A 115,343-nucleotide genomic window follows, 5' to 3' on the forward strand; every position below is an offset into this window, starting at 1 on the left:
AGATACGGATGCTTTGGATAGAGAGTCTGCTGGTATTGACCTCCAAGTAGAGAGCGCTATTGCTGATATGTCACTAATGCTAACTGGTGGTTATGTATTTAAGAATGACTATAGCTCTTATTATGACCCTAATGGCAACTTTCTTACATCTACTACTGCAATAAAGAGAGAGAGAACTGGTTACCATTTAGATCTTCAGATCAATCCGGTAGAGAGATTTGGCGCTAAAATAGCTATCTTAGGCTATAACGACGAACTAATAGCTAATAATGACTACACTGTATACTCTCTTGGTTTAGAGTATAACATGAGACAAAACGTCCGTTTTTGTGTAGAGTATTCAAACACTTCACATGATAGTCCTACAAACACTTTAGAAGGCGATGAATTCTTGTTTATGTCTATGATTTCATTCTAATTTTATTAGAAACATCAACTTCTATCTCTCCTAGAACCATTTATATCGTAAAAACAACTGCTATAAAGCAGTTGTTTGCGGTAACACCTCTTGCTCCTTTATACGTTTTGCAACGCATTTGCACACTGCTTTAAACTTCTAAAAAAGTTTCTTCTATTTACGCAACTCTTAAGCGACAATAAGGTACCATCTATAGAATTTATTTTTCAATATTATAAAGATTAGGTGTTATATATGGGCAACTTGTTAAACAACGATAATATACAGAGCATAAACATTGAAGAGACTCTTCAAAGCAGCTATCTTGATTACTCTATGAGTGTAATCGTCGGTCGTGCACTTCCTGACGTGCGTGACGGACTCAAGCCGGTTCACAGAAGAATCCTTTACGCGATGGATAAACTGAGTCTTTCTCACGGAGCGAAGTTTAAAAAATCTGCGCGTATCGTCGGTGACGTTATCGGTCAGTACCACCCGCACGGTGATACTGCGGTATACGATGCTCTAGTTCGTATGGCTCAAGACTTCTCTATGAGAATGGAGCTGGTTGACGGTCAAGGTAACTTCGGTTCAGTTGACGGCGACAGCGCGGCGGCTATGCGTTATACAGAAGCTAGAATGACGAAATATGCAGGCGAACTTCTAAAAGATCTTGAAAAGAACACGGTCAATATGATCGACAACTACGACGGCACGACAGTTGAACCTGACGTTATGCCTACACGCGTACCCAACATTCTTATTAACGGCTCTTCAGGTATTGCCGTAGGTATGGCGACAAACATCCCTCCTCACAATCCAAAAGAGGTAATGATGGGTCTTAAAGCACTTTTGGCAGACCCTAATATTGAACTCTATGAACTTATGGAACACATCAAAGCTCCGGATTTTCCTACAGGCGGAACGATCTTCGGTAAAAAAGGGATCATGGATGCTTATGAGACAGGTCGCGGGCGCATAAAAGTTCGTGCTAAGACTCATATAGAGAAAAAAGGGAACAAAGACGTTATCGTCATTGATGAGCTCCCTTATCAGGTAAATAAAGCACGCCTTATCGAGAGCATAGCAAATCTTGTAAAAGATAAGATGATAGAGGGTGTCTCAGAGATTCGTGATGAGTCAGACCGTGACGGTATCCGTGTTGTTATAGAGCTTAAAAAAGATGCGATGAGCGAAATCGTTCTAAACAACCTATTCAAGCAGACAAGCATGCAGACCACTTTTGGTATCATCATGCTATCTATCTTAAATCAAGAACCAAGAATATTCGGCATTATCGACATACTAAAACACTTTATCAATCACCGTAAAACTATTATTATCCGCCGTACTATATTTGATCTTGAAAAAGCAAAAGCAAGAGCTCACATCTTAGAGGGATTGAAAAAAGCGATAGAGATTATTGAAGATGTAATAAGAGTTATTAGAGCATCTAAAAGTGAGGAAGAAGCAAAAGAGAATCTCGTAAGTGAATTTGACTTTAGTGAGATACAAGCATCTAGCATTGTTGCAATGAGACTAGGTCGCCTAACCGGTCTAGAGATAGAAAAAATTGAAAACGAATTGCAAGAGCTTATCAAATTGATAGATTACTTAGAGTCTATCTTAAAGAGCGAAGAGGTTCTGCATGGGATCATTGACCAAGAGTTTGACGAGATCCTTGCTACCTACACAGATGAGAGAAGAACCGACATCGAAGATGACTATGACGATATCGACATAGAGGACCTTATCCCTAATGAGCCTATGGTCGTAACGATCACTCATAGAGGCTACATCAAAAGAGTTCCTCTTGCACAGTATGAGAAGCAAAAAAGAGGCGGAAAAGGCAAGATCGCGCTTACTACTTATGAAGATGACTTTATAGAGAGATTCTTTACATGTAATACGCACGACACGCTTCTATTTGTTACAGACCGCGGACAACTCCACTGGCTAAAAGTTTACAAGATACCTGAGGGAAGCAGAACTGCAAAAGGAAAAGCGGTCGTTAACCTGCTTAATCTTGTAGCAGAAGAGCAGATTCAGTCTATCAACCCGACAACTGACTTCAGCGATGAGAAATCACTTGTGTTCTTCACCAAAAAAGGTGTTGTCAAGAGAACCAACTTAAGCGAATTCTCAAACATCAGAAGCAACGGTGTAAGAGCTATAAGCCTTGACGATGACGACTCTATCATCACAGCAAAAATTGCAGACAAGAGCATTAAGTACCTGTTTATTATGACTAAACTTGCACAGTGTATCAAGTTTGATATTGAAAAAACACGTGATCAAGGTAGAAATACAAGAGGTGTAAGAGGTATCAAGTTCAAGCACGATTCTGATGAAGTGGTCGATGCAAATATAATCGCAAACGACGAAGAGGAGATCTTGGTTGTGAGCGAAAAAGGTATCGGTAAACGTACCGATGCAGGCGAATACCGTTTGACAAACAGAGGCGGAAGCGGAGTCATTGCTATGAAAATGACTGCAAAAACAGGTAAGCATGTTGTCGGATGCCTTATGGTTGATGAGAGCATGGATATGATGGCACTCACCAAAGAGGGCAAAATGATAAGAGTAGATATGCAAACTATCTCTAAATCAAGCAGAAATACAAGCGGTGTATATATAGTAAAAGGCGACGATGTTATAAGTGTCTCGCGTTGTCCAAAACAGCCTATTGAAGATGAAGATGACGAAGAGCAAGACAACTCTCTGCTTGACTCAAACGAATTGGAATAATTATTGCTACCGATGGAGCATAAAAACCATGTCAAGGGAAAGACAATGAAATATTCTATACTAGTCGTAATGCTTTTTAGTGTTTCAACACTTTTAGGAGCAGACAAAGTTCAGACTGTAGATACTACTGTAATTGAGCAGACAAATGCCGAGCTTGCTAAAGTAAGAGCTGAAGTTGCAGCGGCAAAAGAAGAAGCCGCTCAAGCAACGGCTCAGGCAAATGAAGCAAAAAAAGAGAGCAAAAGAGTTGCAGAAGAGCTGGAAGTTGCCAAAGCCGAGAGAGAAGAGGAGCTAGCTGCCGCTGCAGCTAAAGAAAAGGTTCTAAAAAAGAACCGAACTATGCATATATCAGTTGTCGGACAGGGTGTAGCTCCTATGAATACATCATCTCCTGCTCAAGCTTACGCACTTGCAAAAAGAGCGGCTATTGCTGACGCGTATAGAGCTATTGCAGAAAAAGTCAAAGGTGTTCGTATCGATGGACAAGATACCATTAAAAACATGATGGTTCAAAGATCAACTGTGCGTACTTACGTTCAAGCTATGGTAAGAAATGCAGACATCGTTGAGACCACTTTTAAAGAGGGCTTATGCGAAGTAGAGATGGAAATCTTAATTTCTCACGCAGACTTTGCTCAGTAGTTATCCTCTTTAGCTCGCTCGCACTAAGTGCGAGCGAGTACCTTATCTCTTACAAATATATAGTAAAAGACGCAACTCTCTACAACGAAACCCTACTTATCTCTAAAGCCATGACAAAATGCGAAGGCACTCCCCAAGATGAGTTTATGTTGATGAACAGAGATGCAGACAATTTAAAAAAACTTATATCACAAAACTCGCAAGAGTTTATAGAGTATATTCATAAACTCGGTATGCACGTTAACCACGACGAAAAAACAATAAATATGCAAAACAGCTACACAACGGTACTGACACTTAAGACGACTTGTTTCAAAGTCGACTTTAATGATAATTTCGCTACAATCGCACCTTTAAAATAAGGGTGCCAAAACACTCAAATCCCAAGGCTTTTTAGTGAAAATTGCAATAGTTGAAGATGATATCAATATGAGAAAATCTCTTGAGATCGCTATGAGCGACTATAAAGAGTTTGAAATTCAGACATTTAAAAATGCAAAAGATGCACTAAAAGGTATTGACGATAGTTTTAACCTCGTTATTACAGATATTAATATGCCCGGTATGGACGGTATAGAGTTTGTAAAAACGCTCGGCGGAAAGTTTGAAGTCATCATTATGACAGGCAACGCAACTCTGCAAAGAGCCATCGAATCAATCCACCTTGGCGTAAAAGATTTTTTACTAAAGCCTTTTGATGTAGACACTCTGATCGAGGCGATCAAAAGAGAAGACAAGATACAAAAGGTCAAAAAAACTCTCCCAAAAACAAACAGCGACAACGCAGCAAGCAGTTTTTACGGAACATCAAAAGCTCTGGAGGCTGCTCTTAAAATTGCCGACAAAGCATCAAAGACGGATGCCAGCATTCTGCTGTTAGGTGAGAGCGGTGTTGGAAAAGAGGTCTTTGCATCTTATATCCACAACAACTCTCCCAGAGCGAAAAAACCTTTTGTAGCTATCAATATGGCGGCAATTCCCGATAACCTTATTGAGAGCGAGCTGTTTGGTTTTGAAAAAGGTGCTTTTACAGATGCAAGCGAAGCAAAAGCGGGACAGTTTGAACAGGCAAACGGCGGAACGCTCTTTTTGGATGAGATAGCGGAGATGCCTTACGGTGTTCAAGCCAAACTTCTACGCGCGCTTCAAGAGAAAGAGATAAGAAGACTAGGCTCCTCAAAAGGGATCAAAATAGACATCAGAGTGGTATCCGCTACAAATGCGAATCTGAACGAGAAGATAAAAAACGGCGAATTTAGAAGTGATTTATACTTTCGTCTAAATACTATTCCTGTGAATATTCCGCCTCTTAGAGAGAGAAAAGATGAAATATTGCAGATAGCACAAAAGGTTTTAGAGCAAAATTGTATAAAATACGGTTTTGATTTAAAGACTTTTTCGGATGAAGCTTTAAAGCAGCTGCTCGATTATCACTGGCCCGGAAACATAAGAGAGCTTATCTCAGTGGTTGAGAGAGCGGTTATACTAAGCGAGAGCGATGAGATAACACCACAAGAGCTTTTTTTAGAGTCACGCGTATTTAATTAAAACTATGAAGGAACAAATAATGTCGAAAAAATATAATGTAGCGGTAGTCGGAGCAAACGGTGCTGTCGGTGAAGAGATATTGGCTATTTTGAATGAGGTCTCTTTTCCTATCAACAAACTTGTCCCGCTGGCAAGTTCAAGAAGCTTGGGAAAAAGTGTAGAGTTCGGCAACAAAGAGATAGCCATCAAAGAGCTTACTGATACCGTATTTGAAGAAGAGGATATTGAGATCGCTCTCTTCTCTGCAGGCGGCAGCGTTAGCGCTCAGTTTGCAGCGGCTGCAGTAAAAGCGGGTGCGGTTGTAATAGACAACACTTCTCACTTTAGAATGGATGAGAACATCCCTCTCGTTGTACCTGAAGTAAACCCTGAAGATATCGCAAAATGGAAAAAATCGGGGATCATTGCAAATCCAAACTGCTCAACTATCCAGATGGTACAAGCCCTAAAACCTCTTGATGAAGCATACGGACTAACCAGAGTCGATGTCAGTACATATCAGGCGACTTCAGGTGCAGGAAAAAGCGCTATGGAAGAGCTTGTTAACCAGATGAAAGACTTTTTCAGTTTTAAACTTGACCAGAGCGAGCGCAAAGCGTTTAAACACCAGATCGCTCTAAACGTGATCCCTCAGATAGACACCTTTTTAGAAAACGGCTACACAAAAGAGGAGATGAAGATGGTAAATGAGACTACCAAGATCATGCACAAAAAGATCCCTCTAAGTGCTACTTGTGTACGTGTACCTACTCTTCGCGGTCATGCAGAAGCTTTGACACTTACATTTTCTCAAGATGTAGATGCATCCGAGGCAAGAGAGATCCTTAAAAAAGCTCCAAATATCATTGTTTTAGACAACCCAAGCGAGTCAGTTTATCCGATGCCGGCAATATCTTTAGAGAAGAACGAGACATTTGTTGGACGCATAAGAAATGATAATTTTTCAAAAAATATGCTGCATATGTTCATAGTTGCAGATAACTTAAGAGTCGGTGCTGCTACAAATGCGGTTAGAATCGCCCAAAAATGGGTAGAGATGGAAGAGGAAAAATAAAAATGTTAGAGAGAATGTTTGAAAAAACTCTGTGGAGTTCAAGGTTTATTGTAATCCTTGCGGTAGTTTTCGGTCTTATCGGTGCAATTTCGCTATTTATCGTCGCAAGCTTTGATATTTACGACACTGCAAAATATGTCATTATGACTTACATAAACCATGAGCACCCTGACCACTTTCACGAAAATATAGTAAGCGGGATCATTGGAGCGGTCGATCTCTATCTTATCGGCGTTGTTATGCTTCTCTTCTCTTTTGGTCTTTATGAGCTTTTCATATCGGAGATCGACCCTGCAAAAGAGTCAGATCATGATGAGACACAACTTTTGGCTATCCACTCTCTTGATCAGCTAAAAGATAAGATATCAAAAGTAATAGTTATGGTACTTGTCGTTGGATTTTTTCAAAAAGTTGGTCATACACAATATAACGGCGCATTAGATATGCTATACTTAGCGCTATCAATTACTGCCGTAGCAGTTGGACTTTTCTTCTTAGGCAAAGTTGGAAAAAGCCATTAATTACATAAAGAGAGGATGGGGAACTTCTCTCTTTATCGGGCTGCCGCCCTCACTAAAAATTCACTTATATAAAGGCAATCAATGAGTAAAATATTTGTAGATGCATGTTTTGGCAAAGAGACTCCATACACTCCGGTTTGGATGATGAGACAGGCGGGTCGTTACCTTCCTGAGTATATGGAAGTCCGCGCGCAAGCCGGAGACTTTTTGAGTCTTTGTCATGACCCGAAAAAGGCTTGCGAAGTCACACTCCAACCAGTTGATATAGTTGGAGTAGATGCAGCTATACTATTTAGCGATATATTGGTTGTACCTGATGAGATGGGGATGGATCTGGAGTTTATAAAGGGTGAAGGTCCTAAATTTAATGACCCGATCAAGACAGAAGCAGACCTGAACAGACTCCTTGGAGGCGAAGAAGCTGCGTCTAGGCTTACTTATGTTTACGACACGATCAAGCTTATAAAAGAGCAGTTGGCAGACGATAAAGCACTTATCGGCTTTACCGGTGCTCCTTGGACTCTTGCTACTTATATGATAGAGGGTGAAGGTACAAAGACTTACAACATCTGTAAAAAAATGATGTACTCAAACCCTGAACTTCTTCATAAGATACTTGTAAAAGTAACAGAGGTCGTAAAGCTCTATATGGAGAAGCAGATCGAAGCTGGTATTGACGTTGTTCAGATATTCGACTCATGGGCTGCGGCGATCGAGCCTTCAAAATATGATGAGTTCTCTTGGAAATATATGGTCGAGATAGCAGACTACTTAAAAGCGAAGTATCCTCATATCCCTATAATTATGTTCCCAAAAGGCATTCCTGCATTTTTAGACAAAGTTTACGGAAACTTTGAAGTGTTCGGTGTTGACTGGTCAACTCCGATGGCTCTTGCCAAAGAGAAGCTGGGTGATAAGTATGTCCTTCAAGGAAATATGGAGCCGTGCAGACTCTACTCACAAGAGGCTACTACAGAGTGTGTTGAAGCTCTGCAGGATATTATGGGTGGTAAAAGACACATATTTAACCTCGGTCACGGCATCCTCCCGGATGTTCCGGTTGCAAACGCAAAACACTTTATAGCTGAGTGCCACAGAGTCAGTAAAAAGTAAGTGAAGACTATCTTCGGCCCTATAAACTCAAGAAGATTCGGTTCTTCTTTAGGCATAGACCTCTCCCCTGCCCTTAAACAGTGCAATTTTGACTGCCTTTACTGCGAACTGGCTCCAAGTGCAACGACAGATAAACAGAGAGATGTCGTAGAGGTCTCTACTATTATTGCCGAATTAAAAGAGCATCTGCACGATAAGATAGATGTCATAACCATAACCGCGAACGGTGAACCTACCCTCTACCCTCACCTAGATGAACTTATAGATGAGATAAACAAGATAAAAAATGACACCCAGACGCTCATCCTCACAAACAGCGCAACGCTTGTAGATGAAAAGGTATTTAACTCTCTTTTAAAACTTGACCAGGTCAAACTCTCTCTTGATGGCGTAAGCGAGAGTGTTTTTAAGAGGATTGACAGACCGCACGCGGGCATAGAGATAAAAGATATTGTTCAAAAGGTCATAGAGTTCAGCAACACCTTTAAAGGAAAACTCTTTATTGAGATTCTTTTTGTCCACGGACTAAACGACACTCAAGATGAGATAAAAAAACTAAATGATGTTCTTCTAAACTTAAAGGTCGCAAGAGTTGATCTTGGCACTATAGACCGCCCGCCTGCATATCCCGTTAGCGGACTTAGCTACAAAGAGCTTCATGACGCATCTCTGCTCTTTGATGCCTCTCTGCCTATCCATATAGTTTCAAGAATTCATGCTGAGCCAAACAACACTCACTATGACGATGAAGAGATTTTAAACACGCTGGACAAAAGACCGCTGACTATGGATGACATCAACCTGCTCTTTGATGAAGAGAGTAAAAAAAGGCTCCAAAGCCTTATATCTGATGCAAAAATAGTTACAAAAAAAGTCGGAAATCTGGAGTTTTTAATACTGCATGAAAACGAGAAGAGAAAACGCTCCAAGTAAGGGGTAAAATTCTTGACTTTTTAAAACCCATTGAGTATAATTCCGACCTATCAAACATTCCGAATTAGCTCAGCGGTAGAGTAGGTGACTGTTAATCACTTGGCCACTGGTTCGAATCCAGTATTCGGAGCCACACTTTTTATAATCCCTAAAATACGAACTTTCAGAGTTTTAAAAATCTTTGGTAGCTATATGGTAGCCATTTTGTGCCCAAAGTATGCTCAACAATACCATTTCTTTTTGAAATAGCCAAACTTATTATAGACGCAAATTAATACTATTTTACGATACAATAAGATTATGAAATTTGAATGGGATTTAAAAAAAGAAAAATCTAATATCAAAAAACATAAAGTGACGTTTGAAGAAGCTGCTTATGTTTTTAGCGATAAATATTCACTAACTCTTTTTGATAATAAACATTCAGAAGACGAAGAGAGATGGATATTATTAGGGAAATCTTTAAATGCTATGGTGCTCGTGGTAGTTCATACATTTAGAGATAAAGATGGTGTTGAAATTGTCAGAATAATATCTGCTAGAAAAGCGACAAAAAATGAGCAACAAATATACAATGAAAGGTGTCCATTATGAAAAAAGAGTATGATTTTACAAATGCCCAACAAGGTAAATTCTATAGACCATTAAATGAATTAGATATTCCAATATATTTGGATGATGATGTAAAAAAATTTTTTATGGACAAAATAAAAAGTACAAAAGATTTTTCGTTAAACACTATTATCAACTCATTATTAAAACAAGACATTGAGATTTCTAAAAAACTAGCATAATTTTCGGTACCGTGTGGGTGCACGACATTAATGCCAAATCAACTTTATGCAATAAATTTATATTTTGAAAACTCCTTAAAAAAAACCACTAAAAACTCAATTTACTTATCATGCCAAAATGTGTCCGCTGAATCCCCTTTTCATAAAAAAGAAGTTTTTTTATGCTAAAATGCCCGATATATATTTTTAAGTTTAAATGGAAATCTATCAAAATCACTACTAAGAAGCAGCAAACTGTTTATGGATGAGAAGCAAGACCTAATAAAAAAACTATCATTTTTTAGCTCGCTAAACGAAGAACAATTAAGCACGATAGGTAGTATTTCCAAAATAACGTCATATCCCAAAAACTCTATCCTATACTACGAAAACGACATAAACGACAGAATCTTTTTCTTGATCTCGGGGCTTTTGAAAGTCTACAAAATAGATAAGTTTGAAAATGAGATATTTCTCTACCACATACAGAAAAACTCACTTATTTCCGAGCTTACAACACTAGATGACAACTCAATTCACTGCTTCTCAAATGCAGAGTTTTTAGATGAGAGCACCGTTTTAGAAGTTGATTTTACTGAGTTTAAAAATGAGTTTCTCTCCAAAAACATCTTAAATAACGAGTTTATAAATGAGATACTTTTAAAAACCCAACAGCTTCACTGCGTGGTAAACAGAGAGCTTGTTTTTGATGCAACGGCAAAAGTGGCATATACTCTGCAAAATGATCTTGAGATGTTCAACTCTCTAAAGAGACACGAGATCTCTTTTATGCTCCATATTCAGCCTGAGACTCTCTCAAGGGTTTTAAAAAAACTAAAAAGAAACAATATAATAGATATTGAAAATTCCAATGTAGTAATTATAGATAGCCAAAAACTTAACAAGATAATTAAAGGGTAGCCGTTATGACAATAAAATTCAATAAAATAAGCACAAAAATAAAAGTAATTGGTGCCCTGCTTATACTGTTGGTTGTGGGCGTCATAGGAACGACCATATATTTAACACAACAAAACATCAAAGATGCTTTGGTTATCAATATTGCGGGAAAACAGAGAATGTTAACTCAGGAGATATCAAAATCTATTTTCTATATACAGTACAGTGGTGTTTATGATTTTAAAGAGGCCGACAAGGCTACTACAGAATTTATATATGGACTGAGTACTCTAAAAAACGGTGATAAAGAAAAAGGCATCTCGGCAGTCTCCACAAGCGAAATATCTGCTCAGCTGCAATATGTGGAAAAACTATGGGATAGCTTCTATACCGACATTAAAGAGTATAAACAACTTGTGTACTTAGAGATCAAGCAAGAGCAACGCATCAGTGAAATAATAGAATCCATACATATAAACAATAGCATACTTTTAGAAAATGTGGATAAGCTGGTAACAATGTATACAGACCACAGTGAAGGCAAAATAAACTTTATAAGAACATTTCAGTATCTTGCCGGCATTATGCTTTTTCTGATCTTTATATACTCGATTATACAACTCAAAACTATAGAGTCTAACGCAGACGCATTTATGCAGTACTCAAAAATGCTTGCGGATAACGAAGATATATCAAATCTTACTCCAATAGAGATACAAGCTGAGAGTGAAAGTGAGATCGTAGAGGTAAGCGATACTATAAACTGCTTTATCAATAAGATAAACTCAGCTGTAGAGTACTCAAATGAAGCACTTCTGCAGTCTCAAAAAGCCTCATCCAAACTAGAAGAGCTAACCGATGAGTTCGACTCAATACTAGGTGAGCTAAAAGATAAGTCACTAGCCTGCAAACACCTGGACAATAGTGAGGACATGGTTATAGCATCGACTGAAGAGTTGATGAACTCTACAAAAAAACTTGCAAATCTAAAAAAAGAGTTAGATGAACTGCTTAAGAACTGCCAAGTGCTTAAATAGCTAAAGCTTATCGGTATTCTAAGCAATGCTTATATTACAAATTCTTATTAAATTAATCCTATCTTAATTCTAAAAACTACTTATTTGACTTAAGTCAAAGATTTTAATTCCTCTAAAGTGATAACATAGCTCTGTTAATGGACACCTTAACAAAAAAATTTAGACGTGATTTATTCTAAATTACGCTTACAAATTAAAAATAGGAGAAAATATGTCACTTTCAAGAAGAGAATTTCTTAAAAGTTCAGCGGCGGCATCTGCTGCAGCGGCTGTTGGTATGAGCGTACCGGCAGAAGTTGAAGCGGCTGCTTCCCAAGCTGAAGGCGACTGGAGATGGGACAAGGCGGCTTGTCGTTTCTGCGGTACGGGCTGTGGTATTATGATGGCAACAAAGAACGGTAAAATCGTTGCTGTAAAAGGGGATCCCGCTGCACCGGTAAATCGTGGTCTTAACTGTATTAAAGGTTACTTCAATGCAAAGATCATGTATGGTGCCGACAGGCTAACTCAACCACTTCTAAGAGTCGATGCTAACGGTAACTTCGACAAAAAAGGTAAGTTTGCTCCAATATCATGGAAAAGAGCTTTTGATGAGATGGAAACTCACATCAAAAAGGCGCTAAAAGCAAGCGGTCCTGAAGGAGTCGGTATATTTGCATCGGGACAATATACCATTATGGAGGGTTATGCAGCCCAAAAAATGATGAAGGCAGGTTTTAGATCAAATGCGATCGATCCAAATGCTCGTCACTGTATGGCATCTGCCGTTGTCGGTTTTTACCAGACATTCGGTGTTGATGAGCCTTCAGGCTGTTATGATGATATAGAACTTACCGATACAATAGTATCTTGGGGTTCAAATATGGCGGAGATGCACCCTATTTTATGGTCACGTGTAACTGATAGAAAACTCTCAGACCCTGATCGTGTAAAGGTTGTCTCTATTCAAACCTACACACACAGAACTTCAGATTTGGCTGACATAGAGATAATCTTCTCTCCAAATACAGATGGAGCTATCTGGAACTATATTGCCAGAGAGATCGTTATGAGAGATGAAAAAGAGGGCATTATTGACTGGGATTTCGTCAAGAAACATATGATATTTGCAGCCGGACCTGTAAACATAGGTTACGGTATGAGAAGAGAGGGTGAAAAATCACTAAAAGAGGGCAAGTACAGCGCATTAGAGATGGAGACTATCTCTAAAGAGATGAGTACAGTGGTATCTAAAAAAGAGGGTCCTGCTCTTGAGCCTTACGGCTATAAAGCTGGTGACACTATGAAGCATACTGCCGGTACTTTAGGTCACTGGGAGATCTCTTTTGAAGAGTATAAAAAATCTCTAGAGCCTTATGATCTTCACTATACGGCGACCATTTCAAAAGGTAATCCTGATGAAAATCTTGAAGAGTTCAAAGATAAACTTCAAGCTTTAGCTAACCTCTACATTGAAAAAAACAGAAAAGTAGTATCTTTCTGGACCATGGGTATGAATCAGCACACTCGCGGTACCTGGGTAAATACACTCTCATACAATGTACACTTTATGCTAAACAAGCAAGCTGTTCCAGGTTCTGGAGCATTTTCTCTGACAGGTCAGCCTTCAGCGTGTGGAACTGCTCGTGAAGTCGGTACATTTACGCACAGACTTCCTGCCGATATGATGGTAGCAAACCCTGAGCACAGAAAAATCTCAGAGCACAAATGGATGGTTCCTGAGGGAACAATTAATCCTGTAGGTGTTCAGCATATCATGAAGATACACCGTGATATTGAAGACGGTCTCATCAAATTTGCATGGGTAAACGTATGTAACCCTTATCAAGATACTGCAAGTGCTACTCACTGGATCAAAGCGGCACGTGAAATGGATAACTTTATAGTTACATCTGATGGCTATCCTGGTATCTCGGCAAAGGTTTCTGACCTTATTTTACCTTCTGCTATGATATATGAGAAGTGGGGAGCATACGGAAACGCTGAGCGTCGTACACAGCACTGGAGACAGCAGGTCATCCCTGTTGGTGACTCTATGAGTGATACATGGCAGTGGGTCGAGCTATCAAAAAGATTCACGGTCAAAGATGTATGGGGTGAGTGGGCTCCAAGCGGTCCTAGAAAAGATAAGCTTCCAAGCGTTATAGAGCAAGCAAAAGCTATGGGCTACAACGAAAACACGACTATGTTTGAGATACTATTTGCAAACGATATTGCAAAATCATACAAACTTGACCAAAATGATCCTATCCAAAAAGGGTACGATAACTCTGAGGGTTACGGAGACAGCAGGAATGTTGTAGGAAGTGACGGAAAAGTCTTCAAAGGATATGGATTTTTTATTCACAAATATCTTTTTGAGGAGTATGCAGCGTTTACTCGCGGACATGGGCATGACCTTGCACCGTTTGATATGTACCATAAAGTTCGTGGTCTTAAATGGCCTGTTGTTGACGGTAAAGAGACACAGTGGAGATTTAACGCTAAGTACGATCCTTATGCTGCAAAAGCTACAAAAGAGAGCGGAAATTCACACGCATTTTACGGAACACTTGCTAAAGCGCTTCCTTCCGGAGATTTACAAGGCGTTAAAGATAAAGAGAAGAAGTCTTTAGCTAACAAAGCCAAAATATTTGCTCGTCCGTATATGGATCCACCGGAAATGCCGGATGAAAAGTACGATACATGGCTATGTACGGGACGTGTGCTAGAACACTGGCACTCTGGAACTATGACTATGCGTGTACCTGAACTCTACCGTGCCGTACCTGAGGCTCTATGTTATATGCACCCAAAAGATGCTGAGAACAAAGATCTTAAACAGGGTGGCTTATGCTGGGTTGAATCTCGTCGTGGCAGAGTAAAAGCAAGAGTTGAGACAAGAGGAAGAAACAGACCTCCAAGAGGTTTGGTATTTGTTCCGTGGTTTGATGAGAAGGTGTTTATAAATAAAGTGTGTCTGGATGCAACGTGTCCAATGTCAAAACAGACCGACTTTAAAAAATGCGCCGTAAAAATCTATAAAGCGTAAATGAAAAGGAGAGGCAGTTCAATTTATAAAACTGCCTGTAGATATGAGAAGCAAAACAGAGAATGACAGAAGAAAATTTATCTTAAGAATGGCAAGAGGTGCAGGTATAACTGCACTTGGCGGGTTTATATGGAGTGCGTATGTTGATGAAGTCACGGCTTCACAACTTATTTTGCGTCCGCCTGGTGCCATAAAAGAGGACGATTTTCTTCGTACCTGTATTAAGTGCGGGCTTTGCGTAGAAGCATGTCCTTATGATACTCTGCTACTTGCAAAACCGGGAGACAACAAACCTTTGGGAACACCATATTTTATTCCCAGAGATATTCCTTGTTATATGTGTCCTGATATTCCGTGTGTACCGGTATGCCCAAGTGGAGCACTAGATGAATCAAGCGTTACTACAGATGGCAAACTTGACATAAAAATAGCCGAGATGGGGCTTGCTGTTATTGACAGAGAGACCTGTATAGCTTTTTGGGGGATTCAGTGTGATGCCTGTTATAGAGCCTGCCCTATTCTGGGTGAGGCAATAACAGTTGAGTACAGCAAAAATGACAGAACAGGAAAGCATGCCTACCTGACACCTCTTGTTCATTCAGACGCCTGCACAGGTTGCGGGCTTTGCGAAAAGGCGTGCGTAACTGACAAAGCTTCTATATTTGTACTTCCAAAAGAGGTTGCAATGGGTAAAGCGGGAAGTTACTACATAAAAGGCTGGGACAAAAGTGATGAGAAGCGTCTAGAAGAGGCTTCTTCCATCAAATCGACTACGGAGATAAGCAAAGAGAAGGCTATCGACTCTCTAAATAGCGATATGGAGGATTTATACTAATGAGAACTCTTTGGAATAAATACCGCTATCTAATGTTTAGAAGAACAACACAGATAGGTCTGCTATTTTTGTACTTTGGAGCAAATATGTGGGGATGGGAGATACTTATGGGCAACCTAAGCTCTTCTCTCCTCTTTGGCATGATCCCTTTAAGCGACCCATACGCAGCACTGCAGATGCTAGCTGCAGGCGCTCTTTTAGCGACTGATATAATAGTCGGTGCTTTAATAATTACCGTTTTTTATATGATAATTGGCGGTCGTGCATTTTGCAGCTGGGTTTGTCCCGTAAATATAGTGACAGATGCTGCGGCACTTTTAAGAAGAAAGATAGGAGTTGACGAATTTGCCAAGAGACAACCAGCTTCGCGAAATATGCGATACTGGGTCTTGGCACTTAGTCTGATCATCTCTTTTTTGATGGGCATAACTGCTTTTGAATTTATATCGCCTATATCAATACTTCACAGAGGTATAATATTTGGCTTTGGATTTGGCTGGGCGGCAGTTCTTATTATCTTTCTTTTTGATCTTTTAGTTCTAAAAAACGGATGGTGCGGTCACATCTGCCCTCTTGGCGGGTTCTACTCGCTTGTAGGTAAGTTTAGTTTGATAAGAGTAAAACATACTCAGGAAAACTGCACCGAGTGTATGAAGTGTAAAGTTGTCTGCCCAGAACAGCAGGTTCTTTATATGATAGGCAAGGAGAGCATTCCTGTTCTCTCTGGCGAGTGTACAAACTGTGCAAGATGCATAGAGGTTTGTGATGATAATGCTCTTGGTTTTTCAATAAGAGAGTTAGTAAAAAATAAAAAAGTGGGAGATTAAAATGAAGGCAATGTATAAAATAACGTTTGGTTTGACTGCCTTACTGATGGTCGGTTTCATCGGTGACGGCGCTCAAGCTGCACAACAAAAAGGTGTGAATGCAACAATTTCTGAGGAGTCGTTGGGATTAAGAAAAACAGATATTTACAGCGAGGATGGCACGGTAGCAGATGAGACAAAATACTCAACGGAACAGGCAACTACGAGTACAAAAATAAAAAGAGCGTTTCAGGATGCTCCGCCGATGATTCCTCATGATACTGTCGGTATGCTTCCGATCAAGATAAACGACAATAGATGTATCAGCTGTCATATGCCTGATATCGCAGGTTCTATGGGTGCGACTCCTATTCCGGATTCACACTTTACGGATTTTAGACCTAAACATAAAGTTGAAGGCGGTGTGTTTAAGCAAGTGATTGATCCTTACAAGAACGAAGTGGCTATAAAAGAGGATAACAAGCTTCAGGGTGCTAGATTTAACTGTTCTCAGTGTCATGCTCCGCAATCAGAGGGCGAGTTAGTAGTTGAAAATACTTTTGAGCCTGTTTTTACAAGCAAAGATGGTGCAGAAAAATCAAGCTGGAGCGGTAAAAAACTTACAGAAGCTCTAAATACGCTCGGTGATGAGAGTTTTATTACGCAAGATGATATTGCAAACAAGAACTCTCCTGCAGGCAGTTTAGAGGGTGCAAAGCACTAATGCAAAGAAGAGAGCTCTTTAGCTCTCTTGCTTCATCAATAAACACAAAGAAGCAAGAGAAACTCTTAAGACCGCCATATTTTAGCGATGAATCTCTTTTTCATAAAGAGTGTAACAAATGCGATGCCAAGTGCGCCTCTGTTTGTGAAGAAGATATAATAAAGATCGCAGATAATAAAACTCCGCATCTGCTTTTTTCTAGTAGCGGCTGTACATATTGCGACAAATGCGCCGATGCCTGTGAATACGGAGTGTTAAACATTGAGAATAAAAACAGAGTTGCGGCTATAATCTCAATTGACAAAAGCAGCTGTATAAGCTGGGGACATACCATGTGTTTTTCATGTAAAGATCCATGTATGTTCAGTGCGATAGATTTTAAAGCGATGTTTATGCCAAGCATAAACGAGAACTGTACTGCATGCGGACTATGTATAAGCAGATGTCCGACAGATGCAATAAAAGTAAAGGTTGTTTAATGAGAGCATTACTGTTTTTAGCTCTTCTATTTTCGCTTCTTTTTTCTTCAGAGATAAAAGAGCCGATTAGAAGTTTTACCTCAAGCGGCGGTGTCGTTGACCTGCTCTATAAAAATGGAAAACTTTACAGCGCTACAAATGCCAGCTGTGTAGATATCTTTGACTACAAAAGCGGAGAGCTTATTAAGAAGATTAAAGTTGAGAAGATAGAGGACTTTATGGGTGATCTCGTAGACTCAAAAGTCTACTCTGTAGATCTGTTTGACGAAAAGATATTGGTTCTTTCACAGGACAGGCAGGGATTTAGAAGAGTTCATATACATCAAGATGAAAAGAGCAAGCTTCTGTTTGACTACTCCAAATCTCTTACCGTTTCAAAGGCGAGATTTTTGGATGAAAACACTATTTTGCTTGGACTGCTAAGCAATGAACTGGTCTCATATGACATCAACAAAGGCTCCATAAACTGGATGATCCAAGTCTCGGGCGCAAAATTTTCCGACTTTGTTCTAAGTGAGACAAAAGAGATAGTGGTAGTTGCCGATGAGAGCGGGGATCTGAAGATCCACAGCACAAAAGACGGAAAACGGCTAAAACTTCTCTCAGGACAAAATCTGGACAACGTGTTTCAGGTTGATTATAAGAACAGTGTCATAGCGACTGCGGGGCAAGACAGAAGAGCCGTTATTTACGATTTAAAGTCAGACTCATCACACTACTTTGAGTCAGGATTTTTGATCTATAGTGTCGGTCTGTCGCCAAGCGGCAGAGTAGTCGGATATGCAAGCGATGAGGAGAACAATATATCACTTGTCGATCTCTCTACAAAAGAGTTGCTCGGCATATTTGGCGGTAACAAAATGACTCTTACAAAAATAGTTTTTGTAGATGAGAGTGAGTTTTTAGCCGCTAGTGATGACAGGGTCATTAATCTATATAGTGTAAAATAAAAAAGAGAAAAGGAAATATAATGAATATCTCAAGTATAGTAGTTCAAACAGTGCCAAAATACCTAGAAGAAGTTGTTGAAAACCTTAAAAATTGTGATGCGTGTGACTACCATATGCATGATGAAAAAGGCAGAATAATTATTACGATAGAGGGTGACGGAGTTGCTCAGGAGCTTGAAAAGCTAAGAGTTATAGAATCAATACCTCACGTAATTGCAGCGGATATGCAGATGTCTTACAGTGAAGATGAACTTGATGCACATATGGAAGTGATAAACGGTGGAGATGCCGTTCCAAAGATGCTAAACGACGACTCGATTGATGCTTCTAAAATAGTATACAACGGCGATCTAAAGAAAAAAGATGATCTGGCTACTTTTACTAAAAAATTTGATGAAACGAAGAGGTGAATTTTGTCCGTAATATTTGAGTCAACTATAAAAATGGCTCCCAAGAGCCGTGAAGAGTGGTATATAGAGTTAAAAGATACAATAAGCGGAAAAACAGAGATATGCAAGAATCTCCAAGAGTACTCCAAAAAGGTCGAGGAGCTTGGAGCAGACTATGGCGGACATGTGGATGAAGTGAGATGGATCAAAGATGAGAGCGTTCCGCTTCACGTAATGGACGTGGTCAGGTTCGAGATGTCTAAACTGCAAAGAGAGCTAGAAGATGAGATGGGAAAACCGCTAATTAGCGAGGATGCAAGTTAGATGGAAGCAAAAGCTATAAGAACAACAAGATACTTAAACAAAAGCGAAATAAAAGAGCATCTAAAAAACGTAGAGTTTATCATTATGGCAGCACCATCACCGGAACAATTCAAAGAGAGCCCGATCCACTTTACTATATTTTTAAATACATCTGATAACCTGCCTAAAGATATCCAAGATGCTATTTTAGATAAATTTTTAGATGAAAACGGCATACAAAACCCTATAGAGATGATGAGCCAGATCATGCCGGTGGGCTTCTCTGAGGGCTCTCATGAGACACTTATGCCTCTGCTTCTTATAAAAAAAGAGGATATGGTAAACATCCCGAGTGTGCCGTTGTTTGTCTTTGATTTTCTGGCAGACTCGGAGAACTTCTATGAGGCAAAAGAGAAGAGCTTGACCGGCTGGAGCTACAGCTACAGCGACTAAAACTTAAAAGAGAGAGACTCTATCTCATCTACTGTTTTTACAATATGATGCGATAGATTTTCACACCCGTTTTTTGTAACTAAGATATCATCCTCTATCCTGATCCCTATCCCGCGATACTTTTTCGCTACACTTTTGTCGTTTTTGTCAATATAGAGACCCGGCTCAATTGTAAGCACCATCCCTTTTTGCAGAGCTATCTCTCTCTCTTTTGCGTCTCTGTATGGTGCTGGGTCATGAACATCTATCCCCATCCAGTGACCTATGCCGTGCGGATAGTATTTTTTGTGCTTATTCTCTTTTATGAGCTTTTTATAATCACCCTTTAAAATTCCAAGCTCCACCATCCCTTTTGTAAGAAGTTTTTCGGCACTCTCTTGAAGATGGCTTCTTTTAACAAGCGGCTTTATCATAGATATTATTCTAAGCTGTGTATTTAAAACCAGATTATAAAGCTCTTTTTGAGCCTTTGAATACTTTGCGTTTACCGGTATCGTCCTTGTTATGTCACTTGCGTAGTAATTATGCTCGCATCCAGCATCTATGAGTATTAGCTCGCCCTCTACAAGCAGTTTGTCGTTTTTGATGTAGTGAAGCGTGTTTGCATTGTTTCCGCATGCCACTATTGAGGTGTATGCATCACTGTACGCCGCATTTACTTTAAACTCATGCTCTATCTCGGCTTGAAGCTGATACTCGTACTTGCCTATTTTATCCATTGTCATGGCTCTGTGATGCGCTTTTGCGGTAATATTGATCGACTCTTTTATCATCTCTATCTCTGCGGCTGATTTTATAAGTCTCATCTTCTGCACAAGCGGTACTATGTCATGCTTGGCTTTAATATCTTTTGTCAATTTTGAGACTTTTTTAACGACGCTTTTTTTTGAACTTGACTCAAAGTAGATATTTTTCTTCCCTTTTATATGCCCTTTAAATCTTTTTTCAAAATCTTCTATTGCGCAGACCTCATCTACCAAAAATATCTTTTTAGCCTCTTTGACACCTAGCCTCTCGCCCGTCCAAAGCTCAATAAATTTGTCTTTTTTGTGAAGGAACAGAACTGTTTTTGTCTTGCCTTTGCTCTTTAAAAATAGAAGTGCCGCGCTATCCTCTTTAAAACCGCAAAGGTAGTAGAAATTGCTATCTTGTCTGTATGGATGATGTGTGTCGTGAGAGCGTGTTGCGGGTTCTGCGCTAAATATAACTCCAATAGAATCATTTGAGAGTTTTTTTAACAGCCGCTCTCTTCTTTTTTTGTACTCCTGCTCTTTTATCATCTGCATACTCCGTCCAACCACTCGATATTTTGCATTATTATCTCAGACAGAGCGCTTTTAAAAGCCTCTGCCCCGCCCTGTGCATCAAGGCTCTTTGTCATGGCTTTTGAGCTAAACGTCTGGTTTTTAAAAACATTGTTTGTCTTAGAATCTATCAGCGAGAGATTTAAAACAACCTCGACATGAGACTCTTTCATATCTTCGCTAAAGAACTGCATAAACTTCTCTATGTTCGTCTCTAGTATAAAATCACTTTTTATTCTCGACTTTGATGGGTGAACGCTCTTAAAGAGTCCTGCCTCTCTTATGCTTTTTAAAAGAATGGACTCTATCATAACACTCGGTGATTCTTGCCACTGTGACTGAGAGTAGGCAAAGACTCTCCTGTTTGACTCCATATACTCCATTCTGTGCGATGAGAGTGAGCTTGAAGAAAAAGCTTTTGAGATTTTGAGTGACTTCTCTTTGAAGCCAAGAGCGCTGCTGTTTATCTTTAGATCATCTATTGCAACACTATACTGCGCAACCGAAGGCTTTATTGTTGTACAACCGCTTAAAAACAGTAATAAAATTATTAAAACTACTCTCATCTATTTCTCCCCCGGTCCTTTTTTGATCTCTTCTTTCATAAACATTATGTCCGCAGGACTTCTCTCATACCTGCTTATTGTCTCTTCAATTTTTAGTATGAGATTTTGCATATCCAAAAGAGTACTGTTCATAGCAGGAGCTATTTCACCACTAATCTCTTTTATATTATTCTCGCCGCTCTCTATTGCCATGCTAAATCTGTTCATTGACTCCTCTATGCCCAAGTAGCTATTTTTTATAGAGTCAAATGCTGCGGATATATCATCTTCGAATCTACCGCTTTTGCTTACAAGCTCATCAACTCTAGGTATAAGTTTATCAATTTTTTCAGATGAGTTTTTTAGATTTTTCATACTCTCTTTAAAATTTTGTGTCGTATTTTCATCAAGTATGCTGTTTATTTTGGAGATCAAAATAGCGCTGTTTTTCAGAAGAGTAGTTATCTCCTCCTGATTTTTATCACTTAGCAACCTGCTTGTTTTTTGAAGTGTATCTGCCAGATCTTCAGATATATCTATAAACCTGTTCTCTAGTTTTATAAGGATAGAGGGAACGGACTTTATTACTGGATAATCTTCATTCTCTCTAAGTGCAAGCGGTTTTGCATCTACATCACCGTTTATGGTAAGGTTTATATAGCTAAGACCGGTAATTCCCTGAGATGTAAGCTGCGCCTCCGTTGATGTCTTTATAGGAGTCTCTTTTAGTATCTCGACCAAGACCTCAACCTGTTCTAAGTTGTGTCTGCTTATGCCAAGATCTACCACTTTTCCTACGCTCAGTCCCTTATATTTAACGGGCGCATCAAGATTAAGTCCTAAAACGGACTCATTAAAGTATATGATATATCTCTGCATTTGAGCCTCTTTAGTCGGCTTTAAAAGCCAAAAACCAAACATAGCCATACCTGCAATCCCGATAAGTACCAAAATTCCTATAACAACATAATTTACTCTGTTATTCATGAAATCCGACCTTGTTTATATCCATATTAAAAAATCTACTGATAAAATCACTATTTGAACCCGATAAATTTTCCAAACTTCCCTCGTAGACTATTTTTTTATCATCAATTATAGCAAGAGTGTCGATTGTATCATAAACGGACTGTAAGTCGTGTGATACCATAACGACGCTAAGTTTTAGAGTGTCACGAAGCTTCACTATAAGAGCGTCAAACTCTTTTACAGAAATAGGGTCCAGACCGCTTGTCGGCTCATCCAAAAATAGAAGTTCAGGATCCATAACAAGCGCGCGGGCAAGCCCTGCTTTTTTCTTCATCCCCCCGCTGAGCTGGGATGGGTAAAGAGCTCCGTCACCCTGTTTTAATCCGACAATGCTTATCTTAAAATCGACTATCTCATCGATCATAGCATCTGAGAGATCGGTGTACTCTACAAGAGGAAGAGCTATGTTCTCTTTTAGGGTGAGTGACGAAAAAAGAGCGGCTGATTGAAACAGAACACCCCACATCTGTCTAAGCTTCTGGGCCTCTTTATATTGTATATTTTTAAGATCATATCCCAGTACTCTGATGCTTCCGCTTTGCGGCTCTTGAAGCATTAACATCTCTCTAAGAAGTGTTGTTTTTCCGGCACCGCTAGGTCCCATTATTGCATATATCTCACCCTTTTTTATATTTAGGCTAAGTCCGTCATGAACCACTCTCTCATCAAAAACTGTTCTTAAATCTCTAACTTCGATTATATTGCTCATCATATTCCCAGCTTTGTAAGAATAATTGAGAAGATAGCGTCACATATTATTACTGCAAATATGGCTTCAACAACGCTCTTTGTCGTGTTGCTTCCAAGGCTTTGCGTACTGTCTTCTACGCTAAGCCCTCTATGAATTGCTATTGCAGCAATTAAAAAACCAAAAAACGGTCCTTTTACAATACCGACAAAAAAGTGTTTTGCCGCAATAACCTCTGCAAATCTATCTAAAAAAAGAGTTGAACTGATGCCCAGATCGATACTTGCTATGATCATACCGCCGAGTATCCCCATAATATCTGCTACAAAGATAAGGATGGGCACGACTATCATCAGTGCAAAAATTCTAGGAAGAACCAAGAATTTATATGGGTTAAACCCCATAGTCTTCATCGCATCAAGCTCTTGGGTTATCTTCATAGTACCTATTTGTGCCGTATAAGCTGAAGCGCTTCTTCCCGCTATGACTATGGCAGTTATAAGAGGGGCTAGTTCTCTTAGTATTGATATTCCAAGCATATCAACTATAAATATATTTGCTCCATATATTTTTAGCTGATATGCCGACTGATATGCGACTACGACCCCTATCAAAAATGTTGTAATCGAGACTATGCTCAGAGCTTTTACACCACTCTCGTTGATCTCAAAAAGCATCTCTTTGTACCTGATGTTCTTTAAAGATGAGAGGTAGTGAAAAGTGTTTGCAAACAGCTCTCCCAAAAAGGCTATAAAATCTACAAAGAGAGTATATTTATAGTAGGTCAATCTGCCTAATCTCTCCAAAATCCCTCTTTTTTTAGGCTCTGCTTTTTTCTCATATCTGCTTTTTTGCCTTTTTACTAAAGCAAGCATACTTAAAATATCTTCATCATCACATACGATTTCTAACTTGATAGCATCTAATTTTAGTTCTTCTTCAAGATTATAAAAAAATATAGCAGCGGCACTATCTAGCAGAGTTGCTTTTGTAAAATCTAAGAGTACGGTTTTGTATTTGTGTAATTGGAGAGCGTTGATCTTTTTTTGGATTTTTGAGATGTTATAAAGGGTCAACCCTCCCCCGAATGTTAGAGAGAGAAGGTTGTCGGCATAAGAGATATCTAAAGATGAATTTTGCATAACAAAATATTAAAAATCCCTCTCTAAAAGTTTATTTACTTTTAGTATCGTAATAATTCTATCCTCTTGTTTTCCGACTCCGTCAATGAGAGTGTCATCGCCGTTTGCAGTCTCAGGCGCAGGCCCTATTCTGGATTTTTTAATTCTTATAGCCATGGTTAGTCTGTCGATAACAAAGCCAGCTATATCATCTCCGTGTCTCATAACTATAAATCTTGTATCTTCGTTATGTTTTTTAGGGCTTAGTCCAAATTTAAGACGCAGATCGATCAAAGGTATAACAGCGCCGCGCATATTAAAAACACCTACTACATACTTTGGAACCTGAGGAACTCTTGTCCACGGAAACGGTTTGATGATCTCTTGAATAGCCAAAATAGGAACCGCATACTCTTCATCTCCGATTATAAATCCGACAAGCTGAACTATATCCTCAGAGTGGTTTATGCTCTCCTGCTCCGACTTGCTCTGTTTGCTGATTATCTCTTTTAATTTTTCGCTCATTATAAAAACTCCGATCTAAAATTAATATTTCTCTGCACTACACTTGATAGGTAGTCTGCTGAGTAAGGCTTGGTTATATACTCGACCATTCCGGACTCTACTCCGCGCATACGGTCAGATTTGCCTGTTCGTGATGTTACCGCGATGAGAGGCAGGTTTTTATAGCGGTTATATTTCTTGATCTCTGTTGCCAATGTATATCCGTCCATTCTAGGCATCTCAATATCGATTAGCATCGCATCAAAGCTATAATCACCCTGCTTTAGTATACTTAGAGCTTCTTGACCGTCACCTGCTTCAACAAGAGCAACTCCTAGAGGCTCCAGTGCTTTTCGCATAATGGTTCTGTCCGTCTTGGAGTCATCTACTATCATAACCGTATAATCACTAGCTTTTGTCTTTTCGCGCGTCAACATCGCCGCATCTGAAGTAGAGTCTGCTATTGCCGATGCTTTGACATGTTTTGCCATATCCATGATCGCCACAACGTCAACGATAAGCGTAACTCCTCCATCACCGCGGATAGTTGCACCCGCAATCCCTTCAATACCCTTCAGGAACTCTCCTAGAGATTTTATAACTATCTCTTCTTGACCGACAAGAGTATCTACAATAAGTCCTAGTTTGCTTGTACCAAGACCCAGAACTACGACATAAGCGTATTCGCTTGAATCAAGTATACGCTCTACTTCAAAAATATCTCCGATATGCACAAGAGGGAGGACATCTTCACGAAGTCTCATTACCGAGCGCCCTTCAACCGTGTAAACCTCATCGGTAGATATCCTAACGGTCTCTAGAACAGATGCTAGAGGAATAGCGTAATGCTCCTCTTGAACACCAACAAGAAGCGCTTGAATAATAGCAAGAGTCAACGGAATTTTGAGCTTCATAGATGTTCCGACACCAAGTTCGCTGTCTATATCTATAATACCGTTTAGTTTTTCAATATTTGTCTTTACAACGTCCATACCGACACCGCGACCAGATACGTTGGTGACTTTTGCCGCCATTGAGAAACCTGGTCTGAAGATAAGAGTGAACGCCTCTTTATCACTCATATTTTCAGCCTCTTTTTGAGTGATAATACCCTTCTCAAGAGATTTTTTCTTAAGCAGTTCTACATCAAGACCTTTACCGTCATCATCTATCTGAATAACGATCTGATTACCCTCGTTGTATGCCTTTAGCTTAATAGTTCCTGTCTCACTCTTGCCCTGCTCTGCACGAACAGAAGGTATCTCGATACCGTGATCGCATGAGTTTCTTATGATATGGACTAATGGGTCCCCGACCTCTTCGACTATAGATTTGTCAAGCTCTGTATCTTCACCGAATATCTCAAGCTCTATCTTTTTGTTAAGCTCACGGCTTAAGTCACGTATCATTCTAGGGAACTTGTTAAACACTTTTCCAATTGGGAGCATTCTTGTCTTCATAACCGCTATCTGAAGGTCTGTAGTAACAAGCGAGACGATAGATACTACCTGATTTAGCTCCTCTAAAAAGCCCTCTCCCTCATAACGCTCTTCAACATCGTCATTTATCTTGATAAGTCTGTTCTTTGCAAGAACAAGCTCTCCGATAAGGTTCATAAGATGATCAAGTCTCTTAACATCAACGCGTATGGTCTGCTCAACCGTAGAAGCTTTTTTCGCAGGTGCCGCAGCTCTTGCATCATCTGATGTGCCTTCATCCTCACTTATTGAAGCAGGTTTTGGTGCAGGAGTCACAGGTACCGGAGTTTTAGAAGCAGGCTCTACCGGCTCATCTTTAGGCTCTTGTTCGCTCTCTTGCTCATCCGCCGATGTAGATTTTGCTTCTCTTTTTGCTTTATCTTCCGCCTGTCTCTGCTGCAGGAGTCTCTCTATCTCCGCTTCAAGCTCGTCTGGATCCATATTGTCATAGTCAGGCTCGTCCTCAGCTACAGCTTCCTCTTGTGAAGTTTTATCTTCAGCTGCCTGAGTCTCATCTACAACAGGAGATTCAACCTCTCCCGTTCCGCCTGTACACTTGTCAAGTCTGGATACACAAGCAGATACATCGATCCCGCCATCAGAACTTGTGTCACGGATAATATTTAAAAGAGCCTTCATAAGATCTATAGACTCCAAAATAACATCCATGATGTCGGCATCTATAACTAACTCGCCGTGTCTTGCCTTGTTTAAAACATCTTCCATATGGTGAGTCAGGTGAGTCAGAACGTCAAAGTTTAAAAATGACGATGCTCCCTTGATCGTGTGCGCAACGCGAAATATTCTATTTAAAAGTTCTAAATCTCGGGGGTTGTTCTCCAGCTCCACCAAATCCTGATCTAACTGCTCTATAAGCTCGAAAGACTCGACTAAAAAATCTTGCAGTATCTCTTGAAATTCATCCATATTTTCACTCCTACTTCATATGAGCACGAACGATGCGTGCTACTTCATTATAAAATGCGCTTGCTTTGAACTTAACCAAATAAGCTTCACCGCCTGCTTCAACACCTCTGTCTTCACTAAAATGATCACTTATAGAGGAGTTAAAGACGATCGGTATATTGTCAAATCTGCCATCCTCTTTTACATTTGCCGCAAAATGGAAACCATCCATTCTAGGCATCTCCACATCCGAAATGATAATTTTTAAAGTATCTGGAAGCTCTTTGCCGTAGAGCTCATAAAGTTCATCAAGCTTCTGCAGTCCCTCTTTGCCGTCCATCGCTTCAAGAACATCAAATCCCATCTTAACAAGCGCCTCTTTTACTATTTTTCTAGCAGTAGAGCTGTCATCAAGAACAAGAGCTACTCCGCTAAATGTCTCGTTCTCTGTCGTATTGAACTGAGTGTCGGGCTCATAGAGTCCCAAGTCCTGAATAACACTCTCAAGATCAAGGATAAGAAGAACATTGTCCCCCTCTATTTTTGTAACACCCGTGATCTTACTGCCATCAACCGTTGCACCGTCACTCATAAAAGATGCCGGCTCTATGTCCGCCCAGCTTATTCTTCTTATTCTTTTTGCCTCATGGACTACAAAACCTATAAGAACGTTATTAAACTCCGTAATTATTACTCTTGCATTTTTTTGAGCATTCTCTGGCTCTTTGATATTCATCCATTTTGCTAAATTCACTACGGGAATAACAACGTTTCTTAGATCAAATATGCCCTCTATAAATTCTGGAGTACCTGGTAGTTCCGTTAATTTCGGTAGTTTTATTATCTCTCGAACTTTTGAGACATTTACACCGTAAATGCCCTCGTAGACCCTGTCATCTTCTTGTTTGAAGATGCGAAAATCCACAAGTTCCATCTCATTCGAGCCGACTTTTAGTGAATGTTCTATATTCATATTTTAATTTCCTTTTGAGAAAATTTCTTCCTGCAAAAATTGTATGCTGTCTTTAAATTCTACAATAAAATATCTTTGATTGCACGCAAAAGCGCCAAGGTTTATATATAAAAACTCTTTTAATTTCACACTTCTGTTCTGGTGAAAATGACCCTCGATAAAGTAGTCACAACTGTACTTGCCATCAAGCCTTTTGGCCATAAACTCCTCTAGACCCACAAACTCTTTGCAATCATTTTTTTTGCCAAGATACTCATCAAGCTTCTTTAGTATGTAGTGGTTGCTTATGGAGTCTATTGCTCGTAGCAGATACAAAACACAAGAGCTTCTAATAATAGTTGTGTAAATTTTATACCCTAGATCGCTTTCTATGTCGCCGTGAGAGAGCAGGACTTTTTTTCCATCCATCCGGCACTCTACAGGTTGTGAAGAGATTGGAAAAACTTTTGCTTTTGGAAAAACAGTTGTAAGATTAAAATCATGATTTCCCTCCAGATAGAGCACCTCTACCTCTGCAGATATCCTGTTTATTAGAGTGATAGCCTCTTGGTTTATTTTATGAGTTTGAGGTATCTCTCCAAAAAGTGCATCAAATATATCGCCCATTAAGATGAGCTGCGGGCAGGATATCTTTTTGGAGTCTATATCTCTTAAAAACTCCAAAAAGTGAGGACGTTTGTGCGAGTAGTGTGCGTCTGCTACGACAACAGCCCCCTTTTTGATCTCCAAATTACGGGACATAGGCTATGTTTGGTATCCCTAAATCTTCATCAAGCCCCATCATCAGGTTGGCATTGACGACCGCGGCTGAAGAGGCGCCTCTCATAAGGTTGTCTATCGCACTTGATATAAAGAGAATATTGCCTTTTTCTAAAGAAGCTTTGCTTTGCTTTACATAAATATCGCAAAAGTTTGTCCCCGCTACGTTTTTCATATCAACTGGATTTTTGCTCACTCTTACGTGTTTAGCATCTTTATAGTACGCCTCAAGGAGTTCATGTGCATCAAAATCTCCCTCGACCTGAATATAGATAGAGCTTAACATTCCACGCGTAATAGGAACTAGATGCGGAACAAAATGCACCTCTTCAAAATCAACTCCCAGTTTTTGAGCGATCTCAGGTGCGTGTCTGTGCATAAGAGGATTATATGCAAAAAGATTCTCATTTACATTCACAAAGTGAGTTGTTTCGCTCAGTTTTTTTCCTGCCCCGCTAACACCTGTTTTTGCATCTATAATTATAGGAGTATTTTTTACTCTCTTCTCCATAAACGGTAAAACACCCAATATCGCAGAGGTTGGAAAGCATCCCGGATTTGCGACCAAAGAGGCAGACTTCAACTCTTTGCGAAAGAGTTCTGGAAGACCGTAAACCGCTTTTGCCAAATTTTGAGCATCTGTATGCGGACAGTAAAACTTCTCATAAATATCTTGCGGCAATCTATAGTCAGCCGAGAGATCAACTACTTTTATGCCCTTTGCAATAAGCGGCTTCACATAAGCCATAGCGCTCTGATGCGGAAGTGCTAAAAAAACAAGCGCACAAGACGTCGCACACTCCTCAACGTCAGCTTTTTTTACATCTAAGTCACAAACCTTTGCAAGTGATGGATGCAGAGATACAAGCGTTGTTCCGCCCTCCGTGTTTGCAACGTAAGATAGATTGAATTTTGGATGATGAATAAGAATTTTTAAAAGTTCAAGCCCTGTATATCCGCTTGCCCCTATGACTCCTACATTAATTACACTCAAAGACTATCTCCTGATATCTAACTTCGACTATCTCAAACTCTTTTGTTCCGTTTGGAAGCTGAACCTTTACGTCATCGCCCTCTTCACGACCTAAAAGCTGTTTTGCTAGCGGCGAGTTGAAAGAGAGAAGCCCCATCTCAGGATTGCTCTCACATCCGCCGACTATAGTATAAGTAAACTCCTCATCCGTATTTACGTCACATACAACGACCGTTGAGCCGAAGCTTACTTTTGAGTGTTCAAGATCTTTTGGATCTACTATTTTTGCACTGCTGATCAGGTCTGCAAGCTCTTGGAGACGGTTATCAATCTGTTTTTGCTGCTCTTTTGCCGCGTGATACTCGGCATTTTCTTTAAGATCTCCATGCTCAAGCGCCTCTTCTATCGCCTTGACCACGGCAGGTCTTTTTACACTTTTTAGATCTTTTACTTCTGCTTGGAGCTTGTTATATCCAAACAGTGTCATCGGCTCAATTTTTTCCATAAATGCGTCACCCTAAAACAATAAATTTTTTACTCATTATACCAGACTTTTTTAGCGAGGAGCTACTTTTGAGAGGTCAAACTCTATCTTTTGCTCTTGGCACTCTATCGTTATAATACAGCCTCTTTTGCTGATTTTTTGGGCTTTTTTTATATTTTTTAGCAGTTCTCTGTTATCTTTTGAGAGCGGATCATGAGCATATAGCGTTTCATATTTTATGAAAAAGATTCTTCCTCCGCCGCAACCATCCCCCACTATTCCTTCACACACAAGCGGCTCACTTAAATCAAAACTATCAATCATCCAAACACTCCTCTATTTTGATACTATTTTTTTCACGGCTTCTGCACACATGACAAGTCCGAAAGTTCCGGTAACGGCGCTAAAACTGCCCTTCTCTTTTACTTTTGCATGTTCGGTGCTAAAGATTACTCTGTACTTTTTCTTGAAACCGCGCTTTTTAAGTTCATAACGGATTTTTGAGCCGAACCTGTCACCGTGGCTTTTCCAGATATCATCTACATGCACTTTAGTCGGATCGACCCTTTTAGCCGAGCCGAATGATGAGATAAGTTTTTTATAGCACTTCTGTGCAAGAGCGAGCTTTGCTTTTGTGTCATCTATGGCATCAAGCACCACATTATAGGGCTCAAAATCAAAATCCCAAACCCACTGCTCATCTATCTTTGCGTTTATAACCTCTATATGCGGGTAGTGTTTTTTAAGCGCCTCTACCTTGACCTCTCCCTCATGCAGTTCCGACCACATCTGGCGGTTTTGGTTGCTTTTGTCATAGGCGTCAAAATCAACTATCGTAATATGCTCCACACCACTGCGGCTCAAGCAGTCAAGGCAGTGTCCGCCTACCCCTCCGACTCCAAGAAGCAGGACTTTTGCATTTTGAAGTTTTGAAAAATCATCTCCAAAGAGAGTTTTTATACGCTCATATCTCACTTCTACTCTATCCACTCTTTAAGCAGACTTATACTTTTATAAGCGCTCATATCAAGCTGTATCGGCGTTATGGATATATTTCCGGATTTTATAGCCTCATAATCGCTCACACCCTCCTGTCCTTTACGTGCGGAAAAGTTAAGCGGATGCGTTCCAAGCCAGTAGTACTCCTCACCCCTTGGGTTTCTATGCAGATGTGAGTCGTTTGCGTAGAGCCTGTACCCTGCATAAGTGATAATCATCTTCGGCTCCTCTATATCAATATTTGGAGGGATGTTTATATTTAAAAACTCTCTCTCGGGAAGAGGAAAAGAGCCATCTTTTATCTTGAGAACAAGCTTTTTAATAGTCTCCTGAGCCAGAGTAAAATCGCCACCCGGGTCGGTAAAGTCCATCACCTGAGATATGGCGATGGATGGGATGTCATGCAAGACACCCTCCATAGCTCCCGCAGCAGTTCCTGAGTAGGTAATATCCTCACCCATATTTGAGCCGCGATTAATTCCGCTGATAAGCAAGTCCGGCTTGGAATCAACGAACATCGTACTGAGCGCGAGATATACGCAGTCACTCGGAGTTCCGTCATCAAGTTTGAAGAAGTTATCCTCAACGCCCACAAAACGAAGGGGACGAATAATGGTAAGCGAGTGCCCGCATGCAGACTTCTCACTAGCAGGTGCAACCACCGTAACCTCGACATCCTCTATCTCTCTAAGGGCTTCAACTAAGCTCAAAAGTCCTTTTGCCTCATATCCGTCATCATTTGTTACTAATATTCTGTATCTTTTTTTCATGACGTAATTCTATCATTAAAGTTTAAATTTTTTAATTATGCTTGTGGCATAAAAAATGCTACAAACAAAGAATGAAATTATTCCTATTATCAATACTTTTATCTCTGTCCATTTTTGCATCACAAACCTTTGATATTGAAAACAGTTACAATCGTCTAAACAGTGAAATAGACAGACTCTCCGTAAATCTAACAACAGAAGAGAAGCTTCTATTGTACTATCTTGTTCTCTCGACCCACGAGAAGATAACGACCGCACTTTCTCTTGATGAGAGCAAGGCAAAAAGCCTGCAGCAGCTCCAAGAAGAGACATTAAAAACATTTGCAAAACTTCATGAGCACAACGATAGAATAAGCCCCAAAGAGGTAGAGTTGCTAAGAGAGCTCTACTCCAAGATGAGCCAAAGCGGACTCTCTCTTATAGAAGATCAAGCAAAAAAGAGCTCAGGTGAAGATGTAAAAGAGAGAGTGGTCTTTAAAGAAAAGATAGTTTACAAAGAAGCAGAGCAAAATAAAACTCCTCTGATCATTGCCGCAGTGCTATCTTTTTTAACTGCTCTTCTGCTTGGTTACTATCTTATCAGAGCATACTATATAAAAAAGAGAGAAAATGAGATCCAAAAAAATATGCTTGAAAAAGCAGAAGATGAGAGGGAGTCTCTTTTAGAGGAGCTTATGCATCTAAGAAGAGAACTGGACTCTATCAATACAAAAGAGAGAGAGACTGTTTCAGAAAAAGAGAGCATTATAAGCGAGAACCAAGCACTTTTAGAAAAAAACCGACAGCTAAGAGAGAGTCTCTTAGAGCTTGAGAATAGATACAGACTTGAGAGTGATATGCTAAATATTAAGATAAAAGAGGCAGATGAGAAACTCTTATCTTTAGTTGCTGAACATTCACAAGATAAGAGAGAACCCAAAAATGATCTAGAACTTCAAGAGAAGCTCTCATCACTGCAGCAGCAGAGTCAGGAGATATTTACTATACTAGATAAGATATCTGACATTGCAGATAAGACTAACCTGCTTGCACTCAATGCCGCCATAGAAGCCGCGCGAGCGGGAGAGCATGGGCGCGGATTTGCCGTTGTAGCGGATGAAGTTAGAAAATTAGCAGACACGACGCACGACACGCTTGGGAGTGCAAAAACAAACATTACTCTGCTGAGAGATGCTGTATCATCTCTTAAAAACAAAAGCTCTTGATGTTATTACTTGACATTATAACTTCTATTAGTGTAAAATTGTGGCAATAAAAATTACTCTTTCCCTATGCAACATGCAATTTAATATCCACAGGGCAAAATCTAAAAACATTAAGGCAGCTATCCGATGAGTGAGAACACTCCACAACAACCCCGCAAAAACAAAACTACTAACAACTCAAAGACAAGAACGCACAATCCGGTAAAAGGTGTAAGCGTTGAAGATCTGCGTGTAAAAGGCATAGATGAGCTTACGACAATGGCTGTTGAACTAAACATCGACAATCCAAATGAGCTAAAGAGACAGGATCTCATCTTTGAGATACTTAAAGCTCAGACAGAACAGGGAGGATTTATCCTCTTTATGGGTATCTTAGAGATCATGCAGGATGGCTACGGTTTTATACGCTCAATTGACAAGAGTTTTGACGAGAGTATAAACGACGCATACGTCTCCAACACTCAGATACGCCGTTTTGCCCTTCGTAACGGTGACGTCGTAACGGGTCAGGTTCGCCCTCCAAAAGACCAAGAGAGATACTACGCACTTATTAAAATAGAGGCCGTAAACGGTCTTCCGCCTGAAGAGAGTAAAAAAAGACCTCTCTTTGAAAACCTCACTCCTCTTTATGCAACAGATCAGATAAAACTAGAATATTATGAAAAAGGTCTAACGGGCCGTATGATGGATCTTTTCGCTCCTATAGGCAAAGGTCAGCGTGGTCTTATCGTCGCACCTCCAAGAAGCGGTAAAACAGAACTTTTAAAAGAGATAGCTCACGGTATCACTCACAACCATCCTGAGATCGATCTAATGGTTCTGCTTGTCGATGAGAGACCTGAAGAGGTAACGGATATGGAGAGAAGCGTAAAAGGCGAGGTTTACAGCTCTACATTTGATATGCCTGCCAAAAACCATGTAAAAGTAGCCGAGATGGTCATAGAGAAGGCAAAAAGACGCGTTGAACTTGGTCGCAATGTAGTTATCCTGCTAGACTCCATCACACGTCTTGCACGTGCTTACAATACTGTAACACCTTCAAGCGGAAAGGTCCTCTCAGGCGGTGTTGACGCAAATGCGCTTCACAAGCCAAAAAGATTTTTTGGAGCGGCTCGTAACATAGAAAACGGCGGAAGCTTAACCATCATCGCAACAGCTCTAGTAGATACTGGAAGCAGAATGGACGAGGTCATCTTTGAAGAGTTCAAAGGAACAGGAAACTCCGAGGTCGTACTTGATAGAAAAATCGCTGAGAGAAGAATATTCCCTGCAATTGATATTCTAAAATCTGGAACAAGAAAAGATGAGCTTCTAATAGGTCCTGAAGTTCTGCAAAAAGTGTTTATCCTTCGTCAGATGATACACAAACAGGAAAATGAGATAGAAGCGCTCAAGTTTGTCTACTCTACAATGGGCAAAAAAGCTACGAACGAAGAGTTCCTTGAAAGTATGAATACCAATCAGTAATGACGAAGTCAGATTTCTCGCCTTTAGGCGTAGCTTCAGTGAGAGGAATTTGTCAAGGGATTCACTTCCTTGACAAAGGAGAAAAAGAGTGAAGGTCGGAGTATTTGACAGCGGCATCGGCGGCTTAACTGTTGTAAAATCACTGCTTGAGCATCGTCTTTTTGAAGAGATCATCTACTTTGGTGACACTGCCAGAGTCCCTTACGGTATAAAAGATAAGACTACCATTATACGCTACGCAATAGAGGCCGTAGAGTTTTTCAAAAACTTTGAACTAGATATGATAATCGTCGCGTGTAATACGGTGAGCGCACATGCGCTTGATGAGATGAGAGATGTGTCTTCATGCCCTGTTATAGGTGTTGTTGAAGCCGGTATCTTGGCAACGGCAAATGCGCTTAAGAGCAAAGATGCAAATATTCTAATCCTTGGAACGAAAGCTACAATAAACTCTAAGGCTTATGAGATCGGATTAAGAGCAGAGGGTTTTAACAATCTTCAGGCAAAGGCGACGGGACTTTTTGTTCCTATGGTTGAAGAGGAGATCTATGAGGGCGAAGTTTTAGAGGCTACTTTTAGACACTATTTTAAAGAGATATTATTGCCAGATGCAATAATACTGGGCTGCACTCACTTTCCTCTTATCTCAAAATCTCTGCAAGATCACTTCAGCAAAAAAAGCATACTTATCCACTCGGGAGACGCAATAGTCGAATATCTTGAGAGAGAGTTTGATTTTAGTAAAAAATATGATGAGCCAAAGTTAGAGTTTTTTGCTTCTGAGAGCCCTGAATCGCTTAGAAATATAGCCAAAAAATGGCTTCTTATTTAGGGGAGGGGTAAAATTTATTCCAGAGATTTCTGGAATAAAGTGTAGTTAAAACTACTTTGCTATCTTCTTTGCTACTTTTTTTGCCAGCTTTTTAGCATCTTTCTTAGCTGTTAGACCTTTTTTAGCAACTTTTTTCGCTACTTTTTTGGTAGCTTTTTTAATATCTTTTTTAGCGATATCTGCTTTTTTGGTAGCTTTCTTTGCTACTTTTTTAATAACTTTCTTATCTAGTACTTTTGCCATTTAGGACTCCTTTAATTTTTTACTACTAAAAATAGTAATAATTTATAGGCATTATATATTTTATATAGCCTATTGTCAAGTTTATATAGAGATACGCTATAATTTCATATAAATAACAAACTATTAAAGAGAGTCTATGACATTTATCGATTTTAAAAAACTACTCCTTGATGCGGATATAACTCTGCCAAAATTCAGCAAACTTATAAAAGTTAGTGAAAAAAATATCCAAGCCTATAAAAAGAAAAAAGAGGTGCCCAACACTATTGCCGTTATAGCCGCATGTTTTGCATCAATGAAAAGTGCCGATCTCGATTACAAAGAGGTTGTTGAGCTGCTACAGCTGCAAGCCAAAACAAAAAAAGGGGTCGGCTTCGCCAAAAAGGTCTCTAAAGAGAAAGAGGCAGGCAAAGATTCTTTGTTATGAATCTGTAACATTTCTGAAATAATCAGGCGTTAATATTGCGCTATGAAACTAGAACTTCCTAAAAAATGGATACGCAACCTAAAAACTTTAGATGTTGCCTTTCAGCCTATAGTAAATATTCATACCGGAAAGATATTTGCAGTTGAAGCACTCCTTAGAAACTACAAAGAGGTCGGCTTTAACTCTATTTTTGAACTCTTTGATGAAGTATATGAAGACAACCTGCTCTACTCGTTCGACTTAAAGCTCAGGAAAAAAGCTCTTAAAAAGCTCACAGACGTAGTGGACTATGAAAATATAAAACTCTTTTACAACCTAGACAATAGACTTCTTGAGATGCCCAACTTTAAACATGGAAATACAGGCAAACTCTTAAAGCAATACGGTATTTCCAAAAACAGCATCTGTTTTGAGATATCAGAGAGGCATGAGATATCTAACAGTTCAAGGATGCAAGAGGTCTTAGAGCATTATAAAAGCGAGGATTTCTGTATAGCCATTGATGACTTTGGAGTCGGTTATTCAGGCTATAAGCTTCTTTACGAGAGCAGACCCGACATCATAAAAATAGACAGATTTTTCCTAAGCGACATACAAAAAGATGTGAAAAAAAAGCTTATGGCAAGAAGCATCACTCATTTGGCAGTTCAGCTTGGCATAAAAGTGATCGCCGAGGGAATCGAGAGCAAAGAGGAGCTTCTTACCTGCAGAGACATAGGATGCCATTTTGTTCAAGGATATTTTATTCAAAGACCTACTCTTGAGGCATCTGAAATATTAAGCGAATATCCTCATATTTTAGATATCTTAAGCAGTGAAAAAAGAGCTACAGAGAGTAGTTGCAAAATAGAAGCATTTATAGACAAAAAGCCTCCCTTTACTATAAACACCGAGATGAGAAGCGTTGTAGAGTATTTTCAAAAAAACCCTCAAGCGGAGACCGTTATTATAGTAAACTCACATAACGAACCGGTAGGCATTTTGCAAGAGAATAAGATCAAAGAGTTTATCTACTCCCCTTACGGAAGGTCGCTGCTCACAAATAACGGTGCTAAAAAATCAAAGCTGATAAATCTTATAGAGGCGTGCGGGATAACAGAGATAAACTGCAATATATCTACAATTATCGAGCTCTTTTCAAACAACTCAGAATCTATCGGTATCATTCTTACAAACAACTCTAAATATTACGGCTTTTTATCTGCAAGAGCAATAATCTCGATAATGAACGAACAGAACATCATTCACGCAAGAGAGCAGAACCCTCTGACAAAACTTCCCGGAAACTCTATGATAGAAAAACTGATGGCAGAGATCATAGAGAGCGAAAAAACTTATATTTTGTGCTACTTTGATCTAGACAACTTTAAAGCCTTTAATGATGTATACGGCTTTAGAAATGGAGACAGAGCCATCATCCTTTTTGCAGATATTTTAAGAAAAAATCTATCGCTAGAGTTTTTCAAAGGGCATATCGGAGGAGATGATTTTTTTGTAGCAGTTGAAGCAGATGATGAGAATGAGGAAAAGTATATAAAAACACTCTCCAAAATAGTTAAAAAATTTGAATATGACGCAAGAGAACTATACTCAAAAGAGGATAAAGAGAACGGGTATATAATATCAACGGACAGGGATGGAAATAAAAAAAAGTTTCCTCTACTCTGCGTAAGCGCATCACTGCTAATAGTGAGAAACGGCACAAATAAAAGAAGCGCAGATAGTATCAATACTATTTTATCCATTCAAAAAAAAGTTGCAAAACAGGACAGTAGTCATATCTCCATCAGTTGTCTGTTATGATTTTTTAACCCTATAAATGTTAAAATCTCTCAACTAAAGACGGAGAGTATATGTGAGAGCAAGTTCAGAAGTATTAGCAAGAAAATATAGACCAAAAAACTTTGACGAGCTAATAGGTCAAGATACCATTTCTCAAACCCTCTCGCTTGCACTAGATGCCAACAGGCTCTCTCACGCATACCTCTTTTCAGGTCTTAGAGGAAGCGGTAAAACTTCAACCGCCCGCATATTTGCAAAAGCTCTAATCTGTGAGACGGGTATAACCCATCAGCCCTGCGGAAGCTGCCAAAACTGCGTAGACTCTCTTGAGAACCGCCATATCGATATAGTCGAGATGGATGGAGCATCATCGAGAAAAATAGATGACATCAGAGATCTTATAGAACAGACAAAATATAAACCATCAAGTGCTAGATTTAAGATATTTATTATCGATGAAGTGCATATGCTTACAAAAGAGGCGTTTAATGCACTGCTAAAAACGCTTGAAGAGCCGCCCTCTTATGTAAAGTTCATACTTGCTACCACTGATCCTCTAAAACTCCCTGCAACTATACTGAGCCGTACACAGCACTTTAGATTTAAATCAATCGCCACAAATAAAGTTGTTGACCATCTGGCTCACATACTAAATCTTGAGGGCATCAAATATGAGAGCGACGCTCTAGAGATACTAGCAAGAAGCGGAAGCGGAAGCCTAAGAGACACTCTAACACTGCTTGACCAAGCTATAATCTACTCAAAAAACCACGTAGATGTACGCACGGTTACAGATATGCTCGGACTTGTTGATCCAGACTTCATTAGCAAGCTCTTTAGAGCCGTGTTTGCAAAAGATTATGCCGCACTTGTAGAGTTTACGAAGATATTAGAAGAGTATGAAGCTGAGATGGTCGTAGATGAGCTTATTGCCTACCTAAAAGAGAGAATGTACGCAGGCGATGCTCTCTACTCGACTCTTGTTCTTGATAGATTTTTCAGGATACTAAGTGATTCCAAATATCTCTTTAGCATAAATGCCGACGGCTCTTTTGTTCTCTCGCTTATATTTTTCAAGATGATAGAAGCGCTTCGCATAAAAGAGGTAGACCAGATGATAGAATCTCTCCAAAAAGAGATACAAAGGCCATCAATCTCATGCGCCGCACCTGTGCTGCAAAACAGCGAGCAGACTCAAGTTGAAGAGAAAAAAGAGAGTGAGCCTGCAGGCGAACAAAAAGCAGAAGAGCCCTCAGCATCCATAAACCCTTATGCAAAAATGTTTGAAGAGCTAATAGCAAAACTAAAAGACAGAAGTCCCGAACTTGGCGAGTGTTTTGAGAAAAGCATCTACTTTATCTCCTTTGAGAACAACACGCTTACATGGGAGAGCTGTGCGAAGGGTGATTGTAAAAAAGTTCTTACGCACGGATATTCAGTTGTAAAACAGTTTGTCAGAGAGATTTTCGGATTTGAGACAAAAATAAAACATGAGCCCTGCACAAAAACAGACGATGATAAACAAGAGGAGCAAAAAGAGAGCGCTCCAAAAGAGGCAGAAGCCAAGCAGTATGAGCAATCAACCTCGATGATAGAAGATGCTGAGATGGGCGGGAGTGCAAGCTGTGTCACAAACTGTCAAAGCAGCGACACTACCAGAGAGATAGATGCCGCAGAGATCAAAGATGAACCTATGGTCCAAAAGGCGATCGAGCTTTTTGAAGCTAAAAAGATGATTATTCAGTCAAAGATCTAGCTCTTTATCATACTCTCAACGCTAAAGCTAAATGTAGAGCCTTTGCCAAACTCTGAGCTTATCTCCAAAGATGAACCCAGCAGTTTTAAAACATAACTCACCATAGCCAAGCCCAGCCCCATAGAGTTATCCCAGCTGTTTCTGTCTACTCTGTAAAATTTGTTTGTGACTTTTTGCAGATGCTCCTCTTTTATACCCACACCGCTATCTTTAATAGATATTTTGTTCTCACTTAGAGTTATAAACACATCGCCGTTTGAGTATTTCAGAGCGTTATCTACCAAGTTATCAAGAACAAGCTCCATCATCGTCTTATCGCTTACTACACTCAACTCTGCGGCATCTACTCTTATCTCTCTGTCTCTATATTTTGACTTTAGGTTTAACGCGATTTCTGCGCACAACTGACCTATATCGAACTCACTTTTATTGAGTATAAGATCGCCATTTTCAAGCTTGACCGAGAGAGCGAGCCTGTCGAGCATCTTTGATATCTTCTGAGCATTTGAGCCAATTTTGCCCAAAAACTTCTCTCTGATGTTTTGCGGCATTTCGATATCTTCTTCGATCGTTTGAGCATAGCCGATAATTGCGGCAATAGGGTTTTTGAACTCGTGAGATAGTGCAGATAAAATATCGTTTCTCTGCTTATTCATCAATCTTAGCTTTGCCATATGTTTTGATTTTTTTCTCTCGTTTTTACTAAGTTTTTTTACCAGATTTTTAAGAAGCAATGAAATCTGTAAAAATTCATAGAAGTATTTTGTCTTGATGATGGCTTTATAGTTTTTGTTTGAGACCTCATCTAGATAGTTTGTGATCTGCTCAATATCATAAACCACTTTTTGGCTCATGGTCTTAGAGATAAAAGTAGCAAGGATTAGTATCACCATAAAAACAAAAAAGAGCTTTATCCACAGAGAGTAAAAATCATACATTATCTGCTCCAGGCTCATAGAGAGCCTCAGGTATATCTGCTCATCTTTGTAGATAACCCGTTTGGCGATATATAAAAAATCCGCCTTTACGGTATTTGAATATCTTGTTATATATCCGTAGTCTTGAGAATTAGACTGCATTATCTCAAATCTTGAAGCGTGATTGTCCATCTCTTTTTTATCTGCGTCCGACTCAGCTAAAACCACTCCATCCACGGCAATTATAGTTACCCTCAGAGATGTTTTTTCATTAACCTCTGCTGCAAAACTCTCAAGATCGTCTACACTTTTCAGATCCATCTCCATAAATTCGATGGCGTGTTTTAAGTGGTTTTTATTATGCTCAATTATTATATCTTTTAGCGCGATGTAACTGATGATCGATGAGACAAGAAGAGATGTTGCAAAAAGAAGCAGGAATTTTAAAATAAATATCTGATGTATTTTTAGCACAGCTTGTACCCTACTCCGCGGACAGTTTCTATGTAGTTTTTCGTTTTATCTGGGTCTATCTTCTCTTTTAGCCTGTTTATGGCTACATTGACGGTTCTGTACTGGTACTCTTCTCCGTCTCCCCAGACATTTTCCAGAAGATAGTCACGGTCAAGCACACTGTTTTTGTTGATGATGAACTCGCTTAAGAGATTGAACTCAAGTTTTGTGACATCAGTTTTTTTGCCTTCAACTGTGAGAGTCCTTGAACTTTTATCGAGCAGCAGGTCTCTGTGCGAGAGTATCCCCTCTTCGACCTTTTTTGAGGTTCTTCTTAAAACTGCTTTTATGCGAAGAAGAAGCTCTTTCATATTGAAAGGTTTTGTTATGTAGTCGTCTCCGCCTCTTATAAAACCCTCTTCTATCTCAGAATCCGCATTTTTCGCACTTAGATATATCACAGGCGTAGCAAATCCCCTTTTTCTAAGGGTTTGCACAAATTCGCTCCCCTCTACACCGGGGAGATTTCTATCCATAATAAGAAGATCAATATCCTCTTCGACAAGCATCTGCTCGACACTTTTTGTGTTTAAAAAGCCGATGACCTCATAACCCTCTTTTTGCAGATTGTACTCAATGAGCTCTAGAATATCCTCTTCATCTTCCACTACGACGATTTTTGCACTCATGTTTTAAGAATTCCTAGTTAAATTTTATACTATTGTAGCAAAAAAGGGTCTCTTTTTGATTACAGCTACTTCTCTATCCATGCATCACTTCTCAAGACCTCGCCATCGTCAAATATCTTAAGTTTAAATGCGCTCTCACATCTGCCCTCACTAAAATCCATTATAGCTATCTGCATTATCTTTTTACACTTTTTTGGAATATCAAAATGCCCTCTCATACCTGTAAGAAACTGCTTTAGAGGCACTTTCTCATCCATCCCGATGACATTATCCCTGCATCCGGTAAGCCCCATATCGGTCATATATGCGGTGCCATTTGCTATTTGAAAATCATCTGTAGAGACATGTGTATGTGTTCCGATTATCGCGCTCACTTTTCCTTGAAGAAGCATCATCATTGCTCTTTTTTCACTTGTTGCTTCCGCATGAAAATCTATAAAAATATTTTTCACTCCACTCTCATGCAATACTTCCACACTCTCTTTTGCACATCTAAAAGCGTTGTCGGTATATGGCATAGCGTAGTGCCCCATAAGGTTAAGAACAGCCAGTTTCTCTGTGCCAATTTCATAAACCTTACAGCCTGTTCCGTTTACCTCATCCGGATAGTTGTGAGGTCTTAGTATCTCGTGAGTATCAAAGAGTGCTTCAACCTCTTTTTTATCCCACGTGTGATTTCCGCCGCTCATACAGTCCACACCGTAACCTACGATCTCGTTGGCATTTTTAAGGGTTAGTCCGAAACCGTGGGAAGCATTCTCATAGTTTGCAATGACAAAGTCTACTCCATACTCCGCCCTAACTTTCGGCAAGTGGCTCTTTAACATATCTCTACCAGGACTTCCTACTATATCTCCAATGAATGCTATTCTCAAATACTATCCTTTTTTAAAATATTTTTTATTTGTTGCATTTAAATTTCTTATTGTTTCTCTAAAAGCATATTCATTTTTATTTTTTGTTCTTCATTACCTTCTGTACTTATCTTCGTTATGACCTTAAGAAGCTTTTCTTTGTATGGTAAAAAATCTCCTGATACAGACTTTTTTTCCCAAGAAAAAAACATTAAAGAATTTTTTACAAAATCTATACTTTCATAAAAATACTTTTCTAAATCTTCTTCTTTTAAATGATTTAATGATATCGCCGAGCCATCCCACTCTCTTTTAATAACTTTCTTTACAAGATTTATTACTTTTTCACTAGAATCTATATCATTTATAGTTTCTGTATTTTGACTTTCATAATAATTTTTCAAATCAGAATGAAAAGAGATTATTTCTTCTATTTTTTTTTCTTTAAAAGGATCATATATCCCATCATCATTTTTTCTATGCACTTCTAAATATTTTTTTAGAACTTCAATAGCAAAAGTATTATACTGCTGGTTATTTGTATTATCATATTTTTTTAACTCTTCTATAAAATAAATAAAATTATCTGAATCTAAAATATTTATAATATTTTCTTTATTCTCTTCCAATAATTTATATAGATTTTTTGTATACTCTTCAAATGTATAATTTAAACCATATCTTGCTTTTGCTAAATAGTCATAAATTTCATTCTTAACACTACTATATTTTTGACTTGCAATTCTCTTATCAACACCTTTTTTTAATGGCTCTTCCTCTATCAAGGAGTTTTTTACATAAGAAACCACGTTGTGTGTAAAGTCACTCATATGAAAGTATCCACTATTACCAAAATTGATGTAATTCAACAACTTTTCAAAATCTTCATTTTTTGCTTTTTCTCTAGAAGGCTGTCCATATTCTTGGTTTTTCAATTCTTCTAAATCATATGGATTGCTATATCTACTAAGTTCTTCAAAATCTACGGATAAGTCAATGGCATTAATGGTCGAAATTTCCAATATATTTTCAACAAGCTCTCTTTCAATATCCTTATGTTCTTTTACAAGTTCCTCTACAAAGCTATAATCATTTAAAGCATTGATTACTCTTTTTATCACACGAATATTATTGATATTGTGTTTTTGAAAATATTCTAACGGATAATCTTGAAAAACTTTCAAACTCTCTTTAACTAGTGAATAAGATTCTTCTGGTGTTGGAGCATAATTAAAGTCATAATCAATGATTTTATCTTTATACTTTGACAAATCTTCATCTTTTAACTCACCTTTATTGAGTATCATCAGCACATGGCAGTTTTTTTGCTCTTTTAGTTCTGATATTAATCCAAGCACATCTTTTAATTTCAACTTATCCGACATACGCTCAAAATCATCGAAACAAATGATTACATTTTCAAAATCTTTTTTTTCAAACCAAGATAACGCAAGAGATATATCCATTCCATAAAGCTTAAATGAGCCTATTTTATCTTTAATGTTTTTAGTAAATCCATTTTGTGTATATACCTGCAAAAGCAAATCATTTTTAATTTGTTGAATTGTTTCTTGCCCAAATAATGATATATAAGCTATTTTTTCATCTACAAAATTGTCCTTAATAAGCTCTTGCCAAAAAAATGTTTTACCGACTCCCCAATCTCCATTTATTGCAATTCCAAAAGCTTTTTCAAACTTTAATAATTCTTTGAGTCTTGTTTTTATTATTTTAGTTGAACTCATTTTGTGTTCTCCATGCCTATCATCTTATAATGGCATCTATGTTTATAGTATTTATTTAAAAGGTTTTATTTTACCTAAATTAAAATAGTAGATAACTTCATCCATTATTCAGTCTCTCTAAAATCTCCAAGGCTCCACTCTCAAACTTTGAAAAAGCAAACCACTTTTTGCCGAGGTCTTTAAGGCTTGCACCTATGTGGTAAATCTCTGTATTATCTATTATCAAAAACCTGTCATGAGCTTTTTTGAACTCTTGAAGTTCTATGTTTTGATATTGGGAGTTGTATTTTTTAAAATCCAAATGCAACTTTTTTGAAATACTCCCGGTATAGATTTTTATCTTTATATGTTGATATTTACTAAAGAGTGTAAAAACAGTGTCGTCTATGTAGTTGTCTATAAGTAACACTTCGCTTTTTGCACTACGAAGCAAATCGTTCACAAAAACATAGGCATCGTAAATTTGACCATCAAAAAGTATCCCTTGTTTGTGTTTTATAGATTTATCTTCAAGCGCATCAAATAACTTTTCAAATTTCTCATCTATTTTTATCTCATGTGCCATTTGTCTTTTTTCTACTAGCTCAAGGCGTGTAAAAATATCTGCATTTTGAGAAAGAAAGCTTCTCATTTTGACAAAACTATTAATTATCTGGATGCTTGTTTGAATGGCTGTATCGCTTCTAAGAACTGCTGAGAGCATAGAGACGCCTTGCTCTGTAAATGCAAATGGTAGAGATGAAGAGTGTTTAAGTGATTGAAACCGGTCGCAATTTGCGACCAGTTCATTTTTTTCTTCTATAGTCAGTTGAAACCGAAACTCTTTTGGGAACCTTTCAATATTTCTTTTGACTTGCTCTCCCAGTCTTTTTGGCTCTACACCGTAAAGTTCAGCCAAATCTCTATCAACCATCACTTGCACGCCGCGAATGGTAAAGATTTTCTTTTCTATCTCTATTACTGGCTCATTCATTACTCAAAGCTCCACATATTCATTTTATAAATCTTATCAAACTAATTTATTTTCATGAAAAAATATGTCATTTTGTAATACTTTTTATATTAAATTTATCCTCTCAAATACTTCAGCACTGCTTTTATGATGTCGTCATCATCTTTTGAGTCTGACTTAATGCTCTCTTTTTTCTCATCCATATAGGTAAGTGTGATATTTTGTCCATAGTTTGAAACACTCTTTATCTTCTTATGCAAACTCAAAATTTTGATGACCATAAGTTCAAAGAACTGCTTGGTCGGTGTGTCGAGCTCGCCGAAGCGGTCTATCATCTCCTCTTGTATCTCATATATCTCCAGCGGTGTTTCGCATGATGAGAGTCGTCTGTAGATGTCAAGGCGGAGTCTGTCCTCTTTTACCACCTCATCCGATATGAAAGCTGAGATGGTAAGCTTTATATCTACTTTTAGCTTTTCGCTCTGGGCTTGATTACTCAGTAGTTTTATAGCATCTTCCAACATTCTAAGATACAAAGAGTAGCCTATATTCTTTATATGTCCGCTTTGGGCATCGCCAACCAGATTTCCGCCGCCTCTTATCTCTAAGTCGTGATATGCAAGCACCGAGCCGCTTCCCAAAAATGAGTTTGACTCCAACGCTAAGAGTCTCTTTTTGGCATCATCAGTTAGTGTCTCTTTACTCTCGACTATAAAGTATGCAAACCCTTCCAAGCTGCTGCGACCGACGCGACCGCGGAGCTGATGCAAGTCCGCCATTCCAAACCTGTCCGCACCGTCAACTATGATGGTATTAACACGCGGCATATGGATTCCTGACTCTATGATAGAGGTTGCAAGCATAAGGTCATACTCTCCCGCTTCAAACTTTAAAAGCTCTTTTTCCGTCTCTGTTGCGGAGATCCTGGAGTGAAGCATAACTACTCTTAGCTGGGGAAGTATCGCTTTTAGCTCCCCTAGTTTTATAGGCATATGATCTATCGAGTTATGGACGTAAAATATCTGTCCGCCACGTCTGATCTCTCTTAAAATCACCTCTTTTATAAGCTTCTCGTCATACTCTTTTACAAATGTACGTACAGGCTCTCTCTCGCTTGGCGGGGTAAGCAGCTGCGACATTGTTTTGATGGAGCTCAGCGCTTGATTGAGTGAGCGCGGTATCGGTGTCGCGCTCATTGAGAGAAGATGAACATTGTGATAAAGCTCTTTTATCTTCTCTTTTTGCTTAACGCCAAACTTATGCTCCTCATCTATAATGACAACTCCTAGGTTCTTAAACTCCAGATCAAAAAGCGTATGAGTTCCGACAACAACGTCCAAATCTCCGCTTGCAAGAGCTTTGGTTATATTTTTCTTATCTTTTGCGCTTACAAATCTATCGAGCTTTGAGCACTTTATCCCCAGTTCGTCAAACCTCTCATGTAACGAGCGGTAGTGCTGTGCTGAAAGCAGTGTTGTAGGAACGATAAGAGCCGACTGATAACCAGACTTATATGCTGCAAATATGGTATTCATAGCAACTTCGGTCTTTCCAAAACCGACATCACCGCTGAGTAGTCTGTCCATAATATGACCAGAGCTCATCTGAGTAATGATCTCATTTATTGATTGTGTCTGATCGTCCGTGTACTCAAATCCGGATAGCTTTTGAAACGCTCTTAGCTCATCCTCATCTACTCTTATTTTTGGTGCCTTTATAAGCTCCCTTGCAGCGGCGGTATTTACGATCTGCCCTGCGATCTCCATAAGCCGTTTTTTGACACTCTCTTTTAGTTTGCCGAAGCTCCCTTTGCCGAGCTTGTCAAGAACGGGAACAGAACCGCCTGAGGCGATATAGCGGTCTATGACATCAAGATTTTCAACGGGAAGCAATATCTTGTCATCGCCAACATACTTGATGACTATAAAATCTTTAATACCGCCCAATATCTCGGTCTTCTCAATGCTCTCAAAGATGCCGACACCATAATCCTCATGAACAACATAATCACCCGCTTTTAGATCATCGAGCAAAATGGAGCTTTTTCTTCTGCGTCTGATTCTATCAGGCTTGTTAAGCGAAATTACAAGCTCATCTTTTGTAAGTATGTTTAATATATATGGAGCATAGCGGGTCTCGATACCTTTTAGATCAAACAATCCCGCCTGCTTAACGACCGCCTCGTTTGAAGCTATCACAGTTATCTTTTTATCTTTATGCACTTTTAAAAGAGCGTGGATATCCGTTACGGATATCTCTTTAAAGTCGTCCGATTCGTCCAAAACCTCAAGGTTGAAAGACTCTCTTGATAGTGTCGGCTTATTTAGGGCATAGGCATCTACCAAAAAAGCATCCAGATTTCTGACAAGCTTGGCATCTTTGCCCTCTAAAAAATTTGCCGCATTCTCATCAAGGTGCCAAAGTCCCAACGAAGCAATATCTTTTACAAGAGAGTTAAACTCGCTTTTGGAGACCTTCTCGTTTAGAGTATTGAACTCATCCTCATTTAGCGAGTAAAAAGCGGGTGTGATCTCTACACTCTCAAGCTCATCTTTTTGAGTCCTTTGCGATTCAAGCTCAAAATATTTTATCTGCTCTATCTCATCATCAAAAAGAGAGATCCTAAGCGGCATAGCCGATGATGGAGGAAATATATCTATGATGTCACCGCGAAAGGAGATCTCACCCTCAACTTGAACCATATCTACAAAGCTATAACCCCAAAAAAGCATCTGCTCCTGAAACTTTTTAAGCTCTACAGTAGAGCCGAACTCAAGCCTTGTTGAGGCTAAAAGATTCTCTTTTGGAAGATTAAAAAGCAGCGTCTTTAAAGGTGAGATTATAAGCGGCTTTTTTTTAAGAGAGTGGTATTTTCTAAGAGTAGAGAAGAGTTCGTGAATCTCCTCTTTATATACTCTTAGGTCATCCCCGAAAGTCGCTCTTAGATCCGGAAATACGAGAACATCTTTTTTAAAAAACCTAGCTACGCTCTCAAGAGAGTGCGCCTCTTTTGCGTCTTGGCAGATCAAGATCTCAAGATCTTGATCTTTAGAGGTTTTGTAGTATTGAAATAGTCTGTTTTGTGACATTATATTGAGTTGAGGATTATGATACTTTTACCTCATTATCATTAATAAGGCTCTTTAGCGTGTCGGCAGGAATGCTCTCATTGTGTGATGCTTTTTTTGGAGCCGCAGTGACATCTTTTACGATGCTCTCTCCTTCAAAGATGCCTTTTGCTTCTATAACAAGCTCGCCTGACTCTATGGAGCCGCTTACTCTTCCGTGCGCTTTTATCTCTACTCTTGCAGCACTTATACTGCCTTCTACATAGCCTTGGACTACAAGTCTTGTCGTAGATATATCCCCTTTGATATGTCCGCTTTTACCGATATTTACCTCTTTGCTGGAGTTTATAGTCCCCTCAAACTCTCCATCTACATAGAGATTGCACGCTAACGTCATCTCTCCTTTGATTGTAGAGCCAGCTGTGATGATGGTAGTGTTTGTGTCGGGTTTGGTACCTTTATGTGCGCTGTCGCTGTTATTAAAGATTGCCATGGTATCTGTTTCTCCTTTTCAAATATATCATTATAGTTTTTTACACTCCATCTTACAAATTCTATAGGGTTTACCGCCCTTTGAATGAATCTGATCTCATAGTGGAGATGCGGGCCGCTGCTCATTCCTGAGTTGCCTGTATAAGCAACGAGATCGCCCTTTTTAACAAAACTGCCCGATTTTATCACAACTTTGTTTAAATGAGCGAAATAGGATCTAAAGCCGTAGTTGTGCTGCAGGATCACAAGATTACCAAATCCGCTCTTCTCATGAAATCCAGCCCACTCTACGATACCATCAGCTGTTGCATAAACAGGCGTGTTCATTGGAGCTTTCATATCTATTCCGCGATGAAGCTCTTTTGAGCCCAGTGTAGGGTGTATTCTGTAACCAAAATTACTTGTAACTCCGTTATACTTGACAGGAGAGCCGCTTGGAATAAACTGCATAAGAGTAGCCATATGCTCAGAGTTTAGTTTTGTTACACTTACTCTCTCTTGAAGCGACATCTCTGCTACAGGAGCAAGTCCTATAAGCGTCTCTATCTCTGAGAGCGTGTCTGAGACCTCCATTAGCTCTCTTTTTTTATCAACTAGAGCCATCTGAGTCTCTTTCATACTCTCATCCAAGAGTCTATTCTTCTCTTTTTGCGCTAAATAGGCTTTTTCAACGCTCTCATGCTTTGTCTCTATCGCATCTACTGCGTGGTTTAGATATAAGATAGTTCCTATTGCGCTGAGTGCAATGGTTGCGATAAAGAGAACGGCGTAAAAGATAGCTTTTTTTATAATTTTATGAAGATTGAACTGCTTTACGCCATTATCGTCATTTATCGTAATCGTAAAGTGATTATTCATAATACTCTCTTAAAAATGTCTCGACAACACTAAAAGAACCAAAAACCAGATAATTAAACTCCGATTTTATCGCTTTAAATTGTTTGTATTTTACCCCTATATTTGTTAAAACAGTTTTAATATCCTCTATTGATGCCGCTCTTTGGTCATTTATGGCTATTATCTCGACGTGCAGAAGAATAGGCTTTAACACTTTTAGTATCTCTTGATAGTTTTTATCCCTGTAACTGTTATATACAAGTACCACTTTCTCCCCTTTAAGCGCATCTGCGATGCTTTGAGCTGCAAGAACATTGTGTCCTACATCTATCGTAATATTTTTGGCTATTTTTGTAAGTCGCCCAAAAAGCTGTTCGCAAGAGAAGTTCTCTGCACTATAGTCAAGTCCCAAAAACTTTAAAGCGGCAATGCTTAAAGAGAGGTTCTGGATGAGATAAGGAGCAAGTGAGTATCTTTTTGCGACCTCATCTCTGATTTTTCTATCACTCTCATCGAGTATCTCATCCACTCTATATATATTTAGTAATTTTTCTGCAGCTAGCCTTTCAGCCGCCCTATAGACCTCTTCATATTTCTGAACACCTAAAATAGCGCTCTTTTGCACAGCATTTAGTTTCGTAGTTGCGATCTCTTTAATGTTTGAGCCCAAAAAAGCCTCATGGTCATAGGCAATAGGAGTTACAAGAGTGAGCGTTTTTGGAAATACTGCAGTTGCATCGTGCTCCCCGCCAAGCCCTGCCTCCATAACGACATAGTCACACTTGCGAAAAACAAGCATAGCCAGAAGTGTCGTATACTCAAAATAACTAAGTGAGGTTGCATAATCTTTTCTCAAGATTTCTTGAAGCTCTTGATGTGCCTCTTGCAGCTCACTATCACTCGCATTTTTACCATCCATGTATATTCTCTCGTTAAACTCCAGAATATGAGGGGATGTGTAGTGCCCGGTGCTGTATCCTATGGAGAAAAGCGCATCAGCTAAAAACCTGCCCGTTGTGCCTTTGCCGTTTGTTCCGATAATATGGACTATTTTAGGAGTAGGAAGAGCGGCTTTTACCTTCTCATATACTCTTGGCATACGCTCATAGTCTATTTTTTCGTAATAGAGCGGTTTAAGATCCAGATACTCTTTGAGTCTCACTTATAAACAACCCTGTCTCTGCCCTTATTTTTGGCTTTGTACAGATTCTCATCGGCACTCTTTACTAGGCTCTGCAGCGAAAAGTTTGACTTTCTGTCACTTACGCCGCAGCTGACTGTGAGTTTTATCTGATTATCTTTATACATCAGAGAACTTTTCTTAAGCTTTTCTCTTACTTTCTCGGCAAATACTACACCGCCTTTGATATCGGTCTCACCTAATATTGCAATAAACTCTTCACCGCCGAACCTTCCCACAATATCAACCGCTCTTGCTTCATTTTTAAGTATTTTTGCAAAAGCAAAAAGTACGGCATCACCTGCATCATGCCCGTATGTATCGTTAACATCTTTAAAATGGTCAAGGTCCAAAAAGACGACGGTAAAGTTATGTCCATGTCTCTCAAACTCCGCCTCTTTTATGTTCATCAGCTCTTCTAATGCCCGTTTATTGTAGAGCTTTGTTAAAAAATCCTCTTTCGATTCCTCTCTTGCTCGCTGAAGCTCCTGTTCGAGATGCTCTATTTTTTTGCTGAGCAGATTTACTTCGTTACTGTGTTTTTTCAGATCACTTGTCAATGCTTGTGTGTTCTTCTCAAGAGCCACGGCAATAGCGTATATTTTTTTATGGGCAACGCTAAAGTTCGTGATAGTCTTTTCATTATAGCTCTCAAGCTCTTTTTTAATCTTCTGTATCTCTATGGTCGAGCTGTCTGAACTCTCTATCATCTCTATAAGTCTTAGCGAGAGTTTATCAAGGACACCGTCAATTGACTCTATCATCTCTTTGACGCTCTGCTTGTCAAGCGCTATTCTTAGAGCTATGGCAGATTTTATCTCAGCCTCCACAGAGGCACTCTGTAGAAGCTGTGGATTACTCCTTATTCTCTGGCTTATATCTGCTATCTTATCGTTAATGCTCGGTGCTATTGATGGAGTCAAAGATGAGACAAGCAGTGAAGCTATTGTTGAGAGCTCTATTGTGCCTAAAGGCTTATCGCAGAGATTTGTAAGATTTAAATCTTCTATGGTTTTTTTAAGATTTGTTTTATCAACCTCACCGAGCGCTTTTAGTTTCTGTAAAAAGGTATCGTCATATGTTGTTATAAAGTTTATCCAATGCTGTCTAAACTGGTCTATCTCTGTAACTGAAGGCTCTCTGTTTAAAAGTTCAAGACTTCTCTTTGCAAGTTCAGTAGCCTCTTTGTTATGCAGTACCTCTACAACCTGAAGCACTCTTCTTATAAAGAGACTCTGAGATTCAAGCAGATTAGCGCAGTGGGATGGGTTTGTTCTGTTTAGTTTTGATATGAGAAAGCGGGAGAGCTCGGAGATATTTTTAATATGGTATTTTTTAAGTTCATCTTGAAAATCTTTGTTCAGAGATGCGGTAAATTTTTCAAGCTTTGAGCAATCCTCTGTCGCAAAGCCCGCTTTTGTGGCCTCTTTGCAAAAAGCTTCGGCATAAAAATCAGGCGTTAAAAGCTTCCCCTCTAACTCTAATCTTTTTACAGCTTTTTTTATGATAGTCTGAATATTCATAACTGCTCCTTATTTTTTTGCCCTGGCACCCTCGGCGGAGACCTGCGCAACAAATGACTTAATAGCTCTTTGTGCAGCAAAGCCGATAGCTTCAAATCTATCTTGATCCGTAACGATGGCGTTTGGTGCAACTGAGAAATCATGAAATCCTCTTGTATTATAGCTTTTTGATTCGCCGGCAGTATGTTTTATAATATTTAGCGCAACACTCATTCTATAACCTGTAACATAACCATTCTCATCATAGACTATTGGCGAGTAAGCTGGAGTTCCCATCTTTAGCACCAAGTGTGTTTTAGACTCATCTTTACTTACAAGAGATGCCTGAAACACCTCAATTATCGCTCTATCGACCGCATCTTTGATGATAACTGTATTTTGAGGATCCACTGCTGAGATGATAACACTTGTGCTTATCTTATCTCCCATGACCTCACGCGAAAACTTGGCACTGGATTTGTACCCGCATCCGCTTAGTGCGACCAACAAGAGAGATAGAAGCAGTGAGGTTTTAATATTTGAAAAAAAGTTCAACATCAATCCTTGACAACTAAATTTACTAACTTCTTTGGAACCAAGATCTCTTTTATTAGAGTCTTGCCCTCAAGCCATTTATGCGCCTCTTTTTTTGCGATCTCAAGTATCTCATCCTGCGGCGCATCAAGTGACACCTCGATCTCACATCTTCTTTTTCCGTTGATAGAGACACCCAGAGTAATAGAGTCCTCTACAAAAACCTCTTCTATCACTTTTTGCAAAGTAAGGTTCTTAAGAGAGAAACATCTGCTGGAAATCTCCCAGCAGACGTGCGGTATTACAGGCTCCATAATAGACGCAAGTATCCAGTAACCCTCGCTCCAGACATCCTCGTTGCTCTGAAGGTTAAGAGCGTTCATCGCCTCCATAACACCCGCGATCATTGTGTTAAAAGTGTACCTTTGTGTGTAAACATCCTCAGCACGCGCAAGCGCCTCATACACTTTCTTTCTTGCAAACTTCTCCTCTTTCAAAAGAGAGCTGTGCTCAATCTTTACAAGAGTCTCCATCTTGCGCACATTTGCACTTCTGTCGTAAAATCTTTTTATAAATTTGTACGCACCCTCAACGGCACTGTCGTTCCACTCAAGCTCCTGCGTCGGAGGTGCTGCAAAGAGTATAAAAAGTCTTGCCGTATCGGCACCGTATTTCTCTATGATCGCATCAGGATCAACCGTATTGCCTTTTGACTTGCTCATCTTAGCGCCATCTTTTAAGACCATTCCCTGAGTCAGAAGTCTATCAAAAGGCTCGTCAAACTCCAAGTAGCCCAGGTCGCGGAAAACTTTTGTAAAGAACCTTGCATAAAGAAGGTGCAGTATCGCATGCTCGATCCCGCCGATATAGTGGTCAACGCCCATCCAGTACTTGATCTGCTCTTTTGAAAAAGCCTCATCCTGCCAGTTCTTAGGCGATGCGCAAAAACGCAAGAAGTACCATGAGGACTCTACAAAAGTATCCATCGTATCAGTCTCGCGGATAGCATTTTTGCCGCACTTAGGACATTTGCAATGCTTCCAAGTCGGATGCTTCTCAAGAGGATTTCCCTCTCCGGTGATCTCGATGTCTTCAGGAAGAGCGATCGGGAGATTCTCTTTTTTCTCCATAACAATACCGCAGCTCTCACAGTGAACAAAAGGGATAGGCGCGCCCCAATATCTCTGGCGCGAGACTCCCCAGTCTTTGAGTTTGTAATTAGTCGTTTTTTTGCCTATCTTTTTCTCTTCAAAGTGCTCTATTATCTTTGACTGCGCCTCTTTAGAGTTCATACCGTTAAAGATCTCCGAGTTGAAAAGCTCTCCCGCTTCCGTATATGCTTTGTCTGACTCTAATTCGCCATCAAAAGGCTTTATAACTGCGTTTACAGGCAGATCATATTTTTTGGCAAAGTCAAAATCTCTCTCATCATGAGCAGGAACAGCCATTACAGCACCGCTTCCGTAGTCCATAAGAACGAAGTTTGCAATCCATACAGGCACTTTTTTATTTGTTAGCGGATGAGTGACACTCAAGTTTAAAGCGATACCGCTCTTCTCTTTTTGTCTATCGATCGATGAAGCATTCTTCATCTCTTTGATCCGAGCGACACTCTCATCATCAAGAAGCGAGTTTTCGATCATATAGCTCACTATCTCATGCTCAGGTGCCAAAGCCGTATAGCTAACACCGTAGATAGTATCGGGGCGTGTTGTAAATACATCAAAGCCCTCAAAGTTTTTTCCCAGTTTTGAAAATGACTCATCGTCAAAACGAAGCTTAAACTCAAGACCGTTCGATCTGCCTATCCAGTTCTCCTGCATGGTTAAAACCTGTTTAGGCCAGCCATCTTCAAGTTTATGCAGATCATCTAAAAGCTCATCTGCATACTTTGTGATCTTGAAGTAGTACTGATTCATATCTTTTTTGACTACCTGATTGTCACATCTCCAGCAGCAACCTTCTATCACCTGCTCGTTTGCCAAGACTGTATGACAGCTCTCACACCAGTTTAAAAATCCCTTTTTACGATAAAGGAGATCTTTTTCATACATATCGATAATAAAGCCCTGCTCAAACTTTGTATATAGCTCATCGCTTGTGGCAAGCTCGCGCTCTTTTGAAAAGGAGAATCCAAGCGATTTGAACTCGCCCTTCATATAGTCAATATTATCATATGTCCATTTTTTTGGATGAGAACCGTTCTTGATAGCCGCATTTTCAGCGGGCATACCGAAACTGTCAAAGCCTATGGGATGAAGAACGTTAAAACCCTGCTGACGGTAATATCTTGCAAAAGTATCGCTTAGAGTGTAGTTTCTAACATGCCCCATATGAAGTCTTCCACTTGGAAAAGGGAACATGCTCAGTATATATTTTTTCTCTTTGCTGAAATCTTCACTCGGCTCAAAACTTCTATTTTGTGCCCAATACTCTTGCCAACTCTTCTCTATGGTCTTTACGTTATATTCCAAATTAAAACTTCCTGTAAAATTATTCTGACTCCTAAAGAGTCTAGCTTTAGTGACCCAAGCGGTCTTAGCGTAGCTAAATGGGCTCTGCTCATTTAGCGTACAAATAAATTAGTACTCTTCACGGTTTTTAGAACTCTCTATATAGACAAGTCCTACGGAGAAGAGGTTTGCTATCAAAGCACCTATTGCCAGAGCGATCGCCCACTCCAGGTTTCCGACTACTTCTAGATAGATAAATGCAGGAATAAGATGCAGATCCGCAACCAGTGATGATGCCAACAGTTCGGCAGAGAGGAGGTTTCTGACACCAATTTTCAAAAATGTAGAGACCAGATTTAAGCTGCCCGCCACAAAAAGCGCGACAGCACTATGCTCATATAAAAAACCCGCAATTGATGTTAAACTCATCAATGAAAAAAACACGTATATTACCTTGCCCCAATCCATGCAAACACCTTTGTTTAAATTAATTGGCAAGATTATACAAAAAGTATCTTAAGTAGCGACTTATACTCTATTGCTTAAGCTATTTAAGAAGGAGATTTTTTTTCATAAAGAAGTAAAAAATTGCCAAAGGGGGAACAAAAACAATACCTATCAGCCAAAATGTTTTTTGCTTCTCCTCTTTAAACTCAGCTTTATATACAGAGACTATTGAGTAGATCCAAAAAGCTACAAACAGAAAAAAGACTAAAAATGAAACATTACTCATGACTAACTCCTTGTTGTGATAGACAATTGTAACTTGATTAGGTAACCAATGGGTAATGCGCTTACATTACCCCTGATTCGAATTGAGACCTCATTCTCTCTTTTTCAGCCTCTCTTTTTGCTTTTTCGGCAAGTTTTACATGATAATTTTTTACATCAAAGCCAAAAAGGAGCAGTGTCGGAGATGCGACAAAGATAGATGAGTATGTTCCTACCACGATTCCTACCAAAAGAGTAAATGCAAAGGCGTGAATAATCTCTCCGCCGAACATAAAGAGCGTAAACACAACAAAGAATGTAGTGAGTGAAGTAAGTGTAGTTCTAGCCAACGTTTTTGTTATTGAGTTATCAATTGTCTCTGAAAGTTCAACATCTCTACCCTTTACAACACCCTCACGTATCCTGTCAAATACGATAATTGTATCGTTGAGCGAGTAACCAAGGATGGTCAAAAGCGCTGCGAGAACATCAAGATTTACCTCAAGCCCTACAAGAGCGATGGCTCCAAGAGCGATCGAGACGTCATGGACAAGCGCCATAATAGAGGCTACGGCAAATCTCCACTCAAATCTGAATGCTACATATATCAAGATGCCGATTACCGCTAAGATAAGAGACATGATCCCTTTCTCTTTTAGCTCGCTTCCAACCTTTGGACCGACTATATCAACACGGCGGATCTCAAACTCTCCTGTACCCACAAGAGTCTCACGAGCGAGATCTCCCACATCGACTACTACATCTCCGGTCGTTGTTCTCATACGAATAACAACCTCATCTTCTGAGCCGAACTCCGTTATAGAAGCTCCCTCAAAAATAGCGTTGCTCTTTAGCTTCTCTCTCATCTCATCAATCGGAGCGGCAGTGTCATACTTTACCTGAACAATTGTTCCGCCTGCAAAATCGACACCGTAATTAAGACCTTTTGTAGCCAAAATAAGAAATGAGCCAAGAACTAAAACTATTGACATAATCATTGCCAACTTTGACTTGCCCATAAAATTAAAGGTTTTTGTATACTTGAAAAACTCCATAATTACCCCTTAATCCCGAACCAAAAAAGGTTGTTTTTGCTTTTTTGTATTCTCTTTTCAAGCATCTCATATACGCCGTGCGTTCCAAGAATTGCAGTAAGCATTGAAGCTAGTATTCCTATGCTGATGGTAATTGCAAAACCTTTGATAGCACCCGTTCCGTAAGCGTAAAGAACGACAGCGGCTATAAGGGTTGTTATGTTTGCATCCAAAATAGCACTCATTGCATTTGCGTAGCCCTCTTCTATAGCTTTATGAATAGATTTCCCCTCATGTATAAGCTCACGGATACGCTCTGAGATAATAACGTTCGCATCAACTGCCATACCGACGGTCAAAACGATACCTGCCATTCCAGGAAGCGTAAGAGTTGCTCCAAAAAGACTCATAACCGCCAAGATGATAAATAAGTTTGCTATCAAAGCGATATTTGCAATTATTCCCGCCATTCTGTAATAAACAACCATAAATATGATTACAAGTACAAAACCGCCTACAAGCGCAATAAGGCTTGCTCTGATGCTATCAGCTCCCAAGCTAGGACCGACAGAACGCTTCTCCATAAGGTAGATCGGAGCTAAAAGAGAGCCTGAACGAAGTGCGATAGCCAGATCTTTTGCTTCCATTACCGTATAATTACCGGAGATCTGCCCGCTTCCGCCACCGATACGCTCATTTATAACAGGAGCTGAGTAGACCTTGCCATCAAGAACAACCGCTAAACGTTTTCCCACGCTTCTGCCTGTAAAGTCACCAAATATCTCGGCTCCTTCGGCATTTAGTGAAAAGCTGATAAGCGGGCGATTGTTTTCGTCAAATCCAACATTTGCATCTGTGAGCATAGAACCGTCTAATATAGGGATCTCTCTTACAAGATGTTTTACGTTCGGATTAGCGGCATCTTCTAAGATAACATCTCCGTATGATGCTGCCTCGCTTTCACTCATGCTGTAAACTCTTGCCGTTCTGTCTTCATCGACCGCCATAAGCTCAAGTTTAGCGGCACGCGATATTAACTCACGAGCACGCTGCTCCTCCTCTATGGTCTTAATGCCTGCAAGTTGAACAAGGATCTTCTCTTCGCCTTGACGAGCTACAACAGGTTCAGTCAGACCAAACTGATCAAGCCTGTTTCTAATCGTCTCAATAGCCTGAGAGATCGCCTGCTGTTCGGTTCTTAGAATCTCCTCATCGCTAAGACTCAGAGATATTCTCTCATCGACCACAACAACGATCGCCCCTTCTATCTCGTGAAAAAAAGATTGAATGGTTTTGACATCATCTTTGTCTAAGAGCGTAAGAGTGATACCCTCTTCATCAAACTGAAGCGTATCGATCAGAATGTCTTTTCTCTCGCTGAAGTGCTTTACACTTGCTGCAATGGATTTAATACGTGACTTTACAGCCTCTTCGGTCTTAACACCAAGAAGCATATGAAGTCCGCCTTGAAGATCAAGACCAAGGGTCACCTTCTTGCCGTCTTGCATCTGAAAAAGAGATGGAGCGGAGAAAAAAACACCAAAAAGTATGGCAAGAGCAAAGATTACTATGCGGTAATTAAGCTTCATCCTCATACTTTCTTGCAACGGCGTCTTTTGTTATCTTTACGATTACGTCGTCATTTATCTTTACAGTAAAGAACTGCTCTTCAACTTTATAAACAGTCGATATGATTCCGCCGATAGTGACGATCTTGTCGCCTTTTTTCAGAGAGGCCACCATCTCCTGATGAGTTTTTGCCGCTTTTTGCTGCGGGCGGATGATTATGAAGTACATAATCGCGATGAGTATTATAAACGGGAGTAGTTGACTTATTATTTCCATGAGTCTGGGTTTCCTTTGAATAAATTGCGGCGATTATACAAGAACTATATTAATAAAAGACTGAATGGTGCTATAATTCAAAGCAAAAAAACAGAGTGCTAAAAGATGACAAAAAAGATCCAAAATATTAGAGATAACTATAATCCGCTCCTTTTTGATATAGTATGCGGAGTCGTGACCGCACTCTTTTTCAGTGCTTTTTTATATCTTGAGCACTTCGGTATAACTCTAAAATTTATAAATACGCTCTTTGGAGTTTTTGCCTTTGCTCTTCTTCTCTACATACCAAAAAGAGCCGCTTTAATAGCCGGTTTCTTTATAGGTCTTTTGTGGTTTTACTGGATAGGATACAGCTTTAAATACAACGGCGTAGGCTATATGGAGTCTATTATCACTCTGCTTTTTGCACTTGTTTATATGCTCTTTTTCGGCGTCTTGGCACTTACCAACAGTGCTCTTATAAGAGCTTTGATGCTCTTTGCTCTAAGCTTTATAGAGCCATTTGATTTTAACTGGCTGCAGATGGAGCTTCTCTTTATAGATAGCTATTTTGGGGTGCAGAAGTATCAATTTGCTCTACTTCTTGCCGCTCTTGCTCTGCCCTCTTATATTAAAAAGCCATACACACTTCTCCCGCTTCTGCTGCTTATCTTTAGCATAAATTTTGCTCCCGAAGCTCAAAAAGATGCCCCGCTAAAGATAAAACTTGTTGCAACAGATATATCGCAAGACAAAAAGTGGCAAAGAGAGAGTTTATCTCCGACAATAGAGCTTATATTTAGCGAGATAAGAGAGGCTAAAGAGAGCGGCTACGACGTTGTTATCTTTCCTGAGTCGGTTTTCCCGTTTTTTATGAACAAAGCTCCCGCTATCGTAGATGAATTAAAAAAGTCATCTTATGATATAGCAATAGTTGCAGGTTCTCTTCTTAGTGAGGATGGCATGCACTACAATGTGACCTATATATTTGAAGACGGCAAGTTTGAAGTTGCTAAAAAATTGGTTCTAGTACCGTTTGGAGAGTATATTCCGCTTCCAAAGTTCGCTCAGGATTTTATAAATAATCTCTTTTTTGGCGGAGCATCCGACTTTAAAACGGCAACAGAGCCTACTGACTTTACCATCAAAGGAGTAAAGTTTAGAAATGCCATCTGTTACGAGGCAACGTGCCAGGAGATATATGAGGGTGAGGTGGATTTTGTTATAGCCATAAGCAACAACGCATGGTTTGCTCCATCAATTGAGCCGACGCTTCAGAAGCTGCTGATGAGATACTATGCTAGAAAAAACGGTGCCACTATATACCACAGCGCAAACTATAGAGGTACCGGAATCGTACAGTAACCTTTATTTGGTATAATTGCACCTTATTTTATTTTACAGGGATTTATAATGATAAATCTAAAAAACCCGAGCCTATACAACAATCGTGAGATCTCATGGCTTCAATTTAATACAAGAGTTTTAAAACAGGCACAAGATGAGTCTCTGCCGCTGTTGGAGCGTTTGAAGTTTCTGGCGATCTATGGAACAAACCTAGATGAATTTTATATGATCAGGGTTGCCGGACTTAAAAAACTATTCGCTGCGGGCATCATTGTCTCAAGTGCGGACAAGCTCACACCGCTTGAACAGCTTCGCGAGATAAGAAAGTATCTCCATCAAGAGCAGCAGGTCGTAGAACACTGCTTAAGCGGTATTTTAAAAAAGCTAGAGCCTGAGGGCATTAGAGTCAAATATTATCAAGACCTCAACCAACACGAAAAGAACAGGCTAAATAAATATTTTAACGAAAATATATACCCTGTAATAATACCTATCGCCGTTGACGCAACACACCCTTTTCCACATCTTAACAACCTAAGCTTCGGGCTAATCGTAAAACTACGTGACAGTGACAACACAACAATTGAGAGATTTGGCATAGTTCGTGTCCCAAGAGTTTTAGAGAGATTTATTGAGATCGACAACGGAACATATGTCCCCATAGGAAGTGTTGTTGCACAACATATCGAAGACCTTTTTCCAGGCTACTCTCTTATAAAATATGCAGCCTTTAGAGTAACAAGAAATGCAGACATTGAGATCGAAGAGGAGGAGGCAGACGACTTTTTGGAGATTTTAGAAGAGGGACTGAAACTTCGCCGCAAAGGTGCAATGGTAAGACTTGAAGTCGGAATTAACGGCGATGATGAGATCGTTAACTTCTTTAACCGCCACACAAACGTTTACCAAGACGACATATATAGATTTCATACTTTCTTAAACCTCTCCAGTCTTTGGCAGATCGTATCAAATAAAAATTTCGCTCATCTTTTATCGGCTCCTTACAAACCAAAAACTCTTCCTCCTTTGGATAACAACGAAAATATTTTTTCAACTTTGGAAAAAGAGGATGTTCTGCTCTACCACCCTTATGAGAGCTTTGACCCTGTTGTAAAACTAATTCAAGAAGCTGCAAAAGACCCTGACGTAGTATCAATAAAGATGACTCTCTACCGCTCAGGAACCGATTCCCCGATTGTTAAATCTCTTATGAGTGCAAGCGAATCTGGCAAGCAGGTAACCGTTATGGTTGAGCTAAAAGCGAGGTTTGACGAAGAGAACAACCTTATTTGGGCAAAAGCTCTTGAAAAAGCTGGCGCACACGTTATATATGGCATTAAAGGTTTTAAAGTCCATGCCAAAGCGACACTTATTACAAGAAGAAAGAACGGTAAACTGAAGCAGTATGCGCATCTAGGAACAGGGAACTACAACCCTTCCACATCAAAAGTATATACAGATATGAGTTACCTTACCTCAAAAGATGAGATAACAAACGATATGACACGCTTTTTTCACTTTTTGACCGGATTTAGCAAAAAAGGCAAACTTAACGAACTATATATGTCGCCGTCTCAAATAAAACCTAAGGTTTTATCACTTATACAAAATGAGACGAGAAAAAAGAGCGAAGGACGTATAATCGCAAAACTGAACTCACTTGTTGACGATGATGTCATAAAAGCGCTCTACAAAGCGAGTCAGGCAGGAGTTAAGATCGACCTGATAGTGCGCGGTATCTGCTGTCTGAAACCGGGCATCGAGGGTGTGAGCGAAAATATAAGAGTCATCTCCATCCTTGGAAAATATCTTGAACACGCAAGAACCTTTTACTTTAAGAACGACGAAGCAGGAGTATATATCTCAAGTGCGGATTGGATGCCGAGAAACCTAATGAGACGTATAGAGCTTTTAACTGCTATAAAAGATAAAACCGCAAAAGAGAAAATAATTCAGATACTAGAACTTCAATGTGCAGATAACACTCTCGCACACGAACTTCAAAGTGACGGTTCATACAAAAAAATAAAATCCGATGATGCAAAAGTCATAGACAACCATAAGTATCTGGAAGATTATGCGAACAAGATAGCAAAAGCATCGACAAAAGAGAGTGCTCAATTAGTTAAAGAGCTCTCAAGCAATATATTTAAACAGGAGCTTTGATTATGCTGTATGATTTTAAAGATATGAGTCCAAAGATCGGAAAGAACACATGGATAGCACCTTCTGCCGATGTCATAGGAGATGTCGAGTGCGGAGAGGATTGCTCTATCTGGTTTGGAACCGTTGTAAGGGGCGATGTCCACCACATAAAGATAGGCGACAGAGTAAGCATACAGGATTTGAGCATGGTGCATGTAACCCACCATAAAAAAGCAGACAGAAGTGATGGTAATCCGACAATTATCGGCAATGACGTGACAATCGGGCACAGAGTAATGCTTCACGGATGCACTATAGAAGATGCTTGTCTTATCGGGATGAGCGCGACGATCCTTGACGGTGCCCTCATAGGAAAAGAGTCTATTGTAGGTGCGGGCGCACTTGTGACAAAAAACAAAGTTTTTCCGCCACGCTCACTTATCATGGGAAGTCCGGCAAAGGCTATAAGAGAGTTAAGCGATGAAGAGGTAAAAGAGCTCTACGCTTCTGCTTCACGCTATGTAGAGTTTAAATCTCACTACCAAAAATAGATGCCTGAATATTTTATTTTTGCGGACATTTTAGGTATTACTGCTTTTGCAATAAGCGGTTTTTTGATTGCCATAAAAAACAACCTAGACATTTTGGGCATTTTAATAGCCTCAGCGCTTACCGCTCTAGGTGGGGGTATTATCAGAGATGCCATACTAAGTTCCCCTCCTTTTGCTTTTACATCCTTTTATCCGGCGATAACGCTAATTGTGACTATATTTGTTGCATATATATTTAAACTCTACAAAGAGAGCTCGATCGAGAGAAAGTGGATGTTTGTCGTGAGTGATACTATAGGGCTCGTAGCTTTTAGCATAACCGGCGCTCTTTTGGCAATAAATGCGGATTACAACTTTTTTGGCATAGTGATACTCAGCTTTATCACGGCTGTTGGCGGAGGGGTTACAAGAGATATTATGATAAATCAGGTTCCTACAGTTCTTATCAGCGACTTTTACGGCTCCATAGCAGTTATTGTCGCGCTTCTTCTAGGTACTCTACACTTTTTTGATGCTATTAACGAGTTTAGCATCATAGCTACTGCACTCTTTAGCATAGCGCTAAGATTGATAGCCTACAAAAAAGGGTGGCATCTGCCAAGGATTGTATGAAATATATATAATATATTTTGACATTATTTTCATAACGGTTTTTTATAAGTAACGCTTGAATATTTACAAAAGTTAATTTTGATACTATAATGACCGCACTTTAAAATATACTAACTATTTTTTTATAAAAGGTATTTGACATGAAGATAGACGGTCGTTTTTGGCTGACAAAAGACAATGAGAGCTTTTTAGGTTCAGGCAGGGTCGAACTATTAAGAACTATAGAAAAGAGAGGCTCTATAAATGCTGCGGCAAAAGAGATGAAAATGAGTTATAAAGCAGCTTGGGAGCGTATAAATTCAATGAATAACCTTGCAGACGAGCCGCTTATTACAAGAACAACGGGAGGAAAAGGCGGAGGCGGAACGACACTTACTCCTTACGCACATAAACTTATCGAAACATATAACCGTCTAAATGAGCTACATAGAGAGTTCATCAACCGTTTTGCCGAAGCAGGTAATGATCCTGAACATTTAGCCAAAATACTAGCAAGAACCTTCTTAACCACTAGTGCCAGAAATCAACTTCCTTCTACGATAAAAGAGATAAAATTCAACGGTTTAAACGCATATATCGAACTCTCTTTTTTTGGGGGATACTCTTTAACCTCAAGTATAACAACTAAATCTATAAAAAACATGGGCTTACATGTAGGAAGTAAAGTCTACGCCATCATCAAATCTAGCGACATAAATATCGTAAATGAAACACCTGCTTCTAATAAGAACATAAACATTTTAAAAGGCGACATAGAACTAATAGAAATATCTCAGGACTCTTTGGAAGTATCTTTTAAAATCAACGAACACATAACGCTTACCGCCCTTTTAGATAAGGAGGATACCTCTTCTTTAAAAATAGGCTCCAAAGCTTACGCACTGATAAATACCGACAATATAATAATAGGTTTATAGTTTAAGGTTAAATAAAACTTTAAGAAATAATTGATTATCATTCGTTATGTCTTAGGAGATACAACGATATTTTTTTGTATTTAGACTATATTCCATATGATGAGACAAAATGTCGGATAAAGTATTTATCGTTATATCAAAAAAGATATATAATTACATTGGTTTAAAAAATAAAAACTTATCCAAGTATGAAACAACTCTTCAGAAAATAATACATAAAATCAAAAACTTCGTATTATCTTCTGAGGCGTTTACGCCTCGAATATCTAGTGAACTATTTTTTTATGTGCTATTTTACAAAATGAAGCTACCTTCTTCTTTTTCTCAAAATTCTCTTGTTAAATGTCCAAAACAAAAGCAAAAAGTTGTTTCACTAGATTTATATATGCTCCAAATAAACAAACATCATAATTAAGGTATCAGCATGTTAAAAAAAACACTCACTCTACTTTTATTAGTCTTAAGTTTTACGTTACACTCAAAAGTCATAAATGAAAATCCCAAAAAAGTATTTGGCTCTTCTCCTCCGATGAACTATCTCATTTACGCTATAAACCCGAGCAAGATGGTCGGTTTGAACTTTTATGCGAACAATATCAACAATAACGCCGATGTGAAGTTTTTAAAACAGAGTTTTTTAGAACTTCCCGTCATAGGGTCGTTTCCCGGCTCAGGACAAGGGATAAATTTAGAGACTATCATAAAACACAATCCTGATCTTATTTTAATCTGGGAAGATGTTTATTTTTACAAACGCGTTGAAGAGCAGATAAGAAAAGCTCAAATACCCAGTATAACAATCCCTTTTAGAAAGATAGAGTCTATGCCCTCTTCTATATTGACAGCCGCCAAAGCCATGAATGAACATAAACGCGGCAAGATACTCTCTGATTATACAAAAGAGCGTATCGAATATATCAAAAATATGTTGCAAGAGCTTGAGCCTGTAAAATATTATTATGCCGAAGGAGCCGACGGTTTAGCTACGGAGTGCAGCGACTCTATGCATGTTGAAGCATTAAACTTTGCAGGAGGAGAAAATGTACATAAATGCACTCAAAGTAACCTCAAAGGTCTTGAACGCATCAGCTTTGAGACGCTTGTGGGTTATGATCCGCAAGTCATCATCGCACAAAACAGACTTGTTTACAACACCATACTCTCCAATCCTCTTTGGAAACATCTGCAAGCAGTGAAGAACAAAAGAGTCTATGTAGTACCCAGCACGCCTTTTAACTGGATAGACAGACCGCCTTCTTTTATGAGAATTATAGGAATAGAGTGGTTGGCTCACAACTTCCATCCAACACACTACAAAAACGACATCTATACGCAGATAGCAAAATTTTATAAACTGTTTTTAGATGTAGAACTCACACAAGAGCAGATATACCAAATAATAGGAGAAAAAGAGTGAAAACAAAATCTTTATTTATCTCAATGATGGCTTCAAGCCTCCTTTTGGCTACTCCTATCAGTATAAAAAAAATCGTTATAGACGATACGGCGGCCATTAAACTATGAGCTTTTCAAAAGAGACACGCTATCTCATCGCAGGGGGAGTGCTTTTGGTTTTTTTAGCACTTTTTTCTTTGCTTTGGGGTCAGTATCCTATAAGTCTAGAAGTATTTTCCGCCTATGTAAAAAATATCCTTTTCTCAACTCCTGTAGATGAATCTTATAATATTGCACTTATTCACAATATTATCACCGAGATTCGCCTTCCTCGTGTTTTGCTTGCTATTCTTATCGGTGCGGCACTTTCAACTTCGGGAGCGGTTTTTCAAGCGATGTTTGTAAATCCTCTTGTATCCCCCGGGATTTTAGGAGTACTTGCAGGAGCATCATTCGGTGCGGCTTTGGGGATGCTTCTAAGCGAACACTGGTACTTGGTACAGATATTTGCTTTTTCTTTCGGATTTATAGCGGTCGGTTTTGCCGTGTTCATAGGTTCAATGGTGACAAACTCCCGCTCAACCGTCATGCTGGTTCTAGGCGGAGTTATCAGCGGTTCGCTTTTTACTTCTCTGCTCTCTATCATAAAGTATGTCGCAGACCCTTACAGTACACTGCCTGCTATTGTTTACTGGCTTATGGGTTCGCTATCTATGGCACAATTAAACGAAGTTTTTCTTGTAGCCATTCCTATTTCAATCAGCATTACGGGCATGATATTTATGAGCAAATATTTTGACCTTATGAGTTTAGGAGATGAGGAGGCAAAAGCACTTGGCGTAAATGTCAAGCTTATACGCATCATAGCTATCGTTCTTGCTACGCTGGCAAGTTCATTGTCTGTCGTTATGGCGGGCATTATCGGCTGGGTAGGGCTTATCATACCGCATATTATCCGTATGGCGGTTGGTCCCTCACACCGCCTGCTTATTCCTCTTTCGGCTATTGTGGGAGGAGCATTTTTGCTTCTTGCCGACGGGGTATCAAGACTTGCTCTTAGCGTTGAGATACCTATAGGGATTTTGACTTCGCTTATAGGGATTCCTATCTTTATAATTGTATTAAAAAATGCGAGGGCGGCATGGAACTAAAACCTATTATAGAGGTAAAAAATCTTCATTTTTCATATAAGAAACATCGAGTTTTAGCAGGTGTTGACTTAGAGCTTTACAGAGGCGAAGTCGTCTCTTTGCTAGGACCTAACGGGTGCGGAAAAAGTACGCTTATCAAGCTCATTTTAAAACTTCTTCATGGAGAGGGAGAGATAAAAATAGCCTCCAAAGAGATTGGAAAATATTCGCATAAAGATATAGCTTCACATGTAGCTTATATTCCACAGTACAACAATACGCCCTTTAACTATACCGTTCTTGAAATGGTCGTCATGGGAAGAGTATCAAAACTAGATTTTTTTGCTCTTCCATCAGCAAATGATTATGAGGTGGCAAACAAAGCACTTGAAAAAATAAATATTGAGCATCTGCACGACAAAGCGTTCGGACAACTAAGCGGCGGACAAAAACAGATGGTGCTTTTGGCGCGTGCCATCGCTCAGGAAGTAAATGTATTTATCATGGACGAGCCTGTTGCAGGGCTTGATTACGGCAATCAGATAAGGCTATTGGAACTCATAAACGAACTAAGTGCGCAAGGGTACACATTTTTAAAAACCACGCATTATCCAGACCATGCACTTTTAGTATCAAGCCGTGTAGTGGTTATGAACGGTGGGAAAATCATAGCAGATGGAACTCCATCTGAAGTTATTACAAGCAAGATGATAGAGAGTGTATATGATATCAAAGCTGACATCATCACGCACGACTCACACAAAAGGTGTGTTCCGATATTTGAACAAAAAAGAGAGGTTATATAAGATGGATTTACTGTTTGAAGATACGGGTTATTTTGACTTAACCACATATGGACTAAGGATTGGTGATAAAAAAGGTGTTATGAGTTTTTCGCCTAAAGCCGAGATAGTGCTTTGCGGAGCGGATGAAGTTGAAAAGATTTTAAAAAAGCTTAATATAAAACACACTTTTTTTAAAAACAACGGCGATAGAGTTATGGCAAAGGAGACCATCTTGGAGTGCAAAGGAGATGCAGCTTCGCTTCATAAAGCATGGAAAATCTCTCAAAATATCTTTGAGTATATGAGCGGTATCGCAACATATACAAACACACTTATAAAGAGTGCTAAAGCTATAAACCCGAGCATTAGTGTCTCAACAACCAGAAAAAACTTCCCAGGAGCTAAAGAGCTTATGTTAAAAGCCGTCATGTGCGGCGGCGGTGCACCACATCGTCTCGGGCTTTACGACTCTGTTTTGATTTTTGAACAGCATCTGAACTTTTTTAATGCTAAAGAAGAGTTGGAGCAAGGTTTCAAAGAGCTAAAACACAATTTTATAGAGAGAAAAATCGCCGTTGAAGTTGAGAGTTTTGAGCAGGCTTCATACTTTGCCTCACTCGGTGCGGACATCCTTCAATGTGAAAAGATGGATTTTAAGACACTAAAGAGCTGTGTAGGCTTAAAACAAAAACACCCTACTCTTTTACTCTCTGCAACGGGCGGGATTAACGAGAAAAATATTGCCGGTTTTGCAGCGTGCGGTGTTGATTTTATAGTCACTTCATCGCCTTATCATGCAAAACCTCTTGATATAAAAGTTACTATCAAGGAGACCAATTGATGAAAAATATTTTATTTGCTTTAGCAATTATCTTTAGTGCAAATATCAATGCCAAAACTATAACGGATGATTACGGCAGAGTAGTTGAAGTTCCAGAGCATATCACCAAAATCTACGCCGCCTCGCCGCCGCTTGCCATGAGCATTTTGGCATTTAACCCTGACTTGGTTGCAGGTTTAAACTCTTCATTTAACGAGACGCAAAAAAAGTATGCAGGAAGTGCATATAACAAACCCATTGTAGGCGGTTTTATGGGACAGGGAAACACTCCGAACTTTGAGATACTAGCAAGCGTAAAACCTGATGTGATTATCATGTGGGCTAGAATGAGAGGTTATGAGAAAATATTAGCCAAGTTTGAAAAGATGGGTATTCCCGTTTTATTGGTTGAAAATGAGTCAATTTACAGCATCATCACCCAGTTTGAACTCTTTGCAAAACTCACAGGCGACACCGCAAGAGCGGACGAACTCATAGCTTACACAAAGAAAAGCCTCTCTCTTATAGAATCACTCAAAGAAGAACTATCCAAACAAAAAGAGGTGCGTTACTACTTCGCACAGGGCTTAGACGGATTATCTAGCGAATGTGAGGGTTCGTTTCATTTAGAACCGTTTAAATATGCAGGTGCGAAAAATGCACTTGATTGCCGCATGAGTTCTAATTACGGGATGGAGAAGATAAGCATGGAGAGCGTTATCTTAAGCAATCCCGATGTTATAGTCGCCATGGAAAAAACATTTACCGATACGCTATTGCAAAACCCACAATGGAAAAATCTAAGAGCCGTTAAAGAGGGTAAAGTTTTCACCGTTCCCTCAACTCCTTTTAACTACATCTCAAGACCGCCCTCTTTTATGAGACTTCTAGGCATTATATGGCTGATTGACTCTTTTTATCCATCGCTTTTAGAAAAATCGTTTGAAGATGAGAAAAAAGAGTTTGAAGCACTCTTTTTTCCTCAGCTAAAGGAGTCCAAATGACTCCCTTCTCGCCGTTAGGCGAAGCTTTAGTGACTGAATATAATTTGGACTTGTTCAAATTATATGAGATTTATTAGTAGGAGAATTGAAAATGTTAATAGAAAAACTTTTAGGAGTTGCTATTATCGGGGTTGAGCCTGTGTTGTTGGTGCTTATAGCTATGAGCGTTATCTCATTTGGCATAATTGTAGAGAGAGTGCTTGCATTTGTACATGTAAAAAATACTTTAAAAAATCTAAACCAAGTAGAGTTAAGAGTGTTGCTTGAAAAAAGGCTCGGTATCCTTGCCACATTTGGAAACAACGCTCCTTTTATCGGACTTTTTGGAACCGTTCTAGGGATAATCAACGCTTTTCATTCACTCTCAAAAGAGGGAAGCGAATTTGGAGTAAACGCTGTTATGGGAGGTATTTCAGAAGCTTTAGTTGCAACAGCCGTGGGGCTTTTTGTAGCTATTCCAAGTGTTATAGCCTACAACTATTTTGTAAGAAAAATAAAGATGATGCTCCTTGAGATGGAGGTAAACGAGAGATGAAAACCTCTAACGCTTACGAAGATAACGAAATATCAGAGATAAACATGACCCCTTTTGTGGATATAGTTCTTGTAGTTTTGGTTATCTTTATGGCGACTGCAACCTTTGTCGCACAGGGCAAAATAGCCATATCTCTTCCGAAAGCCACGAAACACAAAGAGGTGTCAAAACCCGAAAAACCGATAATAATTACTATCGACAAAGAGGGAACTCTTTATTTTAACGACAAAAAGATTGAGATAAAAAACCTAAGTACCGCTTTGCAGGGAAGTAGTGATATTGCTTCAAAAGCCGGTGTTGTTCTTCGTAGCGACGCAAAAACAGAGTTTGAACATGTAGTAAAAGTCATCGATACATGTAAGCAAAACAATATCTCAAAGTTCTCAATCCAAACACAAGAGCAAAACAGATGAACACTTTTTGGCAAAGAGCTCTTGTCTCCATAGCTTCAACTACGATTTTGCACGCTTCGATATTTTACTCTCTTAGCAGCGTAAATCAGCCGCAAATCGTTACTCAAAAAGCCGTGGAAATATCACTGATAGACAACGCAGAGATTGAAAAAAAAGAAGAGCCAAAACCAAAAAAAGAGCCAAAACCGACAATCAAGCCAAAACCGATTGAAAAAGAAGAACCAAAAATCAAGCCAAAACCGACAATCAAGCCAAAACCGATTGTAAAAAAAGAACCAAAGATAGAGCCAAAACCTGTTGTCAAAGAAATACCGATAATTGAACAAGAGCCTATCGTTGAAAAAAAACCTCTTATCTATAAAGAGGCTCCAAAAATTGTTCAAAACGAGATTAACACAGAGATAAAAGAGACTCTTGTATCGCAAGAAACAAGAGAAAAACAAGAGATGAAGTCTAAAGTAAGTGAAGATAAATTGGCACTATATCTATCTAAAGTCAGAGCAAAAATCCAAGAAAATCTAAGATATCCGCCTCTTGCAAAACGACTAAAGATTGAGGGGGAGAGTGTTGTTGGATTTGAAATCTTACCTGATGGAAGCGTAAGGGAATCATCCATTGGCATAAAAAACTCAAGCGGACACAAAAGTTTGGACAGACAAGCCATAAGCACCATTTTAAGTGTATCTCCGTTTGATGCTCCTCCACAAAACAACATGTCGATAGTTTTACCTGTTGCATTTAAATTAAATCTATAAAAAAAGGAAAAAAGATGAGTGAATTTTTAACAAAAAACGATGAGAGCGTAAAAATAGAAAAGATTATGAAATTTAACAGATCTTTTGATGAGATGAGCCAAGACCAAAGAGAAGCATGGCTTAAAGAGATGGGAGAGATAAATATAGAACACTTCTTTAAAGCAAATCAGAGAGTATTTGATGAAGACGGTCCGCATAAAGCAAATCCCGATAAAGCGAAATCTCAGCAAAGAAGAGATTTTTTTCTTGATGTACTTAAAAACAGAGTCAAATCCGACCCTTTAAAACTTCCAAAAGGACACCCCGTTACCAACTATCTTGATGAAAACATCGTGATTCGAGAAATCTGCACAAAAATAGAAGATATTTTTGATGTAAAAGAGTTGCAAACTTATCAGCCGACATCAGAGCTGCTTCATGAGTTGTCAAAAATCCATATTCACTATTTACGAAAAGAGGATCAGCTTTTTCCATATCTTGAAAAACACAATTTTACCTATCCGAGTACGGGTATGTGGAAATTTCATGATGAGATGAGAGCAAATCTCAAAACCGTAACAAAAGCGGTTGAGATAGGCACATTGGACGATGAAACACTAGAGCTTATGAAAGAGACCGTAAAAAATATTTTTGACATGACCACAAGGGAAGAGAAGATGCTTTTGCCGACTTCCGTGAAGCTTCTTTCACAAGAAGAGTGGATCAAAATTCGCAAAGAAGAGGAAGAGTCAAAAGATGAGATAGGGTACGGATTTATAGAAAATCCGCCGATGTGGCCACCAATGAGTGACGAAGATGTACAAATCGCAACACTTGATAAACTCTTACTGCAAACGGGTTCTCTCTCGCAAGCACAACTCAACCTGTTTTTCTCTCATCTGCCTTTTGATATAACTTTTGTAGATGAAAATGACCGCGTTCTTTTTTTCAACAAAGGCTCGGAGAGGACTTTTCCAAGAAGCCCAAGCGTCATAGGCAGAGAGGTAAAATTTTGCCATCCTCCAAAAAGCGTAGATACCGTACTTACGATACTAGAAGCATTTAAAGACGGGAGCAAAGAGAGTGCAGAGTTTTGGATTACTTTTAATGAACGACTCATTCACATCCGCTATTTTGCGCTTAGAGACAAAGAGAAAAAGTACAAAGGCGTAGTCGAGATAACACAAGATATCACGGATATAAAGAAAATCGAAGGTGAGAGACGACTTTTAGACTGGGCATAAAGGTCTATTTTTATATAGCGTTATGTGAACAATGATATAACAAAGTAAAGGAGATAAAGCGATGGGTAAAGATAAAAACAGCCAAACCAAAGAGCATAAAGGCGGATCAAACCCTCAAAGTTTTGACCGAATCGTGCGTGAAGTGTTTGCACCGATCTACCCTGTTATTGCACAGCAAATAGTGGCAAAAACACTCACAACATCAGGCAGATGTCTAGATGCAGGATGTGGCACGGGGGCATTGGGGCGTGCGATAGCCGCTATTACGGATCTACATGTAACTTTTTTTGATCAATCAAGCCAGATGCTAGATTTAGCAAAAAAGTATGCAGACGAAGAAAATATTTTACACAAAAGCGATTTTTTAGAGGGGGATATACACAGCGTAGAGATGGAGAATGACTCCGTAGATATAGTTATCAGCCGTGGCTCATCACCGTTTTGGGATGATTGGCATAGAGCGTACGGCGAAATATTGAGGGTTTTAAAAGTCGGGGGACATGCTTATATAGGCGGCGGATTTGGCACAAAAGAGCTAAAGGAGCAGATAACCGCCCACATGAGCAAAGATAAACCCGACTGGAGAGACTCATTCAAAGATAGAATCAAAGCAGAGCGAGAAGCACTGCCTCAGATAATGGAAAAACTTAATCCAACATCACACACCATAATCGACGATGAGAGCGGCTGGTGGGTTTTAATAACAAAATAAACAAGGAAAGATAAGATGAATAAAAGAATAGTTTTAAGTTTGGCTTTAATAGCAAGTATGAACATGTATGCTTTTGCAAACGAGAGTTACGGTTTGCAAAAAGTAGAGGTTACGCAAGAAGGCGGCCTTAAAGCACCTATGCAAAATGAAGCATTCAGTGCTCCGGAGACTTCAAAGCTTACGATAGACAAGCTTACCGAGGAAGAGATAGAGATAGCAAACCCTAAAAATGTATTTGAAGCCATCAATATGACCGCTGGTGCGAATATTCAGTTTCAAGGGCGAAAAAACTCGGCTATCATAACCTTTAGAGGCAGCCCCAACATCTATAGTGCCGCGGCATTTGGCGTAATACTAGACGGCGCTCTTCTAGCCCCTATGTCATCGCTAAGAATGATGGAATCTTTAAGTATGGATGTTATAGAGTCTATTGAGGTCATCAGGGATGCGAGTGCGCTTACCCTTGGACCAATTGCAGGTTTTGGAACTCCAAACGGCTCCCCGACTTTGGGGTATATCGTCATAAAGACAAAGCTTCCAAAAAGAGACGGCGGTTCGGCAAAATTTGCTTATGAGAGCTTCAACACAAAAATCGCAGATATAAGCTATGGAGGCATAAACGACAAAATATTTTATCTGGCAAGTTTAAGTGGTTATTTTACCGATGGAAGAGACGATTTCAATACCGCTGAGGAGAGAGGCAGCGTATTTGTCAGAAGCGGTTATATAGATGAGGGCTTTAGTGCAACAATAAGTGCATACTATTCCAATGCGGATAAAGAGACACAAAAAGCGACCGACCCGCTTAGCTCGGTAACGGCTTCAGAGTGGAAATACAAGCCTGTAGAAAATGAGTTTATTTCTGCCATACTTGAGAAAGATTTTAACCAAAACAATAAAACAACCTTACAGCTTTCGCATACAAAAGCGACATGGAGTCAAGATCTTGATAGAACGAACCCATCTACTGCAACTGCCCCTAATATCTACTTTACAGGAACGCAGAGTACGGATTCTATAGATTTAAGGCATGCCATGAAGATAGCGGATACCACGCTAAAGTTTGGTGCACAGGCAATGTTTTATGATGCTCCAGACGGAGAGCTATTTTATGAAGGGTATGAGAGAAAAGAGCAAATCTACGGCGCTTTTATACATGCTTCACACTCGTTTGACAATAACAGACTCACCATTGACGAGTCTTTTAGAGTTGATAGAAAACATATAGATTCTTCTGTAGAGAGGTATGATCCAAACTCTGTATTGGCAGGAAATGTCACAAAACTAAACAATGCAGAACTCTCAATTATAGAAGATCAATGGGCAAAATCATCTATAGCTTTATCCCTAGGGGCGATTTATAAGTTCGACGACAACTTAGAGGGTAGTGCAAGATTTGCGTATTTAACTTCTGGGACTCCCGACGACGCTTTGAGTGCCGACGGCTCAGATATGCAAGACGAAGAAAGCTATAGATACGAAGTGGGACTCAAAAAAAGAATAAACAAATATTTCAGTCCCACTTTAAATCTATTTTTATACGACAATAAAAATATCAAATCGCCTATTTATTTGGGAACAAATGCTGATCCGTACATAGTTTTTAATCAAATAGACCAAAAAAGATACGGCGGTGAACTAGGTTTTGAGGGTACGGATAAAGAACTTTATTACTCTTTTAGCTACGCCTATGCCACGGCAGATGTAAAAGACAACGAGATACCAAAACACACCGTATCGGCAATGTTACAGAAGAAAATCGGAGACTATGCTCTAAACTTTTCCGGTAAATACATAAGCACTTATGAGTCAAACTTTTTTACGATTGACAAAGAGTACCATGATGTAGGGGATTTTATCTCTATTAATCTCTCTTTAGATTACAACCATCAACTGCTTGGAAACGATGCCAAGTTTAGCGTATATAGCAGAAATCTTACGGATGACAACTATGTAACTATATTTGGCTTTGAAGATCAAGGAAGAGTGATAGGCGCATCTTATGCATTTAAGTTTTAATAATCAAGACGGCATTAAACTCGGTATTTTTTTACTTACTGAAAACTTCCACGATGATGCCCATAACACTATCTTAAATGATATTGAGACGGCATGTTACGCAGAAGAGTTAGGTTTTGATGAAGTGTGGTTTGGGGAGCACCACTTTAACTCTTTTAGCGTTATCCCAAATCCATCTCTCATGATGGCTAATTTGGCAGCAAAAACCAAGAGTATCCGTATCGGGACGGCTGCATTTTTGACACCGTTTTATAACACTACAAGATTAGCCGAAGAGATAGCCACACTTGACAACCTCTCAAACGGCAGAATCAATGCAGGGTTTGCCAAAGGCGGGTTTGCTCTTGATTTGGAGTACTTTAACAAAAACTCCGACACTCTTAGAGATGAACTTTATGCAAATGTAAAAGATATAGAGCAAAAACTCTACAAAGATGAGCAGTTTCAACCAAAACCGCTTCAAGAAAAAATTCCTACTTTTATAGCAACTTTTGCAACCAAAGAGACAATCGCATTTGCCGCACACAACGGCTATGGGCTAATGTTTTCTCAAGGTACAACACTTGATGCATGTGAAGAAGCGCAAGAGAGTTATAAAAATATAGCAGGGTTTTACCCACAAACAGTGCTTATGAGAGTGTTTGCAGTAGCAGACACAAAAGAAGAAGCAAAAGAGATAGCATTGCCGGCAACTGATCACTTTGTAAAGTCCATGAGAGCCGTTAAAGCCAAAGGAGCACAACCAAAATTTAACAAAGCAAATTATAATGAACTTTTAGCTCAAAGATACGCTTTTTTCGATGCAAAAACTTTTATGGAAGCTGCTATTGTCGGTAGCGTTGATGATTGTATTGAACATATTTTAAATATAAAAAGGAGGATAAAAAATCTGCATTTAACACTAAAAGTTGCCTCAAGTGAGAGCAACACAACAACAGGAATGCTAAAAATATTTAGCCAAAAAATCAAACCAAAAATTTAAAGGAAAAGAAAATGAAAACAAGTGCAAGAAACGAGTTAAGCGGAACAGTAACAGAAGTAAAGAGTGGCGGAGTGATGAGCGAGATAGTCGTAAAAGTTTCACCGAGCGTGAGTATTTGTGCAACGATTACAAATGATGCAAGAGACTCTTTAGGGCTTGAAATAGGCTCAGGCGTATCTGCTCTTATAAAATCTTCTTTTGTTGTTCTTAGCAAAGAGAAACTAAAAGCAACTGCTAGAAACAACATAGAAGCAAAAGTTTCAGAAGTTATAACGGGTGCCATAAACAGTGAAGTAAAACTCTCTGTAGGCGAGAAAAAACTCTGTGCTATCGTAACTAACGATGCTATAAAAGATTTAGATATCAAAACAAACGATACCGTATATGCGATTTTTAAAGCTTCAAGCGTCATTTTAGTAGCTTGAAATACGATAAAAAAAAGGAGAAAAAATGAAAAAAAGTATATTGGGTATATCTATAGCGACATCTATGCTCCTAGCGGAGAGTTTTACGCTTGGGCAGGTGAGTGTTCAAGATAATGCAAAAGATATAAATCTGTTTGAGCAGAGTATATCGCCGGAGGAGATTTCACAAAACAGCTCGGATACGGTAAGTGAAGCATTGGACAACCTAAGCGGCGTAAATCAAGACGTACAAGGCGGCCGCGGCGAATCGACTCTTTACATCAGAGGATTTGATGCAAAAAGAGTGGGTGTTTTTATAGACGGTATCCCCGTTTATGTGCCTTATGACGGCAATTTTGATTACGGTAGATTTTTAACCACAGACATCGGTTCTATCGATGTTTCAAAAGGGTATTCATCTGTAATTTACGGTGGAAATACTATGGGCGGTGTTGTAAATATTGTTTCAAGAAAACCGACAAAAGAGTTTGAAGGCAATGTCAAAGGTAAGATTGTTTTAGATTCTGATGCAAAAATGGCTCGACATGTAGAGAGTGTCAACTTAGGTACAAAACAGGGAAATTTTTATGCGCAGCTTGGTGCTTCTTACAGTAAACAAGACCATTTTAGAATCAGCGATGACTATGAAGCTACTGCTACTCAACCAGAAGGCGATAGGCTAAAAAGTGAAAATGAGGATAAAAAAGTAAGTCTTAAAGCCGGTTATGTGGCAGACGATAAGAGCGAAATAGCAATCTCTTATGTAAATCAGCAGGGCGAAAAACAACAGCCTCCTGTAACAGATACGACCTTTGCAAAAAACAAAAATTGGGATTGGCCATATTGGGATAAAGAGACTATCTCTATTACGGGGCAAAAAAACTTTGAAAACAGTTATATAAAAGCTTTGGCGTATTATGACAAAAGCAAAAACTCTCTTTGGTCTTACAATGATGCAACATTTTCGTCACTTCAATGGAAAAGCAAATATGACGACTACAGCTACGGAGCTCGTCTTGAGTATGGAGTTGAGCTAGGAAACAACTTCTTAAAAGCTGCCGTAAACTACAAAAAAGATGTGCATCGTGGCTACGATATAGACACAACAACGGATGCCGAGACTCTTCTTGAAAGATATGAAGATCACACCATTTCAGTCGGTTTGGAAGACACATACACACTCTCATCACAATGGGAACTTGTAGGCGGTGTAAGTTATGACAGAAGAACTGCCGATGAAATTTTTGACACAAATACGGCTTATCTTGACATGTTAGCTCTTGAGACACAAGACTCTTTTAGTCCGCAAGCGGCGATTATCTACTCACCGGATAAGAGTTCAAAAGCTAAGTTTAGCGTATCAAGAAAAACATATATGCCGTCCATGAAAGATAGATACTCTCGTAAATTTAACTCCTATGTTCCAAATCCTGATTTGGAAAATGAAATCTCAACACACTATGAGTTAAGCTATCAAAAACACTTTGGTGCATTTATAGGTCGCACTAATCTTTTCTACACAAGAGTTGAGGATGCGATTCAAAGTGTCATTCATATTCCAACAGGATTGGAGCAAAACCAAAATGTAGGAACATTCGATCATAGAGGCGTTGAACTAGAACTCAACTACAAGAGAGATACTTTGGATGTCGGGGGTAACTACACCTACATAAGCATCAAAGATAAAGAAAATAGCGGTGTTGAGATAGTGGATGTTCCAAAACACCAGATTTTTGCTTACGCACAACAAGAAATCGGGGGAGGTTTTTCTATTTATGCAAACGCAAAGTATCGCAACGGTGCTTATGAAAATAAGCTAGACGGCAGCTATGTCACAACCCCTAGCTTCACAACTTTTGATTTGAAAGCGATTTATGAGCCGACAAAAACTTTAACGGCAGAGATTGGCGTGAAAAATCTAACAGACGAACTCGTTCGCTACGACATGGCATATCCTATGGCAGGACGAGAATTTTTTGCCTCTTTAGAGTATAAGTTTTAAAAAGAAACTCTTATGAACAAACATAAAGTATATATAGCCATAGACGATACGGACGAGGTAGGATACTATACATCCACGGGAGAAATTTGTGAAGATATTAGAGAGCATATCGATAAAAATCACTCTCGTACAACACCTATATCGCGCCATCAGCTCTTGCTTGATGAGAGGATTCCCTACACCTCTCATAACAGCTCCATGTGTTTTACATGTGAGCTTGATTTAGAAACATTTGAGCAAGTCAAAAATTTTATACTCTCATATGTTGCAGACAAAAGTGCACCCTCTTCATCGCCCGGAGTGTGCATGGGATTTGAGAGAGATATTTGCAATAGAGATGCGCTTATTGCTTATGGTCTTGATGCGAAAAAAATAGTTTTAACCAAAGAGAGTGCCTATGAAACGGCGGCTGCACAAAAACTTTTTTTAAAAGAGGTAAAGAACAAAGGCAACGGTATAATCGGTGCTTTAGCGGGAGTTGCTCTAAGAGCATACGGAAATGACGGCCGCATAAAAGGTAAGATAAAACTTGGTAAAAAGAGTATTGCCGTCTCAGAGCTGTTAGAAAAGGGTTTATTTGAGGAAGTAAGATTAAAACATGGCAAAACAGCCGATAAAAACCACCATATTGTGATAAACGAGTATCTAAAAGGAGTATATATTGACCATAAATCAGTTTTGCTTCTTGAAGAATACGGAGGTTTTTACAAGCCTCTTGTTAAAGAAGATCTGCTTGATTACTGATGGTTTGCATGTTTTATAAAAGAGATAATAGTTTTGTTTTTAAATATGGCAAAAAAAATTATGATAAAGCCATAGAGTCTGCAGCTCTATGCGAAAATTTTGTACTGGATAAAGATGAAGATGAGTTAATCACTTCAACTGAAAAAAACTCTTGTTACAACTGCCTTTTTAGAAGATGGTGCAGCGATAGTTTTATATGCATGAAAAAAGGTATATATGAGAGTTAAAGCTATATTGAACTTGGCTATAGTTTTGCTGATGAGCATATCTGTTGTTGTTGCAGTCTCTAGCGGTTATCTCTTACACTCTCATTATGCAGCAGATCCTCTACATGTAAGTGCCGGAGTTATTTTTGTCCTGTTTGTCTTTTTTCATATCTATTTGAGAAAAAACAGGCTTAAAAAAGAAGTTGTCAATTTGTACTATTTAGTTATATTTAGGCAACCGAAAAAGAAAAAAAATAAAGGAAGAAAAATGTTTTTAGAACCGATTGATTTTGCCCGTATGTATAAAGAGCATAAACAAAAAACTGTTTTTAAAGGTAAAAACAGCGGTGATTGGGATAACAAATCAAAAGAGATGGCTCCGAGAATGCAAAAATCAGAGTATGTTGAAGATTTTATATCCCGCATGAATATATCAAAAGAGGACACGGTGCTAGATATCGGCTGCGGACCGGGGACTTTGGCAATTCCGCTTGCGAAAAAAGTCAAACATGTTATAGCCATAGATTTTTCATCACAGATGCTAGAGCAGCTTGAAGCTTATGCCGCGCGAGAGGGAGTAAAGAATATCACGACTTACCATATCGGCTGGGAAGATGATTGGAGTCACCTGCCACAGGTAGATATTGTCGTTGCTTCAAGGAGTATTGAAGTTCTAGATCTCGAAGATGCGTTATCAAAAATGTCATCTCATGCAAAAAAGGCATGCTATCTTACCTACAAAACAGGCGGCAGTTTTGTTGATATGGATATATTGGATTATATAGGGAAAAAAATCATAACAAAACCTGATTTCTGGTATATCCCGATACTGCTTTATAAAGAGGGCTATCTACCTAAAATAGACTACATAGCAACAAAAGACGCAAGCGTAAAATACTCAAATGCCGATGAATTTGTAACATCTTTAATCTGGAGTCTGGGTTCTTTAGATGATGAACAACAAGAAAAAGCAAAAGAGTACTTTGAGCTATATGTAGAAAATAGACAAGATTCTATAAAACCGACTTTTTGGGCATTTGTAGCATGGAGTTGTGAAAAATAATCTATATTTACACAGATAATAAAGCTCTTTGGAAGACGTAAAGTGGATTTCAAAGACTTTTTAAGAGCAAAAGCAGTATCTCTTTCTTCTGTGTTTTTGCTTTAAACAACGCTGCATCAAAATCATTTTGCCATCTTATGTGGTCTGAAAAAAGAGCTGATGCCATCAGAAAAATAACTAATAAGACTCTTGCTTAAACTCTATTTGCGCACTTGCAAGCTCAACAACATTCGGGTCTAAAAGAACGGGAAAGACTTTTCTTACGGCATCAGTCACCCACTGCGGGTAGATTCTGAAGTTTAGTTTCACATTTACATGTAGAAATTTTTCTGTGCCTTTTGGCAGTTCAAACTTCTCGACTCTTCTCTCTCCTGCGGGTATTCTCGTATCGCTTAAAAGTGTTTTATACTTCCAAAAGAAGAGCCCGACAGGTTTGGAGTTCTCATCGCCGAAGACTTTTTGAAAGAGTCTGCTTCCATCCTCTATATTGCCGTCATCTTTGAGTTTCCCGCTTGAGAGGATGACCTTGCCCTCTCTGTCCTTGACCTCAACTTCAAGCCACAGCTCCCTAAAATCAGCAACACCCGTAGGGAGATGATGCCCTGCACCGATATTTTTAACACCTACTTCCAAGACTCCATCTTTTATATCTACATCAAGCTTTGCCGAACTTCTTAGCAGCTGCAGGGTCTGCTCTTCATGCTCTTTGTCTCTAAGCCCTGCCAGAAAGTGGTTCGAGCCTGCAAAGTAGTGAACTTTAACATCATCCTTGAGAACACCGCCATCAGTTGAAACACCCTTTAGAGGTGCAAATTTTCCATCTTCTAAGTAGGTCATGTGGCAATCTACGCAAGTTTTGTGTTTAGTTTTATCATTTGGGTTGTTAAACGGCGACTTCTTCCACTCCTCGAACGTAGATACTATCTTTATGCCGTTTTGCGGGTGAAACTCATCATGACACGAAGCGCAGTAGCGGCTCTCATTATAAAACTCTTTTGAGTAGCTCTCTTTATGCACTTGAGGGTTTGCGTTGATAAGTTTTTCGCTAAACCAGCGCCCCAGATCCGAACTGGAATCCTCAAATGCGTACTTCTGCCTATCTAAAGAGACCCTAAAAGATGCGTTTCCTCTGCTTGAAGTATCAGTTATCTGATGGCACGTGATGCATGAGACACCCTCTTCAAGCCTGAAGTTATCATGCTCTTTAAAATCCGCAAGAAGTGTTTTTGCGCCCTTTTCAAAATGCTCATTACTTACAAAGTTACCATCCATAGCGTGCGTGCTTTTACCAAGTCCAACCGAGAGAGCACTTGGGTTGTGACACCCCATACACCATTTGCGAAACTCCTGCCCTTCGACTTCTCCTGCAAGCGTCTCCATGACCATATAGTAAGGGTTCGAGCCTGCAATATGTTTGTGGTTTGAGTTGCTCCACTGCTCAAATATCTCACTGTGACACGATTTGCATTTTGCCGAGGAAGTCCAATCCTCGCTGTGATAAGCCTCTCTTTTCTCCTCTATCTCCAAAAGAGAGAGCTCCGTGACCTTGCTGTATGAAATAGATGGATATGCAAGTAACACAGCACTAAGCAGAGCAAGCGACTGTGCGTTTTGACTCTTTGCTCTTATGATATGCCACAGAAACAGAGCCGCTAAAGCGAGCGAACCGTAGAGATGAGTGTTAAAGGAGACTATCCCAAGCATATCTCCGCCGCGGTTACCGAGAAAAAAGAGATAAACACCGCTAAGTGTGACCAAAACAAAAGCCAAAAGAAGAAGCCACCCCTCCGTGCTGTTTATCTTTTTTATAAAGAAGTATCTGCGGATGTGTTTATGTATGAACGAGTCCATAAAAAAGAGCATTATCATGATAGAGCCTGCTATATGAAGAGGCTGAACGATCCTGAAGTTCTCCCAAGAGAGCTCAAATAGTTCATACATCAAAATACCGCTTACAAACATCATAAAAAGAGCAATTTTCACAAAGAGTCTTCTCATTTTTGCTCCTTTTTATAATCTACGATCTCACCCTCTAAGGTTCTTAAAAATGCCACTATCTCATCTATCTGGCTCAGAGTCAAGTTGCGCCCCAGCTGATGTTTTGCCATGACATCTACCGCCTCTCTTATCTTTGCAACGGCTCCGTTATGAAAATAGGGGGATGTTTTTGTTACGTTTCTAAGTATGGGAACGCGGAAGAGATGTTCTTGATCTTTTCCCAAAAATCCGCCGCTGTTCTCAAATGGAAACTCTCTGTCAAGCCTCTTTATCTGTGGGAGTATCTCAAAGTTTGGCTCTATGTCATAGACATGGGCAAACTCTCTAAGCGGAAAACGCTGAATAGTCTGCCCGCCGAAAGTCACCCCGTTGTGACACCCTTTGCATCCAAAACTTATAAAATTTGCCAGACCTCTCTTTGCCTCATCGCTTATGGCATCGTTATCGCCCTCCAAAAACCTGTCGTAAGGCGCTCTGGTGACCAATGTTTTGACATAGGTCTCTATCGCTTTTGCCGCATTTTCAAACGACAGACCATCATCAAACGCCTTATCAAACATCTCCCTGTACTTTGCGCTCTCATTTAGCCTGATCAGAAGCTCCTGAGGTTTTATGTTCATCTTGTAGTAAGCCTCAAAGGAGTTCATCGCCTGCTCTTTGATGCTGCCAACCTCGCCGCTCCATGTATAATACTTGGCAAAACCGACGTTGAAGATACTTTGAGTATTTAAAAGGTATGGATGCATCGCTCCCGAATCGCCTTGAGCGAAGGTAAATCTGTCCACGCCGCTCTGGTCCTGCAGATGGCAGGCCGCGCAATCACTTATCTTTGTATCTTTTTGGGAGAGCATCTTAAGCATCGCGCCCCTGTTTTGAAGGTCCCGATCAAACGAGTGGCATGTGGCACAACTTGTAAGTCTGTTTTTTGAGAGGTTTGTATCGAAGAAGAGCTCTTCACCCAAAGCTATCTTTTCATAACTCATAGGGTTGGAAGCATCATCTACAAGCTCTAAAAGCTTCTCGTAGGTAGATGGGAAAGAGCCGTGCCCTTTGCTTAGAGCCATCTCTCTTAGCTCATTGTCGCTGTACTCTTTTATCTCTTTTTCAGTCGTTAAAACTGCTAACAAAAGAACTGTTATAACAACCGTAAAAAAAATGGCGACTATGGTTAAGAGAAACTTTTTCATGCTCTATATGCCAAAAGTCTCTTTTACTTTTTGCTCAAATGCTTCATCGCTAAGCTCTTTTCTAAGAGGAACAAATGTTGTAGCTTCTACTCCAACAGGAACGGCGATCGGGGCATTTTCATTCTCTATTATCATCTTGATAGCATCGGCTATAGGCTGAGGCGAAGGTCCTTCGTTGATAGCTTTTGCAACGATAGGAACGAAATGAGCCACGACCTCTTTATATGGAGACTCTTCGCTTGTCGTCTTTGCGTTGGCAATAAGACCTTTTTTTACGAAGTTCGTGCCAAAGAGCCCTGACTGGATAGAGTGAACACGTATGCCAAAAGGGAGTGTCTCAAATCTAAGAGAGTCCACTATCCCCTCTACCGCATATTTTGAAGCGTTATAGTGTGAAAGCAGCGGTAAGCCCATCTTGCCCAAAAACGAACTGATGTTTATGATAACTCCGCTCTTTGCTTCTCTCATGTGCGGAAGAACTTCTCTGGTAGTTTTTATAAGTCCAAATACATTTACGTCAAACTGATTAAATATCTCCTCGTCAGTTCCGTCCTCCAATGTAGAGAGCAGACCGTAGCCCGCATTGTTAACAAGGACATCTATCTTTCCCTCGTTTGTAATGATAGTGTTGATAGCTTTTTTGATCGTGTCGGTTTTTGTAACGTCTATGTAGATATTTTTGAGACTGCCATCTCCAGGAGACGCGCCCTCATCTCTCGTACCTGCATAAACCGTGTATCCGTTATCGGAAAGAAGTTTTGCGCTAAGTGCACCCATTCCTGACGAGGCACCCGTGATTAGAACTACTTTTGACATTATCTGCTCCTTTTTTTACACTTAGTATATGCAAAAAAAGGGTGTCAAACAATGACATAGAACAAGAAAGTAGTTTTTTTCTTCCTTAAAAAAAGATAATAATTCATACACGTGTGTATAATTTAGATTATAATACACTAAGTATACTTTAAGCAAATACTTATATTTACAATCCTATATTTACAATATATTGTAATAAAACAATAAAATACTAAAGTAATTTGCATAATATTTATATAATTTACTATATAATGTAAATATTTTTTTTAGGATATTTCAATGAATTTAAAATCTTTAATCGGTTCAGCAATCAAAAACAGAAGAAAAGAGTTAAAAATTGCTCAGGCTGACCTTCAAGACTATGCTGAGATTGGTTCAACGGCTCTATCTAATCTTGAGCAGGGTAAAGCCAATATTTCCATAGATAAACTGGAAAAAATTCTTGAAGTTTTAGGTTTAGAATTAGTAATAAAAGTCAAAACAAAAGGGTAGTATAGATGCAAAAAGGCATAGTATATAAAAATAAACTCCCTATTGGTGAGCTTAGTAGAAATGATAAAGGGTTATATGAATTTTTTTATTACGAAGATTATCTTCAGTCTGAAAATCCAAGTGCAATTTCAGTCAATTTGCCATTAAAAAAAGAACTCTTTGTATCTAAAATACTATTTCCCTTCTTTTTTAATTTGCTTTCAGAAGGAAACTTAAAATCAATGCAGTGTCGTGAATTAAAGATTGATGAGGATGATAATTTTACAAGATTATTAAAAACTACACAAGAGAATACAATCGGTGCAGTTACCGTTGAAGAGGTATAAATGAGATGCTACGGCTGCTTAAAAGATATAGATAAAGGCTTGTACTATTGCCCAAAATGCAAAAGTAATCTTTTTGACGGCAAGAGTATGAAACCTTTAAACTTTGACAAAACGGAATTCTATAGAATCAGAGGCGAAATGTCTGAAAAAATGTCTATCTCCGGTGTACAGGACAAAATATCTCTTAGCTTTAACAGTAACAATGAGCTAGTGCCTACAAATAAGGATGGAAGGTATATCTTAAAGCCTATACCAAGAGAGCATGACAATACAGTAAACTTAGAAGACATTGTACAAAACGAACACCTAAGTATGCAGATATCATCTCAGATATTCAAAATAAATACGGCACATAATGCTCTTATTGAGTTTAGTGATGGAGAACTTGCATACATAACTAAAAGGTTTGATTACTCTCTTAATTACTCAGAGAAAAAGATTGTGAAAGTGGATCAAGAAGATTTTGCATCTGTGCTTGAATATACCTCGGAAAATCATTCAAAAGCGTATAAATATGAATCTAGCTACGAAGAGTGTGCATTAAAAATAAAAGAAGTCGTAGCTGCTTATATCCCTGCACTTGAAGACTTTTATAAAAGAGTTGTACTTAACTATCTTATTGGAAATGCAGATGCTCATTTGAAAAACTTTTCAATAATTCGAGATGTGGACAGAGCTGATTACTCACTATCTCCAAACTATGATATTCTCTACACAAAATATCATTTACCAAAAGAAGACGCTACTATGGGGCTAGAGTTATTTAAAGAACATGAAACAAATACTTTTGGGGCAATGGGTTATTATACATTAGAAGATTTTGAACTCTTTGCTGAAATGATTGGCATAAAACAAAAAAGGCTAGAGAAGATATACAAAGTTATTCTTACAAGCCGCAAACAAGTACATGATTTAATAGACAGCTCTTACATGAGTAACACAGCAAAAGAGTCCTATAAAGAGAGCTACGAAACTAGATTGAATAGGTGCCTATTTTATTATATTGACACTTATCCTTTTAGAAGTTTTGCACAAGATACAATTAAAAAATATTTGTGATTTTGTTCTTGTAAATGACAATTAAGTTCTATAATCCGCGTTGATCTTTACGTACTCATGTCCTAAATCGCATCCGTACGCTTTGAAGCTTCCTTCGCCTATGCCTAGGTCGCAAGAGATAGTGAACTTTTTATGCTGCATCACTACAGCGCACTTCTTCTCCATCTCGGCGTCAAAAAGAATCTCTCCTCTGTCATAAACGCAAAAATTGTCAAATGAGATTTTTAACTTCTCTTCATAAGCTTCAACTCCGCTTGCACCAACTGTTGAAGCGATTCTTCCCCAGTTTGGGTCTTCGCCAAATAGCGCGGTTTTTACTAACAGTGAATCGGAAAGGGCTTTAGCGGCAATCTCTGCCTCTGCGTCATCTTTTGCACCCGTTACTTTGTAGGTTACAAGCTTTGTCGCGCCCTCGCCGTCACGAACCATCTCAAGTGCCAAAAAGTGCATTACTTTAAAGAGCGCCTCTTTAAAAGCCTCTCTCTCATACGCACCGCTTCTGCCGTTTGAGAGCACCAGAACTGTGTCGTTTGTAGAAGTGTCGCCGTCAACGCTTATTGCGTTAAATGTGGTTTTTACAACATCATCAAGCAGCTCTTGCATCTCGCTTTTACTTACTTTTGCATCTGTAGTTATGAAACAGAGCATCGTTGCCATGGCAGGGTTTATCATCCCCGCACCCTTTGCGATAGCTCCTATGTTAAAACTGCTTCCATCATCCAGAGCAACCTTGAAAGCTACCTCTTTTGCAAATGTATCGGTTGTCATTATCGCTTTTGAAGCAGATGCAGAATCTCTTTTTGTTAAATCAAAAAGTTTCATCCCCTCAATTATTTTTGCTTTTGGAAGTCTTACTCCGATAACGCCGGTTGAGCTCATAATAGGATTTTTAACACCTGATTGGCAGTTAGAGAGAACCTCATTTATATCTTCAACTCCCGCTTTGCCGGTCATTGCGTTTGCATTTTTTGAGTTGATTAGAACAAAGTTTGTCTTAAACTCACCCATTAAGCGAAAATGCTTTATAGGAGCCGCGTACATCTTGTTCGTAGTAAAAACGGATGCTACTTCGCACTCATCTTCACTGTATATGAACGCCATATCTTTGGCGCCCTCTTTTTTAAGACCTGCGCTTACACCGTCTGCAAAAAAACCTTCACTTGCGCAAACCCCGCCTTGTGAATAAAGTATATTATACAAATTTAAGCTCCTTTGGCTTATCTCTTCTTCTTAGTAGCTCTTTGGTAATATTGATACCGTGCTGCGTTCCTATGACAAGAAGCTTACACTCACTGGTGATAAGCACGTCGCCCTTTGGCATGGTCACGAACTTTCCGTCTTTTTTGGTAATACCCACGATCGAAGTATTTGTTATCTCTCTAATATGGGTCTCTTTTAGCTTCTTAAGAACCGCCCAGCTATATTTTGGCACCTCAATCTCTTCCATATCAAGAGGATTATCGCTCTTATACAAAAACTCCTCCAAGAGGTTTTCCATATCGGGGCGTGCCGCCATAGCGCTTACTCTTTGAGCGGTGAGCTTTGTAGGTGATACCACGGTGTCAGCTCCGAGTTTTTTCAACTTGTCAACATCGCTCACACTCTCTGCCGAAGAGATAACATAGTATGGTCTTGGGAGAGAGTGCTCTTTTTCAAAGAGTCTGACCGAAGCTATAAGAGCGATATTGTCAGATATTGTATTGGAGAGAGTAATAAGCCCTTTTGCAGATGAGAGATGTGCTTTTAACATAGTAAGCTCAGCATGCGGCTCAGCCTTTAAATATGTCGTATAGTTGTGCTCTTCTGCCCACTGATGTATCTCTTCACGCGGATCGACCACGACAAAAGGTATATGATTTTTTCTCAGCTCCTTGGTCACTTCTAGAGTATATTCATTGTGATAACATACTACGAAGTGTCTTTTTAGCCTTGCTATACTGTAGAGCATTCTTCTCTCCTTTACAATTCTTCTAAGATTTCCCTTTCCCACAACATCTACTACGATACCGATTGCAAGGGTAAATACGGTAAAACCCAAAATGATAAGGGTTACCGTAAATATCTGTCCGGCTGCTGAAAATTCGCCCTCTTTTAAGGAGCCAAATCCAACAGTAGTAAAGGTGTATCCTGCCTGAAAAATTGCATCCATTATGGTGTAATCTTCAATATAGATATAACCTATAGTTCCTATAAGCATAAGCAGCTGGACTAATATCAGTGGTGTTCTAAAAGGTAAAAATTGGGAATAGAGCTCGCTATTGAGCGTTACGTGTGGTTTGGGAGATGACTCCCAGTGTAGAAATTTTCGAATCTTCTCTAAGAGATTCAAGCTAATTTCCTGCTCTGCTTAAGAGTTTTTCTTAAGTGTGCGCAACTCTCTCGCAGAGATTTTAACCTTTTGAGTCGTACCATCATCTAAAGTGATGCGTACTGTTCTAAGGTTTAACAAAAAACGACGTTTAGTTCTATTTTTAGCGTGAGAAACATTGTTTCCGCTCATTGGGCCTTTGCCGCTGATAGCACATCTTCTTGCCATACTAGCTTCCTTGTGTTTAGGTTTATTAAAGTTGCGAATTATAGCAAGCCTAAACAAAACTTCTGCTTAAGTAAAGCCGTAACAAAAAGGGCTTGAAAAACCCTTTTATATTTGTTTTATGCGTTTATAGATAGAATAAACAAAATTAATAATATGCAGAGACTATGGTAACAAAAGAAAAGATTGATAGCTTCATAGAGAAGATCCCGCCTGCTCCTAAAGTCCTGAACGAGACATTTGCACTGCTTAGAGCTGGCGAGCTTACAAAGGCGGCGAAGGTGGCAGAGGGCGATCTGGCGCTAAAATCATATCTCAAGAATATAGTCAACAAGCCAATATACGGGTTTGCCAATGAAGTAAGCGAAATAGGGCAAATATTTGGCATACTCGGTGTCTCACTTGCGAGACAGAGCGTCTACAACTATATGATATCTCTTCTAAGCCCCAAAGATTGGAGCCTCTTTAAACTTAACTCTCACCTCTTTTATGAACTTCAGGCAAACCTATCCAAAAAGTGGCAGATGATCCTTGAACATCTAAAGGTAGAAGACAAAGAGACATACGATGCCATAACGCTTCTTCCTGCCAGCATAATCGTAGCAGAAGCTCTTTTTAAAGAGAAAATAGATGACGTGAATCTTTTAAGAAGTACAAAAGCGATAGATTACAACACAATTCTAAAGCGTCTTTGCGGAGTAGATCTTTTTGACATCTGCTCCCAGATCGCTCAAAAATGGGAAATGAACAGTGACATCTCCAAGGTAGTTCAAGCAGCCTCGGGTGTAAAACCGTCACGTGATGAAAAGATAGATCAACTAGGAAAATGGATGCACCTTCTGCTCTTTTACGAACTCTCAAACCCGCTCTTTATCAAAGCCGGTCTTAATGATTTTATAGATTTTCAGATCGAATATATCGGGGATATATACGAAGAGTTCTCCTCGCTGATGGAGATAGAATGAAAGCCGTAGTAAAAGACGGCATAGCGACATTCTTGCCTCAGGGTTTTCTTGATGGTAACAATGCTGCATCATACCTAAGCATTGAAGATGTAGAGGCTGCCACAAAACTAAAAGCAGATATGATCTTAGTCTCGCTTAAGAGGGTCGTATTTTTCAACCGTAACGGTCTGGATATCTTTATAAAACTATTTTCCAAAATCCGCAAAACAAACAGTGCCACGGTAGGGTTTTGCGACTATGATCAAAACAAGTATGAGGCAATAAGAAGATTTTACAAAGAGGATATCAACTTCTCACTCTTTAAAACTCTCGACATTGCTTATCTCTTCTCCTCAAGCTACAAAAATCAGAACAAAACCATTCTGGTCTACAGTGATGACAAATCTCAGCGCTCTGCAATTGCTATAGAGTTGCATGACAACGGGCACAATCCGACAATAGCAAAAACACTCAGTGAGTACAATGAAAAAAAATGTCAAAAAGGGGCGTTTGACTATGTTGTTGACTCTACATTTTTAGGTCAGATGGGGCAAAAGGTCGCAACAAGAGTGAGCGGAAATGCGATCATCTACACAATCTCCTCGTTTTTAGATGTTGAGATAAGCGACAACTTTAACATAGAGTACCACAACAACTCTCTAAACGTAGGTTTTAGGCTCTTTATCTTTGACGCATATAAAGTCATCAGTATGAATATTCACGCCCTAAACTTCTTCTCTAAGCTATCTACTTCAGCCGCAGAATACAACGCAACGATCTGTTTTGTAGGGATGAAGTTTGACAAGACTCCGATCTCGTTTAAAGAGAATATGGAAGATGCGGGAATACTTTTTTATGACCAGATGGATGACATACTCCAAAACAAAGAGCTCTTAAAAGAGCTAGGGGCTTCAAGTGCTGCAAATATCAAAAATAAAAGAGTCCTAAACAAAGAGACCGTAATAGAGCTTCCAAAATTCATCAATGCCGCAGCCGTTACCATAGAGATGATGACAAACTCAAAAGCGCATAAAGAGTCGGCAAGCGTTCAAAATCTCATCATAGAGAAAAAAGAGGGGAAAATAGCAAGTTCTATCGGCTACTACGGTGACTTAGACGGTATGGTGGTCTTGGTCTTTCCATCAGGCATTGCAAAAAAAGCGTGTGAGCTCCTCATAGGCGAAGATACAAACGACTTAGAGTTAATTCTTGATACATTGGCAGAGCTTGTAAATATAGTGGGCGGAAAGATAAAATCTCTGCTTGCAGATGAAGATATATCTGTAAATATAACTCTTCCAAGAACCTACCAAGACATAGATAGCCTTCTTGAAGTAGTTGAGAATAGAAAAGGGGTTCAGGTAGAGCTCTCTTTTAACGATGATAAATTTCTCTTTTTCTTAACAAGATAAAAGATACAAAATAGTACAATTTCGCAATTAAAGAAGGAAGATAAATGAAAGTAGCTCCTAGCGTTCTATCCGCTGATTTTGGCAATCTGCAAAGAGATGTTGAAGCCATCTGTGAAGCAGGTTGTGATTTTGTACATGTAGATGTTATGGATGGACACTTTGTTCCAAATCTGACAATCGGTCCCGTTGTAGTATCGGCTATTGCCGCATCTGCTACAAAACCGCTTGATATCCATCTTATGGTAGAGAACAACACATTTTTTGTGGACCTCTTTGCCCCTCTTAAACCCGAATATATCTCTTTTCATATAGAAGAGGAGAAACACCCTCACAGGCTTATCCAAAAGATCCGCTCGCTCGGCATAAAACCGGCAATAGTTCTAAATCCGCACACTCCTCCGGAATCTATAGAGTACCTTTTAGGTGATCTGGATATGGTTCTTTTAATGAGCGTAAACCCTGGCTTTGGCGGGCAAAGTTTTATTGATACCGTTTTACCAAAAGCAAAAAAACTAAGTGCTATGAGAGACAAGATAAACCCCGCGTGTCTTATAGAGGTTGATGGCGGAGTGAGCGATAAAAACGTACATCTTTTAAAAGATGCCGGCGTTGATATTGTCGTTGCCGGAAGTTATGTCTTTAATCATGCAAACAAAAAAGAAGCGATAGAGAGCTTGCAGATATGATTTCTTATGCGAAGCATAAAGCTTCAGTGACCACAGCGGTCTTAGCGAAGACAAAGGAATTACTTCCTTTGTCGGACGGATAATAGATAATGCGCACTAAAATTTGCGGGATTACATCTTATGAGGATGCTATGACAGCAATAGAAGCCGGCGCAGATGCGCTGGGCTTTGTTTTTTATGAACCCTCACCTAGATATATCTCCCCAAAAGAGGCTCGCGCAATTATCAAAAGACTTCCTCCCTTTGTCGAGAAGGTCGCTCTCTTTGTAAACAGCGATGCACAGGTCATAAACTCCTACTGCCAAGAAGCGGGAGCGACTCTGGCTCAGATCCACTTTGAAGCCCCAGATGAACTTTATGAGCAGCTTTTTGTTCCATATATAAAAGTGGTTCGTGCCAAAGAGCCAAGCGATATTTTGAAATTCAGCGACGAGTACAGACTTGTCGATGCCTACTGTGAGAGTTACGGCGGAAGCGGTAAAAGATTGAACATTGAGTGGTTCAAAGGTGTTGAGTGCTCAAAGATAATACTCGCAGGAGGATTAGATGCACAAAATGTCTCATCTCTCAAAGAGTACGGCTTTTACGGTGTCGATGTAAGCAGCGGAGTCGAGCTCTCTTACGGCAAAAAAGATACTTTAAAAGTCAAAGAATTTATAAAAAATGCAAAAAAGTAAATAGCGCAGATGCTTAGTACCGACTTCTCATTAGATTCAAAAAGTATTCACAAACTCTCATCAAAAGGGCTCTCTCTAAAGAGCCTTAAAGAGCAGATAGATGAGGATCTGGAGTTCCTTCTGCAGCTTTGGCACTCTCAAGGTTTGGAGATACTCAAACAGCAGGGAAGCTTCTATTTTGCTACAAAGTTTATTCCGCTTGAGAGCGCTACATTCTGTATAGTCGATATTGAGACAAACGGCTCAAAAATTGAGAAGCATCAGATAATAGAGATAGCAGCTGTAAAGGTGAAAGGTGGCAAGATCATAGAGACGTTCGACTCACTTGTCAACTGCAAAGAGATAAATCCGCACATAACAGAAATAACCGGCATAAGTACCGAGGACACAAAAGATGCACCAAGCTTAAAAGAGGTCATGTATGAGTTTAAAAACTTTTTATCAGACTCAGTATTTGTTGCGCACGATGTAAAATTTGACTATAGGTTTATCTCTTTGAGCCTTCAGAAGGTAGGATTGGTACCTCTTTTAAACAGAAGCCTCTGTTCACTCTCACTAGCTGAGAGGACCATTGCATCATATAGATATGCGCTCTCGTATCTAAATGAGTCGTTCAGTCTAAACCCTAGTGCAACTCATCATAGAGCAATGAGCGATGTACTTACAACATACGAACTCTTTAAGTTGTCTCTTGGTAATTTGGATGAGGGTATAAAAAATGTTGAAGATCTTATAAAGTTTTCAAAAGAGGGAAAAATACTAAAAAGACCGAGGTTTGACCCTCTGCTTGAAGAAGCAAAAGAGTAGTTATTCGCTATATGCTCCAACGCCTGTAAGCTTTTTATATCTAGCTTCCATTCTCTCTTCTTCGCTCATTGCGCGAAGTTTCGTTAGCTCTTCTAAAAAGTACTCACCGATTGCAGCTGCTGCACCGTCTCTGTCTCTATGAGCGCCTATAAGCGGCTCAGCTATAATATCATCAATTAGATCCAACTCTTTTAGGTCTTCACTCGTTATCTTCATAGCATTTGTTGCGGCTTCTGCTTTTGCGGGGTCGTTCCATAAAATTGCAGAACACCCCTCAGGCGAGATAACGCTAAATACAGAGTATCTCATCATAGCGAACTTATCTGCAACACCGATAGCAAGAGCACCACCGCTTCCGCCTTCTCCGATAACTACAGAGATCGTCGGTGTTTTAAGCTCTGAGAGTTCAAGAAGATTTCTAGCGATCGCTTCACTCTGATTTCTCTCTTCAGCTCCGATTCCAGGATATGCGCCCGGAGTGTCTATAAGCATAAGCACGGGAATATTAAATTTTTCAGCAAGCTTTGCTGCACGAAGAGCTTTTCTATACCCCTCAGGATGCGGCATACCGAAATTTCTTTTTATCTTATTCTTTGTTCCGCGACCTTTTTGCTCACCGATAACCATAACTTTTTCGTTTCCGATATAGCCGATGTAGCAAAGAATTGCAGCATCATCACGAAAGTGTCTGTCGCCATGTATCTCGTACTTGTCTCTCATAAGCAGATTGATATAATCAAGTGCATAAGGTCTGTCGGTATGGCGAGCAAGCTGTAGCTTTTGAAAAGGAGAGAGATTGTTAAATATCTTTGAGACTTCTTTGTCCAAGTTCTCTTGGAGGCTTTGAAGTGCAACTTCGTCATGACGAACCTGCGCAGAGATTATATCCTCTTGAATAAACTTGATCTTATACTCAAAGTCTAAATATGTTGCCAAATCAGATCCTTATACTTAGATTTTTTTGAATATTAAAACGCCGTTTGTTCCGCCAAAGCCAAAAGAGTTACTCATAACAGTATTTAGTTCGGCGCGTCTTGCCTTATTTGGAACAATATCGAGATCACAATTTTCATCTGGATTTTTATAATTGATGGTCGGAGGGATTATTCCATCACGCATAGCCATTAGACATACTACAGCCTCAATACCGCCTGCTGCACCAAGACAGTGACCTATCTGACCTTTTATAGAGCTCATCGGAGGACAGTTCTCTTTACCGCCTAGCAGCTCTTTAACTGCAGTGGTCTCATTCTTATCGTTTATCGGTGTACTTGTTCCATGCGCATTTACATAGTCTAGTTTAGGCTTACCAGCCATTGTATACGCTGCTTTCATAGCACGAGCTGGACCGTCAAGGCTTGGAGTGGTAATGTGGTTTGCATCGCCGCTCTCACCAAAACCTATGATCTCTCCGTAGATATTTGCTCCGCGAGCAACTGCTTCTTCATATACCTCTAAAACAAGTGCTGCCGCACCCTCTCCCATAACAAAACCGTCACGCTCTGCGTCAAAAGGACGAGAAGCTTTCTTAGGGTCATCGTTTCTTGTCGATAGCGCTTTCATCGAAGCAAATCCGCCTACACCGACACCTGTTATTGCGCACTCAGCTGAAACAACTAGCATCTTATCCGCTCCGCCGCACATAATTGTCTTTACCGCTTCGCTTATTGCGTGAGTCCCTGCAGCACATGCTGTTACACTTGATAAGTTAGGTCCCTTTGTTCCGTGCTCTATAGAGACAAAACCGCCAAGCATATTTACAAGAGCTCCGGGGATAAAAAATGGACTTATTCTTTTTGAACCTTTGGTCTCTAAGATAACAGAGTTTTTCTCGATTGATGGTAGTCCGCCGATACCAGAACCAGCACTTATACCGAATCTCTCCATATCTGTATCTTGCGGAAGGTTGGCTTCAGCCATCGCTTCTTGTGCAGCTTTTAGGCCAAGGTGGATAAATCTGTCCGCTTTTTTGACCTCTTTTGCTTCCATTACCGTTGAAGGGTCAAAATCTTTAACCTCTCCTGCTATTTTTACGCTGTAATTTTCTGGGTCAAAAAGAGTAATAGTATCAATTCCGCATTCGCCGTCACATATAGCTTTAAAAGAACTCTCTTTATCATTTCCAACTGCATTTATCATGCCTAAACCAGTAACTACAACTCTTTTCATTAAAATCTCCGTAAAAAATATAAAATACTTTTTAAAAGTCAGAAAATATGCTGACCACTAAAAAATATTTGCTACCGAGGAGCCCCTCAGTAGGTATTTAGACGATTATTTGTTCTCTATATAGTTAACAACGTCTTTAACAGTTTGAATCTTTTCTGCTTCATCATCAGGGATTTCGATATCGAATTTCTCTTCAAGTGCCATTACTAATTCAACAACATCAAGGCTATCAGCACCTAAATCTTCTACAAACTTCGCGTCTTCTTTTACTTCATCAGCATTAACGCCTAATTGTTCAACTACTACTTCTCTAATATCATCTAAAAGTGCCATTCTAGCTCCTATGTTTGTGTATAAAATTTCGTAATTGTATCATATTTATCTTAAATAACTATCTGAGCAATAAAATTCAAAAGAGCTTCTTTTATGAGGTTAAAAGAGCCTATCCAAACATATTTCTAAATTTTTTTGCACCATCTTTACTTGATTCTACTGTATCGGATACATTTTTAAATCTAAAACGCAGCTTGCTTTGCTCTATTGTCTCTATCTCTTTTATTTCATCAACGTTGATAAGAAAAGAGCGATGAATCCGAACAAAATTGTGCCCATGAAGTTTTTTTTCAAGGTCAGAGATCTTCTGTGCATAGTAGGAGAATCCCTTTGCACTTCGAAGCATCACTTCACTTAAATCTGCTTTGACGTAGTAGATCTCCTCCGGTTTTAAGAGCAGGTAGTTATCCCCTGTTTTACTCAGTATTCTAAGATCCTGATCTTTTTGCTTTGAGCTGTTTAGGCGCTCTATAGTCTGTTTTACCTGCTCAAGAGAGTACGGCTTTACCAAGTAGCCTACTGCTCCGATATCAAAGGCTTTGAGAGCATGCTCTTCGTAGGCTGTCTGAAAAACAATAGCGATATTTGGATCTATATATTTAAGCTCGTATCCCAGTTCTAATCCGCTCACTTTTGGCATATTTATATCCAAAAAGACGATATCTGCACTCTCTTGCCTAAGTGCTTTTATAGCCTCATCTGCATTTGATGCCTCTATCGCATCATGTCCAAGAGTTCGTAACATCCTTGCAAGGCGGGCTCTTGCGAGCTCCTCATCATCTACTATTACTATTTTCATTACAACTTCCCAGATATATATAAAATGTAGGCTCTATTTTATCATAGACCTCTACACTTCCTCCGCATAAGAGCTCAAGCCTCTGCTGTAAGTTTGAAAGCCCTACTCCAAACTTATCTCCCATCATGCTCTCTCCATCATTTTTTATAATTATAAGATTTTTTTTCTCTTCAAAAGAGATAAAAATATTTAGACTCTCTTTACCTTGGTCAAATCCGTGTTTGATCGCATTTTCTACAAGAAGCTGTACTGAAAACTTAGGCAGCCTCCAGAGCTTTGAAATTGGTTTTATATGAAGTTTTATTTTATTGCCAAAACGGATATTTTCCAACTCTACATAATCTTTAACATTTCGTATCTCATCTTCAAGACTAAGAAGAGCTTTTTCATTCATGGTGTTACGCAAAAATGCCGAAACTCTCAATATTGCCTCTTCTGCCTTATCTTTATCATGATGTATAAGCTCGGCTATTGAGTTAAGGGCGTTAAATAGAAAATGAGGATTTAGCTGTGTCTCAAGAGAGCGCAGACGACTTTGAACATACTCATAATCAATAAGATCTTTTTGGTTTCTCATCTTTACAAATCTATATAGCAGTGCCCCCACAATATAAGTCAAAACACCTATTGATACGGAGACAGCGGCTATTTGCTCCTCAAATGAAGTTATAAGTTTTATATGTAAAATCTTTGCTAAAAAAACACTTACAAGAGTTCCCAAAAAACCGGATAAAAATGAAAAAAGCATAGAGAGCGGTGTCCAGTATATCTCAGGCAGTTTGGGAAGGATTTTTTTGTTCATGTAAGAGATAAAAACAAGAGCAAAAAGCGCGATGCCCACTCCTATTAAAGCGCCAAAAACAGCCCCTTCAATCCATGGGTACTCCAATAGCATATAACCCAAAGAGGACAAAAACATTCCAAAGAAAAGCCCGATAAGCAGTATATAAAACCAATCTTTTGCTTTTATGTGAAGAGCTATATTATGCACCAAGGAGCCTTTGGAGATTTTTTACTCCCAGCATAACACCCGGCCAGCCTTGAGCGGCAAAGACCGTATCCCCGACATTGTAAAGGTTTTTTATTGGCGTGTCATTTCCGGGCAAAAATGGAAGAAAGTTCTTAAATGTCATTGCGTTGCCTCCAAGTTGTGCTCTTTTTATGTAGCGATCAAATGTTTTTGAAGTCGCACCAAAGCTCTGCACTACTTCATCTTTTTCTATCCCAAGTTTTTCGAGGATCAATGCTTTAAGTATATCTTCAAGCTCCCTTTTTTTAGCTTTATAACTCTCTTTATCTTCCCAGTATCTGCTGTCTGTGTGCACTGATGCTGTAATACTATAGTAACCTTTAGGCGCGAATCTACTCTCCTCTTTATCCGAAAAAGAGACAAATACAGCCTTTGAGATAGTGTGTGGAAATTGATTCTCTTGAATGATTTGGTAGTGATGGTGAAAATCTCTCTCGCTCTTTATGGTCATATAGAGCATAAACGAACTTTGATGATTATCCAATTTTTCATACTTTTTATAATAATCTTTTATCTTAGAGTCGCTAAAAAGTTTGCCGCTCTCATAAACCGTTGAGTTTAAGATCACTTTTTTTGCCTTAAACACCTCATCTTTTAGATGCAGCTCAAAATATTCGCTATGACGCACTATCGATCTTACTTCACTTTTTCTATGCACCTCGCCAACGCGCTTGGTTATGCCGTCAAAAAGAGTGCTAAAACCGCCTTTGACATAGTAATTTTCATTGAAAGTATAAGCGAGTGAGAGTGCAGCGGTAAAGAAATTTATCTCTCTTAGCGGTGCTTGTGCGACAATGAGTACCTGAGACTCTAAAAATCCAAAATACTCCTTGTCGATTATTCCAAAAAAATCCTCTATAAAACTCTTGGCATCTGCTAAAAGATACTTTTTAAACTTTGAAAAAAGTGGCACAAAACTAAGAAGCGATCTCGTTTTTGAGAAGATGTTCGCATTTGCATAGTAGTGTCCGCTAAAAGTGTAAAACTCTTGGTTTATCTTATATACCATCTCCCAAAATGCTCTGTTTTTTGCGTGCGGATAGTTGGAGTGGAGTATTTCAAAGAATTGATCAAAGTCTCTATATCTGAGGGTTGTTTTTTCATTTTGTATAACAACGATAGATGGATCGGTTCTTATAAGATCGGGTTTAAAATCAATGAGCTCAAATATCTCTTTTACAATATGCCCCTCTTCATATCCGGCAAAAGTTGTCGCACCTGTGTTGTAACTATAGCCGCCTCTTGAAAAAGAGGAGCTGCAACCGCCAAGATATGGCTCTTTTTCAAACAAGATGACATCATACCCTTTAGCGCTCAAAAGAGCAGCTATAGAACTTCCACCGATGCCAGAACCCACTACTGCAAAATCTTTCATCACAAAGCTCTAATCGATCAAAAAATCTGCCAAATTATTTTTTCCGTAACTTATTGCAGGATTTTTATCTTTGATCTGCTTTGCAATAAGAGCCATTATCGTTTTTACACCGTCTGTTTTCTCAGGATCTGTCAAAGGCAAAAGTCTCACGGTCAGACTTGATGGCTTTTGTGTAAGCTGCACAAAAAAACTCTGGTTTTTTCCATTTTCAATAGCAAGAGCCTCTATAAGAGAGGTCTGTTGAGTTGCATTTATATACTTGTCCAAAACCTTTAACATGCCGCCTTCTATCTTGTTGGCAAACGGCTCAACTACATCAAAAGCCTCTTTTGTAGAGTTGATATTTTCTAAAACTATATGCGGCATCTGTATCTCCTTGTTTTAACTCTATTTTATATTAAAAAAATAGAATCTAGTACCCTAATTTTGTCAGTTTAAGTGGGTTTTTCTCATTTATACAAAATTCTTGCAATGCCAAAAGCAAAAAGTGCCGCAGCAAGAGTATCTAACTCTTTATCGTATAAAATGGCAAAGATACCCAAAAGCATAAGTGAAAAGGAGATAGCAGTTGCTTTTTGACTCTCTTTTAGATCTCTCTTTATCCACTCCAACTGATCAAGTGAGAGTTCGACTTGAAGCTCATTTTGGCTTATCTTTTTAAGAGCAGATTTGAGATCTTTTGCTATAAAAGGGATCTCTTTTATCTCATCTATAATCGTCTCAATAATACTATCTTTTGCCCCTAGCGCTCGTGGAATATTTTTTTGTAGTATTGGCAAGATATCTTTTATGCCGTTAAAATTTTCTATATAAGTTGTCCCCAATCCTTCTATGATAGCACTTACTCGTAAGATGTAGATAGCATCGCTTGGAAGTTTAAACGGCAGACCGCGCGTGGATTCTAAGACCTCAAAAGCTAACTGCTGCATGGACTCGCTGCTTAGATTGTCATTTGAGAATATCTCAAACATTTTAGAGGTAAACTCTGCTAACTCAGCAACGGGAGCTTCATAGGCAACCGTTCCTAATTTTTTCGAAGCGGCAATGTAGCGTTCATAATCCTGCTCATTTGCCGCTTTTAAAAGCTCTATGATGGCAACTCTTGAGCTATTTGGCACCGTTTTTACCATGCCAAAATCAAGCAGTATCAACTCACCCTCTTTACTTACAAGCAGGTTTCCAGGATGTGGGTCTGCATGGAAGTAGCCGTTTATGAGCATCTGGGTTGTGTAGAAATCAACTAACTTTGCGATGATGGAGCGAAAATCAATTTTGTGTTTGAAGATATTTTCTTTATCATCAAAGCGAAAACCCTCCTCGTAACTCATAACTAAAGCGTCATCGCTGCAAAGTGTAACAAGTGGTGTAGGAAATTTTACACCGGAATTTTTATAAACAGACGCAAATTTTTGCAGATTTCTTAACTCTTGAGTGAGGCTCACCTCCTCTAAAATCATCTTTGCAAATTCACTTATAACGGCTTCTATAGAGTTTTTGGTGGTGTGCGAGAAGAGCGGGCGAAAAAGAGCATTAAAAGTGCTGATGATCCTTATATCGGCTCTGACTCTTTGCTCTATGCCTAAGCGTCTGAGCTTTACTGCTACTTTTTGCCCATCATGCGTGTAAGCCAGATGCACCTGTCCGATAGAAGCTGATGCAATAGCCTTTGAGTCAAAACGGGCAAATGGCTCATCTTTGAAGGCTCTTGCATAAACTTCTCTAAAGGTATCCTCTCTCATAGGAGGGAGTTGGTCGTGAAGCTCTTTAAGCTGAGATATATACTCTTTGTCAAAAAAGTCAGCTCTTGTTGCTAAAACCTGCGAGAGTTTGACAAAACTTGCTCCAAGGATAGTAATGGTCTCTTTAAGCTCTCTAGCTCCCAAAGGCTTCATCATCAAAAAACTCTCTTTTTTCTTGATCACCAAGTAGATAGTAAGCAAAAAAGAGAATACCCTAAGCACCCTTGCAGGAGAGTAGAGAGCCAAATTTTTGAAAAACGTTTTTATTTTAGATCCTCTTTTAGTTTTTCTAAATCCGCTTTTGTAGCAACGCCAAGCTCATCTATAACCTCTTTGAGCGCGCTCTTAAACTGCTCTTTTATACGCTGCTCTTCCTCTTTTCCTTTTGCCTCGATGGAGTCTAAAAAGCTTTTGGCATCATCAGTTTTAATCTTGCCCTCATCTTGAAGTTTTTTTACCTCAGCCTCAACTCTCTCTTTTAAAACAACCGCGGCACCTATGCCTGTGTATAGTAAATCTTTTAACATCTTTTTTTCCTTTTTTGTAATTTAACTAAAATCATTAGATTGCAGCTGCAATCTTCTTCTTTGTCTCTAGGATATCTCTTGTTACATCATGTCTGTAAGTAAACAATTTATCAAGTTCTTTCTGAGTAACAGGATAAAACAATGCACCAAATATGCCAAATGGAAGTTCATACTCAACTCTATCTGTGAGTTCGCACACTCCATCTTCGAGTTGTCTGAAAATATGTGAATGTTTCCAGAGTTTAAAAGGGGATTTAAGCGCGACATCCAAAAGTAGATTCGGTCTTTGCAGCTCTCTTATCTCTACCTCCCAAGTAGTTGAAATAAAGCCCTTAGCACTCCTAAGCCTTAAGATATCCCCCTTTTTCGGGGTAAACATCTCTTCTAAAAGAGTTACTTTAGTATCTTTTGGAGTAATGGTTTTAAGGTTGTTCAAGTCAAGATGAAAATCAAAAAGTGCCTCTATATCACACTCCATTCGTGAACTCTTCTCAAATATTTTCACATTATTTTCTGCTTTTTTTGTAATAATATTATCCATAAGCCTCCTTTTTTCTTTGCTAAAGAACAACTATACTCTTTTAAAAAGTCTATTTGTAGTTTAAAAATGTCAGTTGATATCAATAGACATAAAAAGGGTACCAAAATATCTTTTATTGCAATAAAATAATCTAAAAAAAGGAGTCGTCATGCTAAGAACAAAAGATATAGAAACTGCTGCGATTGCCGCTTCAAGAGATGCAGATGTCTGTTTTGTGATTACAAAGCAGAATAAATGGACTCTATTTGCTTTTTGCTACTACCAGCTCAAACACAGAACCATAAAAGAGTTCAACTGCATTATATACAACAAAGAGAAGGATATTCTCTACTATATTTTAAAGTCTGTTGTACTTTTAAACTCTAAAAAATACAAACTTCTTTATGAGCCAAGCAGGGAGTTTTAAACTCCAGCCTTATGGTTGATTGGTCCTGCACCATGACCGATATCTGGAGCGTTTAGTATAGCTTTATAGATAAAATTTTTGGAAATCTCTATAGACTTTTCAAGCGTATGTCCGAGTGCAAGATTTGCCGCAATCGCACTTGAGTAGGAGCATCCCGTGCCGTGAGTGTTGTCACTATCCAAAAACGGAGTTTGAAAAACTCTCTTTTGGTGCCTAAAGAAGAGTTGGTCAATACTTGCCACTCCGTTTGGAAGCTCTAAGATATGGTTTTTTACAAGAATCGGACACTTTTGCTCATGTATAGCCTTAAGAGAGGGTGTGTCTCCAAATCTATAACCAAACAGAGCATACGCTTCATAACTATTTGGCGTAAGAAGAGTAGCGTACTTAAAGAGCATTTTCATCTCCTCTATAGCATCATCTCTTAGTAGCTTTGAGTCAGCTTTTGAGATAAATACAGGATCTAGCACTACGGGAACATCAAGTGTTGCAATAAATTCCCTCACAACCTCGATGATCTCTTTGGAGTAGAGCATACCGATTTTAACGGCAGCAATATCGAAGTCATTTGCTATTGCATCGATTTGCTCTTTTACAAAAGAGGCTGGAAGCTCGAAAATTGCGTCAACTCCTAGTGTATTTTGCGCTGTCATAACAGTTATTGCGGTCGTTCCAAAAACTCCAAACGCTTCAAATGTCTTCAAATCTGCTTGAATTCCAGCCCCGCCGCCGCTATCTGATCCGGCAATGCTCATAACTACTTGCATATTTGCTCCCTATAGCTTTCTTCTAGGTTCTGCCGAAGGCTTGCCAAAGTAGTATCCTTGAGCAAGATCCGCTCCCTCTTTTGCACAAAATGCAAGTTCTTCGGCTCTCTCAATGCCCTCTGCCAGGACAATAATATCATTCTCTTTTGCAATTTGAACAATCGCTTTAAAAATAGACTGGTTCATTTTGTTTGTATCGATGCTATCAATAATTTCTCGATCAATTTTAACAATGTCAGGACGAAGTTTTGCTAGCATATTTAGTGATGCATAACCGCTTCCCACGTCATCAAGTGCAACCATGTAGCCTTGAGATTTATAAAAATCTAAAATGGATTTAAGGTGCTCTAAGTCAGCTACATGTTCACTCTCAACTACTTCAAAAATAATATTTTTTGGATCAAAATCTAGCTGTTTTGCCCATTCAACCGTTGATTGTAAACAGTGGCTTGGGTCATATATGGCAGTTGGAATAAAATTTATAAACACTTTTGCATGGATATTTTTCACTGCCGCTGTTTTTAGAGAAGTTTCGCGACATGCTCTATCGAGATAAAAAAGCATATCTCCATCTTTTGCCCATCCAAAAAGCTTGTCGGGGTATATCAAAGAACCATCATCTTTTACACCGCGCACGAGTGATTCGTAACCGTAAATAGTGTTTGTTTTAATATCAATAATAGGCTGAAAATGAGTCGTAAGGAGCCCATCTTCTATGATTTCAATGAGTTTTTGGCTGCCTAAGAGGTCTTTGTACTGTTGCAATGTTTTCATACGAATAAGTACCGATGCAGTAAGTGTCTCAAAGGACTCCAAAAAGAGCATTTTGACATCATCTCTTAAAACTTTACTTGTAAAATGAGTGGTGCACATATCGGAAATAGTATCTGCTAATGTATCAATATTTGCCCAAATAGTACGCTTATCTTCTAGCTCGTAGACAATGTTTCTTTTTGTGAGGTACTCAACCATAATATCAGCAAGTTCAGCAACTGCGCAACTGATGAGTAGATTGCCGCTCTTATTAGTAAGTGGTTGAATATTTTGACATTTTTGACAACTCATTTCTTCTCCAATTTATAATGAATTTTGTATTCTACTCTCTCCTAGAAAAATTTGGTACTCTTTTTTTGTCGATTTATTATTTTGCTCTGAAGAGTTCAACCGCTTTTTTTGCCGCATCTTTATGCACAACTATGGGTTTTGGGTAGTCGGGAGTTGTGTTGTTTAAAAGATATATTTCATCATGCAGAAACTTTGGAGCGATATCTACCAGTTCAGGTAGCCATTTTTTTATATAGTGAGCATCTTTGTCAAACTTTTTGCTCTGCAGGTAGGGATTAAACACCCTAAAGTAGGGCTGCGGATCGACTCCAGTTCCAGCGCTCCACTGCCATGAAAGAGCATTACTGGCTAGGTCGTAGTCAAGCAGATACGATGCAAAAAACCGCTCTCCCCACTGCCAAGGAAGAAGCAGATCTTTGGTAAAAAAAGAAGCAACTACCATGCGTACGCGGTTATGCATCTCTCCGGTATAGAGCAGCTCACGCACGCCTGCATCAACGATAGGAACACCCGTTCTTGCTTCACAAAAGGCTTTGAATTTTTGCTCATCTTTTATGCCGTTGAAGTTATATTTGTAGTTTTGAGTCTCTAAAGTCGGTATATGAAAAAGGAGGTAAGCGTAATAATCTCTAAAGATTAGCTGTCTGATAAATGGCTCTATATCTTTTCTCTTTAAAGAGAAAAGAGCTCTTAAAACCGCTCTTATAGATATTGTTCCAAAGCGCAGATCAACGCTTAAACTTGAAGTTGCATCAACTGACAGGTAGTCCCGCATCTCTTGATACCTGTCCATCTTTTTTAAAAAATTATCCAGTTTTATATGCGGGTTTATTATCTCGATCTCTTGTTTTTCAAACCCTATACTTTCAAGCTCCAACGGGAGTTTTTTGCCATTTATTTGGATCCCCTCATAATCCTCTTGTGCCAAAATATGCTCTGCTATTTTTACTTCATCTATATTTTTATGCGAAAGAATTGCTCTGGCTTTTTTGTAAAAAGGGGTAAAAACGAAGTAGGGTTCACCATTATCTTTTAGCACCTCTTTTGGCTTGAAGATGTATGTGTCACTTAGGTAACGAAAGTGCAATATATTAGAGATCTTTATGTCGCGCTCTTTTGCATAAGAGTCATAATCTCCAGATGCTACGACTTCATCAAAGCCTTTCAACTCCTCAAAGATATCTTCAGGCTTGCCGTAGAATATCTTAAGGTCAAGCCCCACTTTTTGCAGGTCAGATTTTAACTTTACAACATAATGAAATATAAAAGTGACTCTTTTATCGTTTTCTGACAACTCTTTGAGAATATTTTCATCAAATATAAAGATGGGGAGAACCTCTCCTCCAAAACTGAGAAGCGGATTATCCTCAACCCTTAGATCTCTTCTAAACCAGAGAATACGTCTCATTTGGCGCTAAGCAAACTTGAACGAAGAGCGAGCTCTTTTGGGTAGGGCTCTAAAAATGTCTGAGATAAAAGATAAGTTGTATTATGCTTTTTAGCGTAGAGTTTGATTGTTGAGAGCGGAGTGATGATAGGAACTATCTTTTTTGCATAATCATCTATCTGCTCATGCAGAACCTCTTTCTCAACTGAACTTAGCTCATTTTTGAAAAAACCTGCCATGTGTTCTAGTACATTTCTGTTTCTTTTTATCGAGCTTTTTTGCGAAATGGCAACTTTGAAGTTATGCTCATAATTTGCAAATAGTTCATCAAAAGGTAGATTTTCATGATTGCCTACGATATTCCCAAGAACTCTATATAACTTCTCATCTTTTGCCTGAAGCAAAAATTTGTTTTTTGTGTGAAAATCAACCAATATTTTCATGGTCGGTTTGCTCTCTTTTAACTTCTCTATCGCATCATACGCAAAAAGCTGCATCACAAAGTTTTCTCTCAGCCACGCATCTTGAAGCCTCCCCTCCTCTTCCATCGGCAAAAGAGGAAATTTTTCTCTACAAACGCTCGCAAAAACACCATCGGTTTTTGAGGCTGCAAAGCCGTTGTCAAGATATGCCACAGTGCTTCCAAGGCCGCAACTTGGAGAGCGGGATTTAAATATTATGCCGCCCAGATTCTCATTTGCAATTCTGTGAACTTCATCATATGATTTGTCAAGAAGATTTTGAGTTAAATCCGTGCCGTCTTTGTTTGAAATAACAGCAATATTGTCATCTCTGTTTACAAGTTTTATAGATGGTCTTGGAGTGCCAAAAGCTATAGCTTCAGGACAAAACGGAACAAAAGAGGCATAGCGTCCAAGCTCATCGGTAACAAACCTGTCATGTTTATGCCCGCCGTCAAATCTAACCTTTTCACCAAGTAAACACGCCGAGACTGCTATTTTCATAATTTGTTCCTATTTTTGTTTTGGCTTACGCCATATTCATTCCGCCGTTAACCTTCAGTGTCTCGCCTGTGATATAGCTTGAATGGTCTGATAGTAAAAATGCCGTTGCTTCTGCAACTTCAGCAGGATTTCCAAAACGTCCCATCGGGATCTTAGATGTAAAGCTATCTTTTATCTCATCGCTTAAAACATCCGTCATCTCGGTTGCAATAAAGCCCGGAGTTATTGCGTTGTAACGGATGCCGCTAGATGCCGCTTCAAGTGCAAAACTCTTGCTCATGGCAATAACACCGCCCTTGCTTGCAGAGTAGTTTGTCTGTCCTGCATTTCCTGTCTCGCCAACTATTGAAGCGATATTTACGACTGAGCCGAACTTCTTCTTTCTCATAACTTTCATAGCTTCACGACATCCCACAAAACATGAGAGAAGATTTGCGTTGATTACCGACATAAAATCTTCGCTCTTCATTCTAAGTGCGAGTTTGTCGTTTGTGATTCCCGCATTGTTCACAAGGTAAGAGAGTTCGCCATCGCAATCAACGATAGTTTTAATCGCATCTACAAACGCATTCTCATCGCTCACGTCAAAACCGATAACCGCCGCACTTCCACCTGCCGCCTCTATTGCATCTTTAATGGCATCAGCTTCCGCCGCACCGCTTCTGTAGTTGATCCAAACTTTAAGTCCGTAAGTTGCCAAAACCTTTGCGATCTCTGCACCGATACCTCTGCTTGAACCCGTTACTAAAACATTTTTTCCACTAAATTTCATCTATTTTTCCTTTTTTATTAATTTTATTTTGCTCAAACAAAATGAGCGATTCTGCAACCGAAGGGTCAAAGCTTTAGCTTTGGGGTACCCACGGTGAAGCCTAAGCGAATTTGTTTAGAGTAAAATTTTATATTAAACTGTGATCCATCTCGGATGGAATCTCTAAACCCATAAGTTTTAAAACAGTCGGCGCAATGTTATTAAGCGCTCCGTTTTGTACTTTTGTAACACCCTCTGCCTCAACAAAACACCACACTTTTCCGACCGTATGATTTGTTAAAATGTGCCCCTCATCATCTCTCATCTCTTCACAGTTTCCATGATCTGAGGTGATGACAACGGCGTAATCTTTCTCTTTAGCTTTGGCTAAAATCTTTCCAAGCTCGGTATCAACGGCGTTTACCGCGATCTTTGCCGCTTCAAAATCTCCAGTGTGTCCTACCATGTCACCGTTTGCAAAGTTTACGACCACAAAATCATACTCATCATCCATCGCCTTTAAAACTACTTCGCCGACTTCAGGCGCGCTCATCTGCGGCTTTTCATCGTAAGTCTTTACGTTTGGAGAGGGAATTAATATCCTAGTCTCATTCTCATACGGCTCATCTATGCCGCCGTTGAAGAAAAACGTGACGTGTGCATATTTTTCCGTCTCTGCAGTGTGAAGCTGTCTAAGACCGGCTTTTGAGATAACTTCCGAGAGAGTGTTTTTAGGTACCTCTTTTCTAAAAAGCACAGGGTATGAAAAGCTCTTGTCATACTCCGTAATGGTCGCTATATGAAGCTTTTTAAAATCACGCTCAAATCCGTTAAACGTTTTATCTCCCAGTGCAGTTACAAGCTCTCTCATACGGTCGCTTCTAAAGTTTATCGTCAAAACTGCATCACCATCTCTCATACCGTCATAACCGCTAAATGCTACAGGCTCTACAAACTCATCGGTAACATCTTTTGCATAAGAAGCATCGATATACTCTGCAGGGCTTATACCGCTTTTTGGTGTCGCATTTACGATTGCTTCGTAACCTTTTTGGACTCTATCCCAACGGTTGTCCCTGTCCATTGAGTAAAAACGTCCTGAGATCGTAGCTATTTTTGTGTTTTGACCAACATGCTTGCTCACATGTTCTAGGTATTTTTTAGCGGAGGTGGGCGATACATCCCTGCCATCAGTTATAAGATGCAAAAAAACCTCTTTGCCCTCACGTGCAGCAATATCTGCTATGCCCATAAAATGGTCTATATGCGAATGAACACCGCCATCACTCATAAGCCCTATGAGGTGAAGTCTGTCTGATTTTTCCAAAAGATTTTTAAATTCACTATTCTCTTTAAATCTGTTTTCGCTTAATGCTAATGATATCTTTACCAAGTCTTGGTATAAAACTCTTCCGCTTCCAATACTCATATGCCCGACTTCAGAGTTTCCCATCTGTCCTTCAGGAAGCCCGACACTTAATCCGTAAGTGTCAATAAGCGAGTGAGGAGTGTTCTCAAAGAGTTTGTCATACGTCGGTTTCGTTGCGTTATAAAACGCATTAGACTCCGTTTTTGAGCAGTAACCGATACCGTCCGTTATGACTAAGAGAGCTTTTTTTGTCAATTCTGACTCCTTGTTCTAATTCTTCTTCTAACAAAATTTTTATGCAATTATACTATAATGTCATTTTTATTTATAAGGACTACTTACTTTGCTTTACTGGCTTTCAGAAATTTTTCACATCAATCTACTTGGATATATCACCATTCGTGCCGGAATATCTTTCTTTTTGGCTCTTTTTTTTACTCTCTATCTGCTTCCTAGATTTATAAGATGGGCACAGAGGACATCAAGTGTCCAGCCTATAAACAACTGGGCGCCCGAGCGTCATCAGGGCAAAGCAAAAACACCGACCATGGGCGGGATAGTCTTTATATTTTCAACAATTCTTGCATCTTTAATCACTATAAAATTTTCCAACCCCTATGCCATCGGAGCTGTTGCGACTCTATTTTTATTTGTTCTTATCGGCTTTAAAGATGACTACGCAAAGATCAAAAAGAATGAGAACCTTGCAGGTCTAAAAGCTAGGACAAAACTGCTTCTGCAGATAATCTCCGCTCTTTTTATAACGGGATTTTTATACATTTTTTCAGATTTCAACACCAATCTTTATCTGCCGTTCATTAAAAATCCTGTATGCGATATGGGCGGATATGCGCTTATTTTTTGGGTGATCGTGATTATCGCGACATCAAACGCGGTAAACCTCACTGACGGTCTTGACGGACTTGCTACCGTTCCATCCATCGTAGCTCTTACATCTTTTAGCATTATTATCTACATAACAGGAAATGCAGTCATCAGCTCATACCTTCTTATGCCAAACATAAATATCGGGGAAGTCGCGATTGTCTCTAGTGCACTCATCGGAGCGCTTACTGGGTTCTTGTGGTATAACTGCCACCCTGCAGAGGTCTTTATGGGAGACAGCGGCTCACTAACTATCGGTGCATTTTTGGGTTACCTTGCTATCATCTCAAAAAGCGAGATCTTACTTCTTCTAATCGGTTCGATATTTGTTATTGAGACACTTTCTGTCATTTTACAAGTCGGAAGTTACAAGCTCAGAAAAAAGAGAGTCTTTTTGATGGCGCCGATCCACCACCATTTTGAGATGAAACAGTGGGCGGAGAACAAGATAATCGTTAGATTTTGGATTATCGCCATTTTATCCAACATCATCGCCCTTATCTCACTAAAGATTCGCTGATGTTACGAGTTTCTCTCTTTGGTTACGGCAAAACCACAAAGGCGCTGACAAAAAAATATCCTAACGCGATCTTTTATGATGACAAATGCACAAAACCCTTTACAGACGAGAACGCCTTTAAAGTAAAACCCTCATCAGAGTTTGACCCAAAATACTCCGACTTACAGATCACGTCCCCTGGAATCCCTCCGTCAAACCCGCTTATACAAAGAGCAAAAAACCTCATAAGCGAGTATGATGTTTTTGCCCAGAGCGCACCTCTGTCTGTATGGATAAGCGGAACAAACGGCAAGACAACAACAACACAGATGATGCAGCATCTGCTTAAAGAGAGAGGATCCGTAGCGGGCGGCAATATCGGAACCCCACTTGGCGAACTAGATACTGAGGCGAGTTTGTGGATACTTGAGACAAGCTCCTTTACCACTCACTACACAAACCAAGCCGCACCCAACATATATGTCCTGCTTCCCATAACACCGGATCATCTAAGCTGGCACGGCAACATAGATGAGTACATACAGGCAAAGCTAAAGCCCGTTACAATGATGAAAGAGGGAGAGATCGCGATAATCCCCGAAGCATACAAAGATGTAAAAACAGCAGCTCATATCATCAGCTACAAAGATGAGAGCGATCTGGCATCACGCTTTGAGATAGATGCAAATAGAGTCAATTTCAAAGGCGCATTTTTGATGGACGCGCTTTTGGCGATGGCGGTAGAGAAGATACTCTTTGATCGTGTCGATTATGAAAAGATCAACTCCTTTGTCATCGATCCGCACAGACAGGAGGAGCTAAGAGACTCCAGAGGCCGTCTATGGGTAAACGATACAAAGGCGACAAACCTTGATGCTGCCGTAGTAGCGCTAAAGCGCTATAAAGAACAGCATATACACCTTATTTTGGGCGGTGACGACAAAGGAGTTGACCTTAGCGAACTCTTTGTGTTTCTTAAAGGCTGTGATGTTGAGATCTACAATATAGGCTCAAACAAAGAGAGGCTCTCAGATCTGGCACGCAAATACGATGTTGCATACACTCTTTGTGAAAACTTGGTGGATGCCGTAAAAAAGATAGATAAAAACCTAAAAGATGATGAAGTCGCCCTGCTCTCTCCTGCTGCGGCAAGTCTTGATGAATTTAATTCCTACGCACATAGAGGCGACGTCTTTAAAAATGCAGTAAAAGAGCTCTGATGATAAGAGTAGCGGTACTTGCATCACACAACGGAAGCGGTTTTAACGCACTCTATGAAGCGGTGATCAAAAAAGAGCTAAACATTGAGCTTGTCTTAGTAATATCGAACAACCAAAATGCTTCGGTTTTACAAAGTGCCTCAGATTACGGCATTGACAACTTTGTCATAAACTCAAAAACAGATGCAAATCCAGATGAAAAAATAGCGCTTCTTTTAAAAGAGTATGGCTGCGAATATGTCTTCCTCTCAGGATATATGAAAAAGCTCTCCAGCGATTTAACAAGAGAGTTCAACATCATAAACTCTCACCCTGCACTTCTTCCAAGGTATGGAGGAGAGGGAATGTACGGCCGCAAAGTGCATGAAGCTGTTATAAAGAACCGTGAAAATGAGAGCGGTGTTACGATTCACAGGGTCAATGAGAACTATGACGAGGGCGAGATACTTTTACAAACAAGAGTAACTCTAAGTGAAGATGAGAGTGTAGATTCGCTAGAGACAAAGATAAAAAAACTCGAACAGATCTCAATAGTCGAACTCTTCAAAAAGATTCAAGAAAGCACTCTGTAAGTTTACTTTCAGTCCCTAAAAGATATAATTGCGCTCTTTAAAAGATGGCCAATTAGCTCAGTCGGTAGAGCAAGTGACTGAAAATCACTGTGTCCTTGGTTCGATTCCGAGATTGGCCACCACTTTAGAACTCCTAAAATAAGAGGTTTCAAAGACTTTTAAAAAGTTCTTTAAGTTTCAGTAAAAAAGTTTTTTTACTACAATTTTACTACAGGTTGCTTTTTAGCATGAAAAACAGGTAAAATTCAAGCACTTAATGGCTAATTAGCTCAGTCGGTAGAGCAGTTGACTGAAAATCAACGTGTCCTTGGTTCGATTCCGAGATTAGCCACCACCTCTTTATAAAAAATCCAAATATTTCATTTTCTTATCTTATCTTGTTTGCAATCCTGTTTTATAAATATTTACCGCAATTTATCCGTTAACTTACAACTCGTTTTCTATACAAATCAGAATAATTTTGCAGCCTGAGTTTTAGAGACATCATTATTTCAAAAATAGAAATTTAGATAAAATTACTAAATTATGTAACAAAAAAGAGCTGGCGTAAAAATGAAGATAGATATACTTAGCGATTTGCACTTTGACTATTACTTTAAACAATTTAACAACTCCGATAGAGATGTAAAAAAGGTTTATGACAACTATTTTTTACATAATGATAGAGTTGTAGGCGACGTATTAGTTGTTGCCGGAGATTTAGGACATCACAATAATCAAAATCTAATTCTCTTAAAAATGATAAAAAAGCTTTATAAGTATAAAGCCATTATCTGCGTTTTGGGCAATCATGATTATTATCTAGACGGACTAATTGCTAAAGATGATTATGAAGATTCATTCGAAAGGGCTAGAGAGCTCATTGATTTAATCAACTCAGAAGATGGTCTGTATTGTCTTGATGGCAATATAATCGAGATAGAGGATGTAAAGTTTGGTGGCGCTATGGGTTGGTACAGCGACGCTTATTTGAAGTATAAGTATCCCTTTGGGAATTTTCCTTTAAAATCAAATAATGAGATGTGGAAAAATTGTATGCCTGATTTTTCAATGACAGAGGGTTTAGTGAACTTTGATGATCTGTATTATCTTGAAATTCCAAAAATAGAGATGGTTTACAAAGAGTGCGATGTGATGATCACGCATATAAACCCCTCATTTTTAAACGAACATCTATCACAAGAGTTTTCAGGACAGCAAACAAATACTTTTTTCTGTTTTAACGGTCATAAGTTCTTGAGGGGAACAACAGCAAAGCATTGGATTTTTGGACACACTCATGACTCTTTTTCTTATGAGTTTGCAGGTATAAAATGTCATGTAAACGCTTTTAGCGATAGAACTGCAACAATAAAGAGCATTGAGGTTTAAAATATGCAAAAAGGTATTTGGGTTATCGGTGATGTTCATGGTGAATATGACAAGTTAATACTACTGCTGAGTAAACTTCCTAAAGATGCCGTTGTTTGTTTTACGGGCGACCTAATTGACAGAGGTGAAGACTCTGCTAAAGTTGTTGAGCTTATAATAAATAGTGGTTATTTTTGTGTGCTTGGCAACCACGAATTGATGATGATAAAGTCAGATGAAAGTAAGCAAGATAAAGAGTATTGGTTTCATAACGGTGGTTTAGAAACATTAAGTTCCTATGCTGAATTTGGTGATGAAGTTTTTAAAGCTCATATTGAATATTTCAAAACCCTTCCTTATTTCCTGTATTATGAGATAGAGGGGCATATTCCCTTGGTCGTGTCTCACTCTTATATTCATCATATATGGGTAAATCAAGAGCATATATACTCTGAAGATGATGCAGAGGATATCCTCTGGCGGCACATGAACAAAAGTGAATATTTTGATGAGGAAAAGGAAGCTAAAAACGGTATCTTTAATATTTTTGGGCATATGCCTGTTTATGACGCTGTTATAACTAACACGTACGCAATGATTGATACGGGTGCTGTTTATGAGAACAACAAATATTTAGGTACATTAAGCGCTATTCACTATCCCTCTTTGAAGGTTATATCAACATAGCAATTTTTTTTGACATTATATCTCTGTTATTTGATAAAATTTTATCACAAGTGCGCGTACTGCCCGTTAAATTGGGACAATATTCAAGAAATTGAACACAAGCGTGCTTAATTCTAGTGCGGCGGACATTGATTATCTGTCCTTAAAACAACTCTCTTTCGCTATCTCTTCTTCGTTTGTGAATTTTCATTTGTCGCATGTCCGCTTTATTGATAAAAGTTAAATATACTTATCCTGATGAGCTCAAAGAAAACTGATGTTTACAAGAACTGCTCCAAGGCGAGAAAGAAAACAGATTTTAGACAGGAGGTATTTTATGAAAAAGAAAAAAACTCAAATTAAAATTGACAAGAGCATGTTTGAATTTGATCTTTTTTGGAGCATTAAAGATGGTTCGTTAGTGGACATCGACACATTAATAAGTGTTTACTCGCAATACTCAAATACAAAAAATATGAAAGCTCTTGTGGCACTGTTTTCAAAAGAGAAGGTTTTATCTGTTATAGAATCTCAAGATATCTTAAGCGATGAACACAAAATAGCTCATAAGATTAATATAGGCATTATTAATGGCACCGCAACTGAAAATTTTACTTCAGAAAATCTGGCACCGTTCACTGTTTAATTTAAAAACATGAAAAGCATAGAGATCTAATACAATGAAAATAGACATAATTAGCGATACACACTTTGATTTGCACCTTGATAAAGATAGTTTTGAAAACACAGAAGAGTTCTTGCAAAAAGTTTTTACAAAAACAGGTAGCAAAATCCTTATAATTGCCGGCGACTTAGGACACTTTAACTCTCAAAATATCGCAATGTTAAGATTGATAAAAGAGCTGTATGAGTATAAATATATCATTTGCGTTCTAGGAAACCACGACTATTATCTTATCGATGAGACTCAAGAGAAACGGTACGAAAGAGACTCCTTTAGGCGTGCAGAAGAGATGAGAGAGCTTATAAACGCTGAGGATGGAATGTATTGTCTTGATGGAGATGTTATTGAGATAGACGGTATCAGATTTGGAGGTTGCAGCGCCTGGTATGATGGCAGTTATTTTCACAGAACATCCT

Annotated in this window: 119 protein-coding genes, 3 tRNA genes and 1 pseudogene (2 of these 123 cut by a window edge); 69 read left to right on the forward strand and 54 right to left on the reverse strand. The window is 39.2% G+C overall.

All coding sequences use genetic code 11. From position 1 onward, the window contains the following. The 23 genes from FCU45_RS06985 to FCU45_RS07095 form a co-directional block, all read left to right on the forward strand. Positions 1–418, forward strand: the 3' end of a protein-coding gene (locus tag FCU45_RS06985) for a hypothetical protein (RefSeq protein WP_137013702.1). The gene continues 845 nt to the left of window position 1, outside the view; the window shows 418 of its 1,263 coding nt (coding positions 846–1,263); its start codon lies beyond the left edge, outside the window; its stop codon occupies positions 416–418. A 234-nt stretch (positions 419–652) separates the two neighbouring features. Continuing rightward, the gene (gene gyrA, locus FCU45_RS06990; RefSeq protein ID WP_137013704.1) at positions 653–3,145 is read left to right on the forward strand and encodes a DNA gyrase subunit A; all 2,493 of its coding nucleotides are present in this window, start codon (positions 653–655) and stop codon (positions 3,143–3,145) included. A gap of 45 nt (positions 3,146–3,190) precedes the next feature. Beyond that, positions 3,191–3,787 carry an LPP20 family lipoprotein gene (locus FCU45_RS06995; protein WP_137013706.1) on the forward strand — a complete coding sequence of 199 codons (597 nt, stop codon included), beginning with the start codon at positions 3,191–3,193 and terminating at the stop codon, positions 3,785–3,787. Continuing rightward, positions 3,736–4,149, forward strand: coding sequence for a hypothetical protein (locus FCU45_RS07000; RefSeq protein ID WP_246032266.1), 414 nt, complete (start codon positions 3,736–3,738; stop codon positions 4,147–4,149). The genes FCU45_RS06995 and FCU45_RS07000 overlap by 52 nt, the downstream gene beginning before the upstream one ends. A gap of 34 nt (positions 4,150–4,183) precedes the next feature. Continuing rightward, complete coding sequence (locus tag FCU45_RS07005; RefSeq protein ID WP_137013708.1) at positions 4,184–5,335, forward strand: sigma-54-dependent transcriptional regulator; 1,152 nt, start codon at positions 4,184–4,186, stop codon at positions 5,333–5,335. Positions 5,336–5,354: 19 nt separating this feature from the next. Beyond that, the gene (locus tag FCU45_RS07010; protein WP_137013710.1) at positions 5,355–6,389 is read left to right on the forward strand and encodes an aspartate-semialdehyde dehydrogenase; all 1,035 of its coding nucleotides are present in this window, start codon (positions 5,355–5,357) and stop codon (positions 6,387–6,389) included. A 2-nt stretch (positions 6,390–6,391) separates the two neighbouring features. Continuing rightward, positions 6,392–6,910 carry a YqhA family protein gene (locus FCU45_RS07015; protein ID WP_137013712.1) on the forward strand — a complete coding sequence of 173 codons (519 nt, stop codon included), beginning with the start codon at positions 6,392–6,394 and terminating at the stop codon, positions 6,908–6,910. A gap of 81 nt (positions 6,911–6,991) precedes the next feature. Further along, complete coding sequence (hemE, locus tag FCU45_RS07020) at positions 6,992–8,023, forward strand: uroporphyrinogen decarboxylase (RefSeq protein WP_137013714.1); 1,032 nt, start codon at positions 6,992–6,994, stop codon at positions 8,021–8,023. After that, positions 8,024–8,956, forward strand: a complete 933-nt coding sequence (locus FCU45_RS07025; RefSeq protein WP_137013716.1) for a radical SAM protein — start codon at positions 8,024–8,026, stop codon at positions 8,954–8,956. It begins immediately after the preceding gene. Positions 8,957–9,014: 58 nt separating this feature from the next. Further along, positions 9,015–9,089: transfer RNA gene (locus FCU45_RS07030), tRNA-Asn, on the forward strand. A 167-nt stretch (positions 9,090–9,256) separates the two neighbouring features. Next, positions 9,257–9,550 carry a BrnT family toxin gene (locus FCU45_RS07035; protein ID WP_137013718.1) on the forward strand — a complete coding sequence of 98 codons (294 nt, stop codon included), beginning with the start codon at positions 9,257–9,259 and terminating at the stop codon, positions 9,548–9,550. After that, positions 9,547–9,750: a hypothetical protein gene (locus tag FCU45_RS07040; protein WP_137013720.1), complete on the forward strand. Its 204-nt coding sequence runs from the start codon at positions 9,547–9,549 to the stop codon at positions 9,748–9,750. The genes FCU45_RS07035 and FCU45_RS07040 overlap by 4 nt, the downstream gene beginning before the upstream one ends. Before the next feature lie 240 nt (positions 9,751–9,990). Further along, positions 9,991–10,650 (forward strand): Crp/Fnr family transcriptional regulator, encoded by a 660-nt coding sequence (locus FCU45_RS07045; RefSeq protein ID WP_137013722.1) that lies wholly within the window; start codon positions 9,991–9,993, stop codon positions 10,648–10,650. A gap of 5 nt (positions 10,651–10,655) precedes the next feature. Continuing rightward, positions 10,656–11,666: a type IV pili methyl-accepting chemotaxis transducer N-terminal domain-containing protein gene (locus tag FCU45_RS07050; RefSeq protein WP_137013724.1), complete on the forward strand. Its 1,011-nt coding sequence runs from the start codon at positions 10,656–10,658 to the stop codon at positions 11,664–11,666. Between the two features lie 211 nt (positions 11,667–11,877). Beyond that, a complete protein-coding gene (gene napA / locus FCU45_RS07055; protein ID WP_137013726.1) occupies positions 11,878–14,697 on the forward strand; it encodes a nitrate reductase catalytic subunit NapA in 2,820 nt (939 codons plus the stop codon). Between the two features lie 43 nt (positions 14,698–14,740). Next, complete coding sequence (gene napG / locus FCU45_RS07060) at positions 14,741–15,532, forward strand: ferredoxin-type protein NapG (protein WP_137013728.1); 792 nt, start codon at positions 14,741–14,743, stop codon at positions 15,530–15,532. Continuing rightward, positions 15,532–16,359, forward strand: a complete 828-nt coding sequence (napH, locus tag FCU45_RS07065) for a quinol dehydrogenase ferredoxin subunit NapH (RefSeq protein WP_137013730.1) — start codon at positions 15,532–15,534, stop codon at positions 16,357–16,359. The genes napG and napH overlap by 1 nt, the downstream gene beginning before the upstream one ends. A 1-nt stretch (position 16,360) precedes the next feature. Further along, on the forward strand, positions 16,361–17,062 hold the full coding sequence (locus tag FCU45_RS07070; protein ID WP_137013732.1) for a nitrate reductase cytochrome c-type subunit: 702 nt from the start codon (positions 16,361–16,363) through the stop codon (positions 17,060–17,062). After that, positions 17,062–17,541: a 4Fe-4S binding protein gene (locus FCU45_RS07075; protein ID WP_137013734.1), complete on the forward strand. Its 480-nt coding sequence runs from the start codon at positions 17,062–17,064 to the stop codon at positions 17,539–17,541. Before FCU45_RS07070 ends, FCU45_RS07075 begins: the two co-directional genes overlap by 1 nt. Then, positions 17,541–18,491: a PQQ-binding-like beta-propeller repeat protein gene (locus tag FCU45_RS07080; RefSeq protein ID WP_137013736.1), complete on the forward strand. Its 951-nt coding sequence runs from the start codon at positions 17,541–17,543 to the stop codon at positions 18,489–18,491. The genes FCU45_RS07075 and FCU45_RS07080 overlap by 1 nt, the downstream gene beginning before the upstream one ends. 20 nt (positions 18,492–18,511) lie before the next feature. Next, positions 18,512–18,901, forward strand: a complete 390-nt coding sequence (locus FCU45_RS07085) for a chaperone NapD (RefSeq protein ID WP_137013738.1) — start codon at positions 18,512–18,514, stop codon at positions 18,899–18,901. A 3-nt stretch (positions 18,902–18,904) separates the two neighbouring features. Next, positions 18,905–19,204 (forward strand): hypothetical protein, encoded by a 300-nt coding sequence (locus FCU45_RS07090; protein WP_137013740.1) that lies wholly within the window; start codon positions 18,905–18,907, stop codon positions 19,202–19,204. Further along, positions 19,205–19,636 carry a hypothetical protein gene (locus FCU45_RS07095; protein ID WP_137013742.1) on the forward strand — a complete coding sequence of 144 codons (432 nt, stop codon included), beginning with the start codon at positions 19,205–19,207 and terminating at the stop codon, positions 19,634–19,636. On the opposite strand, the gene FCU45_RS07100 is transcribed toward FCU45_RS07095, so the two are convergent. Genes FCU45_RS07100 through surE form a run of 14 tightly spaced genes read right to left on the reverse strand, consistent with a single transcriptional unit; the run spans position 19,633 to position 32,169 of the window. Next, positions 19,633–20,916, reverse strand: a complete 1,284-nt coding sequence (locus tag FCU45_RS07100) for an aminopeptidase P N-terminal domain-containing protein (protein WP_137013744.1) — start codon at positions 20,914–20,916, stop codon at positions 19,633–19,635. The two genes, FCU45_RS07095 and FCU45_RS07100, sit on opposite strands and share 4 nt — an antisense overlap. Beyond that, positions 20,913–21,506, reverse strand: coding sequence for an ABC-type transport auxiliary lipoprotein family protein (locus FCU45_RS07105; RefSeq protein ID WP_137013746.1), 594 nt, complete (start codon positions 21,504–21,506; stop codon positions 20,913–20,915). Before FCU45_RS07105 ends, FCU45_RS07100 begins: the two co-directional genes overlap by 4 nt. Beyond that, positions 21,507–22,472, reverse strand: coding sequence for an MlaD family protein (locus FCU45_RS07110; protein WP_246032267.1), 966 nt, complete (start codon positions 22,470–22,472; stop codon positions 21,507–21,509). After that, complete coding sequence (locus tag FCU45_RS07115) at positions 22,465–23,223, reverse strand: ABC transporter ATP-binding protein (protein WP_137013748.1); 759 nt, start codon at positions 23,221–23,223, stop codon at positions 22,465–22,467. Before FCU45_RS07115 ends, FCU45_RS07110 begins: the two co-directional genes overlap by 8 nt. After that, positions 23,223–24,344: an ABC transporter permease gene (locus tag FCU45_RS07120; RefSeq protein ID WP_137013750.1), complete on the reverse strand. Its 1,122-nt coding sequence runs from the start codon at positions 24,342–24,344 to the stop codon at positions 23,223–23,225. Before FCU45_RS07120 ends, FCU45_RS07115 begins: the two co-directional genes overlap by 1 nt. 9 nt (positions 24,345–24,353) lie before the next feature. Further along, positions 24,354–24,848 carry a chemotaxis protein CheW gene (locus tag FCU45_RS07125; RefSeq protein WP_137013752.1) on the reverse strand — a complete coding sequence of 165 codons (495 nt, stop codon included), beginning with the start codon at positions 24,846–24,848 and terminating at the stop codon, positions 24,354–24,356. Continuing rightward, positions 24,848–27,232, reverse strand: coding sequence for a hybrid sensor histidine kinase/response regulator (locus FCU45_RS07130; RefSeq protein ID WP_137013754.1), 2,385 nt, complete (start codon positions 27,230–27,232; stop codon positions 24,848–24,850). The genes FCU45_RS07125 and FCU45_RS07130 overlap by 1 nt, the downstream gene beginning before the upstream one ends. 10 nt (positions 27,233–27,242) lie before the next feature. Then, positions 27,243–28,184: a chemotaxis protein gene (locus FCU45_RS07135; RefSeq protein WP_137013756.1), complete on the reverse strand. Its 942-nt coding sequence runs from the start codon at positions 28,182–28,184 to the stop codon at positions 27,243–27,245. Between the two features lie 3 nt (positions 28,185–28,187). Further along, a complete protein-coding gene (locus tag FCU45_RS07140) occupies positions 28,188–28,925 on the reverse strand; it encodes a UDP-2,3-diacylglucosamine diphosphatase (RefSeq protein WP_137013758.1) in 738 nt (245 codons plus the stop codon). Then, complete coding sequence (gene argC, locus FCU45_RS07145) at positions 28,915–29,937, reverse strand: N-acetyl-gamma-glutamyl-phosphate reductase (protein WP_137013760.1); 1,023 nt, start codon at positions 29,935–29,937, stop codon at positions 28,915–28,917. The genes FCU45_RS07140 and argC overlap by 11 nt, the downstream gene beginning before the upstream one ends. Further along, a complete protein-coding gene (gene greA / locus FCU45_RS07150; protein ID WP_137013762.1) occupies positions 29,924–30,421 on the reverse strand; it encodes a transcription elongation factor GreA in 498 nt (165 codons plus the stop codon). Before greA ends, argC begins: the two co-directional genes overlap by 14 nt. Before the next feature lie 51 nt (positions 30,422–30,472). After that, a complete protein-coding gene (locus FCU45_RS07155; RefSeq protein ID WP_137013763.1) occupies positions 30,473–30,724 on the reverse strand; it encodes a thiamine biosynthesis protein ThiF in 252 nt (83 codons plus the stop codon). Between the two features lie 12 nt (positions 30,725–30,736). Next, complete coding sequence (locus FCU45_RS07160; RefSeq protein WP_137013765.1) at positions 30,737–31,375, reverse strand: tRNA threonylcarbamoyladenosine dehydratase; 639 nt, start codon at positions 31,373–31,375, stop codon at positions 30,737–30,739. 2 nt (positions 31,376–31,377) lie between these two features. Beyond that, positions 31,378–32,169, reverse strand: coding sequence for a 5'/3'-nucleotidase SurE (gene surE / locus FCU45_RS07165; protein WP_137013767.1), 792 nt, complete (start codon positions 32,167–32,169; stop codon positions 31,378–31,380). Positions 32,170–33,155: 986 nt separating this feature from the next. On the opposite strand from surE, the pseudogene FCU45_RS11895 reads away from it, so the two are divergent. The 3 genes and pseudogenes from FCU45_RS11895 to murI all read left to right on the forward strand — a co-directional run. Then, a pseudogene (locus FCU45_RS11895) lies at positions 33,156–33,287 on the forward strand (methyl-accepting chemotaxis protein); the annotation flags it as partial. A 213-nt stretch (positions 33,288–33,500) separates the two neighbouring features. After that, positions 33,501–34,841, forward strand: coding sequence for a transcription termination factor Rho (gene rho, locus FCU45_RS07175; protein WP_137013769.1), 1,341 nt, complete (start codon positions 33,501–33,503; stop codon positions 34,839–34,841). A gap of 88 nt (positions 34,842–34,929) precedes the next feature. Next, entirely contained in the window at positions 34,930–35,673 is a 744-nt protein-coding gene (gene murI / locus FCU45_RS07180; protein WP_137013771.1) for a glutamate racemase, read from the forward strand. A gap of 51 nt (positions 35,674–35,724) precedes the next feature. Here murI and FCU45_RS07185 read toward each other — a convergent pair whose 3' ends face one another. Then, positions 35,725–35,916 (reverse strand): hypothetical protein, encoded by a 192-nt coding sequence (locus FCU45_RS07185; RefSeq protein WP_137013773.1) that lies wholly within the window; start codon positions 35,914–35,916, stop codon positions 35,725–35,727. A 136-nt stretch (positions 35,917–36,052) separates the two neighbouring features. On the opposite strand from FCU45_RS07185, the gene FCU45_RS07190 reads away from it, so the two are divergent. The 3 genes from FCU45_RS07190 to FCU45_RS07200 are packed head-to-tail and all read left to right on the forward strand — an operon-like array spanning position 36,053 to position 39,881. Further along, positions 36,053–36,343 (forward strand): hypothetical protein, encoded by a 291-nt coding sequence (locus FCU45_RS07190; protein ID WP_137013775.1) that lies wholly within the window; start codon positions 36,053–36,055, stop codon positions 36,341–36,343. A 42-nt stretch (positions 36,344–36,385) separates the two neighbouring features. Beyond that, positions 36,386–38,146 carry a GGDEF domain-containing protein gene (locus FCU45_RS07195; protein WP_137013777.1) on the forward strand — a complete coding sequence of 587 codons (1,761 nt, stop codon included), beginning with the start codon at positions 36,386–36,388 and terminating at the stop codon, positions 38,144–38,146. A 52-nt stretch (positions 38,147–38,198) separates the two neighbouring features. Beyond that, positions 38,199–39,881, forward strand: a complete 1,683-nt coding sequence (locus tag FCU45_RS07200) for a DNA polymerase III subunit gamma/tau (RefSeq protein WP_137013779.1) — start codon at positions 38,199–38,201, stop codon at positions 39,879–39,881. On the opposite strand, the gene FCU45_RS07205 is transcribed toward FCU45_RS07200, so the two are convergent. The 17 genes from FCU45_RS07205 to yajC form a co-directional block, all read right to left on the reverse strand. Further along, a complete protein-coding gene (locus tag FCU45_RS07205) occupies positions 39,878–41,272 on the reverse strand; it encodes a sensor histidine kinase (RefSeq protein WP_137013781.1) in 1,395 nt (464 codons plus the stop codon). The two genes, FCU45_RS07200 and FCU45_RS07205, sit on opposite strands and share 4 nt — an antisense overlap. Further along, on the reverse strand, positions 41,266–41,940 hold the full coding sequence (locus FCU45_RS07210) for a response regulator transcription factor (protein WP_137013783.1): 675 nt from the start codon (positions 41,938–41,940) through the stop codon (positions 41,266–41,268). Before FCU45_RS07210 ends, FCU45_RS07205 begins: the two co-directional genes overlap by 7 nt. Before the next feature lie 65 nt (positions 41,941–42,005). Continuing rightward, the gene (locus tag FCU45_RS07215) at positions 42,006–42,815 is read right to left on the reverse strand and encodes a TIGR00282 family metallophosphoesterase (RefSeq protein WP_137013785.1); all 810 of its coding nucleotides are present in this window, start codon (positions 42,813–42,815) and stop codon (positions 42,006–42,008) included. Between the two features lie 47 nt (positions 42,816–42,862). Further along, positions 42,863–44,539: a hypothetical protein gene (locus FCU45_RS07220; RefSeq protein WP_137013787.1), complete on the reverse strand. Its 1,677-nt coding sequence runs from the start codon at positions 44,537–44,539 to the stop codon at positions 42,863–42,865. Positions 44,540–44,636: 97 nt separating this feature from the next. Further along, positions 44,637–45,512: an ORF6N domain-containing protein gene (locus FCU45_RS07225; RefSeq protein WP_137013789.1), complete on the reverse strand. Its 876-nt coding sequence runs from the start codon at positions 45,510–45,512 to the stop codon at positions 44,637–44,639. 95 nt (positions 45,513–45,607) lie between these two features. Continuing rightward, on the reverse strand, positions 45,608–48,580 hold the full coding sequence (gene mfd, locus FCU45_RS07230) for a transcription-repair coupling factor (RefSeq protein ID WP_137013791.1): 2,973 nt from the start codon (positions 48,578–48,580) through the stop codon (positions 45,608–45,610). Between the two features lie 16 nt (positions 48,581–48,596). Then, on the reverse strand, positions 48,597–48,956 hold the full coding sequence (locus tag FCU45_RS07235) for a bactofilin family protein (RefSeq protein WP_246032268.1): 360 nt from the start codon (positions 48,954–48,956) through the stop codon (positions 48,597–48,599). Continuing rightward, on the reverse strand, positions 48,953–49,909 hold the full coding sequence (locus FCU45_RS07240) for a M23 family metallopeptidase (RefSeq protein ID WP_137013795.1): 957 nt from the start codon (positions 49,907–49,909) through the stop codon (positions 48,953–48,955). Before FCU45_RS07240 ends, FCU45_RS07235 begins: the two co-directional genes overlap by 4 nt. After that, positions 49,902–51,050, reverse strand: a complete 1,149-nt coding sequence (locus FCU45_RS07245) for a bifunctional folylpolyglutamate synthase/dihydrofolate synthase (RefSeq protein ID WP_246032269.1) — start codon at positions 51,048–51,050, stop codon at positions 49,902–49,904. The genes FCU45_RS07240 and FCU45_RS07245 overlap by 8 nt, the downstream gene beginning before the upstream one ends. Continuing rightward, a complete protein-coding gene (locus tag FCU45_RS07250; RefSeq protein ID WP_137013797.1) occupies positions 51,047–52,591 on the reverse strand; it encodes a GGDEF domain-containing protein in 1,545 nt (514 codons plus the stop codon). Before FCU45_RS07250 ends, FCU45_RS07245 begins: the two co-directional genes overlap by 4 nt. A 9-nt stretch (positions 52,592–52,600) precedes the next feature. Further along, a complete protein-coding gene (gene lptE, locus FCU45_RS07255) occupies positions 52,601–53,125 on the reverse strand; it encodes an LPS assembly lipoprotein LptE (RefSeq protein ID WP_425471117.1) in 525 nt (174 codons plus the stop codon). A 2-nt stretch (positions 53,126–53,127) separates the two neighbouring features. Continuing rightward, on the reverse strand, positions 53,128–55,578 hold the full coding sequence (leuS, locus tag FCU45_RS07260) for a leucine--tRNA ligase (protein WP_137013801.1): 2,451 nt from the start codon (positions 55,576–55,578) through the stop codon (positions 53,128–53,130). 108 nt (positions 55,579–55,686) lie between these two features. Further along, positions 55,687–56,025: a DUF6394 family protein gene (locus tag FCU45_RS07265; protein ID WP_137013803.1), complete on the reverse strand. Its 339-nt coding sequence runs from the start codon at positions 56,023–56,025 to the stop codon at positions 55,687–55,689. Between the two features lie 79 nt (positions 56,026–56,104). Continuing rightward, the gene (locus FCU45_RS07270) at positions 56,105–56,290 is read right to left on the reverse strand and encodes a PLDc N-terminal domain-containing protein (protein ID WP_137013805.1); all 186 of its coding nucleotides are present in this window, start codon (positions 56,288–56,290) and stop codon (positions 56,105–56,107) included. Between the two features lie 61 nt (positions 56,291–56,351). Then, positions 56,352–57,323 (reverse strand): protein translocase subunit SecF, encoded by a 972-nt coding sequence (gene secF / locus FCU45_RS07275; protein ID WP_137013807.1) that lies wholly within the window; start codon positions 57,321–57,323, stop codon positions 56,352–56,354. 2 nt (positions 57,324–57,325) lie between these two features. Continuing rightward, positions 57,326–58,891: a protein translocase subunit SecD gene (gene secD / locus FCU45_RS07280; protein ID WP_137013809.1), complete on the reverse strand. Its 1,566-nt coding sequence runs from the start codon at positions 58,889–58,891 to the stop codon at positions 57,326–57,328. Beyond that, a complete protein-coding gene (yajC, locus tag FCU45_RS07285; RefSeq protein WP_137013811.1) occupies positions 58,881–59,147 on the reverse strand; it encodes a preprotein translocase subunit YajC in 267 nt (88 codons plus the stop codon). The genes secD and yajC overlap by 11 nt, the downstream gene beginning before the upstream one ends. A gap of 105 nt (positions 59,148–59,252) precedes the next feature. On the opposite strand from yajC, the gene FCU45_RS07290 reads away from it, so the two are divergent. The 22 genes from FCU45_RS07290 (at position 59,253) to FCU45_RS07395 (ending at position 80,890) form a co-directional block, all read left to right on the forward strand. Continuing rightward, on the forward strand, positions 59,253–60,491 hold the full coding sequence (locus FCU45_RS07290) for an apolipoprotein N-acyltransferase (RefSeq protein ID WP_137013813.1): 1,239 nt from the start codon (positions 59,253–59,255) through the stop codon (positions 60,489–60,491). 48 nt (positions 60,492–60,539) lie between these two features. Continuing rightward, a complete protein-coding gene (locus FCU45_RS07295) occupies positions 60,540–62,639 on the forward strand; it encodes an RNA degradosome polyphosphate kinase (protein ID WP_137013815.1) in 2,100 nt (699 codons plus the stop codon). 2 nt (positions 62,640–62,641) lie between these two features. Then, entirely contained in the window at positions 62,642–63,169 is a 528-nt protein-coding gene (locus FCU45_RS07300) for a gamma carbonic anhydrase family protein (protein WP_137013817.1), read from the forward strand. Next, positions 63,170–63,781 (forward strand): trimeric intracellular cation channel family protein, encoded by a 612-nt coding sequence (locus FCU45_RS07305; protein WP_137013819.1) that lies wholly within the window; start codon positions 63,170–63,172, stop codon positions 63,779–63,781. Between the two features lie 140 nt (positions 63,782–63,921). Next, the gene (locus FCU45_RS07310) at positions 63,922–64,698 is read left to right on the forward strand and encodes a TOBE domain-containing protein (protein WP_137013821.1); all 777 of its coding nucleotides are present in this window, start codon (positions 63,922–63,924) and stop codon (positions 64,696–64,698) included. A gap of 424 nt (positions 64,699–65,122) precedes the next feature. Beyond that, the gene (locus tag FCU45_RS07315) at positions 65,123–66,115 is read left to right on the forward strand and encodes an ABC transporter substrate-binding protein (protein WP_137013823.1); all 993 of its coding nucleotides are present in this window, start codon (positions 65,123–65,125) and stop codon (positions 66,113–66,115) included. A gap of 103 nt (positions 66,116–66,218) precedes the next feature. Next, the gene (locus FCU45_RS07320) at positions 66,219–67,244 is read left to right on the forward strand and encodes a FecCD family ABC transporter permease (protein ID WP_137013825.1); all 1,026 of its coding nucleotides are present in this window, start codon (positions 66,219–66,221) and stop codon (positions 67,242–67,244) included. Further along, positions 67,235–68,029, forward strand: coding sequence for an ABC transporter ATP-binding protein (locus tag FCU45_RS07325; RefSeq protein ID WP_137013827.1), 795 nt, complete (start codon positions 67,235–67,237; stop codon positions 68,027–68,029). The genes FCU45_RS07320 and FCU45_RS07325 overlap by 10 nt, the downstream gene beginning before the upstream one ends. Position 68,030: 1 nt before the next feature. Beyond that, positions 68,031–68,849, forward strand: coding sequence for a ModD protein (gene modD, locus FCU45_RS07330; protein ID WP_137013829.1), 819 nt, complete (start codon positions 68,031–68,033; stop codon positions 68,847–68,849). Beyond that, positions 68,849–69,832 carry an ABC transporter substrate-binding protein gene (locus FCU45_RS07335; RefSeq protein WP_137013831.1) on the forward strand — a complete coding sequence of 328 codons (984 nt, stop codon included), beginning with the start codon at positions 68,849–68,851 and terminating at the stop codon, positions 69,830–69,832. Before modD ends, FCU45_RS07335 begins: the two co-directional genes overlap by 1 nt. Positions 69,833–69,923: 91 nt before the next feature. After that, positions 69,924–70,367, forward strand: a complete 444-nt coding sequence (locus FCU45_RS07340) for a MotA/TolQ/ExbB proton channel family protein (RefSeq protein ID WP_137013833.1) — start codon at positions 69,924–69,926, stop codon at positions 70,365–70,367. Next, entirely contained in the window at positions 70,364–70,780 is a 417-nt protein-coding gene (locus FCU45_RS07345) for an ExbD/TolR family protein (protein WP_137013835.1), read from the forward strand. The genes FCU45_RS07340 and FCU45_RS07345 overlap by 4 nt, the downstream gene beginning before the upstream one ends. After that, positions 70,777–71,535: an energy transducer TonB gene (locus FCU45_RS07350; RefSeq protein WP_137013837.1), complete on the forward strand. Its 759-nt coding sequence runs from the start codon at positions 70,777–70,779 to the stop codon at positions 71,533–71,535. Before FCU45_RS07345 ends, FCU45_RS07350 begins: the two co-directional genes overlap by 4 nt. Before the next feature lie 14 nt (positions 71,536–71,549). After that, a complete protein-coding gene (locus FCU45_RS07355; RefSeq protein ID WP_137013839.1) occupies positions 71,550–72,758 on the forward strand; it encodes a DUF438 domain-containing protein in 1,209 nt (402 codons plus the stop codon). Positions 72,759–72,819: 61 nt separating this feature from the next. After that, positions 72,820–73,470, forward strand: coding sequence for a class I SAM-dependent methyltransferase (locus tag FCU45_RS07360; protein ID WP_137013841.1), 651 nt, complete (start codon positions 72,820–72,822; stop codon positions 73,468–73,470). 15 nt (positions 73,471–73,485) lie between these two features. Further along, positions 73,486–75,489 carry a TonB-dependent receptor gene (locus FCU45_RS07365; protein WP_137013843.1) on the forward strand — a complete coding sequence of 668 codons (2,004 nt, stop codon included), beginning with the start codon at positions 73,486–73,488 and terminating at the stop codon, positions 75,487–75,489. Next, on the forward strand, positions 75,473–76,471 hold the full coding sequence (locus FCU45_RS07370) for an LLM class flavin-dependent oxidoreductase (RefSeq protein ID WP_137013845.1): 999 nt from the start codon (positions 75,473–75,475) through the stop codon (positions 76,469–76,471). Before FCU45_RS07365 ends, FCU45_RS07370 begins: the two co-directional genes overlap by 17 nt. Positions 76,472–76,482: 11 nt before the next feature. After that, on the forward strand, positions 76,483–76,896 hold the full coding sequence (locus tag FCU45_RS07375) for a TOBE domain-containing protein (RefSeq protein WP_137013847.1): 414 nt from the start codon (positions 76,483–76,485) through the stop codon (positions 76,894–76,896). Positions 76,897–76,921: 25 nt separating this feature from the next. Then, positions 76,922–78,877 (forward strand): TonB-dependent receptor plug domain-containing protein, encoded by a 1,956-nt coding sequence (locus FCU45_RS07380; RefSeq protein WP_137013849.1) that lies wholly within the window; start codon positions 76,922–76,924, stop codon positions 78,875–78,877. Positions 78,878–78,889: 12 nt separating this feature from the next. Continuing rightward, positions 78,890–79,621 carry a thiamine biosynthesis protein ThiG gene (locus FCU45_RS07385; protein ID WP_137013851.1) on the forward strand — a complete coding sequence of 244 codons (732 nt, stop codon included), beginning with the start codon at positions 78,890–78,892 and terminating at the stop codon, positions 79,619–79,621. Between the two features lie 8 nt (positions 79,622–79,629). Beyond that, a complete protein-coding gene (locus tag FCU45_RS07390; RefSeq protein WP_137013853.1) occupies positions 79,630–79,848 on the forward strand; it encodes a molybdopterin biosynthesis protein MoeB in 219 nt (72 codons plus the stop codon). 247 nt (positions 79,849–80,095) lie between these two features. Next, on the forward strand, positions 80,096–80,890 hold the full coding sequence (locus FCU45_RS07395; protein WP_137013855.1) for a class I SAM-dependent methyltransferase: 795 nt from the start codon (positions 80,096–80,098) through the stop codon (positions 80,888–80,890). 177 nt (positions 80,891–81,067) lie between these two features. On the opposite strand, the gene FCU45_RS07400 is transcribed toward FCU45_RS07395, so the two are convergent. From FCU45_RS07400 to FCU45_RS07410, 3 genes are read right to left on the reverse strand one after another with little or no spacing between them, the layout of a single operon-like run. Beyond that, positions 81,068–82,888: a multiheme c-type cytochrome gene (locus tag FCU45_RS07400; protein ID WP_137013857.1), complete on the reverse strand. Its 1,821-nt coding sequence runs from the start codon at positions 82,886–82,888 to the stop codon at positions 81,068–81,070. After that, positions 82,885–84,075: a cytochrome-c peroxidase gene (locus FCU45_RS07405; RefSeq protein ID WP_137013859.1), complete on the reverse strand. Its 1,191-nt coding sequence runs from the start codon at positions 84,073–84,075 to the stop codon at positions 82,885–82,887. The genes FCU45_RS07400 and FCU45_RS07405 overlap by 4 nt, the downstream gene beginning before the upstream one ends. A gap of 3 nt (positions 84,076–84,078) precedes the next feature. Further along, positions 84,079–84,891, reverse strand: coding sequence for an SDR family oxidoreductase (locus FCU45_RS07410; protein WP_137013861.1), 813 nt, complete (start codon positions 84,889–84,891; stop codon positions 84,079–84,081). Between the two features lie 279 nt (positions 84,892–85,170). Here FCU45_RS07410 and FCU45_RS07415 point away from each other — a divergent pair, with 279 nt between their 5' ends. From FCU45_RS07415 to FCU45_RS07425, 3 genes are all read left to right on the forward strand, one after another. Beyond that, positions 85,171–85,383, forward strand: a complete 213-nt coding sequence (locus FCU45_RS07415; protein WP_223175812.1) for a helix-turn-helix domain-containing protein — start codon at positions 85,171–85,173, stop codon at positions 85,381–85,383. Between the two features lie 5 nt (positions 85,384–85,388). After that, the gene (locus FCU45_RS07420) at positions 85,389–85,709 is read left to right on the forward strand and encodes a HipA N-terminal domain-containing protein (RefSeq protein WP_137013865.1); all 321 of its coding nucleotides are present in this window, start codon (positions 85,389–85,391) and stop codon (positions 85,707–85,709) included. Between the two features lie 87 nt (positions 85,710–85,796). Further along, the gene (locus FCU45_RS07425) at positions 85,797–86,768 is read left to right on the forward strand and encodes a type II toxin-antitoxin system HipA family toxin (protein ID WP_170175837.1); all 972 of its coding nucleotides are present in this window, start codon (positions 85,797–85,799) and stop codon (positions 86,766–86,768) included. Positions 86,769–86,789: 21 nt separating this feature from the next. Here FCU45_RS07425 and argJ read toward each other — a convergent pair whose 3' ends face one another. From argJ to rpmB, 3 genes are read right to left on the reverse strand one after another with little or no spacing between them, the layout of a single operon-like run. Further along, positions 86,790–87,968 (reverse strand): bifunctional glutamate N-acetyltransferase/amino-acid acetyltransferase ArgJ, encoded by a 1,179-nt coding sequence (gene argJ / locus FCU45_RS07430; protein WP_137013869.1) that lies wholly within the window; start codon positions 87,966–87,968, stop codon positions 86,790–86,792. Beyond that, positions 87,961–89,097 (reverse strand): potassium channel family protein, encoded by a 1,137-nt coding sequence (locus tag FCU45_RS07435; RefSeq protein ID WP_188109215.1) that lies wholly within the window; start codon positions 89,095–89,097, stop codon positions 87,961–87,963. The genes argJ and FCU45_RS07435 overlap by 8 nt, the downstream gene beginning before the upstream one ends. An 18-nt stretch (positions 89,098–89,115) precedes the next feature. Beyond that, positions 89,116–89,304 (reverse strand): 50S ribosomal protein L28, encoded by a 189-nt coding sequence (gene rpmB / locus FCU45_RS07440; protein WP_137013872.1) that lies wholly within the window; start codon positions 89,302–89,304, stop codon positions 89,116–89,118. A 164-nt stretch (positions 89,305–89,468) separates the two neighbouring features. On the opposite strand from rpmB, the gene FCU45_RS07445 reads away from it, so the two are divergent. The 5 genes from FCU45_RS07445 to FCU45_RS07465 all read left to right on the forward strand — a co-directional run bounded on the left by FCU45_RS07445 (position 89,469) and on the right by FCU45_RS07465 (position 93,827). Next, positions 89,469–90,266, forward strand: coding sequence for an HDOD domain-containing protein (locus FCU45_RS07445; protein WP_137013874.1), 798 nt, complete (start codon positions 89,469–89,471; stop codon positions 90,264–90,266). Further along, the gene (locus tag FCU45_RS07450; RefSeq protein WP_137013876.1) at positions 90,263–91,657 is read left to right on the forward strand and encodes a chemotaxis protein CheX; all 1,395 of its coding nucleotides are present in this window, start codon (positions 90,263–90,265) and stop codon (positions 91,655–91,657) included. The genes FCU45_RS07445 and FCU45_RS07450 overlap by 4 nt, the downstream gene beginning before the upstream one ends. 44 nt (positions 91,658–91,701) lie before the next feature. Further along, entirely contained in the window at positions 91,702–92,343 is a 642-nt protein-coding gene (gene rpe, locus FCU45_RS07455; protein WP_137013878.1) for a ribulose-phosphate 3-epimerase, read from the forward strand. 89 nt (positions 92,344–92,432) lie between these two features. Beyond that, a complete protein-coding gene (locus FCU45_RS07460; protein WP_137013880.1) occupies positions 92,433–93,020 on the forward strand; it encodes a phosphoribosylanthranilate isomerase in 588 nt (195 codons plus the stop codon). A 9-nt stretch (positions 93,021–93,029) separates the two neighbouring features. Continuing rightward, positions 93,030–93,827 carry a 3'-5' exonuclease gene (locus FCU45_RS07465; RefSeq protein ID WP_137013882.1) on the forward strand — a complete coding sequence of 266 codons (798 nt, stop codon included), beginning with the start codon at positions 93,030–93,032 and terminating at the stop codon, positions 93,825–93,827. Here FCU45_RS07465 and accA read toward each other — a convergent pair whose 3' ends face one another. The 10 genes from accA to FCU45_RS07515 form a co-directional block, all read right to left on the reverse strand. Continuing rightward, positions 93,828–94,763: an acetyl-CoA carboxylase carboxyl transferase subunit alpha gene (gene accA, locus FCU45_RS07470; protein WP_137013884.1), complete on the reverse strand. Its 936-nt coding sequence runs from the start codon at positions 94,761–94,763 to the stop codon at positions 93,828–93,830. It abuts the gene before it with no gap. A 15-nt stretch (positions 94,764–94,778) separates the two neighbouring features. After that, positions 94,779–95,996 (reverse strand): beta-ketoacyl-ACP synthase II, encoded by a 1,218-nt coding sequence (locus FCU45_RS07475; protein ID WP_137013886.1) that lies wholly within the window; start codon positions 95,994–95,996, stop codon positions 94,779–94,781. 105 nt (positions 95,997–96,101) lie between these two features. Beyond that, the gene (gene acpP, locus FCU45_RS07480; protein WP_137013889.1) at positions 96,102–96,329 is read right to left on the reverse strand and encodes an acyl carrier protein; all 228 of its coding nucleotides are present in this window, start codon (positions 96,327–96,329) and stop codon (positions 96,102–96,104) included. A gap of 109 nt (positions 96,330–96,438) precedes the next feature. Further along, positions 96,439–97,128, reverse strand: a complete 690-nt coding sequence (locus FCU45_RS07485) for a LytR/AlgR family response regulator transcription factor (protein ID WP_137013891.1) — start codon at positions 97,126–97,128, stop codon at positions 96,439–96,441. Then, on the reverse strand, positions 97,106–98,119 hold the full coding sequence (locus tag FCU45_RS07490) for a sensor histidine kinase (protein ID WP_137013893.1): 1,014 nt from the start codon (positions 98,117–98,119) through the stop codon (positions 97,106–97,108). The genes FCU45_RS07485 and FCU45_RS07490 overlap by 23 nt, the downstream gene beginning before the upstream one ends. Continuing rightward, complete coding sequence (locus tag FCU45_RS07495; protein WP_137013895.1) at positions 98,112–99,533, reverse strand: phytoene desaturase family protein; 1,422 nt, start codon at positions 99,531–99,533, stop codon at positions 98,112–98,114. The genes FCU45_RS07490 and FCU45_RS07495 overlap by 8 nt, the downstream gene beginning before the upstream one ends. A 9-nt stretch (positions 99,534–99,542) precedes the next feature. Continuing rightward, positions 99,543–99,899, reverse strand: a complete 357-nt coding sequence (locus FCU45_RS07500) for a hypothetical protein (RefSeq protein WP_137013897.1) — start codon at positions 99,897–99,899, stop codon at positions 99,543–99,545. 83 nt (positions 99,900–99,982) lie between these two features. Next, positions 99,983–101,425: an ABC1 kinase family protein gene (locus FCU45_RS07505; protein WP_281276909.1), complete on the reverse strand. Its 1,443-nt coding sequence runs from the start codon at positions 101,423–101,425 to the stop codon at positions 99,983–99,985. 110 nt (positions 101,426–101,535) lie between these two features. Further along, the gene (locus FCU45_RS07510) at positions 101,536–101,799 is read right to left on the reverse strand and encodes a hypothetical protein (protein ID WP_137013899.1); all 264 of its coding nucleotides are present in this window, start codon (positions 101,797–101,799) and stop codon (positions 101,536–101,538) included. A gap of 34 nt (positions 101,800–101,833) precedes the next feature. Then, entirely contained in the window at positions 101,834–102,340 is a 507-nt protein-coding gene (locus tag FCU45_RS07515; protein WP_170175838.1) for an SRPBCC family protein, read from the reverse strand. 148 nt (positions 102,341–102,488) lie between these two features. Between FCU45_RS07515 and FCU45_RS07520 the strand changes: the two genes are divergently transcribed. After that, positions 102,489–102,746 carry a hypothetical protein gene (locus FCU45_RS07520; RefSeq protein WP_137013901.1) on the forward strand — a complete coding sequence of 86 codons (258 nt, stop codon included), beginning with the start codon at positions 102,489–102,491 and terminating at the stop codon, positions 102,744–102,746. On the opposite strand, the gene thiD is transcribed toward FCU45_RS07520, so the two are convergent. From thiD to gpmI, 6 genes are all read right to left on the reverse strand, one after another. Then, entirely contained in the window at positions 102,743–103,513 is a 771-nt protein-coding gene (thiD, locus tag FCU45_RS07525) for a bifunctional hydroxymethylpyrimidine kinase/phosphomethylpyrimidine kinase (RefSeq protein WP_137013903.1), read from the reverse strand. The two genes, FCU45_RS07520 and thiD, sit on opposite strands and share 4 nt — an antisense overlap. 9 nt (positions 103,514–103,522) lie before the next feature. After that, a complete protein-coding gene (locus tag FCU45_RS07530) occupies positions 103,523–104,578 on the reverse strand; it encodes an EAL domain-containing protein (protein ID WP_137013905.1) in 1,056 nt (351 codons plus the stop codon). Positions 104,579–104,654: 76 nt separating this feature from the next. Next, complete coding sequence (locus FCU45_RS07535; protein WP_137013907.1) at positions 104,655–105,986, reverse strand: cryptochrome/photolyase family protein; 1,332 nt, start codon at positions 105,984–105,986, stop codon at positions 104,655–104,657. Beyond that, the gene (locus FCU45_RS07540; protein WP_188109217.1) at positions 105,983–106,930 is read right to left on the reverse strand and encodes a YbgA family protein; all 948 of its coding nucleotides are present in this window, start codon (positions 106,928–106,930) and stop codon (positions 105,983–105,985) included. Before FCU45_RS07540 ends, FCU45_RS07535 begins: the two co-directional genes overlap by 4 nt. Before the next feature lie 25 nt (positions 106,931–106,955). Next, the gene (fabG, locus tag FCU45_RS07545; protein ID WP_137013911.1) at positions 106,956–107,702 is read right to left on the reverse strand and encodes a 3-oxoacyl-ACP reductase FabG; all 747 of its coding nucleotides are present in this window, start codon (positions 107,700–107,702) and stop codon (positions 106,956–106,958) included. A gap of 127 nt (positions 107,703–107,829) precedes the next feature. Continuing rightward, positions 107,830–109,305, reverse strand: a complete 1,476-nt coding sequence (gene gpmI, locus FCU45_RS07550; protein ID WP_137013913.1) for a 2,3-bisphosphoglycerate-independent phosphoglycerate mutase — start codon at positions 109,303–109,305, stop codon at positions 107,830–107,832. An 88-nt stretch (positions 109,306–109,393) separates the two neighbouring features. Here gpmI and mraY point away from each other — a divergent pair, with 88 nt between their 5' ends. From mraY to FCU45_RS07595, 9 genes are all read left to right on the forward strand, one after another. Further along, positions 109,394–110,455, forward strand: coding sequence for a phospho-N-acetylmuramoyl-pentapeptide-transferase (gene mraY, locus FCU45_RS07555; RefSeq protein WP_137013915.1), 1,062 nt, complete (start codon positions 109,394–109,396; stop codon positions 110,453–110,455). Beyond that, a complete protein-coding gene (murD, locus tag FCU45_RS07560) occupies positions 110,455–111,654 on the forward strand; it encodes a UDP-N-acetylmuramoyl-L-alanine--D-glutamate ligase (protein ID WP_137013917.1) in 1,200 nt (399 codons plus the stop codon). The genes mraY and murD overlap by 1 nt, the downstream gene beginning before the upstream one ends. Further along, the gene (gene purN, locus FCU45_RS07565) at positions 111,654–112,226 is read left to right on the forward strand and encodes a phosphoribosylglycinamide formyltransferase (RefSeq protein WP_137013919.1); all 573 of its coding nucleotides are present in this window, start codon (positions 111,654–111,656) and stop codon (positions 112,224–112,226) included. The genes murD and purN overlap by 1 nt, the downstream gene beginning before the upstream one ends. Before the next feature lie 46 nt (positions 112,227–112,272). Beyond that, a tRNA-Phe gene (locus FCU45_RS07570) sits at positions 112,273–112,348 on the forward strand. Between the two features lie 136 nt (positions 112,349–112,484). Further along, positions 112,485–112,560: transfer RNA gene (locus FCU45_RS07575), tRNA-Phe, on the forward strand. Between the two features lie 218 nt (positions 112,561–112,778). Then, on the forward strand, positions 112,779–113,597 hold the full coding sequence (locus FCU45_RS07580) for a metallophosphoesterase (RefSeq protein WP_137013921.1): 819 nt from the start codon (positions 112,779–112,781) through the stop codon (positions 113,595–113,597). Positions 113,598–113,600: 3 nt separating this feature from the next. Next, the gene (locus FCU45_RS07585; protein ID WP_137013923.1) at positions 113,601–114,263 is read left to right on the forward strand and encodes a metallophosphoesterase; all 663 of its coding nucleotides are present in this window, start codon (positions 113,601–113,603) and stop codon (positions 114,261–114,263) included. 316 nt (positions 114,264–114,579) lie between these two features. Then, complete coding sequence (locus FCU45_RS07590; protein WP_137013925.1) at positions 114,580–114,888, forward strand: hypothetical protein; 309 nt, start codon at positions 114,580–114,582, stop codon at positions 114,886–114,888. 34 nt (positions 114,889–114,922) lie between these two features. After that, a protein-coding gene (locus FCU45_RS07595; RefSeq protein ID WP_137013927.1) for a metallophosphoesterase family protein crosses the window boundary here: on the forward strand, positions 114,923–115,343 show its 5' portion. It continues 389 nt past the right edge of the window; 421 of the gene's 810 nt are visible here — the first part of the coding sequence; it begins with the start codon at positions 114,923–114,925; the stop codon falls past the right edge of the window.

The sequence above is a fragment of the Sulfurimonas crateris genome (assembly GCF_005217605.1).
GTDB classification, from domain to species: Bacteria; Campylobacterota; Campylobacteria; order Campylobacterales; family Sulfurimonadaceae; genus Sulfurimonas; species Sulfurimonas crateris.

Coding starts and splice junctions, on each gene's coding strand:
- gyrA (WP_137013704.1), top strand. CDS start 653: ATGGGCAACTTGTTAAACAACGATAATATACAGAGCATAAACATTGAA.
- FCU45_RS06995 (WP_137013706.1), top strand. CDS start 3,191: ATGAAATATTCTATACTAGTCGTAATGCTTTTTAGTGTTTCAACACTT.
- FCU45_RS07000 (WP_246032266.1), top strand. CDS start 3,736: ATGCGAAGTAGAGATGGAAATCTTAATTTCTCACGCAGACTTTGCTCA.
- FCU45_RS07010 (WP_137013710.1), top strand. CDS start 5,355: ATGTCGAAAAAATATAATGTAGCGGTAGTCGGAGCAAACGGTGCTGTC.
- FCU45_RS07015 (WP_137013712.1), top strand. CDS start 6,392: ATGTTAGAGAGAATGTTTGAAAAAACTCTGTGGAGTTCAAGGTTTATT.
- hemE (WP_137013714.1), top strand. CDS start 6,992: ATGAGTAAAATATTTGTAGATGCATGTTTTGGCAAAGAGACTCCATAC.
- FCU45_RS07035 (WP_137013718.1), top strand. CDS start 9,257: ATGAAATTTGAATGGGATTTAAAAAAAGAAAAATCTAATATCAAAAAA.
- FCU45_RS07040 (WP_137013720.1), top strand. CDS start 9,547: ATGAAAAAAGAGTATGATTTTACAAATGCCCAACAAGGTAAATTCTAT.
- FCU45_RS07045 (WP_137013722.1), top strand. CDS start 9,991: ATGGATGAGAAGCAAGACCTAATAAAAAAACTATCATTTTTTAGCTCG.
- FCU45_RS07050 (WP_137013724.1), top strand. CDS start 10,656: ATGACAATAAAATTCAATAAAATAAGCACAAAAATAAAAGTAATTGGT.
- napA (WP_137013726.1), top strand. CDS start 11,878: ATGTCACTTTCAAGAAGAGAATTTCTTAAAAGTTCAGCGGCGGCATCT.
- napG (WP_137013728.1), top strand. CDS start 14,741: ATGAGAAGCAAAACAGAGAATGACAGAAGAAAATTTATCTTAAGAATG.
- napH (WP_137013730.1), top strand. CDS start 15,532: ATGAGAACTCTTTGGAATAAATACCGCTATCTAATGTTTAGAAGAACA.
- FCU45_RS07070 (WP_137013732.1), top strand. CDS start 16,361: ATGAAGGCAATGTATAAAATAACGTTTGGTTTGACTGCCTTACTGATG.
- FCU45_RS07075 (WP_137013734.1), top strand. CDS start 17,062: ATGCAAAGAAGAGAGCTCTTTAGCTCTCTTGCTTCATCAATAAACACA.
- FCU45_RS07080 (WP_137013736.1), top strand. CDS start 17,541: ATGAGAGCATTACTGTTTTTAGCTCTTCTATTTTCGCTTCTTTTTTCT.
- FCU45_RS07085 (WP_137013738.1), top strand. CDS start 18,512: ATGAATATCTCAAGTATAGTAGTTCAAACAGTGCCAAAATACCTAGAA.
- FCU45_RS07095 (WP_137013742.1), top strand. CDS start 19,205: ATGGAAGCAAAAGCTATAAGAACAACAAGATACTTAAACAAAAGCGAA.
- FCU45_RS07100 (WP_137013744.1), bottom strand. CDS start 20,916: ATGATAAAAGAGCAGGAGTACAAAAAAAGAAGAGAGCGGCTGTTAAAA.
- FCU45_RS07105 (WP_137013746.1), bottom strand. CDS start 21,506: ATGAGAGTAGTTTTAATAATTTTATTACTGTTTTTAAGCGGTTGTACA.
- FCU45_RS07110 (WP_246032267.1), bottom strand. CDS start 22,472: ATGAATAACAGAGTAAATTATGTTGTTATAGGAATTTTGGTACTTATC.
- FCU45_RS07115 (WP_137013748.1), bottom strand. CDS start 23,223: ATGAGCAATATAATCGAAGTTAGAGATTTAAGAACAGTTTTTGATGAG.
- FCU45_RS07120 (WP_137013750.1), bottom strand. CDS start 24,344: ATGCAAAATTCATCTTTAGATATCTCTTATGCCGACAACCTTCTCTCT.
- FCU45_RS07125 (WP_137013752.1), bottom strand. CDS start 24,848: ATGAGCGAAAAATTAAAAGAGATAATCAGCAAACAGAGCAAGTCGGAG.
- FCU45_RS07130 (WP_137013754.1), bottom strand. CDS start 27,232: ATGGATGAATTTCAAGAGATACTGCAAGATTTTTTAGTCGAGTCTTTC.
- FCU45_RS07135 (WP_137013756.1), bottom strand. CDS start 28,184: ATGAATATAGAACATTCACTAAAAGTCGGCTCGAATGAGATGGAACTT.
- FCU45_RS07140 (WP_137013758.1), bottom strand. CDS start 28,925: ATGTCCCGTAATTTGGAGATCAAAAAGGGGGCTGTTGTCGTAGCAGAC.
- greA (WP_137013762.1), bottom strand. CDS start 30,421: ATGGAAAAAATTGAGCCGATGACACTGTTTGGATATAACAAGCTCCAA.
- FCU45_RS07155 (WP_137013763.1), bottom strand. CDS start 30,724: ATGATTGATAGTTTTGATTTAAGTGAGCCGCTTGTGTGTGAAGGAATA.
- surE (WP_137013767.1), bottom strand. CDS start 32,169: ATGAAAAAAAGATACAGAATATTAGTAACAAATGATGACGGATATGAG.
- rho (WP_137013769.1), top strand. CDS start 33,501: ATGAGTGAGAACACTCCACAACAACCCCGCAAAAACAAAACTACTAAC.
- FCU45_RS07185 (WP_137013773.1), bottom strand. CDS start 35,916: ATGGCAAAAGTACTAGATAAGAAAGTTATTAAAAAAGTAGCAAAGAAA.
- FCU45_RS07190 (WP_137013775.1), top strand. CDS start 36,053: ATGACATTTATCGATTTTAAAAAACTACTCCTTGATGCGGATATAACT.
- FCU45_RS07195 (WP_137013777.1), top strand. CDS start 36,386: ATGAAACTAGAACTTCCTAAAAAATGGATACGCAACCTAAAAACTTTA.
- FCU45_RS07210 (WP_137013783.1), bottom strand. CDS start 41,940: ATGAGTGCAAAAATCGTCGTAGTGGAAGATGAAGAGGATATTCTAGAG.
- FCU45_RS07220 (WP_137013787.1), bottom strand. CDS start 44,539: ATGAGTTCAACTAAAATAATAAAAACAAGACTCAAAGAATTATTAAAG.
- FCU45_RS07225 (WP_137013789.1), bottom strand. CDS start 45,512: ATGAATGAGCCAGTAATAGAGATAGAAAAGAAAATCTTTACCATTCGC.
- mfd (WP_137013791.1), bottom strand. CDS start 48,580: ATGTCACAAAACAGACTATTTCAATACTACAAAACCTCTAAAGATCAA.
- FCU45_RS07235 (WP_246032268.1), bottom strand. CDS start 48,956: ATGACGTTAGCGTGCAATCTCTATGTAGATGGAGAGTTTGAGGGGACT.
- FCU45_RS07240 (WP_137013795.1), bottom strand. CDS start 49,909: ATGAATAATCACTTTACGATTACGATAAATGACGATAATGGCGTAAAG.
- FCU45_RS07250 (WP_137013797.1), bottom strand. CDS start 52,591: ATGAATATTCAGACTATCATAAAAAAAGCTGTAAAAAGATTAGAGTTA.
- FCU45_RS07265 (WP_137013803.1), bottom strand. CDS start 56,025: ATGGATTGGGGCAAGGTAATATACGTGTTTTTTTCATTGATGAGTTTA.
- FCU45_RS07270 (WP_137013805.1), bottom strand. CDS start 56,290: ATGAGTAATGTTTCATTTTTAGTCTTTTTTCTGTTTGTAGCTTTTTGG.
- secF (WP_137013807.1), bottom strand. CDS start 57,323: ATGGAGTTTTTCAAGTATACAAAAACCTTTAATTTTATGGGCAAGTCA.
- secD (WP_137013809.1), bottom strand. CDS start 58,891: ATGAAGCTTAATTACCGCATAGTAATCTTTGCTCTTGCCATACTTTTT.
- yajC (WP_137013811.1), bottom strand. CDS start 59,147: ATGGAAATAATAAGTCAACTACTCCCGTTTATAATACTCATCGCGATT.
- FCU45_RS07290 (WP_137013813.1), top strand. CDS start 59,253: ATGACAAAAAAGATCCAAAATATTAGAGATAACTATAATCCGCTCCTT.
- FCU45_RS07295 (WP_137013815.1), top strand. CDS start 60,540: ATGATAAATCTAAAAAACCCGAGCCTATACAACAATCGTGAGATCTCA.
- FCU45_RS07300 (WP_137013817.1), top strand. CDS start 62,642: ATGCTGTATGATTTTAAAGATATGAGTCCAAAGATCGGAAAGAACACA.
- FCU45_RS07305 (WP_137013819.1), top strand. CDS start 63,170: ATGCCTGAATATTTTATTTTTGCGGACATTTTAGGTATTACTGCTTTT.
- FCU45_RS07310 (WP_137013821.1), top strand. CDS start 63,922: ATGAAGATAGACGGTCGTTTTTGGCTGACAAAAGACAATGAGAGCTTT.
- FCU45_RS07315 (WP_137013823.1), top strand. CDS start 65,123: ATGTTAAAAAAAACACTCACTCTACTTTTATTAGTCTTAAGTTTTACG.
- FCU45_RS07320 (WP_137013825.1), top strand. CDS start 66,219: ATGAGCTTTTCAAAAGAGACACGCTATCTCATCGCAGGGGGAGTGCTT.
- FCU45_RS07325 (WP_137013827.1), top strand. CDS start 67,235: ATGGAACTAAAACCTATTATAGAGGTAAAAAATCTTCATTTTTCATAT.
- modD (WP_137013829.1), top strand. CDS start 68,031: ATGGATTTACTGTTTGAAGATACGGGTTATTTTGACTTAACCACATAT.
- FCU45_RS07335 (WP_137013831.1), top strand. CDS start 68,849: ATGAAAAATATTTTATTTGCTTTAGCAATTATCTTTAGTGCAAATATC.
- FCU45_RS07340 (WP_137013833.1), top strand. CDS start 69,924: ATGTTAATAGAAAAACTTTTAGGAGTTGCTATTATCGGGGTTGAGCCT.
- FCU45_RS07345 (WP_137013835.1), top strand. CDS start 70,364: ATGAAAACCTCTAACGCTTACGAAGATAACGAAATATCAGAGATAAAC.
- FCU45_RS07350 (WP_137013837.1), top strand. CDS start 70,777: ATGAACACTTTTTGGCAAAGAGCTCTTGTCTCCATAGCTTCAACTACG.
- FCU45_RS07355 (WP_137013839.1), top strand. CDS start 71,550: ATGAGTGAATTTTTAACAAAAAACGATGAGAGCGTAAAAATAGAAAAG.
- FCU45_RS07360 (WP_137013841.1), top strand. CDS start 72,820: ATGGGTAAAGATAAAAACAGCCAAACCAAAGAGCATAAAGGCGGATCA.
- FCU45_RS07365 (WP_137013843.1), top strand. CDS start 73,486: ATGAATAAAAGAATAGTTTTAAGTTTGGCTTTAATAGCAAGTATGAAC.
- FCU45_RS07370 (WP_137013845.1), top strand. CDS start 75,473: ATGCATTTAAGTTTTAATAATCAAGACGGCATTAAACTCGGTATTTTT.
- FCU45_RS07375 (WP_137013847.1), top strand. CDS start 76,483: ATGAAAACAAGTGCAAGAAACGAGTTAAGCGGAACAGTAACAGAAGTA.
- FCU45_RS07380 (WP_137013849.1), top strand. CDS start 76,922: ATGAAAAAAAGTATATTGGGTATATCTATAGCGACATCTATGCTCCTA.
- FCU45_RS07385 (WP_137013851.1), top strand. CDS start 78,890: ATGAACAAACATAAAGTATATATAGCCATAGACGATACGGACGAGGTA.
- FCU45_RS07390 (WP_137013853.1), top strand. CDS start 79,630: ATGTTTTATAAAAGAGATAATAGTTTTGTTTTTAAATATGGCAAAAAA.
- FCU45_RS07395 (WP_137013855.1), top strand. CDS start 80,096: ATGTTTTTAGAACCGATTGATTTTGCCCGTATGTATAAAGAGCATAAA.
- FCU45_RS07400 (WP_137013857.1), bottom strand. CDS start 82,888: ATGAGAAGACTCTTTGTGAAAATTGCTCTTTTTATGATGTTTGTAAGC.
- FCU45_RS07405 (WP_137013859.1), bottom strand. CDS start 84,075: ATGAAAAAGTTTCTCTTAACCATAGTCGCCATTTTTTTTACGGTTGTT.
- FCU45_RS07410 (WP_137013861.1), bottom strand. CDS start 84,891: ATGTCAAAAGTAGTTCTAATCACGGGTGCCTCGTCAGGAATGGGTGCA.
- FCU45_RS07415 (WP_223175812.1), top strand. CDS start 85,171: ATGAATTTAAAATCTTTAATCGGTTCAGCAATCAAAAACAGAAGAAAA.
- FCU45_RS07420 (WP_137013865.1), top strand. CDS start 85,389: ATGCAAAAAGGCATAGTATATAAAAATAAACTCCCTATTGGTGAGCTT.
- FCU45_RS07425 (WP_170175837.1), top strand. CDS start 85,797: ATGAAACCTTTAAACTTTGACAAAACGGAATTCTATAGAATCAGAGGC.
- rpmB (WP_137013872.1), bottom strand. CDS start 89,304: ATGGCAAGAAGATGTGCTATCAGCGGCAAAGGCCCAATGAGCGGAAAC.
- FCU45_RS07445 (WP_137013874.1), top strand. CDS start 89,469: ATGGTAACAAAAGAAAAGATTGATAGCTTCATAGAGAAGATCCCGCCT.
- FCU45_RS07450 (WP_137013876.1), top strand. CDS start 90,263: ATGAAAGCCGTAGTAAAAGACGGCATAGCGACATTCTTGCCTCAGGGT.
- rpe (WP_137013878.1), top strand. CDS start 91,702: ATGAAAGTAGCTCCTAGCGTTCTATCCGCTGATTTTGGCAATCTGCAA.
- FCU45_RS07460 (WP_137013880.1), top strand. CDS start 92,433: ATGCGCACTAAAATTTGCGGGATTACATCTTATGAGGATGCTATGACA.
- FCU45_RS07465 (WP_137013882.1), top strand. CDS start 93,030: ATGCTTAGTACCGACTTCTCATTAGATTCAAAAAGTATTCACAAACTC.
- FCU45_RS07475 (WP_137013886.1), bottom strand. CDS start 95,996: ATGAAAAGAGTTGTAGTTACTGGTTTAGGCATGATAAATGCAGTTGGA.
- acpP (WP_137013889.1), bottom strand. CDS start 96,329: ATGGCACTTTTAGATGATATTAGAGAAGTAGTAGTTGAACAATTAGGC.
- FCU45_RS07485 (WP_137013891.1), bottom strand. CDS start 97,128: ATGAAAATAGTAATAGTAGATGATGAGGAGCTCGCAAGAGCCCGCCTT.
- FCU45_RS07495 (WP_137013895.1), bottom strand. CDS start 99,533: ATGAAAGATTTTGCAGTAGTGGGTTCTGGCATCGGTGGAAGTTCTATA.
- FCU45_RS07500 (WP_137013897.1), bottom strand. CDS start 99,899: ATGCCGCATATAGTTTTAGAAAATATCAACTCTACAAAAGAGGCTTTT.
- FCU45_RS07505 (WP_281276909.1), bottom strand. CDS start 101,425: ATGAAGCCTTTGGGAGCTAGAGAGCTTAAAGAGACCATTACTATCCTT.
- FCU45_RS07510 (WP_137013899.1), bottom strand. CDS start 101,799: ATGTTAAAAGATTTACTATACACAGGCATAGGTGCCGCGGTTGTTTTA.
- FCU45_RS07515 (WP_170175838.1), bottom strand. CDS start 102,340: ATGGATAATATTATTACAAAAAAAGCAGAAAATAATGTGAAAATATTT.
- FCU45_RS07520 (WP_137013901.1), top strand. CDS start 102,489: ATGCTAAGAACAAAAGATATAGAAACTGCTGCGATTGCCGCTTCAAGA.
- thiD (WP_137013903.1), bottom strand. CDS start 103,513: ATGCAAGTAGTTATGAGCATTGCCGGATCAGATAGCGGCGGCGGGGCT.
- FCU45_RS07530 (WP_137013905.1), bottom strand. CDS start 104,578: ATGAGTTGTCAAAAATGTCAAAATATTCAACCACTTACTAATAAGAGC.
- FCU45_RS07535 (WP_137013907.1), bottom strand. CDS start 105,986: ATGAGACGTATTCTCTGGTTTAGAAGAGATCTAAGGGTTGAGGATAAT.
- FCU45_RS07540 (WP_188109217.1), bottom strand. CDS start 106,930: ATGAAAATAGCAGTCTCGGCGTGTTTACTTGGTGAAAAGGTTAGATTT.
- fabG (WP_137013911.1), bottom strand. CDS start 107,702: ATGAAATTTAGTGGAAAAAATGTTTTAGTAACGGGTTCAAGCAGAGGT.
- murD (WP_137013917.1), top strand. CDS start 110,455: ATGTTACGAGTTTCTCTCTTTGGTTACGGCAAAACCACAAAGGCGCTG.
- purN (WP_137013919.1), top strand. CDS start 111,654: ATGATAAGAGTAGCGGTACTTGCATCACACAACGGAAGCGGTTTTAAC.
- FCU45_RS07580 (WP_137013921.1), top strand. CDS start 112,779: ATGAAGATAGATATACTTAGCGATTTGCACTTTGACTATTACTTTAAA.
- FCU45_RS07585 (WP_137013923.1), top strand. CDS start 113,601: ATGCAAAAAGGTATTTGGGTTATCGGTGATGTTCATGGTGAATATGAC.
- FCU45_RS07590 (WP_137013925.1), top strand. CDS start 114,580: ATGAAAAAGAAAAAAACTCAAATTAAAATTGACAAGAGCATGTTTGAA.